General features: G+C 41.0%; 99 protein-coding genes, 2 tRNA genes and 3 pseudogenes. 60 read left to right on the top strand and 44 right to left on the bottom strand.

The genetic code is table 11. The annotated features are described in order from the left end of the window. The 3 genes and pseudogenes from I8751_RS00520 to I8751_RS00510 all read left to right on the top strand — a co-directional run. Positions 1-486, top strand: a pseudogene (locus I8751_RS00520) (hypothetical protein); the annotation flags it as partial. Then, entirely contained in the window at positions 441-695 is a 255-nt protein-coding gene (locus I8751_RS00515) for a CHAT domain-containing protein (RefSeq protein ID WP_318780274.1), read from the top strand. The pseudogene I8751_RS00520 and the gene I8751_RS00515, both read left to right, overlap by 46 nt. Beyond that, the gene (locus I8751_RS00510; protein WP_214437217.1) at positions 596-811 is read left to right on the top strand and encodes a hypothetical protein; all 216 of its coding nucleotides are present in this window, start codon (positions 596-598) and stop codon (positions 809-811) included. The genes I8751_RS00515 and I8751_RS00510 overlap by 100 nt, the downstream gene beginning before the upstream one ends. 37 nt (positions 812-848) lie before the next feature. Here the strand turns inward: I8751_RS00510 and I8751_RS00505 are convergent, their stop codons facing one another. Continuing rightward, on the bottom strand, positions 849-2,471 hold the full coding sequence (locus I8751_RS00505; protein WP_214437216.1) for a 2-isopropylmalate synthase: 1,623 nt from the start codon (positions 2,469-2,471) through the stop codon (positions 849-851). Between the two features lie 86 nt (positions 2,472-2,557). On the opposite strand from I8751_RS00505, the gene I8751_RS00500 reads away from it, so the two are divergent. Further along, on the top strand, positions 2,558-3,238 hold the full coding sequence (locus I8751_RS00500) for a GntR family transcriptional regulator (RefSeq protein WP_214437215.1): 681 nt from the start codon (positions 2,558-2,560) through the stop codon (positions 3,236-3,238). A 120-nt stretch (positions 3,239-3,358) separates the two neighbouring features. Here I8751_RS00500 and I8751_RS00495 read toward each other — a convergent pair whose 3' ends face one another. Beyond that, positions 3,359-3,958: a Uma2 family endonuclease gene (locus tag I8751_RS00495; protein WP_214437214.1), complete on the bottom strand. Its 600-nt coding sequence runs from the start codon at positions 3,956-3,958 to the stop codon at positions 3,359-3,361. Positions 3,959-4,285: 327 nt separating this feature from the next. On the opposite strand from I8751_RS00495, the gene I8751_RS00490 reads away from it, so the two are divergent. Beyond that, positions 4,286-4,909: a PadR family transcriptional regulator gene (locus I8751_RS00490; protein ID WP_214437213.1), complete on the top strand. Its 624-nt coding sequence runs from the start codon at positions 4,286-4,288 to the stop codon at positions 4,907-4,909. Between the two features lie 15 nt (positions 4,910-4,924). Continuing rightward, the gene (locus I8751_RS00485) at positions 4,925-5,356 is read left to right on the top strand and encodes a (2Fe-2S) ferredoxin domain-containing protein (protein WP_214437212.1); all 432 of its coding nucleotides are present in this window, start codon (positions 4,925-4,927) and stop codon (positions 5,354-5,356) included. A 54-nt stretch (positions 5,357-5,410) separates the two neighbouring features. On the opposite strand, the gene I8751_RS00480 is transcribed toward I8751_RS00485, so the two are convergent. The 4 genes from I8751_RS00480 to I8751_RS00465 all read right to left on the bottom strand — a co-directional run bounded on the left by I8751_RS00480 (position 5,411) and on the right by I8751_RS00465 (position 8,232). Further along, entirely contained in the window at positions 5,411-6,133 is a 723-nt protein-coding gene (locus I8751_RS00480) for a carbonic anhydrase (RefSeq protein WP_225893875.1), read from the bottom strand. A 7-nt stretch (positions 6,134-6,140) separates the two neighbouring features. After that, positions 6,141-6,452 (bottom strand): P-II family nitrogen regulator, encoded by a 312-nt coding sequence (locus tag I8751_RS00475; RefSeq protein WP_214437211.1) that lies wholly within the window; start codon positions 6,450-6,452, stop codon positions 6,141-6,143. Positions 6,453-6,456: 4 nt separating this feature from the next. After that, the gene (locus I8751_RS00470; RefSeq protein ID WP_214437210.1) at positions 6,457-7,425 is read right to left on the bottom strand and encodes a sodium-dependent bicarbonate transport family permease; all 969 of its coding nucleotides are present in this window, start codon (positions 7,423-7,425) and stop codon (positions 6,457-6,459) included. A gap of 240 nt (positions 7,426-7,665) precedes the next feature. After that, complete coding sequence (locus I8751_RS00465) at positions 7,666-8,232, bottom strand: nucleotidyltransferase family protein (protein WP_214437209.1); 567 nt, start codon at positions 8,230-8,232, stop codon at positions 7,666-7,668. A gap of 1,171 nt (positions 8,233-9,403) precedes the next feature. Between I8751_RS00465 and I8751_RS00460 the strand changes: the two genes are divergently transcribed. From I8751_RS00460 to I8751_RS00415, 10 genes are all read left to right on the top strand, one after another. Further along, positions 9,404-10,021, top strand: a complete 618-nt coding sequence (locus I8751_RS00460; RefSeq protein ID WP_214437208.1) for a hypothetical protein — start codon at positions 9,404-9,406, stop codon at positions 10,019-10,021. A 21-nt stretch (positions 10,022-10,042) separates the two neighbouring features. Further along, positions 10,043-10,438, top strand: a complete 396-nt coding sequence (locus tag I8751_RS00455; protein ID WP_214437207.1) for a hypothetical protein — start codon at positions 10,043-10,045, stop codon at positions 10,436-10,438. Continuing rightward, positions 10,368-13,118 (top strand): hypothetical protein, encoded by a 2,751-nt coding sequence (locus tag I8751_RS00450; protein ID WP_214437206.1) that lies wholly within the window; start codon positions 10,368-10,370, stop codon positions 13,116-13,118. The genes I8751_RS00455 and I8751_RS00450 overlap by 71 nt, the downstream gene beginning before the upstream one ends. Before the next feature lie 56 nt (positions 13,119-13,174). Further along, the gene (locus I8751_RS00445) at positions 13,175-13,960 is read left to right on the top strand and encodes a hypothetical protein (RefSeq protein WP_214437205.1); all 786 of its coding nucleotides are present in this window, start codon (positions 13,175-13,177) and stop codon (positions 13,958-13,960) included. Positions 13,961-14,122: 162 nt separating this feature from the next. Further along, positions 14,123-15,172, top strand: coding sequence for a hypothetical protein (locus tag I8751_RS00440; RefSeq protein WP_214437204.1), 1,050 nt, complete (start codon positions 14,123-14,125; stop codon positions 15,170-15,172). A 22-nt stretch (positions 15,173-15,194) separates the two neighbouring features. After that, positions 15,195-16,019, top strand: a complete 825-nt coding sequence (locus I8751_RS00435) for a hypothetical protein (protein WP_214437203.1) — start codon at positions 15,195-15,197, stop codon at positions 16,017-16,019. Positions 16,020-16,064: 45 nt separating this feature from the next. Next, positions 16,065-16,748, top strand: coding sequence for a hypothetical protein (locus I8751_RS00430; protein WP_214437202.1), 684 nt, complete (start codon positions 16,065-16,067; stop codon positions 16,746-16,748). Between the two features lie 23 nt (positions 16,749-16,771). Further along, the gene (locus tag I8751_RS00425) at positions 16,772-18,376 is read left to right on the top strand and encodes a TrbI/VirB10 family protein (protein WP_214437201.1); all 1,605 of its coding nucleotides are present in this window, start codon (positions 16,772-16,774) and stop codon (positions 18,374-18,376) included. Between the two features lie 79 nt (positions 18,377-18,455). After that, positions 18,456-19,028 (top strand): hypothetical protein, encoded by a 573-nt coding sequence (locus I8751_RS00420; RefSeq protein WP_214437200.1) that lies wholly within the window; start codon positions 18,456-18,458, stop codon positions 19,026-19,028. 364 nt (positions 19,029-19,392) lie between these two features. Then, positions 19,393-19,620, top strand: coding sequence for a hypothetical protein (locus tag I8751_RS00415; protein ID WP_214437199.1), 228 nt, complete (start codon positions 19,393-19,395; stop codon positions 19,618-19,620). Between the two features lie 288 nt (positions 19,621-19,908). Here the strand turns inward: I8751_RS00415 and I8751_RS00410 are convergent, their stop codons facing one another. Beyond that, positions 19,909-21,303: a lysophospholipid acyltransferase family protein gene (locus tag I8751_RS00410; RefSeq protein ID WP_214437198.1), complete on the bottom strand. Its 1,395-nt coding sequence runs from the start codon at positions 21,301-21,303 to the stop codon at positions 19,909-19,911. A gap of 83 nt (positions 21,304-21,386) precedes the next feature. Between I8751_RS00410 and I8751_RS00405 the strand changes: the two genes are divergently transcribed. Both I8751_RS00405 and I8751_RS00400 read left to right on the top strand, forming a co-directional pair. Continuing rightward, on the top strand, positions 21,387-23,201 hold the full coding sequence (locus I8751_RS00405; protein WP_214437197.1) for a proline--tRNA ligase: 1,815 nt from the start codon (positions 21,387-21,389) through the stop codon (positions 23,199-23,201). 351 nt (positions 23,202-23,552) lie between these two features. Beyond that, complete coding sequence (locus tag I8751_RS00400; protein ID WP_214437196.1) at positions 23,553-24,176, top strand: GerMN domain-containing protein; 624 nt, start codon at positions 23,553-23,555, stop codon at positions 24,174-24,176. A gap of 130 nt (positions 24,177-24,306) precedes the next feature. Here the strand turns inward: I8751_RS00400 and I8751_RS00395 are convergent, their stop codons facing one another. The 3 genes from I8751_RS00395 to efp form a co-directional block, all read right to left on the bottom strand. Beyond that, entirely contained in the window at positions 24,307-24,654 is a 348-nt protein-coding gene (locus I8751_RS00395; RefSeq protein ID WP_214437195.1) for an ArsR/SmtB family transcription factor, read from the bottom strand. Between the two features lie 81 nt (positions 24,655-24,735). After that, positions 24,736-25,293: an acetyl-CoA carboxylase biotin carboxyl carrier protein gene (gene accB / locus I8751_RS00390; RefSeq protein WP_214437194.1), complete on the bottom strand. Its 558-nt coding sequence runs from the start codon at positions 25,291-25,293 to the stop codon at positions 24,736-24,738. A gap of 109 nt (positions 25,294-25,402) precedes the next feature. Further along, entirely contained in the window at positions 25,403-25,960 is a 558-nt protein-coding gene (gene efp / locus I8751_RS00385) for an elongation factor P (RefSeq protein ID WP_214437193.1), read from the bottom strand. 146 nt (positions 25,961-26,106) lie between these two features. Between efp and I8751_RS00380 the strand changes: the two genes are divergently transcribed. Continuing rightward, on the top strand, positions 26,107-27,234 hold the full coding sequence (locus I8751_RS00380) for a peptidylprolyl isomerase (protein ID WP_214437352.1): 1,128 nt from the start codon (positions 26,107-26,109) through the stop codon (positions 27,232-27,234). A gap of 49 nt (positions 27,235-27,283) precedes the next feature. Here the strand turns inward: I8751_RS00380 and I8751_RS00375 are convergent, their stop codons facing one another. Further along, entirely contained in the window at positions 27,284-27,856 is a 573-nt protein-coding gene (locus I8751_RS00375; protein WP_214437192.1) for a Uma2 family endonuclease, read from the bottom strand. A gap of 102 nt (positions 27,857-27,958) precedes the next feature. Here I8751_RS00375 and thiL point away from each other — a divergent pair, with 102 nt between their 5' ends. Beyond that, complete coding sequence (gene thiL / locus I8751_RS00370; RefSeq protein WP_214437191.1) at positions 27,959-28,981, top strand: thiamine-phosphate kinase; 1,023 nt, start codon at positions 27,959-27,961, stop codon at positions 28,979-28,981. A gap of 56 nt (positions 28,982-29,037) precedes the next feature. Here thiL and I8751_RS00365 read toward each other — a convergent pair whose 3' ends face one another. Both I8751_RS00365 and nadD read right to left on the bottom strand, forming a co-directional pair. Beyond that, positions 29,038-30,051, bottom strand: a complete 1,014-nt coding sequence (locus I8751_RS00365; protein ID WP_214437190.1) for a type I glyceraldehyde-3-phosphate dehydrogenase — start codon at positions 30,049-30,051, stop codon at positions 29,038-29,040. 117 nt (positions 30,052-30,168) lie between these two features. After that, positions 30,169-30,819, bottom strand: a complete 651-nt coding sequence (gene nadD, locus I8751_RS00360; protein WP_214437189.1) for a nicotinate (nicotinamide) nucleotide adenylyltransferase — start codon at positions 30,817-30,819, stop codon at positions 30,169-30,171. Positions 30,820-31,247: 428 nt separating this feature from the next. Here nadD and murC point away from each other — a divergent pair, with 428 nt between their 5' ends. The 4 genes from murC (at position 31,248) to I8751_RS00340 (ending at position 34,892) form a co-directional block, all read left to right on the top strand. Further along, positions 31,248-32,711, top strand: coding sequence for a UDP-N-acetylmuramate--L-alanine ligase (gene murC, locus I8751_RS00355; RefSeq protein ID WP_214437188.1), 1,464 nt, complete (start codon positions 31,248-31,250; stop codon positions 32,709-32,711). A 123-nt stretch (positions 32,712-32,834) separates the two neighbouring features. Then, positions 32,835-33,827, top strand: a complete 993-nt coding sequence (gene murB / locus I8751_RS00350) for a UDP-N-acetylmuramate dehydrogenase (RefSeq protein ID WP_214437187.1) — start codon at positions 32,835-32,837, stop codon at positions 33,825-33,827. 146 nt (positions 33,828-33,973) lie between these two features. Continuing rightward, positions 33,974-34,321, top strand: a complete 348-nt coding sequence (locus tag I8751_RS00345) for a YbaB/EbfC family nucleoid-associated protein (RefSeq protein WP_214437186.1) — start codon at positions 33,974-33,976, stop codon at positions 34,319-34,321. An 85-nt stretch (positions 34,322-34,406) separates the two neighbouring features. After that, positions 34,407-34,892, top strand: coding sequence for a low molecular weight protein-tyrosine-phosphatase (locus I8751_RS00340; protein WP_214437185.1), 486 nt, complete (start codon positions 34,407-34,409; stop codon positions 34,890-34,892). 64 nt (positions 34,893-34,956) lie between these two features. Here the strand turns inward: I8751_RS00340 and I8751_RS00335 are convergent, their stop codons facing one another. Beyond that, positions 34,957-35,640 (bottom strand): response regulator transcription factor, encoded by a 684-nt coding sequence (locus tag I8751_RS00335; protein ID WP_214437184.1) that lies wholly within the window; start codon positions 35,638-35,640, stop codon positions 34,957-34,959. Positions 35,641-36,116: 476 nt separating this feature from the next. Between I8751_RS00335 and smpB the strand changes: the two genes are divergently transcribed. Both smpB and I8751_RS00325 read left to right on the top strand, forming a co-directional pair. Next, a complete protein-coding gene (gene smpB, locus I8751_RS00330) occupies positions 36,117-36,584 on the top strand; it encodes an SsrA-binding protein SmpB (protein ID WP_214437183.1) in 468 nt (155 codons plus the stop codon). 177 nt (positions 36,585-36,761) lie between these two features. Then, positions 36,762-37,037, top strand: a complete 276-nt coding sequence (locus tag I8751_RS00325; RefSeq protein ID WP_214437182.1) for a WGxxGxxG family protein — start codon at positions 36,762-36,764, stop codon at positions 37,035-37,037. A gap of 99 nt (positions 37,038-37,136) precedes the next feature. Here the strand turns inward: I8751_RS00325 and I8751_RS00320 are convergent, their stop codons facing one another. Together I8751_RS00320 and I8751_RS00315 are read right to left on the bottom strand one after the other, a co-directional pair. Continuing rightward, on the bottom strand, positions 37,137-38,546 hold the full coding sequence (locus I8751_RS00320) for an IctB family putative bicarbonate transporter (protein ID WP_214437181.1): 1,410 nt from the start codon (positions 38,544-38,546) through the stop codon (positions 37,137-37,139). A gap of 222 nt (positions 38,547-38,768) precedes the next feature. Further along, the gene (locus I8751_RS00315; protein WP_214437180.1) at positions 38,769-40,319 is read right to left on the bottom strand and encodes a GAF domain-containing sensor histidine kinase; all 1,551 of its coding nucleotides are present in this window, start codon (positions 40,317-40,319) and stop codon (positions 38,769-38,771) included. An 849-nt stretch (positions 40,320-41,168) separates the two neighbouring features. On the opposite strand from I8751_RS00315, the gene I8751_RS00310 reads away from it, so the two are divergent. From I8751_RS00310 to I8751_RS00290, 5 genes are all read left to right on the top strand, one after another. After that, positions 41,169-42,353, top strand: a complete 1,185-nt coding sequence (locus tag I8751_RS00310) for a DegT/DnrJ/EryC1/StrS family aminotransferase (RefSeq protein ID WP_214437179.1) — start codon at positions 41,169-41,171, stop codon at positions 42,351-42,353. Between the two features lie 159 nt (positions 42,354-42,512). Further along, positions 42,513-43,406: a cyanoexosortase B gene (gene crtB / locus I8751_RS00305; RefSeq protein ID WP_214437178.1), complete on the top strand. Its 894-nt coding sequence runs from the start codon at positions 42,513-42,515 to the stop codon at positions 43,404-43,406. A gap of 212 nt (positions 43,407-43,618) precedes the next feature. Next, positions 43,619-44,341, top strand: coding sequence for a cyanoexosortase B system-associated protein (locus I8751_RS00300; protein WP_214437177.1), 723 nt, complete (start codon positions 43,619-43,621; stop codon positions 44,339-44,341). 140 nt (positions 44,342-44,481) lie between these two features. Further along, positions 44,482-45,876 carry a polysaccharide biosynthesis/export family protein gene (locus I8751_RS00295; RefSeq protein WP_214437176.1) on the top strand — a complete coding sequence of 465 codons (1,395 nt, stop codon included), beginning with the start codon at positions 44,482-44,484 and terminating at the stop codon, positions 45,874-45,876. An 86-nt stretch (positions 45,877-45,962) separates the two neighbouring features. Then, entirely contained in the window at positions 45,963-48,134 is a 2,172-nt protein-coding gene (locus I8751_RS00290) for a GumC family protein (protein WP_214437175.1), read from the top strand. 41 nt (positions 48,135-48,175) lie between these two features. Here I8751_RS00290 and I8751_RS00285 read toward each other — a convergent pair whose 3' ends face one another. From I8751_RS00285 to I8751_RS00265, 5 genes are all read right to left on the bottom strand, one after another. Then, positions 48,176-48,853 carry a rhomboid family intramembrane serine protease gene (locus I8751_RS00285; protein ID WP_214437174.1) on the bottom strand — a complete coding sequence of 226 codons (678 nt, stop codon included), beginning with the start codon at positions 48,851-48,853 and terminating at the stop codon, positions 48,176-48,178. A gap of 223 nt (positions 48,854-49,076) precedes the next feature. Next, positions 49,077-49,796 carry a rhomboid family intramembrane serine protease gene (locus tag I8751_RS00280; RefSeq protein WP_214437173.1) on the bottom strand — a complete coding sequence of 240 codons (720 nt, stop codon included), beginning with the start codon at positions 49,794-49,796 and terminating at the stop codon, positions 49,077-49,079. 311 nt (positions 49,797-50,107) lie between these two features. Then, positions 50,108-51,535: an AAA-like domain-containing protein gene (locus tag I8751_RS00275; RefSeq protein ID WP_214437172.1), complete on the bottom strand. Its 1,428-nt coding sequence runs from the start codon at positions 51,533-51,535 to the stop codon at positions 50,108-50,110. A 1,119-nt stretch (positions 51,536-52,654) separates the two neighbouring features. After that, positions 52,655-52,867 carry a sulfur carrier protein ThiS gene (gene thiS / locus I8751_RS00270; protein WP_214437171.1) on the bottom strand — a complete coding sequence of 71 codons (213 nt, stop codon included), beginning with the start codon at positions 52,865-52,867 and terminating at the stop codon, positions 52,655-52,657. 35 nt (positions 52,868-52,902) lie between these two features. Next, positions 52,903-54,009: a thiamine phosphate synthase gene (locus I8751_RS00265; protein WP_214437170.1), complete on the bottom strand. Its 1,107-nt coding sequence runs from the start codon at positions 54,007-54,009 to the stop codon at positions 52,903-52,905. 219 nt (positions 54,010-54,228) lie between these two features. Between I8751_RS00265 and I8751_RS00260 the strand changes: the two genes are divergently transcribed. Continuing rightward, complete coding sequence (locus I8751_RS00260; RefSeq protein WP_225893872.1) at positions 54,229-56,136, top strand: DUF1565 domain-containing protein; 1,908 nt, start codon at positions 54,229-54,231, stop codon at positions 56,134-56,136. A gap of 170 nt (positions 56,137-56,306) precedes the next feature. On the opposite strand, the gene I8751_RS00255 is transcribed toward I8751_RS00260, so the two are convergent. Both I8751_RS00255 and alr read right to left on the bottom strand, forming a co-directional pair. After that, a tRNA-Leu gene (locus tag I8751_RS00255) sits at positions 56,307-56,388 on the bottom strand. Positions 56,389-56,465: 77 nt separating this feature from the next. Further along, positions 56,466-57,653: an alanine racemase gene (gene alr / locus I8751_RS00250; protein WP_214437168.1), complete on the bottom strand. Its 1,188-nt coding sequence runs from the start codon at positions 57,651-57,653 to the stop codon at positions 56,466-56,468. Between the two features lie 546 nt (positions 57,654-58,199). Here alr and I8751_RS00245 point away from each other — a divergent pair. From I8751_RS00245 to I8751_RS00185, 13 genes and pseudogenes are all read left to right on the top strand, one after another. Further along, the gene (locus I8751_RS00245; RefSeq protein ID WP_214437167.1) at positions 58,200-58,697 is read left to right on the top strand and encodes an HNH endonuclease; all 498 of its coding nucleotides are present in this window, start codon (positions 58,200-58,202) and stop codon (positions 58,695-58,697) included. Positions 58,698-59,529: 832 nt separating this feature from the next. Then, positions 59,530-60,813 (top strand): DHH family phosphoesterase, encoded by a 1,284-nt coding sequence (locus I8751_RS00240; RefSeq protein ID WP_214437166.1) that lies wholly within the window; start codon positions 59,530-59,532, stop codon positions 60,811-60,813. 526 nt (positions 60,814-61,339) lie between these two features. Next, positions 61,340-61,600 carry a hypothetical protein gene (locus I8751_RS00235; RefSeq protein WP_214437165.1) on the top strand — a complete coding sequence of 87 codons (261 nt, stop codon included), beginning with the start codon at positions 61,340-61,342 and terminating at the stop codon, positions 61,598-61,600. Positions 61,601-62,098: 498 nt separating this feature from the next. After that, positions 62,099-62,344, top strand: coding sequence for a DUF2281 domain-containing protein (locus tag I8751_RS00230; protein WP_214437164.1), 246 nt, complete (start codon positions 62,099-62,101; stop codon positions 62,342-62,344). Beyond that, positions 62,337-62,501: a PIN domain-containing protein gene (locus I8751_RS00225; protein WP_214437163.1), complete on the top strand. Its 165-nt coding sequence runs from the start codon at positions 62,337-62,339 to the stop codon at positions 62,499-62,501. The genes I8751_RS00230 and I8751_RS00225 overlap by 8 nt, the downstream gene beginning before the upstream one ends. Before the next feature lie 24 nt (positions 62,502-62,525). After that, positions 62,526-62,729 (top strand): annotated as a pseudogene (locus I8751_RS30310) (PIN domain-containing protein); the annotation flags it as partial. Between the two features lie 49 nt (positions 62,730-62,778). Further along, positions 62,779-63,273, top strand: coding sequence for a phosphohistidine phosphatase SixA (sixA, locus tag I8751_RS00215; protein WP_214437162.1), 495 nt, complete (start codon positions 62,779-62,781; stop codon positions 63,271-63,273). Between the two features lie 112 nt (positions 63,274-63,385). Further along, positions 63,386-64,522, top strand: coding sequence for a citrate synthase (locus I8751_RS00210; protein WP_214437161.1), 1,137 nt, complete (start codon positions 63,386-63,388; stop codon positions 64,520-64,522). Positions 64,523-64,913: 391 nt separating this feature from the next. Further along, positions 64,914-66,032 carry an NADH-quinone oxidoreductase subunit NuoH gene (gene nuoH, locus I8751_RS00205; protein ID WP_214437160.1) on the top strand — a complete coding sequence of 373 codons (1,119 nt, stop codon included), beginning with the start codon at positions 64,914-64,916 and terminating at the stop codon, positions 66,030-66,032. A 159-nt stretch (positions 66,033-66,191) separates the two neighbouring features. Continuing rightward, on the top strand, positions 66,192-66,776 hold the full coding sequence (gene ndhI, locus I8751_RS00200) for an NAD(P)H-quinone oxidoreductase subunit I (protein WP_214437159.1): 585 nt from the start codon (positions 66,192-66,194) through the stop codon (positions 66,774-66,776). A 58-nt stretch (positions 66,777-66,834) separates the two neighbouring features. Then, a complete protein-coding gene (locus tag I8751_RS00195) occupies positions 66,835-67,485 on the top strand; it encodes an NADH-quinone oxidoreductase subunit J (RefSeq protein ID WP_214437158.1) in 651 nt (216 codons plus the stop codon). 89 nt (positions 67,486-67,574) lie between these two features. After that, positions 67,575-67,880: an NADH-quinone oxidoreductase subunit NuoK gene (nuoK, locus tag I8751_RS00190; protein WP_214437157.1), complete on the top strand. Its 306-nt coding sequence runs from the start codon at positions 67,575-67,577 to the stop codon at positions 67,878-67,880. A 6-nt stretch (positions 67,881-67,886) separates the two neighbouring features. Beyond that, positions 67,887-68,807, top strand: a complete 921-nt coding sequence (locus tag I8751_RS00185; protein WP_214437156.1) for an NAD(+) kinase — start codon at positions 67,887-67,889, stop codon at positions 68,805-68,807. Positions 68,808-69,037: 230 nt separating this feature from the next. Here the strand turns inward: I8751_RS00185 and I8751_RS00180 are convergent, their stop codons facing one another. The 3 genes from I8751_RS00180 to hetZ form a co-directional block, all read right to left on the bottom strand. Then, positions 69,038-71,338: a DUF3488 and transglutaminase-like domain-containing protein gene (locus I8751_RS00180; RefSeq protein WP_214437155.1), complete on the bottom strand. Its 2,301-nt coding sequence runs from the start codon at positions 71,336-71,338 to the stop codon at positions 69,038-69,040. Positions 71,339-71,682: 344 nt separating this feature from the next. Then, entirely contained in the window at positions 71,683-72,663 is a 981-nt protein-coding gene (locus I8751_RS00175; protein WP_214437154.1) for a PatU, read from the bottom strand. Beyond that, positions 72,656-73,876 (bottom strand): heterocyst differentiation protein HetZ, encoded by a 1,221-nt coding sequence (gene hetZ, locus I8751_RS00170; protein WP_214437153.1) that lies wholly within the window; start codon positions 73,874-73,876, stop codon positions 72,656-72,658. Before hetZ ends, I8751_RS00175 begins: the two co-directional genes overlap by 8 nt. A 209-nt stretch (positions 73,877-74,085) precedes the next feature. Here hetZ and I8751_RS00165 point away from each other — a divergent pair, with 209 nt between their 5' ends. Continuing rightward, positions 74,086-74,559: a hypothetical protein gene (locus I8751_RS00165; RefSeq protein WP_214437350.1), complete on the top strand. Its 474-nt coding sequence runs from the start codon at positions 74,086-74,088 to the stop codon at positions 74,557-74,559. 86 nt (positions 74,560-74,645) lie between these two features. On the opposite strand, the gene sds is transcribed toward I8751_RS00165, so the two are convergent. Then, complete coding sequence (gene sds, locus I8751_RS00160; protein WP_214437152.1) at positions 74,646-75,617, bottom strand: solanesyl diphosphate synthase; 972 nt, start codon at positions 75,615-75,617, stop codon at positions 74,646-74,648. Between the two features lie 1,264 nt (positions 75,618-76,881). Here sds and I8751_RS00155 point away from each other — a divergent pair. Next, positions 76,882-77,079 carry a hypothetical protein gene (locus I8751_RS00155; RefSeq protein ID WP_214437151.1) on the top strand — a complete coding sequence of 66 codons (198 nt, stop codon included), beginning with the start codon at positions 76,882-76,884 and terminating at the stop codon, positions 77,077-77,079. A gap of 41 nt (positions 77,080-77,120) precedes the next feature. On the opposite strand, the gene murI is transcribed toward I8751_RS00155, so the two are convergent. From murI to I8751_RS00130, 5 genes are all read right to left on the bottom strand, one after another. Further along, complete coding sequence (murI, locus tag I8751_RS00150) at positions 77,121-77,987, bottom strand: glutamate racemase (protein WP_214437150.1); 867 nt, start codon at positions 77,985-77,987, stop codon at positions 77,121-77,123. A gap of 149 nt (positions 77,988-78,136) precedes the next feature. Further along, a complete protein-coding gene (locus I8751_RS00145; RefSeq protein WP_214437149.1) occupies positions 78,137-80,062 on the bottom strand; it encodes an N-acetylmuramoyl-L-alanine amidase in 1,926 nt (641 codons plus the stop codon). Between the two features lie 592 nt (positions 80,063-80,654). After that, positions 80,655-82,532 (bottom strand): N-acetylmuramoyl-L-alanine amidase, encoded by a 1,878-nt coding sequence (locus I8751_RS00140; protein WP_214437148.1) that lies wholly within the window; start codon positions 82,530-82,532, stop codon positions 80,655-80,657. Positions 82,533-83,219: 687 nt separating this feature from the next. After that, complete coding sequence (locus I8751_RS00135) at positions 83,220-84,698, bottom strand: cation:proton antiporter (protein ID WP_214437147.1); 1,479 nt, start codon at positions 84,696-84,698, stop codon at positions 83,220-83,222. An 87-nt stretch (positions 84,699-84,785) separates the two neighbouring features. Further along, on the bottom strand, positions 84,786-85,199 hold the full coding sequence (locus I8751_RS00130; protein WP_214437146.1) for an EVE domain-containing protein: 414 nt from the start codon (positions 85,197-85,199) through the stop codon (positions 84,786-84,788). A 238-nt stretch (positions 85,200-85,437) separates the two neighbouring features. Here I8751_RS00130 and I8751_RS00125 point away from each other — a divergent pair, with 238 nt between their 5' ends. After that, the gene (locus I8751_RS00125; protein WP_214437145.1) at positions 85,438-86,184 is read left to right on the top strand and encodes an SIMPL domain-containing protein; all 747 of its coding nucleotides are present in this window, start codon (positions 85,438-85,440) and stop codon (positions 86,182-86,184) included. Between the two features lie 139 nt (positions 86,185-86,323). Here the strand turns inward: I8751_RS00125 and I8751_RS00120 are convergent, their stop codons facing one another. Then, entirely contained in the window at positions 86,324-86,686 is a 363-nt protein-coding gene (locus I8751_RS00120) for a single-stranded DNA-binding protein (RefSeq protein WP_214437144.1), read from the bottom strand. Between the two features lie 367 nt (positions 86,687-87,053). On the opposite strand from I8751_RS00120, the gene I8751_RS00115 reads away from it, so the two are divergent. The 4 genes from I8751_RS00115 (at position 87,054) to ribD (ending at position 91,192) form a co-directional block, all read left to right on the top strand. After that, the gene (locus I8751_RS00115) at positions 87,054-88,061 is read left to right on the top strand and encodes a rod shape-determining protein (protein WP_214437143.1); all 1,008 of its coding nucleotides are present in this window, start codon (positions 87,054-87,056) and stop codon (positions 88,059-88,061) included. A 94-nt stretch (positions 88,062-88,155) separates the two neighbouring features. Then, complete coding sequence (gene mreC, locus I8751_RS00110) at positions 88,156-88,965, top strand: rod shape-determining protein MreC (protein ID WP_214437142.1); 810 nt, start codon at positions 88,156-88,158, stop codon at positions 88,963-88,965. A 23-nt stretch (positions 88,966-88,988) separates the two neighbouring features. Further along, on the top strand, positions 88,989-89,603 hold the full coding sequence (gene mreD, locus I8751_RS00105; protein WP_214437141.1) for a rod shape-determining protein MreD: 615 nt from the start codon (positions 88,989-88,991) through the stop codon (positions 89,601-89,603). A gap of 380 nt (positions 89,604-89,983) precedes the next feature. After that, on the top strand, positions 89,984-91,192 hold the full coding sequence (gene ribD / locus I8751_RS00100) for a bifunctional diaminohydroxyphosphoribosylaminopyrimidine deaminase/5-amino-6-(5-phosphoribosylamino)uracil reductase RibD (protein WP_214437140.1): 1,209 nt from the start codon (positions 89,984-89,986) through the stop codon (positions 91,190-91,192). 72 nt (positions 91,193-91,264) lie between these two features. Here ribD and I8751_RS00095 read toward each other — a convergent pair whose 3' ends face one another. From I8751_RS00095 to I8751_RS00085, 3 genes are all read right to left on the bottom strand, one after another. Next, the gene (locus I8751_RS00095; protein ID WP_214437139.1) at positions 91,265-91,480 is read right to left on the bottom strand and encodes a hypothetical protein; all 216 of its coding nucleotides are present in this window, start codon (positions 91,478-91,480) and stop codon (positions 91,265-91,267) included. A gap of 532 nt (positions 91,481-92,012) precedes the next feature. Continuing rightward, the gene (locus I8751_RS00090) at positions 92,013-92,471 is read right to left on the bottom strand and encodes a MarR family winged helix-turn-helix transcriptional regulator (RefSeq protein ID WP_214437138.1); all 459 of its coding nucleotides are present in this window, start codon (positions 92,469-92,471) and stop codon (positions 92,013-92,015) included. A 140-nt stretch (positions 92,472-92,611) separates the two neighbouring features. Continuing rightward, positions 92,612-95,257: an EAL domain-containing protein gene (locus I8751_RS00085; protein ID WP_214437137.1), complete on the bottom strand. Its 2,646-nt coding sequence runs from the start codon at positions 95,255-95,257 to the stop codon at positions 92,612-92,614. A gap of 1,132 nt (positions 95,258-96,389) precedes the next feature. Here I8751_RS00085 and I8751_RS00080 point away from each other — a divergent pair. Next, the gene (locus tag I8751_RS00080) at positions 96,390-96,644 is read left to right on the top strand and encodes a hypothetical protein (RefSeq protein ID WP_214437136.1); all 255 of its coding nucleotides are present in this window, start codon (positions 96,390-96,392) and stop codon (positions 96,642-96,644) included. Positions 96,645-96,804: 160 nt separating this feature from the next. Here I8751_RS00080 and I8751_RS00075 read toward each other — a convergent pair whose 3' ends face one another. Further along, a complete protein-coding gene (locus I8751_RS00075; protein WP_214437135.1) occupies positions 96,805-98,595 on the bottom strand; it encodes a ShlB/FhaC/HecB family hemolysin secretion/activation protein in 1,791 nt (596 codons plus the stop codon). A gap of 571 nt (positions 98,596-99,166) precedes the next feature. On the opposite strand from I8751_RS00075, the gene I8751_RS00070 reads away from it, so the two are divergent. Continuing rightward, entirely contained in the window at positions 99,167-99,856 is a 690-nt protein-coding gene (locus I8751_RS00070) for a phosphoribosyltransferase (RefSeq protein ID WP_214437134.1), read from the top strand. Between the two features lie 63 nt (positions 99,857-99,919). After that, entirely contained in the window at positions 99,920-100,549 is a 630-nt protein-coding gene (locus tag I8751_RS00065) for an HPF/RaiA family ribosome-associated protein (protein ID WP_214437133.1), read from the top strand. Positions 100,550-100,900: 351 nt separating this feature from the next. Here the strand turns inward: I8751_RS00065 and glgB are convergent, their stop codons facing one another. The 3 genes from glgB to I8751_RS00050 all read right to left on the bottom strand — a co-directional run bounded on the left by glgB (position 100,901) and on the right by I8751_RS00050 (position 104,649). Further along, entirely contained in the window at positions 100,901-103,204 is a 2,304-nt protein-coding gene (gene glgB, locus I8751_RS00060; protein WP_214437132.1) for a 1,4-alpha-glucan branching enzyme, read from the bottom strand. 203 nt (positions 103,205-103,407) lie between these two features. Then, positions 103,408-103,722: a hypothetical protein gene (locus I8751_RS00055; RefSeq protein WP_214437131.1), complete on the bottom strand. Its 315-nt coding sequence runs from the start codon at positions 103,720-103,722 to the stop codon at positions 103,408-103,410. Positions 103,723-104,481: 759 nt separating this feature from the next. Next, positions 104,482-104,649: a hypothetical protein gene (locus I8751_RS00050; protein ID WP_214437130.1), complete on the bottom strand. Its 168-nt coding sequence runs from the start codon at positions 104,647-104,649 to the stop codon at positions 104,482-104,484. 513 nt (positions 104,650-105,162) lie between these two features. Between I8751_RS00050 and I8751_RS00045 the strand changes: the two genes are divergently transcribed. The 3 genes from I8751_RS00045 to I8751_RS00035 all read left to right on the top strand — a co-directional run bounded on the left by I8751_RS00045 (position 105,163) and on the right by I8751_RS00035 (position 107,997). Continuing rightward, positions 105,163-105,810, top strand: coding sequence for a hypothetical protein (locus tag I8751_RS00045; protein WP_214437129.1), 648 nt, complete (start codon positions 105,163-105,165; stop codon positions 105,808-105,810). Between the two features lie 72 nt (positions 105,811-105,882). After that, a complete protein-coding gene (locus I8751_RS00040; RefSeq protein ID WP_214437128.1) occupies positions 105,883-107,727 on the top strand; it encodes a peptidoglycan D,D-transpeptidase FtsI family protein in 1,845 nt (614 codons plus the stop codon). Positions 107,728-107,924: 197 nt separating this feature from the next. Beyond that, positions 107,925-107,997, top strand: a tRNA-Glu gene (locus I8751_RS00035). 119 nt (positions 107,998-108,116) lie between these two features. On the opposite strand, the gene I8751_RS00030 is transcribed toward I8751_RS00035, so the two are convergent. The 3 genes from I8751_RS00030 to I8751_RS00020 form a co-directional block, all read right to left on the bottom strand. Then, positions 108,117-108,707 (bottom strand): SRPBCC family protein, encoded by a 591-nt coding sequence (locus I8751_RS00030; protein ID WP_214437127.1) that lies wholly within the window; start codon positions 108,705-108,707, stop codon positions 108,117-108,119. Beyond that, the gene (locus tag I8751_RS00025; RefSeq protein WP_214437126.1) at positions 108,700-110,733 is read right to left on the bottom strand and encodes a sensor histidine kinase; all 2,034 of its coding nucleotides are present in this window, start codon (positions 110,731-110,733) and stop codon (positions 108,700-108,702) included. Before I8751_RS00025 ends, I8751_RS00030 begins: the two co-directional genes overlap by 8 nt. Positions 110,734-111,449: 716 nt before the next feature. After that, on the bottom strand, positions 111,450-111,785 hold the full coding sequence (locus I8751_RS00020) for a ribbon-helix-helix domain-containing protein (RefSeq protein ID WP_214437125.1): 336 nt from the start codon (positions 111,783-111,785) through the stop codon (positions 111,450-111,452). Positions 111,786-111,856: 71 nt separating this feature from the next. Between I8751_RS00020 and I8751_RS00015 the strand changes: the two genes are divergently transcribed. Then, positions 111,857-112,105 (top strand): hypothetical protein, encoded by a 249-nt coding sequence (locus I8751_RS00015; RefSeq protein ID WP_214437124.1) that lies wholly within the window; start codon positions 111,857-111,859, stop codon positions 112,103-112,105. Between the two features lie 108 nt (positions 112,106-112,213). Then, complete coding sequence (locus I8751_RS00010) at positions 112,214-112,630, top strand: alr0857 family protein (protein WP_214437123.1); 417 nt, start codon at positions 112,214-112,216, stop codon at positions 112,628-112,630. Positions 112,631-112,696: 66 nt separating this feature from the next. On the opposite strand, the pseudogene I8751_RS00005 reads toward I8751_RS00010, so the two are convergent. Next, positions 112,697-113,045, bottom strand: a pseudogene (locus tag I8751_RS00005) (IS701 family transposase); the annotation flags it as partial.

Here is a 113,045-nt window from a genome sequence, read left to right as displayed (position 1 = left end):
AAATGCTACGAAGATGCTTTGCTAGTTCGCACCAGTCAGGCTTTGCCACAAAATTATGCTGAAACTGCTTTTAACTTGGGGTTAGCTTACATAGATGCAGAAAGGTTTGCAGATGCTTACAACATTTCTAAATCTGCCATTGACACTGTAGAATTTCTGCGGGGTGAAATTTTCTCTGGCGATGAAATCAAGCAAAAACTTGCGGAAGAATGGAATGCGCTTTATCGCCGCATGGTAGAAGTTTGTCTGGAATTAGAATATTACGACCAAGCAGTTGAATACATTGAACGTAGCAAGACGCGTAACTTAATAGAACTGTTGGCGAATCAAGGTTCACCAGAACTACAGCAGTTACAACAAATAATCGTCGAACAAAAGCTTAACCTAGAAGTTGCAGCGAAACCGGACTCACTAACCCCAAAAGTAGCAGCGATGAATATATTGGTTTATCAAGTGGCTTTCTTAAAGCCGGCAGTTCTAGCGTAGTCAGTAGTCTGTGGTCGGTGGATGACTTTGCTACCGCCTTATTAATGATTCGATTTTATGACAATCTGTATTCTTTACCCATTGCCCAAGCACTTTGTCAAGCCCAGCAGTGGTTACGCAACGCCACCCAACCCGATTTAATCGATTGGACTCAAAATCACCCCAAAATCAATATGACCCCATTCTCAAAGTGTTGCACACTCCAGTGACAAATCGCTTTACCGCAGCGATCGCTTACAGTTTACTTTTTGGCTTCGCTATAGGAATCTTAATTTGGGCTGGCGATAAACTTTGGCAGTCCCATAAGCGCAAGCGCCAGCAATAATTGGTCTTTATCAGACGCGATAAATCGCGTCTCTACATCAGGCTTTTTGGCTGAAATGAGTATTTGAGACTGGTGTTTGGCTTGGCGTTTGCAAATAACGATAGAGGCGATTGAGAGCATTAATGTAAGCATAAGCTGCTGCCACCACAATATCAGTATCAGATGCTTGCCCAGAAAATATCCCTTCTTGATGCCCTATACGAACTGTGACAGTTCCTAATGCATCAATACCTCCAGTTACCGATTGCACAGAAAACTCGATTAATTGATTAGGAATCTGTGCTAGCCGATTGATTGTTTGATACACTGCATCGACTGGCCCAGTGCCTACTGTTGCATCTGTCAAGATTTTGCCATCTGGCGTAACAATTGTAATGGTTGCGGTTGGGCAAGTGCAGTCGCCGCAGATCACTTGAATGTGTTCAAGTTGAAAGCCGCTTTCTATTTGAATCTGGGTTTCATCTCGCACGATCGCCTCTAAATCCCAATCTGACATTTCCTTTTTCTTGTCGGCGACTTCTTTGAAACGATTGAAGGCTTTATTCAAATCTGTCTCGTTCAGTTCAAATCCCAATTCTTTGAGTCTGGTGCGGAAGGCGTTACGTCCAGAGTGCTTGCCCAAAACAATGCGATTTTCTGGTAAACCGATCGCAGTGGCTTCCATAATTTCGTAGGTTTGGCGGTGCTTAATAATACCATCTTGATGAATACCAGACTCGTGGGCGAAAGCGTTTGCTCCTACAATTGCCTTATTTGGCTGAATCAGCATTCCTGTTAATTGGGAAACCAAAGATGAGGTTTTATAAATCTCTTGGGTTTTGATATTAGTTAAGGGTGCATCTGATTCCACTGGACGACCAAAGTAAGGATTAAAGAAGGGTTTACGCACCTGCAAAGCCATTACAATCTCTTCTAGTGCTGCATTCCCTGCACGTTCCCCAATGCCATTAATCGTACATTCTACCTGACGTACACCATATTCAATTGCTGCCAAAGCATTGGCTGTTGCCAAACCCAAATCATTTTGGGTGTGAACAGAAAGAATCACTTGATCAATATTGGGGACATGTTCTCGAATTCCTTGAATCAGATTGCCCATTTCTTTGGGTGTGCAGTAGCCAACGGTATCGGGAATATTGATTGTGGTTGCACCAGCCGCGATCGCTGTTTCTAAAACTTGATAAAGAAACTCCGGCTCAGTCCGACTGGCATCCATCGGTGAAAATTCTACATCATCTACAAACGACTTGGCATAAGCAATCATTTCTGCTGCGATCGCTAAGACTTCGCTTTGAGACTTTTTCAACTGATATTTGAGGTGAATATCTGAAGTTGAAATCATCGTGTGGATTCTAGAACGAGCCGCAGGTTTTAAGGCTTCGGCGGCTGCTTGAATATCTTGGCGAATGGCTCTGGCCAAACTGCAAATAATGGGGCCCTCAGGTGTTCCCACTTGTTCAGCAATGATTTTAACAGCTGCAAAATCTCCTGGACTGGCAACGGCAAATCCGGCTTCAATTATATCAACACCTAAAGGAGCCAGTTGATGAGCGATCGCTAGCTTCTCTTCTACATTTAGGGTTCCCCCTGGTGACTGTTCACCATCTCGTAGTGTTGTATCAAAAATGATAACTCGGTCTGCTTGAGATCCAATGCTCATAACTTTCTCCCGTAGGTTAAGGGAATTATTGTTGCTTGCTTTGGATATTGTATACAATTTCATGTATATTGTATACAATATAAAATATGAATTTAAATGAATTAGCCGCCAATGTGCTGCAACAACAACGCAGTACCCCAGGTTTAATTGCTGATGCTTTGCGTGAAGCAATTTTGCAGGGTATTTTTCAAGAAGGCCAATCTCTTAGACAAGATGAAATCGCTACTCAATTTGGAGTCAGTCGTATTCCTGTACGCGAAGCGCTCAAGCAGTTAGAAGCCGAAGGCTTGGTGACGCTGCATCTCAATCGCGGTGCAATGGTGTCGGTGTTGACAGCCAATGAGGCGCAAGAAATTTGTGAAATCCGTAGCGCTTTAGAGGTGACAGCAATGCAATTGGCAATACCCAAGTTAATTGCAGCAGATATAGAAAAAGCTGCCGTAATTTTGGAAGCGACTAACCAAACCAGCGATGCAGGAATGTTGGCAAAACTCAACTGGGATTTTCACGCTACACTCTACGCCAGTGCAGAACGTCCGCGACTGTTAACAATAATTAAAAACTTGCACGTCAATTGCGATCGCTATGTGCGGGTACAATTAACGCAAATGGATTACCAAGAGCGATCGCAAAAAGAACATTATCAACTTTTAGACGCTTGTCGTCAGCGGGATAGTAAAGCGGCTGTGCGGTTATTAAAACGACACATCGACACCGCAGGAGAGCAGTTAGTTGCTTATTTACAGGAAAAGGCCCAAAAGCGGTAAATTTTCGGAAATTCTAAGAACTCCTCAAAACGCTGTTTTCGGTAAAACATCATGTCCCGAATAACAAAGAGTGCCTAACGATTACCAAAAAGTCAACTTTTAGCTATTAAAGTCAGGGAGTCATCTGTTTAATTCATTTCGGACAGTCTGAACAAATTCTTGCACAGCATCGTACTGGTCAGGCATAGCAATATAACGTAGCAGTAGAGTGGGTTCTAAATCAGGAAAAAACCCACTCCGGTCTACTTCTTCATATTCTCTCTGCTCATTAAGACGGAATATTTTAATAGAGTTAGATTTCCAAAACCAGACTTCAGGCACTTTTTTGGGTTTATATAAATCCTTCCTGTTAATCGTTCCACTGGTGATGATGACTTCAATAACGATATCAGGAACTTCTCTTTTGGTGCCAACACTGTAAGACTCATCGGGTGTACCAGAAGCATACCCTGGTTCTTCCAAAGTATACCCACCACGACCATAAAATCGGATACCCAACTCTCTCATGTAAGCTTCTAGCAAATAACCCAGAGTTCTTTTCACCGATTCATGTTCTTCACCTATTGGAGACATAATTTCTAACATTCCTGACAAATAAGACAATCGGACATTATGGTTGTCCAATAGCTGCGCTTCAATTCCTTTGAATTGCTCCCAGGAAACATCCTTTAAAGTTACCAATTTTTCTTCTGTAGACTGTTCTACAAGTGGGATGCTCATATCAACAACTTCCTTAAAAGCCTGCGACGACCAGCAAATGTGGAACAAAGAAACAAGGTGTGTAATTAATTCTACACAAACCACATTGCTAAAACGCCCCTTGATCAACCATTTCAGCCACACATCTGGTCAAAGCCTGTAGTTGAGCATAATAATAGCATTTGACCGAATTGGAAATGCGATCGCTACTTTGTTGCTAACTCAACTCTGACAGTCACTTTATATATGCTTTTACAAAATCATTAACCTTTAAAAAACTTAATCTTCATCTATAACGATATATCGCGATATATCGTATATTAGAGAAAGTTGATTGAGAATTTACTTATGTTTAGACATTTTCGGTTCCGCCCAGTACCTGCATGGGTTGGATTTAGTGAAGACGAGCCATTACTTGCCAGTCATTTTTTCCAGCACGGTAAACATCATGATAGACATCATGGTAAGCACATTGGCGATGAAATGTTTGGTCGTGGTTGGGGTGATGAGTCCCGGACTCGCCGGGGTGATATCAAGTTTTTGCTATTAGAATTGTTAAGCGATCGCCCCAGTCATGGTTATGACCTAATCAAAGCAATGGAAAATCAGTATGGTGGTTTTCGTCGCCTCAGCCCTGGTTCAGTGTATCCAACTCTCCAACTGCTGGAAGAAGGAGGTTATTTAACGAGCGAACAGATTAGCGGTAAGCGAGTTTATACAATTACAGACCAAGGCAGACAACTGTTAGCAGAACGTGTGCAACAGGAGAATACAGACTCGCCTAAAGATGCTTTCAAAAGCTTTTTCAAAGGCAAGCCTCAAGAATTTATGGAGTTGCGGAATGAAGCAACAGAGTTGGCTGCTGCTGTGATGCAGGTGGCTCGTAGTGGAAATGTGGAGCGAATGAATCTAGTACGTGAGCTGCTAGAACAGACTAAACGGGAAATTTACGCGATGCTGGCAGAAAAGTAGGTCAAGAAATCTTTTATGAAGAAACTGATCAAGCGGCTCAAGAAAATTATCCAATACATGATTGAGCAGTTTTTCCCGCAACCTGAATTAGTTTCAGTGCCAAATCCTCGTCCTGTCAGTATTCCCATTCCTACTGTTTCTCCGCGTTGGCAGTCTGGTTTGGTGCTTGTATGTTCACAATGTGCTAATGAACAACCGACTAATTCCCATCGCACTGGTAGAAAGTCAACGGCTGCGGAAGACTTAGAGAATTGGTTGAAATCTCGACTAAAATTTGATGGATTATGGGGTGAATATCGGGTTGTTAGCACTAGTTGTTTGGGAGTTTGTCCGCGGGGGCGGGTAACTGTAGTCCTTGGCAGTGATGCGGGCGACAAAGGTCTATGCTTAATTGTCAATCCCCAGAGCGATCGCGAGCGTCTTTACTCATACATTAAGCAGAAATAGGGCATAGGGTTAGGGACTAGGGGCTAGAGTGGAGTTTTTCATCCACTTGCTTTTTCAAGTAATAATAGTCACTTTTCCAGTATCCAAGTCATAACGACCTCCGACAATTTTGAGTTTGCCGGATTTTAGCCGTTCGCTTAAGAGTTGCGATCGCTGTAACTGTTCAATTTGATATTGTACATTTGCAACTACAGCGTTTTCAACTGCGTCACCTGGCTGATTTTTGACCCTGGTAACAGCTGGCTGAATTGCTTTGACAAAACTACCAATGTCACCAAGCAGCTTTTCTTTTTGTACAGCTGCGGTAACAGCCCCACATCGCTCATGACCCAGTACCATTAGCAGTGGCGTACCTAATAGTGTCACCGCATACTCAATACTGCCTGTTATTTCAGGTGTAGCAATATTCCCCGCAACCCGAACATCAAAAATATCTCCTACACCTTGATCGAAAAGAATTTCTACAGGTACGCGAGAATCCGCACAAGTGAGGACAGTTGCAAATGGATGTTGAGCTTGGGCAACTTCCTGCAACCGCGTTGCTGATTGATCTGGGTATTGGGGTTGATGCTGGATAAACCGCTGATTTCCTTTGATTAGCTTTTGTAGTGCCGCATCAGGACTAAGAGATTCAGGAGTTTTCGGGGGTAATTCTGCGGCTTTAGCAGGTTGAATCTGCCAAAGTAAATCGCTTACCATTATCCCAAATGCTCCTGTGACTCCTAACTTTAAAAAGTCACGGCGTTCTATGAAATGCTTATTTTTATTTAGGTTCATAATTTCCTTATAAAGACGCGACGCATTTTATAGACCTAATCTCCATAACATCTGAAATGTAACAAGTACCCCCAAATTTGTTGAGTAGTGGTTTGATGTTTTCGACTACAGGTTTGACGTACTCTGGCATGCAAAACGCGATGATGTAAACGTTATCGAGCATTGTCATATCTAAATCTTCCGCCACACCTCGTAACCCTTTGCCTGCGACATTGCGGATTACAGCATGACCATGTACGCCTGATTTATCTAAACCATCTAAAATTCTGCTCAACTCAAACGCATTGGCAATAATTTCTATCTTTTTGACTAAGTGCATTTCATTACCTCCAAAATAGGTTGATTCCGTACTGATATAACGGAATTCCTACAATAATATTGAACGGGAATGTCACTGCCAGAGCAGTAGAAACGTACAGGCTGGGGTTTGCTTCTGGAACAGTTAAGCGCATAGCCGCTGGTACAGCAATGTAAGAAGCACTGGCACACAGCACGGCAAATAAGAGTGAATCTCCTTGAGGCATACCAATGATTTTGGCAATCAATAACCCAATGCCTGCATTGACTATTGGAATTAGTATGGCAAATAAAATCAGGAAAACTCCGGTTTTTTGCAAGTCTTTAATTCTTCTGGCAGCAACTAGTCCCATATCCAGTAAAAAGAAGGTGAGAACCCCATAAAACAACCCCTGCGTAAAGGGTTCTAATACTTGCCAACCGTGTTCTCCTGTCAATACGCCAATTATCAGACTACCAACCAACAGAAAAACTGAACTATTTAAAAATGCCTCTTGCAAAACTTCCGGCCATGAGAACTCCCGCTTTTCGTCAACGGTGAATATATTCACCAAAATCAAACCAACAATGATCGCTGGAGATTCCATCAAGGCAAGGGCTGCCACCATATAACCATCAAAATCAATGCCTAGTTCACTCAAAAAGGCGCTAGCAGTGATAAAGGTGACAGCACTAATAGAGCCGTAGGTGGCAGCGATCGCCGCAGCATCGTAAGTATCTAGCTTGATTTTTAGGATAAAAAAGGTATAAACTGGGACAATACAAGCCATTAATATTGCCGCCAAAAGTGTGAAAACTACTTCTTGAGTAACTCCGCTTTTGACCAGTTCTACTCCTCCTTTAAAACCAATTGCAAACAGCAGATACAGTGAAAAAAGTTTCGGTATAGGGGCAGGAATTTCTAGATCGGACTTGACAAAAACAGCAGTCATCCCCAGAAAGAAAAAGAGGACTGGCGGATTTAAAAAGTTGGAAATGATCAAGCTGGCATCCATTTCCACCCCTCCTCATACCGATGAAGTCGGCAATTCCAGAAATTTTTCATTTTAAAAAATTTAACGGCTGAATCATGATGTATCGTGTATTGCTACCCCATGTCAATTGGGTGAGCAAGTATCTCAAATGCCATTGGTAGGCTGCATCGTTAACGTGAGTTCAACGTTGGTGTTGCAAAAATATTGTTGGAGAGAAAGCGGTGTATAAATCAGAACTAGTAAGGCAACCGTTTTAAGGCATCAATTGTTTTTGTCCTCTGCAAATGAATGAACGTAGAGTAGATAAGGACACTTTGACAAAAATTCAGATGCTTTTTTATGAGCATCAGGGTTATGAATATGAGCTGGCGTGGATCGAATTATGCCATTAAACAAGTCATCGAAACCGTAGGGGGTAAAAAACTGCCATTGCCCTTGCAAATCTAGTTTGACTCCCACAGCAGTAGCAGTGTGCAACCAATCTGTAATACCATCTTCTGTACTCATGTAAGGTCGGCTACCAGACCGCCAACGAGCAAAACTAGCTTGATTTTTCACATCAAACTTTTCACCAGGAAATTGTTCTGTGAGGCTTGTCTTGGCTGCTAGTTCCTGGGAACGGTTTCCGGCTTCATCAAAAAATGCAATATCAAAGTCTTTAACAAATAATCCGCATTCCTGACCAAATATGGAATGCCAAACTGTGTTACGGACTGCACCTCCTGCTAACCACCAGTTAGGCAAGTTGAGTTGAGCGATCGCAGGTAATACATTACCAATAACTGTATTAACTAAGATACTTTGTAAGCGAATATTATTATTATTCATCTCAAATTTTTGAGTTGGTCAACTAGAAATCGCCAGGATACATAAAAATCACCTTCTGAGTATCCTGGATTTAAGCATCGCAACTATCCTAAGTATAAGTATAAAATTAGGTATTTTCATCTAGTTGATTGGCACAAGTGGCAGTTTACCTCGATAACAGTCAGAACAATTATTATTTTTGTATAAAAAAAACAAATATGATTATGCTAAACTTGATAAAATTACTTAACAGTTCAAGTTCCATAACACAACGTGCAAACGCTCCACCCCGACATCAAGCAAGTAGCGGTTAATTACGTAGAGCTAAGTGATTTTAATTATCATCCCAAGTATCATCAATGGCGATCGCTTGCACTGGAAAAAATTCCAGATACAATTCTGGCAACCAAGTAGGAGTAGACACTAATTATGCAGCAGTTGTGTGGCAAATAGGATAGAATTAGCGATCGCTGTTGTAAAAAAACTCTGACATCTGCCTAATGGCAATAATTTTTCCGTGAAGGGCATGGTTCAAGGTATACCGATGCACTGACTATCTATAACGAGTAGGCCATTTGTATGATAGTTGTCCTTAAATAGAAATAATAAATCAGTTGCTGCAAGTTTTGTTTTTGACAACTTCACTTTTGGCGTTAGAATCAAAACTGGATTTTCAGTTGAGGAGGTGGTGATTTGAAGGCAAAAATGCTGTAGCCTTTAGTACTGACAGTATTTGAGAGGACAACAATTAAAAAACATAAATACTCGTAGATATGCGGAGAAAGCGACTCAGAAAAAGTCTAGCTAGGCAAAATATCAGAAAAATGGCATAAAAAATAAAATTTCATATCACAATTGTCTAGCCGACTCATTAAATATTTATAGGAATCCATAGTTTAGTATGCAAGAAAGATTTTTGCTGATTCCTATTGGCTATTGATTGGTAATATCACAAAAATTAAGGAGCAAATTATCCTTTTTTAAACACAAAAATTTTTCCAATAGCATTGATTTAACTAAATGTTAAAAATTGATTAACGAAATCTTAAGAATAAAGAACACAATAGCATAGATACTATACTTTAACAGCGTTAACACTTTTTAAAAGGGTTATTGATTAGGATGAAATAGTCAAAATTACCAGGTTAAGTACAATTCAGATATTCATAATAAATAACAGGGAAATCGACCGATGTCTAGAAAAAGTTATAATGTCAGAAAGTCTTCTCAAGTTTTAACTAGTAGTGCAACAACAATATTTCATAATTTTAAAGAAACTCTAGAATGTTGGCGTTTCCGCCTATTGGAATCTATACCTTTTTTAATTGCTTGTGCTGTCTTTTTAAGCGTTATCAGTCTCAAAAGTCCTATTCTGCTTTTTTGTCTGCTATTTGGCAGTTTAACCGCAATAGTAATTAATAAAATTGGACAACAGTTAGATTTGCCCAAAAGATGGCTCATTCCATTACAAATCTTGGCAGTAGTCGTCATTCTAAGTTTATTTTGGTTAGATTACTTCGCAGCCCCGGCTCAAGCACAGTTTTTTAAGAGAGCTGAAGATTTTTTTAGAAATAATCTTACACAAGGCGCAACAGCAAATAGTGGAACCCAAGCCGCAGTGAGTTTAATCTTTAATGTACTGCGAGGAATTTATTTACTGTATATAGCAATTTCTCTGATTGGTGTAATTAACGCAGTGCGTAAAGATGAAGATTGGCAAAGTATTGCTAGAGTACCATTATTAGTTGTAATTGCTGTTACTGTTGCCGATGTTCTCACAGGTTTTGTAATTGGTGATACGAGTAATTAATTCATCATTGAGAAATTTGTTATGTCTGAAAAACGAGAACAAGATTTTCGTCCAGTCAATCAAATTCTAGGATCGCAACCATCATTAGGGCCACTTCCTGCGGATCAAATTTTCCCTTGGATAGTTATTGCCTTGACTTCTTACTTTATCGTCAATGGAATTTTTGGCGGACTTTTTCCAGATGATTTTCAAAGAGGATTATGGACAGTATTAATTGCCGGTTGGGGAATAGCTACTTGGTGGATATTAACTGGTGGTAGAAGTTGGCGCTTTTTAAGCAAATTTATTGGAGTTCCCACTTGGACTAGAGGCTTTGCTCGTTATCAAAGCTTGCTGGAAGTTAAACATGAAGCAAAAAATCGGAAAGAAAAGCATCGGCGGCATCGCAGGTCAAGAAGCAAGATTAACACCATTTGAAGATGCTTTACATTTAGCGACAATGCTACGTATCTCTCTTAGCGGACGTGATATTGGTGCTTATATTTTGGCCAAAGGAGTCCAAAGAGATAGGTTTTGCTTTGTCTTTGGTTTTGAATGTCGGGGCATTCATACTACCTTAAGAGATGAACAAATAAACACAATATTTAATAATATTGAATCTGGCTTAAAAGACATGCCTGACGGTGAAAAAATGACACTGCACATGGGGTCTTTTAGCTCAGATAAACAGCGACAAAAAGAATTAGCAGATTTAATCAAGCGGACACCATCACGAGATATTAAATATTTATTGATGGCAGAACGAGCCAGAGCGCAAGAATTAACTAATTCTGGGATTCGTAAGCCTAAATTTTTGCGGATTTACGTTACTTACACTATTGAACCAAATGCTGGTCATGCAGATGATTGGATAGAGAAGTTTTTAGCCAGAGCAGAATTATGGTGGTTAAGATTTAAAGGTGAGTTGGAAGAGATTGAAAATCAACGTATTGAAACTATCATTACAAATGCTTACCAACAAGGTTTTTGCCGCTGGGAGCAGCTTTTATCTAACAAAATGGGATTGGACATCAAGCCTTTGACGGCTGATGATCTTTGGGAACATATCTGGAGGCGATTTAATGATACACAGCCAATAGAAATTCCTCAATTAATTCATTTAGATGAAAATGGACTGCATGAACAAGTTTCTTCCGACTTAGATAGTAGCAAATTGCTGATAGAAAATATCCACAGTACAACTTTGCTGATGGAGTCTAATGTACCTAGTGCCGATCGCCGTTGGATTAATGTTAAAAATCGCTACATTGGAGCGCTAACTTTTTTAGAGAAACCCGGTGGTTGGTCGAATAAATTTGCCCAACTACGATATTTTTGGGAACTACTGGCTAGAGAAACAGTAGTGGATACAGAAATTTTTTGTCAGTTAACTGCGGCCAATCCAGCATTTGTGAAAACGACCCTACAACGAGTGCTAAAGCAGTCAAACATGACAGCGATGATGGCTCAAGATAAAAGTAAAACTATTGATGTCAACGCTCAATTAAAATTAAAGAAATCGGTAGCAGCACAAGAACAGTTATATGAAGGAGCAGTACCGATTTATACAGGTATTGCGATTTTTGTCCATCGCTCTAGTGTAGAAAAATTAGATGAAGCTACCAGATATATTGAAAACTGTTTTCAACGTCCAGCACAAGTAGTTAGAGAAACAGAGTATACCTGGAAAATTTGGCTGCAATCTTTACCTATAGTTTGGGAGGGTTTATTAGTTAAACCTTTTAACCGCCGTCAGTTGTATTTAACGAGTGAAGTTCCAGGATTAATGCCTTTAGTACTGACTAAAGCTGGTGATAGTAAAGGCTTCGAGTTAATTGCCGAAGAAGGAGGTACACCTGTACATTTAGATTTATTTAACCAACACAAAAATTTAGCATTATTTGCGACAACTCGTGCTGGTAAATCAGTTTTGGTATCAGGAATATTAACTCAGGCTTTAGCTCATGGTATTCCTGTAGTGGCGTTAGATTTTCCCAAACCAGATGGTAGCTCTACATTTACTGACTATACAGAGTTTATGGAGGGCAATGGCGCGTATTTTGATATTTCCAAACAAGCAAATAATTTATTTGAGCAGCCAGATTTGCGATCGCTCTCTTTAGAAGAACAGCGCGATCGCTTGCTAGATTACACTGCATTCCTCGAATCAGCTTTAATGACAATGGTTTTAGGATCATCTAGTGAAAATCAACTCCTAGCGCAAACTGTACGTTCCCTACTCAACTTAGCTTTAGGAGCCTTTTTTGCTGATGAAGGCATCAAAGAACGGTACCGCCAAGCAATGGCTGGCGGGTTCGGTTCCCAGGCTTGGCAAAAAACCCCGACCTTAAAAGATTTTCTCTATTTTTGCTCACCCGAACATCTACTGTTAGATTCTCTCAGTGGCAGAGTTGAAGATGCTCTCAGTCAAATTCAATTACGCCTGCGGTTTTGGCTTTCTAGTCGTGTGGGACAATCCATCTCTGCACCAACTAGCTTTCCTACAGATGCTCAACTTTTGGTTTTTGCTTTAAGAAACTTATCAGATAACGAAGATGCAGCAGTACTATCTTTAAGTGCTTATTCCGCAGCATTACGACGGGCATTAAGTAGTCCAGCTTCCATATTCTTCATTGATGAAGCCCCAATTTTATTTGAATTTGACCAAATTTCTGACTTAGTTGGCAGAATTTGTGCTAACGGCGCTAAAGCTGGGATTAGGGTGATTTTATCAGCCCAAGACCCCGATACCATTGCCAAATCTAAAGCAGCATCTAAGATTTTGCAAAACTTGACAACACGATTGATAGGACGCATTCAACCAGTTGCGGTAGATAGTTTTATCAGTATTTTAAAATATCCCCGTGAAGTTATTTCACGTAATGCCACAGAAAGCTTTTTTCCTCGCAGAGAAGGCGTTTACAGCCAATGGTTACTAGATGATAATGGCATTTATACTTTCTGCCGCTATTATCCAGGTTACGAACAATTAGCAGCAGTTGCGAATAATCCTAATGAACAATCTGCACGCAAACAAGCGATGCAAGACTACAGCAATAAATACGAAGCGATTTCTGTATTCGCACGCCAGTTAGTGGCTTCGCTACGAGGTGGTTAATAGTAATTGAAAAAATCACACATGATTTTACTTAACTAAATCCAGGTTATAGATTTATGCAAAAAACTACCCTTCTAACATTTAGTCTATCGTTTCTAGTAGTATTACCAGCAATGGCACAATTAGGCAATGTTTGGACTGATTTTCAATCTTACTCTGTAGATGTGCAAAACTATCTCAGAAATAATCTTAGTGAAACTTTAAAACCGCTAGAAACTAGAACTCAAAGTTCTCTAACAGGTGCTACGGGAGACTTGAATATACCTAATCCTATTGCGGCTGGGCAACAAATTCAAAGTGATCTAATTCTCAACTCAATTTCAGATAAATTTGAGAATAATCCAGCAGTCAGATCAGCATCAGTTAGTAACGAAATTAATCGTTTTCTGACGCGTAGCTCTGTAGAGGGGGTTATGGGTACAAATGGACAAGCACGATTAAAAAATAAGTTGGAAAATACTGAAATGACAGTGAAAAATATTGATGAATCTGTTAAAGAAGCTGAAGAATTTAACCGAAATATACTTGATCAGCTTATCAGTCAAATTCCTGGGAATGAACTTGCTAATCGAGCAATAGCACAAACAAATCGGAGTCAAGTTGAGTTACAGTTGCAAGCTCTTAAAATTCAACGCGATCAATCAAAAATGATCAGCGAGACACTTGCTCAGACGGTACAAACAAATCAGTCTTTGCAATACTCTAACTTGAATTTAGCCAATATTTCTCAGCAAATGGAACAGGCAAATCGCGCTCGCCGAGTAGATGGTTCAACAGAAGCAGCACGGCTTTTACGCACTACTTCCCAAATGGATTTATTTGGAAGACAAACTGAAAACTAGCATTTTATAGAACTTACGCAAAATACCTCTCTAGCTCCTATTCCTCAGTGTTCTCCGTGCCTCTGCGGTTTGATTCTTCTTTAACTTGTGCGTAAGCCCTAATTTATTATTTATCCGTTTTTACATTGACCTTTCTTGTTAGAGAAAGTCTAATAACTTAAAATGCAGATTCATCTTTTGCAATTATTTGCTCAACTTGGTATCAACGAAACTCTCGAAAATGGTGCTGCAACTGCCAGAAGCATTGCCGAAGGTTGGGATAATCAATGGCTAGATTTATTACAAAATAATACCAGCAATAATTTATATGGATCGCTAACAAATTTAGGCGTGTTTTTCGCTGTAGGAACGCTATTGTTTTTTATGATGCAATGGCTAAAAGATTTAATATACAGTGAATATTCTCGCCCCATATCGGCTTTGATTTGGCCTTTCGTGGTAGTCTTGCTATTAAGCAATTCGGGAGAAGGTAGTATACTTTCTAACCTAACATTGGGACTGAGAAACTTTATTAACACTGTAAATCAGCAAGTAGTGACTACAGCAGATGCCAATCAAACTTATCAGCAAGCAGTAAATATGAGTGTTGCGGAAGAAGTTGCTGGTTCTTTACTTCGTCCTTGTCAGTCATTAACTGGTGAACAACAAACTCAATGCTTCGCCAAAGCCAGCGAAAAAATTGACGACCTTTGGCGAGATTACAGAGATTTATATGGAAATAAAACTTGGATAAATAGGTTAGAAAATCAGGTAAATCAAATCAGATTTGGTACAGGGATTGTCTCAGATATTGCTTTTAATTCTTTGTTAGGAAATACAGTACAGACTAGTATTAAAAGTTTTTTATTTTCCTTGCAATATGCTTTTCAAAATTTGATAGAAGCGACAATGCTCCTGATAGCAGCTTTGGGGCCAATAGCTGTAGGTGGTTCTTTACTTCCGGTTGCAGGTAAACCAATTTTTGCTTGGCTGACAGGGTTTTTATCTGTGGGAATTGCTAAGATTTCATTTAATATTATTGCTGTGTTAACTGCCGCAGTGATTGTTAATGGCCCAGCCGAAAATCCTAGTGCTAATCCCGATTTAATGTGGTTCATAATTTTTCTAGGAGTTTTAGCACCAATTTTGTCTTTACTTGTAGCCGCATCTGGAGGATTTGCAGTTTTCAATGCTATTAGTAATACGGCTTCTTTAGCAAGAGAGAGAATATAGTAATTCGTAATTAATTGAGATAATGGTGAATTTACTCAAAAAAAGACAACGAACCGGAAATATTCTGACAACCTTTGCGATCGCCACATTCAGTTTGCATCTATTGGTGTTACTTTTATTCATCTTCCAAGGCTTAGAAATTCGTCAACTGAGCCTGAGAAAACCTCCTAACTTTGTGCAGATGATCGATGGTAAACCAATAATTTCTACTGATGATTTAGAAAGAGATCCAGAAACGATTCGCTCATTTGTCAGTAAAACTATGACATCGATGTTTAACTGGTCTGGAAATCTACCACCAACAAATTTTGAAGAAGTCACCAAACCTCAACCAGATCCGGGAATACTTGTGAGAACACCACAAGGTGGTAGTCAAAAAGTTACTACTAGTAGTTGGGTCGCTAGTTATGCCATATCAGAAGATTTTCGCAAAGGGTTCTTAGGCGCGATCGCACAAATCACCCCAGCAGAAGTTTTTTCTACCAATCCTAGCCAAGGCATGTCAGCACAGTTAATTATCAAGCGGGTTTATCCACCTAAAAAAATTGCCCCAGGTAAATGGCGAGTGGGAATGGTAGCTGATTTGATCCAAAAAAAACGAAATGATGATAGAAGAAGAATAACTGCTTTTAATAAAGACTTATTAGTTCGCGCCGTAGATTATTTTCCTTATCCCTTATCTGAGAATAGTACCGATTTGCAAAAAGCCATTTATAGTAACCGCACTGATAGATTAGAAATTTATGAAATTCGTAATCTGTGTTTAATAGATGAGTATAACAACCTGAATGAAAATCAGTTAAAGCAATGTGAAAATAGCAAAACAACTGATACTTTTATCAAATGATTTTTTTGATTTGGTAATTTTGCGATCGCATCTACTCAAATATTTATGCAATTACTGAAACCAGAAAATAAAAAAAGTAGCGTTTTACCGCTATTAGCTGTAGGAACATTTAGCTTACATTTATTTACCTTATTGTTACTAATGTTCCACGGGGCACTCTTACAAGATTTAAGTCGGCAATTGACACCCCAAAGTTTGGTGCAACTCGTTGATGGTAATGCGATAACCGTAGACCCTAAACCAAGTTATGAACGATATCCAGAGGCGATTCGTCGCTTTGTAGGTGAAACCATGACCCTCATGCTTACCTGGTCTGAGCAACAGCCGCCGAATACAATCTGGGAAATTAGTTCCCAACTATTAAGTGATGATTTAAAACCAAAGTTTAAATCAGAAATCACCAATTTAACTTCAACTACGCAGTTACAAAATATTAATCGGGGCACTGAATATGTGTTGGTAGTCCAACAAATTTCTCAACCAACCCCAATAGGTGAAGGGAGATGGAAAGTAGAAATGCTTGCCAATCAATTAGCTTTTAGTAGTTCTGATAATCTAGGAACCTCAACTGCGTTTAATAAACAAATATTAGTCAGAGCCATAGATCAGCAAGCAACTTCACTGCCAGATGTTGCTCCTTTGCCGTGGCATCGAGCTGCTTACCGCCTTGGCGAAGCTAGGCTAGAAATTTACAATATATGTGAAATAACTGATAAAAACTGCTCTTAAAATTACATCAAAGCATAAACACCATGACTTCTTATTCAATTCCTTCAGAAACTCCTACCAAAAATCTACTTACTCGCAGTACCGATAATTCTCAGCCTGAAGTAGATGCTTCCGATTGGGAATCACAAATGGCACGATTGGTTGGCTTTGAACAAGAACCTCCAACTGTCAATGTCGAAGCAATAGAAGACTCAGCTAGCTTACAACCTCCGCTTTCTGAGCCGGAAGAAGTTCAAACCAAACAACCCCTCTCATCTAATCCCTTCGCTAAATTAGCTGTGGTTGGTAGTGCTACCTTAGCTGTAGTTTTGTTAGCTGGCGGGTTTTTATCTCAGATGATGAATACCGGCAATCAAAGACCAGCAAATGATGTAGTTTCCCCAGTGGCTCAACCACAACCAACAAATGCATCTCGCCAGCAAACTTTAGAACAAGAAATAGAAACTCTCAAAACCAAGTTAGCCCTAGCTGAACAAGCACAAGCAGTGACAGCAGCACAGCAAAATCTCAGAGCTGCAAGACCTGTTTCTCAGGCTGAAGTTAAACCAACTCCACAAGAATCTAGAGTGAGGCCAAGAATGATACAACCAACAACACCCCCACCTGTACGAACAGTTTACGTGCCTCAAATAGTCACAGTTGAGCGTGCTGTTCAACAACCTACACCTCAACCACCCCGTCCACAAAACTCTCTTGCTGCTTTGCCACCAGCTGCGAACCCAGAAGCTCAACCATCCCCACCTGACCCCCTTGATGAATGGAAAAGGCTAGCAAAATTAGGTAGCTACGGCGAAGTTCAAGTATCTGAAAATAATCAAGCGAGTGCTAATGTCGTTACTTCTCCACCTGGGATGAATAACAATGCAGCATCACAGACAATCAACCCGAATACGAATCCTGCACCACAACCACAACAACAACCTTCTGTAGTCAGCCAGAACCAATCACAGAATCCGAAATCAGTAAAAGTAGGAACCAGTGCTAAAGCTGTGCTAGCAACAGCCATATTCGGAGAAACTACAAGATCAAGAAATAACGATAAAGACGAAAATCAAAACGTATTTGTTGTGAAACTAAAAGAACCGCTAAAAGCTGCGAATGGGGAGATTGCTTTACCTGCAAATACAGAACTACTAACTCAAGTGGGTGCCATTTCCGAGCAAGGTTTGTTACAGATGGAAGTAGTCAAAATTATTTCGCAAGATCAAAATGGTAATCTTACAGAAAAAAGCTTACCAACCAATGCAATTATTATTCGTGGAACTCAAGGTAAACCTCTCGTAGCCAATAAATATCCTAATTCATCTGGCTCTATAGCAAGTATGGATGCAGGATTATTCGTTTTGGGAGGTATTGGGAAAGCCGCAGAGTTATTTAATCGTGCTGATACCGAATACAGATGTCCTCCTAATGGAAGTAATAATAATAATGATATCTGTGCCTTGACTACCAACAATAGACGCAACATTCCAGCTGGGATTTTGGAAGGTGGTTTGAACTCTTTAGTTCCCCAAATTTCGCAACGTAATCAGCAGGCGATCGCCCAAATGTCGCAACAAACTAATGTTTGGTTTATGGCAGCTGGAAAAAATGTTGAAATATACGTTAATCAAACAATGCAATTTTAATCTTTACAGGAAATCCCTTAATCTACAACTCGAATTTGTGTCATCGTTCCCTATCTAAATTATTTCCCAGGTTGCAGCCATGAAACACACCAATTCACCAGGAGAACACCCAGTTTATTCTCATTTATTTCTACTGGCTTCCCTGACTTTCTCTGGTGCAATGTTACTTTTGGCGGGTCGTGCCGTAGCTAATAATGCTGTTCTCCGTTCTATGTTTTCCTGTCAAGCACAGGGTTTAGGGGGAGCATTACCTACTATCAATGTATGGTATCAACAAGGTACAAATTTAAGTTTTCTGCCCTCTGGAGAAACTATTAAAAAAGTTTGGTTAAATGATCCGTCGCAGGTAACTATGGATTTTGATGGCCCAATGTGTATGCAGTTTGGTCAAGAACGCAACATGAACTCAGGAGATTGTAAAAATTCAGCCGCAAATGTCATTCAACTCAGGCGAATTCAAAAAATAAATATTCCAGGATTGCCTGACATTGATAATACACTTTTAACTGTAATTACTGAAGGGCAAGGTAAAACCAAACTCTATACATTTAAAATTATGTATGAAGAATCTAACCCGGATTATCATACCCTAGCAATTTATGCTGATCCTCCCTCTGCTAGTGCCACACCTTGCGTTAGAACTTCTAAGTGATGTCTATCGCTTTCTTAACTAACAGGACTTACGCAAAATTATGAAAAAACGTAGATAGACAAAGGACACAAAGTAAAGAGGTTTTAGAAAGTTATTGCGTAAGTCCTAACTAAAATTTCTCGCTAATTGACCTAGACGCTTCAACACACTCAAAACTTTATATAGTTAGGACTTACGCACTATTTACGGAATAACGTAGACACGCTAGTGGCTTGCCGCAGGCTACCGCAGAGGGCACTGAAGAATGAGAGTTTTAGAGATATTTTGCGTAAGTCCTGATAATTACTCAGGGACTCACTAACGTAATTTGTAAATCAAGTTAATACTGTTGTATTTAAATACATTGCATGAAATGGGAAATATCATGATGTGTATTCAACAGCATAAAAGGCTGAGAGTTTGCAGTGGTCAGAAGGCGATCGCTTTTAACTCGACTGGGTTATATGAAAATGAAAATATAGTGATTTCCAGTCCTAATAATTTACAGGCGATCGTTATCAGTTTTTCTAAGATTGGTATTGTTAAAAACGATGAGGCATATCAACCAGCGTTTCAAAATATTATCTCAACATTTGAGTTCATCACTAAATAAAACTAAAAAGGAAAGTTAAAAGTCAAGCCAGAGTTTGATAAAAAACGAATTGGTATAAAAAATAGTGCATAAAAAAGTAGAGCTACTGAAAACTAGAGGGAGTAACTCAAAAAAATTGACCAAAGGAAAATTTGAAGAAAATGACAATCAAACTAATAAATAGTAGCGACGACAAGCACTAGGGAAAAATTGTAATCAGTTGCCAAAACGGTTAGGACAAAGACTGATGCTGAAACCTAGACAATGAAATCTTTTCCTCCCTGTTCCCTGCCATAACATCTAATAAACTCATTTCTCTGGGTTCATCAAACTCTCCATCGCCTGTTGTAAATCATTCGTCAAATCAGCAACAGCTTGTCTCGCACCTAAACGATTTTCTTTATACGTTGAGTAACGCTCTGAGACAGAGATTGGCTGACCAATCGTAATTTTTACCTGTTGTTTACCTAATTGCGGGCGTTGAGATGTTTTATCGCCTTTAATGCGAGCAATCATCTGCCATAAAATCAAAGTTGTCTCCGCAAATCTTTCTACTGTCGGTTTTTCGCGGATATAGTTACCGGAAACTGCTACGAAACTTTCTACTAAACGCATGTGCCACATTCGGGCATTTGCTTCTTCAGCAACCCGATCGCCTAAAGCTTTTTCTACAGGCGATAGAGCTTTAACATCTTTAAAATCTTCTCTAAATATATTATTCCAGGCAGCTTGCTCTACTCGCCGACAGCGATCGCTTAATTTTCCTTTAGACTGCAAGTCAAAATGTTGTTCTGATATTTGCAACGCTGCATTCAACAAAGCTTGCAAACGTACTGCTAGGACTTCATTTCTATCACTAATTTCTGTTTTGACATCTGGCAAATTTTGATGATAAAACCGCTTATAAAATTTCTCCATTAAGTCAAGCAAATGTTCCGCTAAAGTCAACAATCGGGGATAAAGTGACTCTAAACAAGGAACATTACCTTGGTTCGCTGAATTTATCGGCAAGCCACTAGCTGCTTCTAACTCACTTAAAAGCCCAGCGATCGCCCTCCAAGGAGTGTCAACATAACTATATTTAATCCCAACTGGTACAATTAGAACCTGCTCGGAACGGTTGTCTTTGTGCAAATCTTCAGCACACCAAAAGCCTAATTGGGCGATACCAGGTTCTAGAGGGCTAACTTTCTCCGAAAGACCATTAGTAGCTCCTTCTGGCGCGGCAGCCATCGGAAATCTGCCATTGGCAAACAAGTCACGCGCCGAACGTAACCCTGTCCAGTCAGCCTTACCCCGCTGGATGGGAGTTCCACCCAAACGCGAAGCTACCCACCCAACATAAGAACCAGCCCATAGAGGAATGCCGCGATCGTAGATAAAATGAGCGTGAATTGGAGATTGTAGTGCTGTACCCTGCTCTCGTGCTACCCTTGGCACGAGTTGAGAAAACAAATAAGCCAAACAAAATGGATCGTCTGTTTTGGGATGGCGAAATGCCAGCAAAAAGCGGATTTTACCCTCTTGAAACTGGCGATAAAGATCCACTAAAACCTCTAGGTTGTCTGCTTCAATTTGGGTAATAGCTGTTTGCCAACTAATCCAACTTGGTAGCAACAAATGCACAGCCTGTAGAAATAGGGGATTGAACTTCGGAGGTATAAATTCTAAAGGTGGCTGCGCTTGATAAATTACATCTGACAAGGTAGTTTTCTCCTCAAGTTGCAATTAGAGATTTTAGATTAACCGAATTTGAGAGATTAGCAATTCTGGAAAGGGAATAAACGATGCGACTGTCACAAATGTTATTCGTTACGCTCCGGGATGATCCAGCTGATGCTGAGATTCCCAGTCATAAATTATTACTCCGTGCAGGTTATATTCGTCGCATCGGTAGCGGTATTTATGCTTATTTACCACTGATGTGGCGGGTACTCCAAAAAGTTTCCCAAATTGTCCGAGAAGAGATGAACGCCACAGGGGCACAAGAATGTCTCCTTCCCCAGTTACAGCCAGCGGATTTATGGAAGGAATCGGGACGCTGGGATACTTACACCAAAGCCGAGGGCATTATGTTCTCCCTCATTGACCGCCGGGAGCAACAATTAGGATTAGGGCCAACTCATGAGGAAGTAATCACGACAATTGCCCGTGATATGATTCGCTCTTATCGGCAATTACCACTGCATCTCTACCAAATTCAAACTAAATTCCGAGATGAAATTCGTCCCCGTTTTGGTTTAATGCGCGGGCGGGAATTTATTATGAAAGACGGCTATTCATTCCATGTCGATGAAACTAGCCTCAAGGAAACTTACCAGGATATGTATCAAGCATATACAAATATGCTGCGGCGTTCTGGTTTAGCTTTTCGAGCCGTAGAAGCTGATTCTGGAGCAATTGGTGGTTCTGGTTCGACAGAATTTATGGTGTTAGCAGAAGCTGGTGAAGACGAAGTTCTTTACACCGAAGATGGCAAATATGCCGCTAACGTAGAAAAAGCAGTTTCTTTACCAATTGACGCAGAACCTTCACGGTTTACAACCTATCAGAAACACGATACACCTGGAACAGATACGATTGATAAGCTCTGCCAACTCCTCAAATGTTCTCCTACCCAAGTAGTGAAAAATGTTCTTTATCAAACAGTTTACGACAATGGGATAACAGTTTTGGTTTTGGTTAGCATTCGTGGTGATCAGGAGGTGAATGAGGTCAAATTGCAGAATGAATTGACCAAAATAGCTGCTGATTATGGTGCTAAAACTATTATTGCTTTAGATGTACCGAATGTAGAAACGCAACAAACATGGACAGCTAAATCTCTGCCTTTAGGATATATTGCTCCTGATATTGCCGATGAATATATTAAGGGCAATAAACAGATTCATTCTCAGTTTGTCCGTTTGGTAGATCAAACAACTGTTGATTTAAAAAACTTCGTCACAGGAGCGAATGAGACTGGCTATCACGTAGTTGGTGCAAATTGGGGTAAGCAATTTCAACTACCAGCACGAATAGTGGATATACGGAAGGCAAGACCAGGCGATCGCGCCGTTCATAACCCTGAACAAACTCTCTTCAGTGCCCGTGGGATTGAAGTTGGTCATATCTTCCAATTAGGTACTAAATATTCCCAAGCAATGGGAGCAACTTATACCAATGAACAAGGTGAAGAAAAGCCTCTATTTATGGGTTGTTTTGGGGTAGGTGTGTCACGTTTAGCGCAATCGGCTGTAGAGCAATCTTACGATAAAGATGGAATTATTTGGCCAGTAGCGATCGCACCCTATCACGCGATTGTCACAATTCCTAATATTAATGACGCTCAACAAGTTCAAGTTGCTCAACAACTCTACACCGAACTTAATCAAGCTGGCGTTGAAACTTTATTAGATGACCGCGATGAACGGGCCGGAGTAAAATTCAAGGATGCTGATTTAATTGGTATTCCTTACAGAATAGTCACAGGGCGAGCGATCGCTAATGGCAAAGTTGAAGTTGTAGAAAGAGCAACTCGTAAATCCCAAGAAATTGCCATTGATGAAGTTATAACTACACTCCAACAATGGATTACAGCCGCAATAGAAGCTAAAAATTAAACGCCCTAAATACATTTATACATAGAAAAATTTCCTAGTGCTGGAACTTCTATAGGTTCGCAGAGGATTAAATACTCTGCGTTCCTCTGCTTGATCATGTCAAAAATTTCAAGAGAAGATTGAGATTTATAGATTTACATAATTTGGCAGGTGACGGATTACAATTGAAAATTCTAAAATATAAACATGAACTCCCTTGGAATATAGCGGTGTTTGAATAATCGCAACATTTTTGAAGTATTGAGCCATCATTTAGGTTTTGGGAAACTCTCCACTTGCAAGCATCGTCCTTAACCAGGCTGCTCTTCACAAAAAAAATTATCTCAGTCCTCAGTCAGGAAGGTTTTAAAGATGACAGACCAACAAGGATCTAACCGTATTTCTTCAGGTGTAATTGCAGCCGTTTCAGCAGCGGTTGTAGCCGTAAGTGGCGGCGTAGCTTGGTTAACGTGGAATTCTCCCAACCCCAACCCTACTACACCGTCAAAATCCTCTCAAACAGTAACTAAGCCAGGTCAGTCACAGCCATCAACCACGCAGCAAGGTAACGAAAAAACTGCAAATATTTACTGGCTCAGACCAAAAGAAAAAAGTGTAGATTTGGTTCCTCAGCCAGTTCAAATAGCAGCTACACAGCCTAACCAAGTTTTAGAGAAAGCTTTTCAAAGTTTGTTAGAAGGCCCAACAGAAGCAACAGATTCTACAACCATCCCCAGGGGGACTAAGTTGCTGGGGCTAAAGATGAACAATGATGAAGTTCACGTCAACTTATCTGAAGATTTTACTAAGGGTGGTGGGAGCACTTCAATGGTTGCTCGCGTAGGACAAATAGTTTACACTGCTACAACTTTAGATCCTAACGCCAAGGTGTACATTGATGTGAACGGTAAACAGTTGGATGTTTTAGGCGGCGAAGGCGTAGAATTACAGCAACCATTGACTCGTGAGAAATTTAAACAAAACTATCCCCTTTAGTGTAAGAGTCAGTGGTCAGTAGTCAGTGGTCAGTAGCAAATGACAACTGACAACGCCAAAACTAGTACTATTTTAAAGTACTTATACTCAGTAGCAACTGACAACTGACAACTGACAACTAACAACTGACTTAAAGCTTGCTGTTTAACACACGAAAGCTACGGGCTTGCTGTTCTAATCTAGTGGCTAGGCGATCGCAAACACGATTGCACAATTCAAAAATCATTTGATCTTCCACCCGGTAGTAAGCACAAGTTCCTTCACTGCGGCGGCTAAGGATTCCTGCTTGCCACATTACTTTCAGATGTTTAGACACATTTGCTTGTGAAGTCTGTGTTGCCTCTACCAATTCTTGCACGCATTTTTCTTCGTCCCGTAGTAAGTGTAACAACCGTAGGCGCATCGGCTCACTTAAAAGGCTGAAGTATTCGGCCACTTGTTGCACCACTTCCGGTGGTACAGGCAACGCTTGTTTCATCAGGATTGACCCGCAGATCTGACAGTTTTTAGCAACGACTCATTTTGGTATTAATGAATCATTTGATATATACATTAATACTTAATCAGGGTTAATTCGCATCAAAGGATGACCATATTCCACTGGTTCACCATTTTGGACAAGAATTTCCATTACTTGTCCAGATACTTCAACTTCAATTTCATTCATCAGCTTCATAGCTTCAATGATGCAGACTGTTTGACCTTTACGGACGCGATCGCCCACTTCTACAAATGATGCCTCACCGGGTGCAGGAGCGCGATAAAACGTTCCCACCATCGGCGAAGGTACTTCCACCCATTTTTTATCAATTGTTGAAGGAGGATTGGCTGACAACTGCACACTAGACCCAGTTACGGCATTGTCCGAAATGCGATTTGTCCCTACTTCTGATATTGGAGGTGGGGCTATTTGTGTGGCTATCGGTGAAATTGATGTTGTTCCCGAACTAACCAAACTACTTGACGCTGTTTGACCAACTGACACAACGTGGCTACTAACGTTAACAGCTTTACGCACCGTTAATTCCAATTCTTCACTTTTAAGTGTGACTTCGGCAATATCTGTTTGAGCAATAGTTACCAGCAGTTGGCGAATTTCATTAAAGTCCAATGGCACAGTTTTTACTACCTCGACCTGTCTGTAAATTAATCATCATTAATTGTCGCAAGAATTTAATCCCTATTCAGGGATTGAAATGAGAATTTGTTTTAGGATGTGATGAAACTTATTCTCTGCCTAAATATTTGTCTTCACGGGTATCAATTTTAATTCTTTCACCTTGAGCAACAAACAACGGAACCATGATAGTTGCTCCAGTTTCCAGCACAGCTGGTTTAGTACCACCAGTAGCTGTGTCACCTTTAATACCTGGATCGGTTTGAACAATTTCCAAAACCACAGAGTTGGGCAGTTCCACCTCTAGCACTTGTTCGCCCCAACGAATGACGTTGACTTCCATACCTTCTTTAAGATATTTAACGCGATCGCCAATTTGGGCTACAGTCAATCTGCCTTCTTCGTAGGTTTCCATATCCATAAAGACCAACTCATCGCCCTCTTTATAGGTATGCTGCATCGTAATTTTTTCTAAAGTGGCTTGCGGCACTGTTTCCCCAGCTCGGAAAGTTTTTTCGAGTACTTTCCCACTCTGGACATTTTTTAGTGTTGTTCTCACAAATGCGGAACCTTTGCCTGGCTTAACGTGGAGGAAATCTATCACTCGCCATACAGTCCCATCTAAAACAATTGAGACACCGGGTCGAAAGTCGTTACTAGAAATCATGAAGCTTTAAAATTTTGGAAGACAATCGGCATTTATTGTACCCTTCTGGGGTGGTCATTGGTCATTTGTCATCTGTCATTTGTCGTTAGACTCAGCACTACTACTGTGGGAAGATGATTGATGGGTTACGCCTAGTCAACAATTTGATGCTGAATTTAAGCCATCCCATGTTCAACTTATTTAAATCCTGGCTGAAGAACAGCCTAACGATAATATTGTTGGTAACAATATTTTTAGGCATAAATACCGCTGGCTGGACTTTCTCCAGTGATGCCGCCCTGCCAGCAGGGAATGCAATTACCGACGGCAAGGCTTTGTTGCGGTATGCACTCCCGATAGAGAATAAACCAGTACGGCAACTACAAGCCAGTTTAGAAGACATTTCTACTCAACTGCGGGCTAATCGGCGATGGGGCGCTATTTCCAAAGACCTCAGCAAAGCGTCCCGTGTTCTCGATCAACCTTCCCAAATCCTAGCAAGCGTTCCCGAAGAGCGCCAGCCCCAAGCAGAAGCTTGGATTGCTGAGTTGAAATCTGGTGTAGATGCACTAAAAGAATCGGTAAAAGTCAAAGACAAGGAACAAATTCTTGAAGGCAGAAACAAACTGCTAAATATCGTTACCCAATTAGAAGAATCAATGGTGACAGGATTTCCCTTTGAAGTACCTGCCCAGTACAGTAACCTACCCCAGCTAAAAGGTCGTGCCACTATCGAAATGAAAACCACTAAAGGCAATTTAACTTTAGTGGTCGATGGTTACAGCGCTCCTGTTACAGCAGGTAACTTTGTAGATTTAGTGCAACGAGGTTTTTATAACGGCTTAAAATTTACCCGTTCTGAAGAATCTTACGTGCTGCAAACCGGAGACCCACCAGGAAAGGAAGTAGGTTTTATTGATCCCAAAACTAATAAATACCGTGCCGTTCCCTTAGAAGTTTTAGTTGAAGGTGATCAAGAACCAACTTATGGCATTACTCTCGAACAAGCTGGCCGTTATCTTGATATGCCTGTATTGCCTTTTTCTTCTTTTGGTGCATTGGCAATGGCTCGCCCTGAAACTGAAGTTAATGGCGGTTCTTCACAATTTTTCTTCTTCCTATTTGAACCGGAACTTACCCCTGCGGGACGCAACCTCTTAGATGGTCGCTACGCCGTTTTTGGCTATCTCACCGAGGGCAAAGAAGTTTTGGATCAACTCAAAGAAGGTGACAAAATTGAATCGGCAACTGTCGTTCAAGGAATAGAAAATTTAGTGGAACCCCAAGCAGCATAATCAATTTTGGATTTTAGATTTTAGAATCAATCTAAAATCTAAAATCTTGCTAGCTCAGGTTTCCAGCAGTGAACACCTGATCAACTGTGAGCGCTAATTTTGGAAAAGCCCGTGATATTATTTGCTGACTGGCAGTAAACACGCTTTCTTCGTATAGTCCTTCTTCCAGTAATAAAATTGAAATTTTTGCAGCCATTGGGTCTACAATCCAATATTCAGGAACCTCCAATGCTGCATATTCGGATCTTTTATGGCGATAGTCTCGTTTTACAGATTCTGGACTGACTACCTCTATAACCAATAAGGGGGATGACTGAAATACTGCTGAAACATTGATCAATTCCTTTGCTTGCTCCAGCGTCACCACACACAAATCACTCAACCGAGATTTATTTCTACCCGTTCTCACCCCACTTTCTCGAAAACACAGCCAAGAAAAGCTACAACGTTTAATTTCTGCTTTCAAGGCAGTATCCAAAAAATCGACAATCAGAAAATGTTGAATAATAGGTGGATTCATTAGCTCTAATTTGCCATCCACCAATTCATAATGAAAACCTGTGCCATCATCATAGGTTAAATACTCTTCAAACGTGATGCTGGTTACTGGTGTTGTTACCATCCCAACTGACTCCTAGGCGATACTTTTATCGTAACTTCAAGTAGTGGTGTGAGCTTAGTCCATACTGAGAAAAACAATTTTAGAGTTGGGAGATACCAATTTATGAACAGTGAGTTATCTTCCCTAAAAGTACAAGACCTTGGTGAACAAGGTCTTTTAGAAAGAGTGCAGCGCTTTTGCCCTGCTGAAATTATTGGGGATGACGCAGCTATTCTGGTGACAGAACCAGGGCAATCTTTGGTAGTAACAACAGATATGCTGGTTGATGGCGTACATTTTAGCAATCTCACCACTTCCCCTGAAGATGCCGGTTGGCGAGCTGCTGCCGCTAATTTATCAGATTTAGCAGCAATGGGTGCTACTCCTGTGGGTATTACTGTTGGATTGGGGCTTCCTGGGAAAGTTAGTGTCAGTTGGGTTGAGCGCTTGTACCAAGGAATGACAGAATGCCTGCAAAGATACCATACCTCGATTGTCGGTGGTGATATTGTGCGATCGCCTACAACTACTCTGGCAATCACTGCTTTTGGTCAAGCTAGCCCCAATAGAATTATTCGCCGTTCTGCTGCTGTTGTAGGAGATGCGATCGTGGTTACAGGCGTTCATGGAGCTGCCCACGCTGGCTTACAATTGCTTTTGCATCCCGAATTAAGGCAAAACCTCAACGATATTGAACAAACGGCTCTAACCAAAGCGCACCAGCGTCCACAACCGCGACTGGATGTCTTACCATTTTTGTGGGAAATTTTATCTTCCCAATCTCCTATTCTGATCGCAGGTATGGATAGTAGCGATGGTTTAGCAGACGCTGTTTTACAAATCTGCCGCGCCAGTAGGGTTGGTGCGGTTTTAGAACACAGGCAAATATCTTTACCTGTAGCTTTTAACCACTGGTTGACAGAAGAGCAAGCACTAAAATACGCCTTATACGGTGGCGAAGACTTTGAATTAGTGCTGTGTTTACCAAAAGAACTAGCAAATACATTAGTCCAGCAACTTGGTCAAGGCGCGGCGATTGTAGGGACTATTACAGCAGGGTCAAAAGTACTATTACACGATAAATACCAAAAATTCCCTGACCAAGTTTTAAGTCTTAGTCAGGGATTTCAACATTTTAGTCAATAGTTAATGGCTATTAATAATTAAACAACAGAATCACTAACAGCTGATAATTAACTTAATTAAGCCCATTTTTCAGCTACTAGTTCAGCCAAATCGAGAACTCGTTGGCTGTAGCCCCATTCATTGTCGTACCATGCCATAACTTTTACCATGTCATTGCCCATAACCAAAGTCAAGCTGGCATCAACAATCGAAGAAGCATCACTACCTTGATAATCGGAAGATACTAGTTGTAATTCGCTGTAGTCCAAAATGCCTTTCATGGGACCTTCAGCAGCATCTTTAAGAGCTTGGTTAACTTCTTCCGTAATAGTACGCTTCTCAACCTGAACTACGAAATCTACCATTGAAACGTTCGGGGTAGGTACACGCAAGGCAACACCATTCAGCTTGCCTTTGAGGTCTGGGATTACCAGCGCCACAGCTTTTGCTGCACCAGTAGAGGTGGGTACAATGTTGATGGCTGCTGCCCTTGCCCGTCGCAAATCCCGGTGGGAAGCGTCTAATAAGCGCTGATCACCAGTGTAGCTGTGGGTGGTGGTCATCGTGCCTTTAATGATTCCGAATTTATCGTTCAACACTTTGGCGATGGGAGCCAAGCAGTTTGTAGTACAACTTGCGTTACTAATGATGTGGTGCTTGTTGTGGTCGTAATCGTGATGATTCACGCCGATTACAAAAGTACCATCCTCGTTTTTCCCAGGAGCAGTGATCAGAACCTTTTTGGCTCCAGCATTCACATGCTTCATTGCTCCATCCTTGCTGGTAAACACGCCTGTTGCTTCGATAATCAGGTCAATGTCCCACTCTTTCCAGGGCAAGTTTTCCGGATTGCGATCAGATACGCATTTAATGGTCTTACCGTTAACGATGATAGAGTTATCATCAGCAGTAATGTCAACATCCTTTAACTTCCCTAGCATCGAGTCATACTTCAGGAGGTGAGCATTCGTTCTAGGGTCTGATGTGTCATTAACAGCCACAAGATCAATTTTGCTATTTTCTCTTCCTACCCAGCAGCGCGCAAAGTTACGTCCAATACGCCCGAAACCGTTGATTGCGACTCTAATCACAGTGTCTTGCCCTCTGTATTTATGCCTATAAATTGATATCTTTGACCCCAATCATATCGCAAAGGGGGGGTGCATTCATAACCGTAAAGTGTTGTATCCATAAAAAAAACACATATTTTATTCAGATTTATCTGAGTAGAGGCTGTGAGCTGTGATATACGATCTAACCGGTTCCGGGACTAGATAACGGATTGACAGGCGATCGCTTGTGGTTTTAACAGAGTCATTGTGGCAAAGTTGACGAATTAGACTTGACGAAACTCCCACTAAGGGTATATTCAGGAATTGCCAGCGAATGTTATGTGACTGCTTTCTGAGTTGTTGCTCCACTTGCTTGCAGATTAACTCGCTTTGAGTTACATTCTCACCACCTAGCAGTCGGGGTGCGATTAACCAATCACACATTTGTGCTAGTTCATGTCCACGATGCCAACGGGGTAAGGTTTGGAAGGTATCTAAACCCACTATCCAGTGCCAGTGAGTATTTGGGTAAAAACTAGATAGATCAATCAAAGTGTTGATGGCGTAGGAATTACCAGAGCGATTTACCTCAATTAGTGAGATAGTAAACGCTGGGTTTTCTCTTACGGCCAACTTCAGCATTTCCACCCGATGCTCAAACGAAACTGCTTTTTTATGAGGAGGATTTAGCGATGGTACCCAAATTATTTTTTCCAGGGGTACTTGATACAAAGCTGTTTGAGCTAAGAGTAAGTGTCCCCAATGAACAGGATCAAATGTGCCGCCAAAAATCGCTAATTGTTGCATCCAGTTATGCCGTGGCTCTATGCAATTGAGAAATAGTTTCACTATTAAAGTACTATTTTACTCAATTCATGCTTTAGCTTGATGCAATTCAACAACCATTTCGCTAAGCTTGATGCAATTTCAAAGCTGTTTTGTTAAGAGTTTCCTATTGTAACCGATACCAGTAAGGAATCCAAAAAGATGTATTTGACATTACAAGAATTTCTTTCCCGATGTGGCGGAAATTTTCAGAATAATCTTAAAAACAGTTTAGAAATAGCAAAAACCTCCAACCAAGGTAAAATCATTCTCAATCAGCAAAACAACAGTATAAAATCAAGCGAACATTCGGTATAAACATGATTCGAGGACAGTTACGGTAAAAAACAAATTCCTGTTATGATACGCGTGTCATTTGTGATTATGGTGTGGTGTAAGAGGAGTAATAAATGAGTAATTCTGTAGATTTTGGCGGTAGACCATTTCATTTTATTGGTATTGGCGGTATAGGTATGTCTGCTCTAGCATACGTTCTCGCAAAGCGTCAATTACCAGTATCAGGTTCCGATCTTCGTCCTAATCATATTACGCGCAAGTTGGAATCTATCGGAGCTTATATTTTTGGAAGACAAGACGCAAGTAATCTTGAATTCTTTCGTCCTCAGGTATCGCCTAACGGAGTATTATTAAATCCACAAGAACCATTATCTAATGCTACCAAGTCCGCACTGCCCCAAGTTATTTGTTCAACAGCAATTAATACAAACAATTTGGAATACAAAGCAGCACTAGAATTAGGTTGTCCAATTTTACATCGTTCAGATGTACTAGCTGCTTTGATTACCGATTACTATAGTATTGCGGTAGCAGGAACCCACGGTAAAACTACAACTAGTAGTATGATTGGCTTCATGCTATTAGAAGCTGGTTTAGACCCAACAATTATTGTAGGTGGTGAAGTAAACGCTTGGGAAGGTAATGCTCGACTAGGGCAAAGCCGATATTTAGTAGCTGAGGCAGATGAATCAGATGGCTCTTTGGTAAAACATGCCCCTGAGATTGGCATTATTACTAATATTGAGCTAGATCATCCCGACCACTACGACACATTAGAAGAAGTAGTTGATACCTTTCAAAAATTCGCTGCTGGTTGTAAAACCTTAATATGTAGTATTGATTGTGCAACGGTACGCGAACGCCTCAAACCGACAATCAGTTACAGTTTGCACTCAGATACCGAAGCTGATTACACTGTCACCAATATTGACTATCGCTCGGATGGGACTACAGCTCTTGTTTGGGAGAAAGGCAAAGCTTTAGGAGTTTTAAAATTGCGACTGCTTAGTCGGCATAACCTCAGTAACGCCTTAGCAGCAGTAGCTGTTGGTCGCGCTCTGGGCCTAGAATTTGGAGAAATCGCCAAGGGCATTGCTACTTTTGAAGGGGCAAGACGACGATTTGAGTTCCGAGGCGAAGTTAATGGTATTACTTTTATCGATGACTATGCTCACCATCCCAGCGAAATTCGCGCTACTCTAGCTGCTGCACGCCTCCAAGCCAGACCAGGGCAAAGAGTGGTTGCCATCTTTCAACCCCATCGTTATAGCCGCACACTGACCTTTTTAGAAGAATTTGCCCAGTCCTTTGCCCACGCTGATTTAGTTGTGCTGAGCGATATATACAGTGCTGGTGAAGCAAATTTAGGACAAATTAGTGGTGAACAATTGGCAGTAGAAATTGCCAAACAGCACCCGCAAGTGGTTTATCAGCCCAGTTTACCTTTAATGTCCGAGTTCTTGCTACAAACGCTGCGCCCTGGAGATTTAGCGCTATTTCTGGGTGCTGGAAATCTCAATCAAGTAATTCCGGAAATAATTACAACACTTTGTGAGCCTGCTAAAGCCACATCTTAATTGAGGGTACTGAAGAGGTTTATTTCCTTGGCAAGGTAGCCGTCAGTAAAGATTTTATCGATTCGCACTATTGCTGTATTTCCTACAGCAGATAAATGTAAAAATTTCACAAATTGACGTAAGATGAAAATCTCCCAGGCAGCCGGAAACGTCTGCACAGTTTCGACTACACAAAAGCAGAAAAAAGATAATTCAGGCGAAAGTAAGATAATTTACTTACAAGGTACTGATTGTGTGATTAAGTCTCAAGCTTCTTTATCCGCATTTACTTCATATAGAGTTGGGGGAGCAGCTGAATGGTACGCTGCTCCTCGCAATTTAGAAGCCTTACAAGCAAGTTTAGAGTATGCAAAAGAACATGATTTAGCAGTAACAACACTGGGAGCAGGTTCTAACCTATTGGTTAGCGATCGCGGTTTACCAGGCTTAGTCATTTCTACTCGTCATCTTCGCCATAGCAACTTTGACCCCCAGACAGGCCAATTAACTGTCGCTGCGGGAGAATCAATTCCTAGCCTAGCATGGGAAGCAGCCCAACTAGGATGGCAGGGATTAGAGTGGGCTGTGGGTATCCCTGGAACAGTTGGGGGTGCAGTCGTGATGAATGCAGGGGCACACAATAGCTGTATCGCAGATATGTTAGTTAGCGCCCAGGTACTTTTACCCAACGGTACCCTAGAAAGTCTCACCCCCGCCCAGATCGGTTATAGCTACCGCACTTCATCACTGCAAGGCAGCGATCGCATTGTTACCCAGGCTACTTTCCAACTCCAACCAGGTGCCGATCCCGCAAAAGTTTTAGCAATTACCAAGGAACACAAACAGCATAGGTTAACTACTCAACCCTACAATTTTCCCAGTTGTGGCAGTGTTTTCCGCAATCCCACACCTTATGCTGCTGGGTGGTTAATTGAGCAAACAGGTCTGAAAGGCTACCAAATTGGTGGGGCCCAAGTGGCATTACTTCATGCTAATTTTATTGTCAACCGTGGTGGAGCAAAAGCCAGCGATATCTTCTGCCTAATCAATCATATCCAGCAACAAGTACAAGAACATTGGTCGATTTTATTAGAACCAGAAGTCAAAATGATCGGGGAATTTCAAGCAGTATGTTGAGGGACTAGGGAATGAGGAATAATTTCCCTCATGCTCCACCATAAACCCATACACAGGATTAATTATTGGTAACAAAACAGGCAAATCGCCTACCGCATCTATAATTGAATTTGACTTGTTAATCAACGCACACGCGGACAATTATTATGACCGGAAAAGGACAAGGATTTGGTTTTGGCTTGGGTAAGATGAAAGAACTAGCCGAAGCTTTCAAAAAAGCTCAGCAAGTTCAAGAAGGCGCAAAGCGACTCCAAGAAGAACTGGAGCAAATGGAAATTCAAGGAGAAGCTGGTGGTGGTCTAGTCAAGGTAATTGTCAGTGGCAACCAAGAACCGAAGCGAGTAGAAATTGCTCCAGATGCTTTAGCACAAGGAGCAGAACTACTTGCCGATCTTGTGACAGTCGCCATGAAAGATGCCTACAATAAGTCCACAGCAACAATGCGCGAACGCATGGAAGATTTGACTAGTGGGCTGGAACTACCTGGATTTTAGTCAATAGTCAATAGTCAATAGTCAAAAACCATGAGACTATGGACTGTGGACTATTGACTTTTGACAGATACTAAGCAAAATATTTATGCGTTACAAGCTGCTGTTTGTCTGCCTGGGTAATATTTGCCGTTCACCATCGGCAGAAAATATTATGACTTATTTAATCGAGCAGGCTAACTTAAGCGAACATATCCTTTGTGACTCTGCTGGTACATCTAGCTATCACATTGGTAGTTCACCTGATCGACGCATGAGTGCAGCAGCTGCTACGAAGTTGGGAATTAAATTACGTGGTCATGCTCGCCAGTTTCAAAAGTCTGATTTTCAGGACTTTGATATGATTTTGGCAATGGATCGAGAAAATTATGAAGATATTCTGACTCTTGATCCAACAGGGCAATATCATGACAAAGTATACTTAATGTGTGAATTTTGCTCTCGGCAGACCCTCAAGGAAGTTCCAGACCCTTACTATGGTGGGGTAGAAGGTTTTAATCAAGTGGTTGATTTGCTGGTTGATGCTTGTGAGGGACTGCTTAAATGCATTATTAGCCAGCAACCAAGAGTTTGAAGTAGAAAGTTATTTATGAGTTATAAGTTATCTCTTCTTGCTCTTTACTCATAACTTTTCACTTTTATTCCACTAAACCATGCTTTATTGCAAAACGCACCAGTTCTGCTCGGTTACTTGTTTCGGTCTTCCTTAATAAACTACTAACGTACTTTTCCACTGTTCTCGGACTTAGATGGAGTTGTTGACCCATTTCGGCATTAGATAGACCGTGAGTCAAAAGTTCTAAGACTTCCTGTTCTCTGGAAGTCAAAGATGATATCAATTGGGACTTATGAGTATGAGTAAACACAGAGTGATGGGCATCTATCGCTTTTATTGGGGTAGTATTGCCCAAGTTTTCTTTATGGGAAAAGCGGTATTCAGATTGAATGATTTGTGATCGCTCTAAAAGATTGCGGATCGCTGCTGCTAATTCTTCTAATTCAAAAGGCTTAGGCAAATATAAATCGCACCCTGACTGGTAGCCCAGAATTCTTTCCTGGGTCTTGGTGCGTGCTGTTAATAAAATTACAGGTAATAGACGGAAAGCTGGTTGTTGACGCACCTGACGCACCAGTTCGTAGCCATTCATTCGTGGCATCACAATATCCGTGACGATTAAATCAGGATGACACTCATCTACCATCGCCAAAGCCTCTTGACCGTCATTAGCTGTGATTACCGAGTAGCCAGACAGTTCAAGATAATCGCTAATAGACAGACGAGTGCCCAAATCGTCATCCACTACAAGGATCGTCAAGGGCATGGACAATACATCCCTAGCATTTTTTTACTCAGAATTTTGCTTTTACAAGCTTCATTAGTGAACACAGGCAAGAAATAGTATTCTTATGTTTCATACTATGACAGGATCACCAACTCATGACTGTCTGTAGGTTTCTTTATAAAGAAAATCTTAAATCCTGAGGAAGGGTTTACGAAGTTCATCTGACCTTCAGACTCTAGCTCTGGGCGGGTATAGAGAGTTTTATAATTCTTAATAATTTAACCATAATACTGATCTATTCTTCACTCTAATGTAAATTAAGATTTAAGTGATAAATTATTTTCCAGTGGCAAAATTTTCTGGAAAACTTTTAATTAAGAACTTAGAAAAGCTAGATTAATAGGGGAACAGTGATATCTAGTTAAGCATTTATAGTGGTTTAATATGCCTCTATAAATTTCACAAGATAGTCTCAACGATTTTTTAAGCAAAATTTAAAGCACGCAAAATTCTCAATGAGCGACAAGAGCGAAAGTTATAAAGTTATTAGTGACAACCGTCAAGCCCGTTATTTGTATGAAATTCTGGAAACCTATGAAGCAGGAATTCAGTTGACGGGAACCGAAGTCAAGTCAATTCGTGCAGGTAAAGTCAATCTCCAAGATGGTTATGCTTTAATTCGTGATGGTGAAGCATGGCTAATCAATGTGCATATCTCCCCTTACAATGCTAGTGGGCAATATTTTAACCATGAACCGCGCCGCACGCGTAAGCTATTGCTGCATCGTCAGGAACTCCGTAAGCTAATTGGCAAGGTAGAACAGCAGGGCTTGACGTTAGTACCTTTAAAGATGTACCTCAAACGCGGTTGGGTGAAAGTTAGCATAGCTCTTGGCAAGGGGAAAAAGCTTCATGATAAACGAGAAGACTTAAAACGTCGCCAAGATCAACGCGATATTCAACGGGCAATGAAAAATTATTAAGCGCTTGTTAAACCTAACTACCACATCAGAGTGAGAAACTGATTGAAGTAGAAAACGTGTTGTATATCTTCGGCGTGAGTTTAAACAATGCTTAGTTTATAGCCACAGATTGATTTAGATCCTTTAGAGGATCGATAAAGTGGTGAGTAACTTCAGAAGGCACAAGGAACTTTTACTATGACACGTAACATTACCAAAGCATTGAGTGCTGGGTTTCTCACGTTGAGCATGGCAACTTTGCCACTCACTCTACCCGCAAAAGCCCAAGTTACTGAACCTGGGGTTGACACTGCTCCAAGGACGACGGTTTACGAACGTAATGATTTTGATTGGGGTTGGTTAGGCTTAATTGGTTTATTTGGTCTAGCTGGTTTAGCAGGTAAAAAGCGTCATGATGAACCAACTCGTTATCGCGATCCTAGTGCCCCTGGAGCCACTACCTACAGGGACTAGCCTCTCAAAATTTTCAATTAATTTATGATTCACGAACTGGTAGTCGTCAGTTATTGTTAAAAAAACTGACGACTTAACTATTTTAATTTACTATAGGTTCTAGTTTTGTGAGTTGATTTCTGGAGATTGGTTTTGGTTTAAAGGCATCCAGTAGCTAGCAATCAAGGCAACCATAAGCCACCAAAGGGTATTAACTTCAGGACGAAACCAGATAGTATCTACTGTGCCGTGAGCCAGCATACCTAGTAAAGTTGCAACCGCCCCAATTAGCCAGAATCCTTCTACATTTCTGGATTCTCGTAATCTTCGTACTTGCATAAAGGCTGTATTAATAGTCACACATATTAGCCAAAGGAAACAAGCTAAGCCAATAAAACCAGTTTCTACAGCTACCTCTAGCAAAATCGAATAGGCACTCAAAGCACTATAACGAGGACGTTGGTAAAGGGGATAAATTTTGTTAAAAGCATTGTGACCAGGGCCGATACCAATAATGGGGCGATCGCGGATCATCTCGAAGACGGCATCCCAAACATTCCGGCGAAAATTATTACTGCTATCTTGGCGATCTGCAAAAATGCTGAAAACTCGGATGCGTACAGGGTCTACAAATATCACTGCTAGCACCAATACCGCAATTAAACCTCCTAAAATAATTGGTAGCGACCAAGTGCGCCAAAAAGGAGGCATTTGTACACTCCACCAATAAACTAGCAATGCCATCACACTTAAAATGGCTACTAATAGACCAATCCAGCCGCCACGACTAAAAGTCAAAATCAAGCAGGCTACATTGACCGTTAGCATGATCAATGCCAAAGCTTTCTTGATCCAACCTTGCCATGCAAAAATTGCGACTAAGCTTAAAACTACGGCTGGTATCAAATATCCAGCTAATAAGTTGGGATTGCCTAAATAACTGTAAACCCTTGTTGTTTTAGATAGAGGAGATTCTGGATCTACCCAAGTCGCGAGTGCTGTAGCTCCGAAAAACCATTGCCGCAACCCATAGATGCTAACAATTAGCGATACATGTAGATAGAGAGTGATAATCCAAGATCGGAGGCGGGGCAACCTTAGTACCCTAGCACTGAGGGCAAATAGTAACAAATAAAGTGTCAATGTTGCCAAATCATTAAACGCCGCTTTTTTCACTGGTGATAATGCTGTAGATACTACAGCAATACCCCAGTAGAGTAACACCAGTAGGTGAATTGGGGTAACTAAAGAATTATTTGCTGGTCTTGATTCATCAGATAATGTCAATAGTAGCCAAAATCCCACACAAGCCACCAGTAACACCCCTACTAAGGAACTAGATACAAAAGGGGCAAGAGCATATACCAGACTAAGTAAAGCAGTGGCTATCGCATCTCCCCACTGTATTAAAATGCTGCTTTGCCGCCAAGAGTGTAACAGCCCGACGGAAAAACGATGTAAGTAGCTGGTAGCAAGATATTCTTTGAGAGGTAAATAAGATAAAGTAAATCGTTGCCAGACTAAATTCATAAAATACGCTTTGATCAACTAGCACGTCCGCGCAGAACTTGGACTTAATCATAATGCGGGTGATTATAAAAAAGTAATAACGCAGATTGCAAATTGTAATTTGTATTTGTGCTATTGTTAATCACTACCAGCAGTTAGCTATAATTTCAAGGGTTTCCAGTCAATTTTAATTTTTAAGCAGCTATTTAATAAACAAAAGTACTGAAGGGCAGTAAATTGCTGTTAAATATTGCTTTCTGATGAGGAAGTGGATAACTGTAATGGCAAACTAAGTACATAGCGATGTCCCGATTCTGGCGAATTTTGAATAGAAATTTGTCCGCCATGTAATTCTGCCAACTGACAGCTAAGCAATAGTCCCAAGCTTTCGCGTGATAAACTACCATGCTGCTTAGCTAAATCTGTGCTAGTACTCATACTAAATCCATCCGAGTCTGAAGTACCAAACTTTTGCGACTTCTCTATGGCTACTGGCCAGCTAACTGGTTCCTCCTGATTTTCTGCATGAGTGTTGTAGTTTGCTGCTTCACCTGTAAGCTCTAGCAGAGATAAAGGACTCAGATGAAAATAAGGGTCAACTTCAGTGATGCCATCTCCTAGCCAGGGATGTGAAACCCAAACAGTAATATTGAGTGTATTTTCCTTATAAGAAACATGAATGCGGACAATACTGCCTGTGGCAGAAAGTTGAATCACGCTAAAAACCAGATGATACAGCATTTGCCGTACCTTATCTTTATCTAAGGGCCAGATGCGGCTACGTCCTGGTTCTATAGACAGACGAATGTCTTGCTCGCGGCGACTAGCTGCTTCTTCTAAGGTATTGATAGCTTGTTGACATAGCATTTCAATATCTATAGGAGTTAAATTCACCACAGTTGCATGTTCATCTGTTGCTCCAAGTTCAGTAATTTCGTTTACCAAAGAAAGCAGATACCGACCGCTGTGTTGGATGATATCTAGATATTCTCTCTGCTTGTTGGTCAGAGGCCCATAAATTTCACGTCCTAGAACACCAGCCATGCCTAGTACTGACGTTAAAGGTGTACGTAATTCCTGAGTAAGTTGCCCTAAAAGTTCCAGTTTCAATTGCTTAGGAGAAACAGATTTCTTTTCTAAAGTAGGTGGGGTAACTCTAATGTCATTGATATTACCATCATTGAATGACAAGATAGGAGTATTATTGACAGTGGTTGTTTCTAGTTTGTCTTGCAACAGCCGGTTGCGCTCAAACTCACTCATACTCCAACGAGCTATGATTTGTAGAAACTCAATGTCTCGCGTTGTAAAATCCCGCGGTACCAAATCCATCACTGCCAATGCACCTAAGCAATATCCTGAAGCATCAATTAGTGGCGCTCCTAAGTAAGCGCGGATGCCATAGTCCTGTACCAACTTGCTAGCGGCAAGTATTGGATCTGTGAGTTCTTGGGTGTCATTAATTACAACTACTTGTAAAGTTTCTACTACCTGGGTACAGAATGATTCCCTACGCAATAATTGACGATTTTGGGCTAGATGATTCATTAACCCTAATCTAGATAAGCCTACCGCTGACTTAAACCAGTGACGCTCTTGATCTACAAATCCCAAAATGGAAATTGGTGCTTCCAAAAAATGGGCAGCAGTTTGAGTAGCTTCTTCAAAGACGGGTATTGTTTCTGGTTGCCGTAAACCCAATTCTGACAATACTTTGAGGCGTTGCTGTTCTCTTGTTTCCTGGGAAGCCCAACCATCTTTTAGGGAAAATAATTTGTTTTCAGGCTCTACCATTGCCACCGCTACCTTGATAATTGCTCGATGTTGTAATTGATATAACCGCTGTTTCCGGGTTATGGTTTTCTATTTTTAAGCATTCCCCAATTTGGCTATCGATAAACAAATTTGGAGCAAAAATTTTGCACTCCTTCTGTAAAGAGGGGGTGCAATCATCTACTAGTTGCAATTCACTGATGCTAATTGTGCTATCTAAGGCTTATACCATCAGTATTCTTTCAAATTTTAATACTAAGCAGTGTTAGTTTTAGATTCGACAAGGGTAATATAACGCTAAGGATAAAAAATAAAAATTATGTCATTCTCATGGCATGTTCAAACCAGAAGCTTTTTGCCTAAGTCCTTGAGTTTTATTTACCCAGAATTACTGCACATCCGAAAAATATTGTATTTAGTTTTACGTACAAAAACGGATTATTTTTCTAAAATTCTTTAGTTAGTTTAGTGATCAAATATAGAAAAGTTTTAATTCATTTTAAATCTGGAATTTACCTGTATAAATAATTTTGATTGTTTTATAATCAAATAAAATTTCAATACCAAAAAATACTGTACATTATATTTGCATAAGTTATAACAATAAAAATAATTGTATTTGTATTTATAGTTAATAACTAAAAGGATACTTAATTCACTAAAACAAGAAATATATAAAATTTTAACAACTTATGCATTTAAATATTTTTGGTTGTTTTTTAAATAAAAATAATTCCTAAAATCCAAAAAAATATTAATTCTCCGTAATTATAGTTTGTCTAAAAATCCTAATTAAGCCATAAATAGATTAGTGATATGGTAAATCAAGCTTTGATATTTAATTTTTGAGGCTAGCTGGTAATGAATAAAATGACTATAAGAATTCCCTTTGTAGACCTTAACTCACAACACCAACCGATTCAAACTCAACTGCAAAAGGCAATTTACGGGGTATTGGAGCAAGGAGACTTTATTTTAGGGCAAGCACTTGCAGATTTTGAAGTTGCATTTGCTACTGCATCCGGTGCAGCTTATGGAGTGGGCGTGGCATCAGGAACAGATGCGATCGCCCTCGGTTTGCAAGCGTGTAATATTGGTGCAAATGATGAGGTAATTTTACCAGCTAATACCTTTATCGCAACATTAATTGGCGTATTGCGTGCTGGAGCAAAACCAGTTTTAGTAGATTGCGACCCCCAAACAGCTTTAATTGATCTAGAAGCAGCCACAAAGGCAATTACACCCCAAACTAAAGCAATTATTCCTGTACATCTCTATGGTCAGATGGTATCGCCTCAAAAGCTATTAGACTTTGCTAATACCTATCAATTATTAATTTTTGAAGATGCAGCACAAGCCCATTTAGCCGAAAGAGATGGATATCGGGCTGGTTCTGTGGGAATAGCGGCAGCTTTTAGCTTTTATCCCAGTAAAAATTTAGGTGCATTTGGCGACGGTGGTATGTTACTGACACGAGATCCAGATGTAGCACAGAAGATGGCGCGTTTACGGAATTATGGTGCATCCCAAAAGTATTTTCATACCGAATCGGGTACAAATAGTCGCTTGGATACATTGCAAGCGGCAGTATTGCTGGAAAAATTACCATATTTGCCCCAGTGGAATTGCGATCGCCTGACTATTGCCCAGCAGTACGATAGTGAATTAGCACCCTTATCATCTGCGGGTATTATTTCGATGCAAAACCAAAGTAGTACAGGACATGTTTATCACCTTTACGTGATCAGAGTTGATGATTCTTGTCCCTTAGAACGTCAGCAAATCCAGGACAAACTCACAGCAGATGGCATTCAAACTGGTATTCACTACCCCATTCCCTGTCATCTCCAGCCAGCATTCACTTACTTAGGCTATCAACAGGGAGACTTTCCCCAAGCAGAAAAACTCGCAAAGCAAATATTATCGTTACCGATGTATCCTGGTTTAAGTAATAGTCAAATTAAAGAAGTTGTAGCGGCGATCGCAGGTGCAACTTCGACGAATTTAAATGCAGAAAATTCATCTTCCGTCCCTATTGGCAGCACAGTAGCATAACTTTTATTTATACTTGAGGCTAGCGATCGCTTCACGCTAAACAACAGTCATTGTGCAATTTGCTTTATAGTCTTTAATTAGTGGTCAGTTTTTGCTACTGACCACTAATGACTGAAATATGACAATTTTTAAATTGTTAATTTTGAATTGCTTAAAATTATGGCACTTCAGCAACAGATTAAAAACAGAACCACGCCACAATTGTTCAACATAGCAATCTTAGGCGTTCTGGTGCTGCTCTACGCTCCCATATTGCTACATTGGTTGAATGGGTGGTTGTATAAAAGTATCAGTATAGAACACGAGTATTTTAGCCACGGGATTATAGGTCTACCGTTTGCTGCTTACCTCATCTGGATAAACCGTAAAAAGTGGCAACGTCTACCAGATACTACCAATCCCTTGGGCGCTGTTTTACTTTTAGTAGGGGGAGTCTTTTATCTTAGTGGTGTCACAGAGTGGGTTAATCTGTCTTTTCCTACTATCTTGGCAGCATTGTGCTTGTGGTTCAAAGGCATACGAGGCTTTCGATTACAAGGATTTCCCCTGTTGCTAATAATTTTGGCAACTCCCACAGCATTACCTTACCTGATTGCTCCCTACACCTTGCCTCTGCAAAACTTCATTGCGGGTACAGCAGGCTTTATCCTCAATCAGTTTGGGATGGAAGTTACTGTCGATGAGATGAATATATATGTAGGTGGAAGGATTGTAGAAGTTGCACCTTACTGTGCAGGGTTAAAAATGTTGTTTACTACTCTCTACGTTAGTTTGATGCTACTTTTTTGGACTGATGCATTGTCTTCACGTCGCACCACTACTTGGTTTTTATCTGTTGCGATCATTATTAGTGTGATTGCTAATATCATTCGTAACACTTTACTTACGTTTTTTCACGGCACAGGACGAGAAGGGGCTTTTCAATGGCTCCATGACGGTTGGGGTGGCGATCTTTATTCAGCTTTGATGCTGCTGTTATTAGTGCCTCTGCTTAATCGGATTAATAGTTATTTTTCAGCAGTTTCAGAAACTCAAGAAGAAGGTAACAATTAAAACCCAAGCTCGAACTAGTGTGGCAACTTTGAATGAACGAGTTTAGATAAAACAAGGAAGATAAGCAATAATTTTCATAATTCTTCCCTATTAATCAACTTTGATGACCTACAACTCAGATTTAGAAACACACTTGGCAAGCGTTAATTTTACTGAACTCACAGTGTCATTTTTTCAAGTAAAATTTTGCGTAAATATTGCAATTCTTACTGATGCTTTCTTTATCTAAGTTTCTTCAGAAAAAGCAGCTGTCTCATGTGGCAGTGCTTTTATTATTGTTACTGCTGTTAGTAATAGGAGGGGTTCCTGGATATTTGACAGGAAAATGGGAATGGAAACAGCCACCGCCTGTCACTAGCCTTAAAGAATTGAAACAGATACGTAGTGCAGGGTTAACTCTTCCTGGTTGGCAAACTGTTGACCAAGCCGAACAACTAATTGGCGAACACAAATGGTCGTTACAGATTCTTAAGCAACAAGGTTCCCAAGCCCAAGCCATACTACTTTTGTTACCACAAAATGGGCCAATGGATCAACCAGAGGTGGAGTGGACTGAGATTAATAGCTGGGGAAGATCTCGCTGGGGGAAATGGGACATAGCTCAATATCGCTCCGCGGAATTTACTGTTAAACAGCCCCCAACTTCAAAATCAAAGACTGAAGTGAAAGTAGAAGCGAGATTTTTTCGCGTCTCTACAACACAAGAAACCTTCGCGGCGTTGCAATGGTATGCTCTGCCAAACGGTGGAAACCCATTACCGATACGGTGGTTCTTGTTAGACCAACTGGCACAGTGGCATAAGCGTCGCGCTCCTTGGGTAGCCGTAAATATTCTCATTCCAATGGAGCCTTTAGGACAGGTGGAAACTACTTGGCCTTTAGCCCAGTCTCTTGGTGAAACAATACAAGCTACATTAATGGCAGGGACTTTATAAAATTGTTCTTTAGCCTAGCAGTTAGCTAAAAAATGTAGTGCGAAGTTAAAAGCGGCACAACAAAACAAGACATAGAAGATACTTCCAGAGTAAAATAACCACTCGGCGGTACCCATACTGAATTCAGCTTTATTGCACCAATGTTTATAGTTTCCAGTTATCAGATGCGTGCATTCAGCGCCCTGTGTTTTGTCAGTTTTCAGGCAAGTGTGTTTTTAACAACTACTGCCAGACCTGTTGATGCTCAAAGTTCACCATCTCCAGGAACACAGCCAGGGCAGCCTCTCTTATTCCCGCCTGGTGCTGCCCAAAGGCAATTACCCTCACCTCCACTAAGTACTGAAGTTGCACCTGTAGGTGTCAATGACGAAGCTTCTTCTCAACTTAATCGTTATCTTTTAGGGCCAGGAGATGTCATAGGTGTTGTGTTTCAGCGCCCTCCTGGGCCCTATCGCTTAGGGCCGGGAGATGCAATCAGTGTTGTGGTTCAACGCTTTCCCGATTTGAGTTTTCAAGCCCCAATCAATCCCGAAGGCAACATTATTGTGCCACTACTTGGCACAGTTTCACTACAAGGTTTAACTTTGCCAGAAGCACAAGAAAAAATTCGCTTGTTGCTCAACCGTTATGTAATTGATCCGGTAATAGTTTTATCTTTAATAGGGCAGCGTCCAGATTTGAGTTTTCAAGCCCAAATTAGTCCAGAAGGCAATATTGTTGTGCCACAGGTAGGAACCCTATCCTTACAAGGCTTGAGTTTAGAAGAAGCACAAGAAAAAATTCGCTTGAGTTTAAGTCAGGTTGTGGTCGATCCGATGTTGGTAGTGTCGCTGGTATCGCCACGACCTGTGCAAATTACCGTTACTGGGGAAGTATTTCGACCAGGAATTTATGGTGTAGCATCACCAATTCCTCGTATTACTGATGCTTTGCTTACTGCTGGCGGTTCTACAATGTCCGCAGATCTACGGCAAGTACAAGTGCGCCGAAAGTTAATGGATGGTTCTACAATTTCACAAAATATTGACTTGTATGCAACACTACAAAATGGTGGTTCACTACCGAGTTTACGTTTGCAAGATGGCGATGCCATAGTCGTACCAAAGCGTGAAGTTGGTACTGATGACAGTTACGATCGCAATTTAGTCGCCCGGTCTTCCTTGGCCGTACCCCAGATTAGAGTCCGGGTTTTAAACTACGCCGGGGGAGGACTTGTCACTCAAGCGCTGCCTAATGGTAGTACTTTTGTCGATGCTTTAGGAGGAATCAATTTAGATGCCGCCAACCTCCGAGATATTGCCTTGGTTCGCTTCGATGCGGAACGAGGCCGAGCTGTGACTCAAAAACTTGATGCTAAAAAGGCACTTTCTGGTGATGCGGCTCAAAATGTGGCGTTACAAGACAATGATGTGATTGTTGTTGGACGAAATTTAATCGCAAGAATTACTAATGTCCTTGGTACTATTACTCGACCTTTCTTTGATATCCGCAGCTTTATTCGCTTTTTTGACTTCTTGGGCGGCGGCTCAAATTAGTCGATATCTTCTAGGAGAAATTGACTAAATGATTCATAAATATTGACTATTAACTAACTTGTAGCCTGTTTCTATATGCTTCTGCTATGACCCCACCAATTGTTAAACGCTATTTTATTGCTTTTGAAAAGTACAAATGGATTGGATTAGCCAGTTTTGCTTTAGTTGTAGCAGGATCAACGGTCGTTGCCATACAGCCCCCACCACCAACTAGCTATGTAGCAGACGGCGCATTGACCTACAATCGTCCACCAGTATCATTCTCTGCTACTGGTAGTGAAATTCAGCAACAAGGTCAAGAACTGAGCCAAGAAGTTTTGCTATCAGACCAAATCATTGAATCTGTGGCGGCAAAAGTCAATGTCCAACCAAAAACGATTGGCACTAGTGTCGCTCTCAATTTGCCAGAAAAAAATAGGGCTGGAGAAGTCACATCCACAATTATTAATCTGAAATATCAAGACACTGACCCCAAGCGTGCCCAACAAGTTTTGCAAGAATTGATGCAAGCAATGGTCAGGCTGAGTGGTGAGATTAACACGAGGCGATTAACAGCAATTATTCAAAAAATCAATGAACGCGTACCACAGGCTAAGGTAGAACTGCAAGCAGCTGAGCAGAGGCTAGAACAGTACGATCGCATCCAACGACCTGCAATATTGGCAGCTGAAAATGGTACTTTATTAGCGGCAGTGACTAATAGTCAAAATCAGCAGCGGCAAATTCAATTGACTATTTCTGGGATTGATGCCCAAGTCCGCAGTTTACAAGACAAGCTAGGTTTGAATGTTGGCCAAGCTTATGTTTCTTCTGCTTTGAGCGCTGATCCAATTTTGGCTAGCTTGCGATCGCAAATCTACCAAACAGAATCGCAAATCGCCCTGCTACGTAAAGACTTGCGACCTGAACACCCAACTATGGTTCAGTTGCAGCGTCAAAAACAAGCTATTGAAGAATTACTCCAACAACGTGCTGCTGAGGTTGTAGGGGGTGGCGGTACAGCGGCTCCTTTGGCTGGTAGTGTTACAGGTATCCGCGCCCAAAGTAGTCTCGACCCAGCCAGACAGCAGCTAGCAAACCAGATGGTGGCGTTGCAAACTCAGCGAGAAACACTGCAACAACAATTAGCTGAACAAATTCGAGAAGAAGCAAAATTACGGCAGGAATATTCCCAGATACCTAATAAGCAACTAGAGCGATCACGCTTAGAACAGGAGGTGGGACTCAAAAAAGCCGTTTATGACCAAATGCAGGCGAAACTAACTGATGCTCAGACCGCAGAAGCAGAAACAGTGAGTAGTCTCAGTATTGCCAGACTCCCTGTTGTCATTGCCGATGTTAAAAAACAGAATAATCCAGTTGTCACCTTAGGCGTTGGTAGTTTTTTAGGATTGTTAGTTGGCGGTGGTGTCATATTCTTATTAGGGGCTTTAGAAAATACCTTCAAAACTCACGAAGATATCCGCGACAGTTTCAAGCAACGGGAAGTTGCTTTACTGGGGGAATTACCTTTGATGCCAGTTGATGATTTAGATCCAGCAGTGATGCCAATATTGCTTTCTCACGATTCTCCTTATTTAGAGTTTTACGAGAAGTTCCGCAGCAATTTGCGCCGAATTGGTGGAAAAAATTTGAAAGTACTGCTGATTACTAGCACCATTAACCAAGAAGGTAAGACGGTGAGTGCCTATAATTTAGGTATAGCTTCCGCCCGCGCTGGTAAAAGAACCTTAATTATTGAAACAGATTTGCGATCGCCCTCTTGCGCTGCATCGTTGAAAGTAACTCCTGACCCTGATGCTAGTGTTGAACCCCTGCGCTACTATGCAAGGTTAAGTGAGTGTATACGCTTAGTTCCTGATGTAGAAAATTTATACATAATTCCCAGCCCTGGCCCTGTACGTCAATCTGCTGCCATCCTTGAATCAAGCGAAATGCGGCGGCTCATAGAAGATGCCCGTGAGCGTTATGATTTAGTAATTTTAGATACTAACCCTCTAAGCTTATCTAACGACCCTTTATTAATGCAACCCTATAGCGATGGCATAGTTCTTGTAGCACGACCAAACTACACACAAGAAAATATGCTAGGTGAAGCTATTGATCAATTAGTTGAAGCTGAATTAGGGTTATTGGGTGCCATTACTAATGGTGCAGATATTGCGGTTTTTGTACCTCAATCAGACGAAACCTCATCAGTTTCTTCATCTCATTTAGAAGAATCAGAAGAAGTTTCGGCGAGTGTTGGCAAAAACTAACGGTGATCAAAATGGGAAACAATAATCACTCCCATCTGCTATCACTTGTACTCACTTTTAAATAACCCAAACAAGGGGCCAAGAATCATTCCAAAAATAAAGCCGCCGATGTGCGCCCAGTAGGCTACTCCACCTGTTTCCATACTCATATTAGCTGCGGCTTGTAGGCTAGCAACACCAGAGATCAAATTCTGGATAAAGAAAATTCCGATTAGTACCAGTGCAGGAACACTAATTGTAGTTACAAAAAAGCCTAAGAAAATCAAGGTTGTGATTCGAGCATGAGGGAAGCGGATAATATACGCACCCAAAACCCCAGCAATTGCCCCACTTGCTCCTAAAGAAGGAATAGCAGAATTCATTGCAATAAACCACTGGCACAGGGCGGCTAAAGCACCACATGACAAATAAAAGATGAGATATTTAAGATGACCCAAACGCTCTTCAATATTATTGCCAAAGACCCAGAGAAATACCATATTCGATATCAAGTGCCACCAATTGGCATGTAAAAATTGCGACGTGAATAAAGTCGTCCATTCATCAGCCCAATTAGTGGTTAATTGTTGTGGTATGACTGCATAAAGCTGGGAAAACTGCTCTGACTGTTGATTTGACAGACTAACTTCATGAAGAAAAACAAAAATATTTATTCCAATCAACCCGTAAGTGAAATACGGGGTGATTCGCGTCGGATTTTGGTCGTAAAGGGGAAACACAAGTGTTTTTCCTAATGATTCACTAATTGCAATATAGCCTGTCTGGCTGGCAGTAATCAGTTTGGGTAATTACACTCATACAATCACCTATTAGGCTTTTTGGTTGTTTGATAGGAAAAAGGGGCTAGGGGTTAGGGATTAGAGACTAGAGGCTAAGTGGTTTATTTTATCCATATCAAAACTACTGCGAGTTGATCACAAGTTTTTGGGATACCCTCAAAAATTAACTAGACCACGATTCTTCTTCAGATTTGTCGCTAAATAAACCCAACAATGGGCCGAGAATTGCCCCAAACAAAAAACCACCTGAATGGGCCCAATAGGCAATACCACCGCTTTCCATACCAATGTTGGTAGGCGCTTCTAAACTGACGAGTCCATAGAAAGCTTGTTGAATAAACCAAAATCCTAAAAAGAAATAAGCTGGAACGCGAAAAGTGGGAAAGAAAAATCCTAAAGGCACTACACCGAGAATTTCGGCTTTGGGAAAGCGGAGAATGTATGCTCCCATAACACCTGCGATCGCACCACTTGCTCCTAAAGAAGGAATGTTAGAATCTTGAGCAAAGAACCACTGGGTTAAGGATGCCAAAATACCGCAAGACAAATAGAACAATAAATATTTGGCATGACCTAACTTTTCTTCAACATTATTGCCAAAGATCCATAAGAACAACATGTTACCAGCTAAGTGCAAAAAGCCACCATGCAGGAATTGGGCGGTGATTAAAGTTGCCCACTCTGGTACTGGTTGATTTACAGAAACTCCGCCAAAGCTTAAAGTGAGTTCTCGCGGAACTACAGCGGCAAGATGTAAAAATCCATTTAATGCTTGGGGAGGAAGACTAGCTTCATAAAGAAAGGCCAGGACATTAGCAGCAATCAGTCCATAAGTTACATAAGGTGTGATTTGAATAGGATTATTATCTCGAATGGGAACCACAGGCGCTTTTCCTAATTTGAAGACACTAGGTCTTACAATACTGAATTTTGTAAGTAGTTTCTTCTACCTCGTGGATGGATATTGCTATCTGCCTTTGAAAATAAGAGCATTAACGTAAATCCAAAATATTAGCTCAACAGGTTGAGATAGGTTTAACCGTAAATGCCTAAATATATAAGAAATACTAAATTAAAGTTTGAAATTATATAGATAATATTATTGAATTATTAAGATCTGTATTTATTGCTGAATAAGGCTTTTAGTCATTAATAGGACATCTGCACAAAGGAACTTTAGCCTAGTCTTAATCTTTACATAATTGTAGTTAGTTGTTTTTCAAAGTAAGCACGATAAAGTTCACAACGCGGTAAGATGCGATCGCCCTCACAGTGAATCAACCCTAAGCTTTCGAGCTTATAAACATCAATAGGATCAAAAGAAGTACTTAGCTTTGCTGTCACAATTTCAGCATAGACTTTGGCCAGCCTGGGTTTTTCTTGCAGCTTCACCCAGTATCGCCATAAATGATCGTGGTAAATGCCGCCGTTGGCGATCGCCTCCTCTAGCAGTTCTTCGAGGGTGAGTACTTGAGAACAAAGATAATAGAAAGCAATCCGAATCAATGCTGGATGACCACCTACAAGCGACATTAGTTGGGCAGATTCTTTACCAGCAGTCCAGTCTAGCCCATGCCGTCTAGCTAAATCTTCTACCTGTTGCTGAGTAAATTCGCTCAGACGAATTGGTAGTCCAATATTAAATGGGGAACGGTTGATGTTTAGGGTGACATACTCTTCTGTAGAGTAAACTACTACAAGCCTAAACTTTTGCCAGTTAGTATCTTGTCGTGCTTCTTCGCACCACGAACGCAACAAGGCAAAGAACTCCTGAGCAATATGAGGATATTCAAAAAAGCGGTCGACTTCGTTTAATACCAAAACTACTGGATTCTGAATCTGCTTGAGCAAATAGCTTTGCCAGTAAAAACTACAACTTAACTTACAACCAATTTCTTTATCCCATTTATCATCCAAGTTGGGTTCAATGCCTAATTCTCTGGCAACTTGCCAACAAAGACAACGCAATAGCTTGTTTAAGTCAGTCAAACAATCAGAATCAATTTGATCACAATTGAGATGTACAGTGCTATATCCTTGCATTTGGGCAAAGTCTAAAAGCCTCAATACCAGGGAACTTTTACCCATTTCTTTAGGGGCCCGAATCCGAATCACACAACCTGGTTGAATGACTTCCCGATAGACCAGTTCCTCAATCGGAGGACGTTCGATATAGAAAGGAGAATCTAAAGGTACAGAGCCATCTGGGTATGACCAAAGATGTTTAAATTGGTCATGCTGTTCATGATCAAATGAATTTACAGATAAAGATTCAAAAGAATTTATTTCTTCTGCTCTTTTTAAACTTAATGAAAGCGTTTGAGAAGTTTCATTTTTGTTCACTCCCTTCACAATTGAGTAGTCTTCTCTACGCAATTCCAACTTAAAGGCTTTAAAGCACTGTATTAAAGTTTTTTGGTCAACGCCTGTGCTTAATGACCATAATCGATTCAGGGTTTTGGTAGAAATATTAATGCGATCGCTTAGTTCTTCTAAAGTAAAAGTTTCCCCTCTTTTTTCTACTGTCTCTACAGTCTGAATCGCTGTTTGTAAACGCTTTAGCCCCGTAGGAGTTAGTATGACTCCCCGTCTTCGTCTAGTTTTTGTTTGTTCCAGTTTCATCAGTTGCATTGCAATCTTGTCTTTTGGACATGTTCAGGAATAGCTTGCTTCTTCGTGGAGGTATGCCACAAAACGAACCAGCCTAAAGACTGGTTTACCATGTGTCTCTTTTTCCACATTTGTTTTTTTTCTGCAACTTTTAGGTATTTAACCACTGAAGCCGCATTGGTTTATGAGTAAGACTTGTTGCCCAATAAGCTAAAAAAGCGTTTAAACCTGTATAGACTAATGTTTCAAAAAAATTCAGAAGAAATAATTAAAACATGGATACTAAGGGAATCTAAGCGTGTTTCAGACCTTATTAAGCTACAAATCAGTTTGTTTATATTTGTTTACACGTATTTTAATTTACTTAAGTGTTTTATGGAAGGTTCTTAGTTTTTTATTAATTTTTTGATGTAAATCATAGAAATTTCTAATCTTAAGTTTTTTTAGTACAATTGTACCAAAAAACGCTTTAAAGCCTTGTTAAATAAGGAATACAATGATTTCATTTTAAAATGAGAGAAATACATGAACTTGATAAATACCTCATACAATTCAGCATTTACTCGGACTTATCAGGTCAGGCGATCGCGAATAGCCATAAGGAAACTGAGTATCGTGTACGGTAAGTTAGTTACTATTTCTACATCCTAAAATGCCGAAAATCCTCTATTTTGTTATTTGCACTTTGACTTCTGGGATTTTAGCGGACAGTCTTTAAACAAACACGGCATGATCCGCGTATACAATTTTCTTAACAATTGCTGAAATTATTATTTATCGCAACAATTCGTAATTAAAGTAGCCTTATAAATGAAAAAAACTGCCTACCTTTTCAGGTAACAGTTAATTTGGCATTTCTGCACTTATTTTTTTCTTATAGCGTTTTTATATGAAGTTGCAATTACCCTGCGTGGTGCGCTTAGCGCAACACAAGTGGGATAGACAAGCTTTATGTGTTTAGCCCAGGGCTTTTAGGCTGCGGTGCTATTTGCTATCTAGTTATCAATAAAATAAGTTCAATTTTGATACAATCCATTTGTCCGTAGCAAAAAAATGTTCTAACGATTTAAAATTGGCATCTGCCCAAATTTAACGGGTACTCCTGTCAGTGTAGAAGTCAATTCACAGAACTTAACCACCACCGACAATTGTGACAATTTCTAGGCGATCGCCCGGCTGCACCATTGTCTGTAACCAAAATTGGCGGTGTAAAATTTCGCCGTTATATTCCACAGCCACTAAGCGGGGATTAAAACCCAATTGCTGAAGCAGTTCTGGTAAATGAGTTTGGGATGAGCAAGTAAGAGTTTCCCCATTTACCTCAAGCGTAATTTGATTAGACATAAGCCGTCACAGATGTGCCGATGGTAATTTTGAATTTAGTAAGATTCTGGTTGCACGCGATTAAGTTGAGACAGCAAATATTGTGTCACAAGGGTAGGTTGTTCAGCTTGTATCAACGATCGCACTATCGCCACACGTTTTGCTCCTGCATCAATCACATCATTGATATTATTTGCATCTATGCCCCCAATTGCAAACCAGGGAATTGAACTATTTTGATCTGCGTAGCTGACATAAGCTAAGCCAGCAGCAGGTTTACCCGCTTTAGTAGGAGTTTCATAAACTGGGCCGACACCAATGTAATCTGCACCTTCAGCGATTGCTGCTTGCATTTCTGCTGAATTTGTGGTTGAACGACCTACTAGGCGCTGGGGGCCAAGTAATTGTCTGGCAGTAGCAATAGGCATATCTTGCTGTCCTAGATGTACACCATCTGCATCCACTGCTAAAGCTAAATCTACCCGATCATTAATAATGAACAGAGCGCCGTAGGAATGGCACAACTGCCGCAGTTTTGTTGCCTGTTCCAGACGCAAAGTGTCATCAGCAGTTTTGTCACGGTACTGCACAAGGGTTAATCCACCTTTGAGAGCAGATTCTACAGTAGTTATCAAAGTTTCTGACGGAGAAGTAACAAGATATAAACGCGATCGCCACAAAAGTTGATGGCGTTGATAACCCATTAAATTACTTTCTAGGGTATAAACCCGATAGCGCATCTGCTTAAATGCTGACCCCATATTTGGGTGGTAAAGTTTGCCGTATTCTTCCAATACTCGTAATGCTTCTTGGACACGGCAAAAGTTCGCCTGCAATAAAGATTTAACGCTTGAGCGATGTTCTTCTTGAGGATGGGTTAATTCAGTACCAGTATCACCTGGAGTGTCTCTCGCTGCCCTGAGTTCAGAAGTATGCCACATAGCTACCTCTTGCCGCAGACGCTTACACTCCTCAGTAAATTGGCCGCTATTTAATCCAAAGCGACACCATTCTTCGATAATTCGCAAGCCTTCACGGGCACGATCTAAATTGGCATCTAAAATGCGGTAAACAACTTGCTGGATTTGCTCTTTTGGGCTGTATGGCTCGACCATTACAACAACCCCATTAGTGCTTTCATCGTAACAGCCAGCCTCTTTCATAGTTGCAATGTTCTTTGCATCGTTAATTTACTAGAGATGAGGTATCGGGAATTTGGTACATGGCATTGGGTATTGGGTATCTCCCTAGCCCCTAGTCCCTTTATTAATTACTTTGTATTCAAGATAGCCAATAGGTCAATATGTAGATTACATTATCGACATATCTATTATTTCCGAAAGTATAAGAATTTATTGTTATTTCTAAGGAGTGGTGTAAAGTTGATTCCCCCTGTTGTGTTTGCTAAATATCGCAGAGCAGATATTCTGCCAATAAAACTAATTGTCCAGCGTCAAAAATTAAATTCTAGGCTGGAATTAGCAATGCCTTCAGTTTCCCGTTTTTCAGTGTTGTGTCTCGCGCTTAGCATGGGATTGACAACCCTGACATTGCTAGATGCCAACCTTAGTAGCGTCGTTGCTCAGATGCCCCTAGGTGAAACAACAATGTCTCAGGTTCGTGTGCTATTTGTCAACCCAAGTGTCGGAGATGACACTAGTGGTAATGGTAGTGAACGTGCCCCTTTAAAAACAATTACCCAGGCGTTGCGAGTAGCTACACCCAATACAGTAATTATGCTCTCCCCAGGCACTTATAGTGCGGAAACTGGAGAAGTATTTCCCCTGATATTAAAACCGGGTGTTTCCATTCAAGGAGACACTGCCAACAAAGGCAGCGGGATTACGATTCAAGGAGGAGGTGAATACCTCAGTCGTAGCTTCGGTGGGCAAAATGTCACCATCATCGGAGCCAACCAAGGAAGGTTGACTGGGGTGACAGTCACAAACTCTAATGCCCGTGGTTATGGTTTATGGATTGAATCGAGTAATCCAGTAATTGCAGAAAATACATTTACTGGTAATACCCAGGATGGAATTTCTGTGACTGGTAAAGGTTCACCCACAATTAGCAAAAATTACTTTCATCACAATGGGGCAAATGGAATCACAATTGGCGGTAGTTCTCAACCCCAAGTGCAAGAAAATGTCTTTGAAAACACCGGCTTTGGAATTAATATTACCCAAAATGCGGCTCCAGTGGTGGTAGGTAATCAAATTCAAGACAACCGTTCTGGAATTTTAGTCCAAGCCAATGCTCGCCCAATCCTGCGGAATAATTTAATTCAGGGTAGTAAAGAAGATGGTTTAGTAGCGATCGCCCAAGCTATGCCAGATTTGGGTAACGCTACCGAAGTCGGCGGAAACGAATTTCGTAACAATGCTCGTTATGACATTAATGCTAGTGCTGCCAAGCAAGTAATTGCTGCTGTTGGCAATACTCTTTCTAGTAACCGCATCGCTGGTCAGATCAATACCAACGCTCAAGCAGCGATCGCAGTGAATAATTCTCAACCTACCACTTTAAGTAATAGTGCAATTTCCCAAATTCCCGTTAATGGAGAAATTACTTTCTCTGCTCCAGTTCCATCAAATACTGCTACCAAGCCATTATCTAGTACTAGTATTGCCCGCGATCGCAGTAATTCTGGACAACTGAACAGTAAATTACTACCATTGCAGACCGCAAAGTTACCACTGAATGTACCTACATATAATCAACAACCGCCAACTTCAAGAGTGGGTGGGTTTCCGATTCCCAGTAGCTTGGCAGCTAGAGAAGCATCGGCAAACACACAAGCTTCTAGGCAAAAATTAACTCCATTGCCAGCACTTCAATCTGATACGCGACAAATGAATTATGTACATGTTGATACCAACACAATTGAGTTTGTTGCACCCCAACAGTCATCACAGTCAGCAGCACTAAGAAGAACGGAGCAAAGGCAATTATCGCCCATACCAGAAACTCCTTCTTTTGGTAATTCAGCTATTTCGCCCATCACCAATGTACAAGTCCCTCAAACTTATACCACTGCTTATGGTGGAGGTTTTTTACCCCCTACTAGAACTAAGCAAATGCAGGATGTCCGTTACCGTGTGGTGGTAGAAGTAGCAAGTGATAGAGAGCGAGATTTAGTGCGCCTCTTTGCTCCTGAAGCGTTTCCCACAATTTGGCAAGGTCGAAGAGTAATGCAAGCGGGAGTTTTTAGCAACCGCTATAACGCCGATGAAATGTTGAAAAAACTTAGTGGCAATGGTTTAAGAAGCATAGTTGAGCCATTAAATTGAACAAAGATACTTTGGCTTATGCTTAAAAATTTGCCTGACTTATAAAATAAGTTAATGACTGTTAATTTTTCAATATGAGAAATTAACAGTTACAAGGGTATTTATTAATGACATGCAGTTAACAAGTTCACAACAGCATAGTATTACTGAATATTTTTATCTTTATTAAGTGCGGATGAAAGGACTTGAACCTTCACTCCTTTCGGAACTAGAACCTAAATCTAGCGCGTCTGCCAATTTCGCCACATCCGCATCAGTATACTATAATAGCACAGCAAATCTGGGATGGGAATAGGGAATAGGGAACAAATTTAATCACCAGTGCCCAATTACATAACAGCAACACGAGGCAAACGATGCTTAAACCCGCAAAGAATTTCCCAAGAAATGGTGTTTAATCTTTCTGCCCAATCGTTAGCAGATATTTGCTCTTTCCCTTGTTCTCCTAATAAAGTAACTATTTCTCCTTCTTGTAAATCAGGAATAGCACTGGCATCCAGCATTAACTGATCCATTGTAATTGTGCCGATTTGTGGCACTCGCTGACCGCGAATCAATACTTGCATATTTTGAGAAAGATTGCGTGGTACACCATCAGCGTAACCAATTCCCACAACAGCAAGGCGAAGTTCGTGGGGGGCGATAAATTGATGACCATAGCTGACACCAGTGCCGACGGCAATTGTTTTAACTTGGGTAACTCGTGCGTTCAGTTGCAAAACAGGTTTCAAATCAATTGCAGTTTGTAAATGAGCAGCTGGATAAAGTCCATAAACTGCTAAACCAACTCGTACAATGTCATAGTGCAAGGCTGAATCTGTAAGAGTAGCGGCGGAATTTGCTAGGTGTAAACAGGGTATTTTAATTCCCATGCCTTTGAGTTGAGCAATCGCTTCCTCGAATCTTCGGTGCTGTTCTTGCATCACCCTAGGGTCAAGACTATCTGCTGTGGCTAGGTGAGAATAAATGCTGGCAATAGCAAGATGAGGTAAGCGCTGCACTAATTGAACAAACTCAGCGGCTTGCTGCCAATCAGTTCCTAATCGAGACATTCCTGTGTCCAATTTAATATGTATGGGCACAGGAGAACCATAATTAATCGCTTCTAAAACGTTAGAAAAAATTAAGGCTTGTTTAGGACTGCACAGAGTTGGCTGTAGTTTCCAGTGAGCGATCGCATGAATTTGCTCTGGTGTATGAGTTGCTCCTAAAATCAAAATCGGAGCTTCAATCCCAGCTTCCCGTAATTGAATTCCTTCTGGAACTGTAGCAACTCCTAGCCAGCTAGCTCCCGATTGCAGTGCTGTTTGGGCAACTGTTACTGCTCCGTGCCCATAGGCATCAGCTTTGACTACTGCCATCAACTGGGTACGTGGTGATAAATACTTTACCAGTTGCTGTACATTGTGCGATAAAGCCTTTAGATCAATTTCGACCCAGGCACGTTGTGAAAACCAGGCGTAAGTATCGCACTGTTGATTAGAAGCAACACTGGGGGTTTGCTTGCGACTTAACATTTTTACTTTCTCCTATCACACCACTGTTAAGCTTGCATATAATCTATTGTCTTTATCCACGGTTTCAGTTACCACATCAGAGTCAATCAGAAAGTTTTCCGTTCGTCGTGCGATTGGTACAAGATTCCTGGATGCAGATCTTGAAAGGAACTGGACAGGACTTTTAGCTAGGTATTGAACCCAGGAGGCTTATTTCAATTTAAAATCACGCTTTATTCTCTGAATGCTGCAATCTCGCTTTGTTGTCAAAATGATAATCCAACCAAATATTAGATTTTCTGTTAACGATAGTTTACATAACGTTAGTTATCCGTCAACAGTCATAAATTATTTTTACTACTTATGGTTGATGACAACAAAAGTAAATATTTTCTCTTATTTTTGAGTAATTGGCTTAAATGTAACCCCACTCAGGGTTTGCGAAAAATTATTAGTTGCTACTTATAATAGTTTCTTAATTATTCCGAAAGTATAATTTCTTCTCATCTCCCAAGCAGAGTATATTTGTGTTAATATATGTAAAACTAATACCTTGAGCACTAATCAATGGGGAAGGTTTTAGTCCTAAATGCCTCTTACGAACCGCTTAATATCACGAGCTGGCGTCGCGCTGCGGTTTTGTTAATTAAGGGCAAGGCAGAACGTATTGAACACAACGGCAAATTCCTGTACTCGGATTTTCCCTTGCCGACTGTTATTAGGTTGCGTCACTATGTACGCGTCCCTTATAAAGAAATGCCTCTGACTCGCCGAAATATCTTGCATCGTGACAGTCATAGTTGTCAATATTGTGGTTATACAGGGGATGAGTTGACCTTAGATCATGTAATACCGCGATCGCGGGGCGGTGGTGATACCTGGGAGAACATTGTTACGGCTTGCGTCCGTTGTAATGTTAAAAAAGGCAACCGCACACCTCACGAAGCTCACATGCCTTTGCGTCATTCTCCTCGTCAACCTTATAGCAGCCTATATTTTGAGGTCAGCAAACATCTTAAAAGTGGACTCCACACAGAGTGGCAAAAATATGTCATAGGTCTTTGAGCTTCAGCACAGAAGCTGTAAACGTCCAGTAAATTTATCACCTATGCCTAGGTGATACATCGTGGCACTCAGGTAAACGACTTACGCATCTGGGAACCTTTAGCTTGGAGTAAATATACTTAACAATTTATCGAGAAAATTCTCGATTTTTAGCTGCTACGACAGCGTACCAATATTTATTCAAGCAAAATCAACAGTTTTTCATTATATTTCATAGCTGATGAATAACTGGATTTATACCCAAATTATTTATAAAATATTCATAATTGTTTAGACAGATGCGAAAAATGCCTTTTTAGTGAAAAATATAAATAATTATCAAATTTATTCATAGTCGTCAGGATGAGAACGATTGACCGCATACATCTGTCAATTGAGGCACAAAGTGGAGTATGAAGTTCAAATTACACCCCAACTTGATAAATCTGGGGACTGTAAAAAAGCACGTTCGGTTAGGAATACTAAGCAAACAGCAAATCTTATAGTACCCAATTCCTGCATTTCACTAGATTTTCATTTTTGTAAAGTCTGACATTAACACATAGTTTTAAATCACAGCCTTGTTTATTTATCTACAGAGAATAAAAAGATTTATATCTCCTTGAGATGGAGTCCTAGGAACTAATAATCTTTTTATCAGCACTTGTATGCATTTTGACGTAATTTGGCAAATTGTAGACCGAATTTTCTGGACAAAAAATAGACCCAGATATGTATCCACAGGATTCTATATTTTTGCGAAGATCAGAGTGTGTAGCTAAATCAGTAAAGTGCTGGTTGTAATATTTCTCAATAAATCAATGGAGCTTCACACTTATCAAAGATGTTCCCCATGCAATTGAATTCTTCCTTTAAGCAGTCTAAGCGTTTGTCATTGACTACAGAGCCTAACCCTGATGATGGTGAGATAGATCAAGAAGTAATTGAAGTACCATTTACTAGGCCATCCCTCTCATCTACAGGCGAAGGAATGGGTGTTTATATTGGTCAGCGTAGCAATTCCTTAGCTTTTCAGAAGTCAGAAGAGCTGCAAAAGAATTTTTTAACTCATCAACACGAACGTCAGTTGATCATTTTGCAAGATTTTCCTGATCCTGACGCGCTCTCTTGTGCTTGGACTTACCAGTTAATTGCTCAGCAATACGATATCAAATGTGAAATTATTTACGCTGGGACTTTAAGCCACCAAGAGAATATTGCTTTGGTTAAGCTCACTGGTTTACCTGCTCAGCGCTGGACATTGCAAACCTTGAAAAGTAAAGATTTATCATCATACCAAGGTTTCGTTTTAATAGATAACCAAGGAACCACAAGTCAATTACTATCATCGGTACAGCAAGCAGGTATTCCCCTGATAGCAGTTATTGACCATCACAGTTTACAGGCAGAACTGAAGTCAGAGTTTGTAGATGTCCGTCCTTATGTACGAGCAACTGCAACGATTTTTACCCAATATCTCCAGGCGGGGTTATTAACCTTAGATAGCAGCATTGGTCAACACGTCAAATGTGCTACTGCTTTAATGCATGGTTTGCGATCAGATACTAATCGGCTGATGCAAGCGCAAGAAGACGACTTTATGGCTGCTGCTTACCTGAGTCGATTTTATGATGCTCAACTGCTAAACGCGATTTTACAGGCAAATCGTTCTAAGCGGGTGATGGATGTAATCGAGCGATCGCTAAAAAATCGCATTGTGCAAAACAACTTTTCTATTGCTGGGGTTGGTTATCTGCGCTACGATGACCGCGATGCTATTCCCCAAGCAGCAGACTTTCTAGTTACTGAAGAAAACGTCCACACCGCAGTAGTTTACGGTATTGTTCACGATGAAGATGATGAACTAGAGGTAGTCATTGGCTCGTTGAGAACTACTAAACTCACTCTTGACCCCGATGAGTTCATTAAAGAAGCCTTTGGCCAAGATAGCACCGGGCGCTTTTTTGGTGGTGGACGTACAAGCGCCGGGGGTTTTGAAATTCCAATGGGTTTCTTATCAGGCAGCAACGAAAATTCTGCCTATGCAAAAATGAAATGGGAAGTCTACGATTCTCAAATTAAGCAAAAGCTACTGAGGTTGGTCAATCCCAAAGATAACCCGATTCAGTCTGAGTAAGGAGATGGGGAAAACTCCTCACCCCGTAAGAGATTTAATCTAAATCCTTGTCAGATTTAATGCTGCCCTTTCTTCAATCTATGAGGAAAGGGTAATATTATGATCATCGAAAAAAGCTGTCGGGTTAGTTTACAAGTTTGAGGGAAGACATGCATAAAAGACAGAAGCAAACACAAACTTGGAAAGTACGCCAATCCTCTTATCAATCCAAAGGTCTAATTAGGGCATACTGCAGGGCGAACGCACGGGATTTCCGAAACCCCTACTGGACAAGGATCTTGATGAAAAAATAGGCTAAATTAGAAAACGCCGAAATCCTTGCCATTGAAGGATTCTTATACTTTAGATGCGTTTGCCCTGGGGCATACTGGGAGGTAAGTTATGACTCAATTAGTGATAACTATACTCCTCAAGAAATTGGCGCTGGGGAGCTGTTTGAGCAATGGGTCAGATTGGTTCAGAAGAAATACCCAAATAATTTAATTCCTATCGAATGGTCTGTGAGTTGTCAAGAGTAGAGTGTGCTATGGCTGAGGAAATGCCCTTCCAATTTCAACACTATAATGATGATTTACCTCATGAAAATTTTGTAACTTTCTTTACGCATCCTGTGGACTCTGTAACGGGTAAGCCTATAAATTGGCTTGATGTTCCAGTAAACGATAAACTATGGAATTCTAAACGTGCTGACAAGGGTGGATTTATTCAGCAAGCTACAGGTTGGAAACCTTCTATCCTTCAGCCCTATGTTTACCTACCTGCACTGACTAATTTTTTGGATGCCTAAACCTTGCAGTAATCATATTGTGTAAACAATCTCTGTCAACATAAAATTAGTGCTTCCATTTCCTCATAAGAGAGAACTAATATTTATGGCTCTCCCAGATTTGAGATGATAAGTTAATATTAAAAATAGGCTAAAACAATTGATATAACAAGGTTTTAATAAAATAGAATAAAGTTTTGAATACAAGATACTTTGATTGAGTCTCTTGCTATACAATGGTTTGACGTTATATCAAACATTAGTTTTTCATAGCTAGTCTAGGAAAGTCACATTTAGATGCGAGGCGTAGGCGTAGGCATAGATATCGTTAAGCAAGATTGAAAAATTTAACTGAATATTGAACGGGTAGTTCTGTACCTTTGACAAAAAATCGGGTGTAGGGTATCGAAAGAATGAAAACGTCCCAACGAAAATTTTTTGAAAAAGAGGTTTAGGCAGTGTAAATAGTGTCAAGATATTTAATAATTCAAAACTGCTTTCATTTAGAGAGATGTAAGAATGACACAGCAAGAGTTGTTGAATGAATTTTTATCTCTTCCTGCTGAAGCACAGCGTCAAGTAATCGACTTTATTGCTTTTTTACGACAAAGATATTCAGTAGTTGAACCTAACTCTCAGTCACCAGATTTTGACTTGACAAATGATAGTTTTATTGGGATGTGGCGCGATCGCCAAGATTTAACCGATAGCACTGCTTGGGTACGTGGTGTTCGAGAAAATGAGTGGTCACAGCCGCATGACTAACTCAACTATTGTTGATACTGATATTTTAATTGATGTTGGTCGTGGTGTTATTGAAGCAGTAACCTCCTTGCAAAACCTAAAAGTAAGTTCTGGCGGCTTGGCAATTAGCATAGTCACACAAATGAAGCTGATGGTTGGTTGTGCTAACAAAGCATAACTACAAACCCTAGAAAATTTCCTCAAGCAATTTTACATTATTAAGATTGATCAACCTGTGTCAGACAGAGCAGTTGATTTATTGCGGTCTTATCGTCTAAGTCATGGCTTGCTGATTGCTGATAGTCTTATTGCAGCTACAGCAATCATGTGGAATTACGCGTTCATTACAAAAAATCAAAGGGATTATAGGTTTATTCAAGGTTTAAACCTATTGCCATATATTTAATGCTTATAAATGCTGTAGCACTTATAACCCAGTATTTAGGACTCTAGTTGTGGAACTTTATTTAATTCGTCATGGCATCGCCGAAGAACAGACAAGCAGTATAAAGGACGAAGAGCGATCGCTCACTAAAGAAGGTCGGCAAAAAACAGAAAAAGTTGCCCAGCGCCTTCAAAAACTAGGTTTGCAGTTTGATTTGATTGTCACCAGTCCCTTAGTTCGCGCCCGTCAAACGGCTGAAATTCTCATAGCAGCTGGACTCAGTTCTCAGTTGGAAGAATCTGCCCACCTTACACCTGATGGCGATATTTCTAGTTGGCTAATTGACTGGCTAAAACCCAAAAATTATTCCCCAAATACCCAACTTGCCTTGGTTGGACATGAACCTTGTTTAAGCAATTGGGCAGAAATTCTCCTTTGGGGAGAAGCCAAAGGCAGTTTTGTCTTGAAAAAAGCAGGTATGATCGGAGTAAAACTACCAGAAACAGGCTCGCCTGTGGGTCATAGTCAGATGTTTTGGTTGACACCACCCAAGTACTTGCTGTAACAGGTTTTCAACTCTTCTCAAAGAATTGTTGTTAGATCGGCTACTGTCATAGCAAAAATAATTTCTGGTAAATTAACGTGATCGGATATTTCACAAAGTAAATGGTGTTGCCATGATGGTGTGCGAATACAAGCCTGGTTTAGAAGGCATTCCCGCAGCCCAATCAAGTATCAGTCATGTAGATGGGCAAAAGGGAATTCTAGAATATCGTGGCATCCGGATTGAGGAACTAGCAGAAAAAAGTACCTTTTTGGAAACTGCTTATCTCTTAATCTGGGGTGAACTGCCAAGTAAAGAAGAATTGGAAGCGTTTGAGCATGAAGTTCGCTACCACAGACGAATAAAATACCGCATTCGGGACATGATGAAATGCTTTCCAGAAAGCGGTCACCCAATGGATGCTCTACAAGCCTCTGCTGCTGCTTTAGGCTTGTTTTATTCGCTGAGAGATTTGCATAACCCTGCCTACATTAGAGATTCTGTGGTGCGGTTAATAGCAACCATTCCCACGATGGTAGCGGCATTCCAGTTAATGCGAAAAGGCAATGACCCTGTAAAGCCACGTGATGACTTGGACTACTCCGCCAATTTTCTATACATGCTCAATGAGCGAGAACCTGATCCGTTGGCGGCGAAAATTTTTGATATCTGCTTGATACTTCATGTCGAGCATACAATGAATGCTTCCACCTTCAGTGCTAGGGTGACGGCTTCGACCTTAACTGACCCTTATGCCGTGGTTGCTAGTGCAGTCGGAACTTTAGGAGGCCCATTGCACGGTGGAGCCAATGAAGAAGTGATCCAGATGTTGGAAGAAATTGGCTCTGTAGAAAATGTACGTCCTTATGTAGAAGATCTGTTGCAACGCAAAGCCAAGATTATGGGCTTTGGGCATCGTGTCTACAAAGTCAAAGATCCACGAGCCACAATCTTACAAACCTTGGCAGAACAGTTGTTTGACAAGTTTGGGGCAGACAAATACTATGAAATTGCTCAAGAGATGGAGCGAGTAGTCGCAGAAAAACTCAGTGGCAAAGGGATTTATCCCAATGTTGACTTTTATTCGGGTTTAGTGTACAGGAAAATGGGGATTCCTACAGACTTGTTTACACCAATATTTGCGATCGCCCGTGTTGCTGGTTGGCTAGCCCACTGGAAAGAACAATTAGCAGAAAATAGGATTTTCCGTCCTACCCAGATTTATAACGGTAAGCACGAAATTCCTTATCTCCCCATCGACCAACGTTAACTAGCAGTCATTTTAGCCTCCAGCTATGGGAAATTAGAAAACCGTTACCAAAATGGAGACGGGAATTTTATCTTGCCTTTTTGGGCTAAGAGCTAGATCCTATGGGCTAGGAAGCAGGGAGCAGGGGAGAATTGGAGAATTGGGGAAAGAAACTGTCTCCAATTCTCCATACCCACTTTCGATGAATCTCAATGACTACCATAACTAGAAGTTCTCCTATAGTTTCAAGAGCCAAAAACCATCCAACGATATACTAGGCATGGGAATTTGCAAAAAAATCTTCAATCACGCAAGGTTACAGCATGAAGGTTTAAGGATGTTAGCGTAACAAAGCGTTAGTCCAGACTGAAATTTTATATTTCATACTTCAGTTGACTTAAAGAGCAGAAACATGAATTCAGGAATTGACCTCCAAGGAACTTTTATTGAATCCTTAATGGATTTAGGACTACCAGCAGGTACAGCCAAAGCTATTTGGATGCCTCTGCCGATGATACTAATGCTCATTGGAGCAACAGTGGGGGTACTGGTTTGTGTTTGGCTAGAACGGAAAATTTCGGCAGCAGCACAACAGCGGATTGGGCCTGAGTATATTGGGCCTTTGGGTTTACTAGCTCCAGTAGCAGATGGTCTAAAGCTGGTATTTAAAGAAGATATTGTGCCAGCTAAGGCTGATCGATGGCTATTTACTCTAGGCCCCATCATTGTTGTATTACCAGTATTTCTTTCTTATTTAATTGTTCCCTTTGGACAGAACATCGTCATTACAAATGTGGGAACAGGTATTTTCTTGTGGATTGCTTTGTCTAGCATTCAGCCGATTGGATTATTAATGGCTGGCTACGCATCTAACAATAAATACTCACTCTTAGGAGGGTTGCGGGCAGCAGCACAGTCAATTAGTTATGAAATTCCTCTAGCGCTGAGTGTACTAGCGATCGTCATGATGTCTAACAGCCTCAGCACCGTTGATATTGTCAATCAACAATCTGGTTATGGCATCCTCGGCTGGAATATTTGGCGACAACCAGTAGGTTTCCTCATCTTTTGGATAGCCGCCCTTGCTGAATGTGAACGAATGCCCTTTGACCTCCCTGAAGCAGAAGAAGAAATAGTAGCAGGCTATCAGACTGAATACTCTGGGATGAAATTTGCACTGTTTTATCTCAGTTCTTATGTCAATTTAGTGCTTTCGGCCTTACTGGTAGCAGTTTTATACCTGGGTGGTTGGGATTTTCCTATTCCTATCAACATCATCGCTAGTTGGCTGGGAATCAATGAAGTAAATCCTGTATTACAAGTAGTTACTGCCTCTTTGGGCATCCTCATGACTGTAATCAAAGCCTACTTTCTGGTGTTTATCGCTATCCTATTACGCTGGACAGTACCACGGGTTCGGATTGACCAACTGTTAGATTTAGGATGGAAGTTTTTGCTACCAGTTGGTTTGGTTAATCTTTTATTAACCGCAGCCCTAAAACTAGCCTTTCCAGTCGCCTTTGGTGGATAAAAGTCAGTAGTCAGTAGTAGAAGCCGATAATTCACAACTGACAACACTTCTCTACGAGACGCTCCGCGTTAAGCGTAGCTATGCCGCAGGCTTTACGACAAGCTCAGTGCATCGCTGACAACTGAAAATTGACAACTAAATAAAGAGAGAAACACGAAAATGTTAAAGTTCCTGAAGCAAGTTGGTGATTACGCCAAAGAAGCAGTGCAAGCCGGTCGCTACATTGGTGAAGGGCTGTCTGTCACTTTTGACCACATGCGGCGGCGACCGGTTACAGTGCAGTACCCTTATGAAAAACTGATTCCTAGCGAACGGTTTCGTGGCAGAATTCACTTTGAGTTTGATAAGTGCATTTCGTGCGAAGTCTGTGTTCGAGTTTGTCCGATTAATCTACCTGTAGTAGATTGGGAATTCGAGAAAGCTAACAAAAAGAAAAAGCTCAAGCACTACAGTATTGACTTTGGGGTTTGTATTTTCTGCGGTAACTGTGTGGAATTTTGCCCAACTAACTGTTTATCGATGACAGAAGAGTATGAGCTTTCCACTTACGATCGCCACGAATTGAACTATGACAACGTAGCGCTCGGTCGCCTGCCCTACAAAGTCACAAATGACCCAATGGTTACACCATTACGTGAACTAGTTTACTTACCTAAGGGTGTCATGGATCCCCATGACCTGCCTGCTGATGCGCCTCGCGCTGGTTCACGTCCTGAAGACCTTGTAGAACAAACTGAAAAATAGTCAATAGTCATTAGTAACTGACAAATGACAACTAACAATTGAGCAGAGGACAAAAAGAGTGAATCTAGCGGAAGGAGTACAGTTTGTTTCGTTTGGCATATTAGGTGTGATGATGATTGGTGCAGCCATAGGTGTAGTGCTGTTCTCAAACATCGTTTACTCTGCCTTTATGCTGGGAGGCGTATTCATCAGTATGGCAGGAATGTATTTACTGCTAAATGCTGACTTTGTAGCAGCAGCACAAGTGCTGATTTATGTTGGAGCAGTGAATGTGCTGATTTTGTTTGCCATTATGTTGGTGAATAAACGCCAGGATTTTGCGCCATTTCCTAGCGCTGGAGTCCGCAAGATACTCACCGCTATAGTCAGTTTAGGATTATTTGCGCTTTTGAGTACGATGGTTTTAGCGACTCCTTGGGCATACTCAGCTCCTGTTGTGGCTGGTGAAAGTTCCACAATTTTGATTGGTGAGCATTTATTTACCGACTTTTTGCTACCTTTTGAACTTGCTTCTATTTTGTTGCTAATGGCAATGGTAGGAGCAATTATTTTGGCCCGCCGCGAGTATTTGCCAGAGCAATTAACACCTTCACAATTGCCACAAACCGTTTTGACTTTACCAGAACGTCCTAGAGAACTAGTATCGACAAGCACTAAAACTGCATCAAATGATCCTGATATTCACCGTGGTGGTTCTCGTCGCGAATAAATGACTGAACTAGGGGCTAGAAAATTGCTATTGCAGGAAAATAACCACTGACTCTTACCTTTTGACAACTGACAACTGACATAAAATTCATGCAACTCCAGTACTTTTTATTACTTGCAGCAGCTTTGTTCTGTATTGGCATTTATGGTTTAATTACCAGTCGCAATGCTGTACGGGTGCTGATGTCAATTGAGTTATTACTCAATGCCGTTAATCTGAATTTAATGGCATTTTCCAACTTCCTTGACTCAATATTAATTAAGGGTCAGGTTTTCACCGTATTTGTGATTACCGTGGCAGCTGCTGAGGCGGCGGTAGGTTTGGCGATCGTGCTTGCCATTTATCGCAACCGTGATACCGTCGATATGGAGCAGTTTAATCTCCTGAAGTGGTAATTGCGTGTGCAACTCAAGCAGGTAATCATTGCTTATAAGGCGCGAGATTCCCAGAGTAAACGCTGGGCAGAACTCTGCGCTAAACAACTGGAAAATCGCAATTGCCAAGTTCTGATGGGGCCTAGTGGGCCTAAAGATAACCCTTATCCGGTATTTTTGGCTTCAGCGGCTCAACCCATCGATTTGGCTTTAGTACTTGGTGGTGATGGTACTGTTCTAACTAGTGCCAGACATTTAGCCCCAGCTGGTATACCCATTTTGGGAGTGAACGTGGGTGGCCATCTGGGCTTTCTAACCGAGTCAGTAGATGAGTTTCAAGATACAGAAAAAGTTTGGGATCGGCTGTTTGAGGATCGCTATGCTATTCAGCGACGGATGATGGTACAAGCAGCCGTGTACGAGGGTCATGGTACAAATTTAGAACCTGTAACTGAACGCTACCTGGGTTTGAATGAATTTTGTGTCAAACCGGCTTCCGCTGATCGCATGATTACCTCAATTCTAGAGATGGAAATTGACGGTGAGGTAGTCGATCAATATGTAGGAGATGGATTGATTATTTCTACCCCTACGGGTTCTACGGGTTACACTGTTTCTGCTAACGGCCCAATTATGCACGATGGTATGGAAGCAATTACCATCACTCCCATTTGTCCCATGAGTCTTTCTAGTCGCCCTTTGGTTTTACCTCCTGGTGTGGTTGTTAGTGTTTGGCCTTTGGGCGATTATGATTTGAGTACAAAGCTATGGACAGATGGGGTATTAGCTACTTCAATTTGGCCTGGACATCGTGTTGATGTGCGAATGGCTGATTGTCGGGCTAAGTTTATTATTTTGCGGGAGAACAATTCATATTATCAGACGCTGCGAGAGAAGTTGCTTTGGGCAGGCACTAGGGTTCGCTACACTAATAATCACCGAAATTGATTATTCTTTCCAGCGTTTGAAATTTGACATTCCCTGGTTTTAGCTAATGCCTAAAACTAGGGTATTTTTGTATCGTTGTTTAACCCCTCTAAATAAAAATAAGAGCCAATTTTTCACCTGTAGACAGAGCAAGAATTTGAGTGCTAATTTTCTCACAGAATGCCTGAAATCAAGTTTTTGTTAAAAGCCTGATGCTGTAAAGATTATAAATTATGTAATTTATCAATGAGTTATTTAGCAGTCTTTTTCAGACCTTGCCAATTTTGTCGCAGTTGTTTCAAGTTAGGCGTATGACCACCATAACGCCAACCCACGTAAGCTTGACAAATTTCATCTATTACCTGAGCCGTAGCTTGGTCATGATGCTGATGTAATACGCTTGCATACTCTAGGGGTGTTTGTGCTGGATGTTTACCTAAACCTTTTTGGGCTGCCCATTGCAACATTTGTTGATAGAGACTTTCCATAGGCGGTAATTTACCTAACCAACGACGCTTGCTCCATTCTCTCCACTGGTTCCAACCTAACCAACCCAAGAAGGTTGCTGTAGTTGCCAAGATTAAGCCCGTTAATACACCTAGCCAACCCTGAGCAAATAAAGCTAAAAACCAAGCGATCGCTCGACTCACATAACTAAATATTATTCCAAATACATTATTCAATAAACCCGTGATTGGAGAAGGTAGCCACCCAGCAACCCAATGCCAAAACTGGCGTAAGACGCTAAAGGTTTGAGTATCTTCAATTGAGGGAGGAATCAAAGGATGGTTGGGAATTGGATCAAAAGCAAACCAGCCATATTTGGGAAAATACACTTCTGTCATCGCGTAAGCGTCTGTATTACGGACAACGTACATCCCCGTAAATGGATTAAATTCCCCAGCCCCAAACCCCGCCACTAACCGCGCAGGGATGCCAATAGAACGTAACATTACTGTCAGAACTGTCGAGAAGTGGTCTGGATACCCGCCCTTGTATTTGAACAAAAACGCTTCTACTAAGTCGTCTTTTTCTTCTAAATAAGGCAGATCCAAGGGATTTTGAGGAATAGAGTAGTTTTGTTTGAGGTACTGAGCGAGATAAAGAGCCTTTTCGTAAGCCGAATCCAGGGTTTTTAAAGATTTCCCGACCCTTTCGCGGTTGTAGTTGGCAAGAATTTCTTCAGTACGTTCCCTGACTTTTTGCTCAATTTCGGGAGGAATTTGCAGATAATAATCTGTAATTTTTTTTAAGTAGTTAGTAGAAGCTTTACCTAACGCAGCCCGATCGCGGTACGGTACTTTGGAAATAATTGTGTAGGTAAGGTCTTCGGATAGTCCAACAGGTGCGCGCAACCCATCTTCTTGATCAATAGCAATGATTGGTGTGGGAAAATAAACTTCTTGCGGAAAAGTCATAGCTGGAATCAAATTAGGTAAATCTGAAACCATCGTATAAGTTTGGACGACATCTCTAGTTTTAGCAAGGGTATCTGGTGTAGCTACGTAAATTTGGTAAGACCAAGGCGATCGCTTGATAGTCCTGACTTTTTCATTACGAGAAATTTCCCAGCCTTTACCTGTATAACGATCAAATGCCAAGACTCGCCAAAAGCCCTCCGCCTGCGATCGCACCCGCATTACTACCTTGGGTTTCATCTTTCCGCCCAGGTTTTGGTTAATCTGACTATTAAAACCGTAATAAAAACCGTTATCTAAGCGTCCTGGCTGACCTGCTTGGCTTTGTCCATCACCATTGCTACCACTACCTTGATTATTAGCATTACCTTGACGGACATAACCAGGATTGATAATACTACGACCTGTAAACCCGCCTTTCACCTCAATAGGAGAACTGACAGGAAACGTCCGCAGTTGATAGCCAGGGAATCGAGGCAAAACAGCAAAAATCCCTAGCCCTAAACCAACAACTAAAGTAAAAAGTAAAAAATAAACAGGTATACGTGAAGATAATTTAATTTCATTTGACTTTTGGTCAAAGACTGTTGACTTTTTTAGTCCCAGTTGCGAACGGTAGTTTAATCCTAAAGTCGGTAGGGCGATCGCTAAAAATAATAACAACACTGGTGCAAATGCTAAAGTTTGGCTCAGTGTTGCTGCTACACCCAATAAAATTATGCCTATGACTATGGAATAGCCCAAGTCTTTACGACGGGGCATATCAAAACTGTGGAGTATCTGGAGTTGAATTAATAACTCTGCCAATGCCAATCGCGTATCGTTCAATTCTCCCAGCAATCGCCCAAAAAAAGCACCCAGTGCAATTAACATTCCTATGGCGATGCAGAACTTAACGGTAATATTGGCATGGCGACGACGGTAGTAACTCCAAATCGCACCGACTATACTTGGCGGTACTGCCCAAAGACTAAATATCGTCTCGGTGGCAATATCTGTTGCCACAATTCCGATAATTACCAACGCTAGCACTAGCACACGCAAGGAAATTGTATCTTCCGCTTCTTTCAAAGACGAACCCTGCGTATTTTGTCGCCAAACATGACCCATAGATAGAGGCCAAAACCGATTCATCCTGGATAATTTAAACATTGAGAGTGTAAGCAACCTGATGATGTAGATGCAATAACACAATGCTGGGGATGTCAACTGACTACCCTGCTTTCAGCCTCTATTTTTCGGGAAGCCCCTCTTAAGAAAACAGGAACTCCCCGAAGGAAGCCTTTGGGAGTTTAAGTATCTCGTACATTATGTCTTTTTAATTGCTGTTGATCGTAGAAACCCGAATGATCGTTTGCAAAAAAGTAGAAACCCTAATGATCGGTTATTAAAAAAAGATCAGGTGCAAAACCAAGAAAATCATCTTAATTTGTCGGCGTTGATCAATCTAGAATGCTAGCGATGGATATAGTTAGTGGCTAGATCGTGGGATTAATCACAAACAACAACGACTGTTGGTCTAGTTCTGGAAACTCAACTTCCAGAGTATAAGTCGGGTTAAGTTGCTGGCAGTGTAGTTCTACGCTCAAGTTTCCTGAACCGGAAGATTTTGCTGTGGCTTTAGTACCGCTGCCTTGCAGTTTCAAAATACCTTTAGTAGGCAAATCACTATGAACGTGTAACTGTGTCCACTGACCCTGAGATATGTATTCTACCCTCAGGGTTAGAAGACCCGCACTAGTTAGCCATTGTCTTTCAACTACTGGATGCGATGGTGATACTGGTAGAGTCAGATTTTCTAGCAGTTGTTTAGCAGCCAGTAGCGACAATGCCATTTGTTGACGCGGTTGTAAATCAGAGTAGTCGCTCTGAATATTAGGCATCATACCCAAGGTGTCTACAGACCGATAAGTGCTTCTCAGCACCAATCCAGCTATATCATTGAGCGTTTGAGACTCACTAGGGAAAAAGCCCTCAACTATTTGAACTAATTTTGCCCCTAGCGGTAGTGAAGATGTAATCAGCGTTTGGCACTGTTCTAGTAATTCCCGGAAAATATTCTCCGGTAGGGGAATAGGTAGGCTCAGCTTTGAACGCTGTGCCATCCATCCCCAGGTAGGACTGAGTGCTAGCGATCGCTCTTCAACACAATCTGGATACTCTACTATTTGTGATTCCCAGGGGAATAACGGAGGGTGGTTTTCGGTTTGGATTTGTAACCGACGCTTGAGGACGGCTTGGAAACGTTCTTGCACAGTAGGAATTTCTCCCAATTGAAAGGTTTGGGGGGTTCCTCCCAACTCTAGCTCACTACTTTTTAATGTAGTTGCTTCCTTGGGAGGGTTATCCACCCCGTCAATTTCCTTACAATCTACCAATTTCTGCTCGTGGGTATTGACATGATTTGCCAACAACCAATCGAGCAAACGGTCTTGTAAGGATTCTGAGTCACTATTCATGAGTAGATGCACCTGATCCGGACACTAAGGAGTTACGAATTTCCCAAGCTTGCTCAAGAATTTTAAACCACCTTTTTTGTAGTTGGGCTGTTGATAGCCCTAAAGTCTTGGCAATTTTTTCGTCTGGCTGTCCTTGTTGCTTCAACTCCAGTAGCGATCGTTGTTTATCGTCTAACTGTTCTGTGTATACTTGCCATTGCTGGGGAGTTAAGCCCAAATTGGTGTTTAATGAAGCTTCCAACCATTCATGAACTAATTCCCAGCGATGCAACAAGGCAAACCGAATTAAATGATATTTAAAGCGTTGCTGTAAGTAATCACGCTGGCGAGGAGTTAAACCCAAAACTGACTCAATTTCCTGTGTCGATAGATCCTGGAGGCGGAGGGAAAAATAGTCAGCACAATCAGATTGTTGCCGTTGTTCCAGATAATCCATTAATTCTGTAACTACAACCGAACGCAAAGTATCTTCTTCTGGTTCGGGTGCTGCTTGCGTCGCCATTGTTGAGCGCAACTGCTGTACTGCTGGCTCTTCCCAAGAACCATCACCTTCGTTGCTGCTACCTTCTGCGGCTTGTTCGATGTCTACGTTGGTTTCTGGAGGTTGCTGTTGAGAGAAAGTTTGGGCCCGCAGAATAATTAGCTGCTGCTGACGACCTGGTAAAGGAATCCGCCGCTTACCATAGCGTTCGGTAAATGCCATGTACTCTGACAATTCCAGAAGAGTTTGGGGGCGATAAGTGGGGCCAAGTTGGCTCTCCCGCCGGAAAGCGTTCAAAGCTTCCAAATAAAAACCTTGGAGAAAATCTTCAATAATCGTCAATCGTCCTTGATAGCTCAACTGCCGCTGAGGAGGATTAATGTAACGATAAATAATTGCACTCAGAGTACTGTGCAATTCTACTCTGCCCCGATTTGAACCCAACTGATAGTATCTCAGACACTGTTGCAGTCGATGCCGAGCTAGAGTCATTGCCGAGTTTTCGATCGCACCGGAAGCCTGGATACGTTTACTTTCACTACAAATCCGGTATACTTCGGTGGTAATTCGTGTAGCTACATCGTGGCAATTCTGGGCTGAAGCTTTGGTTGACTGCTGAAGCTCCTGGAATAGGAGTTGAAATATCACCTCCACGCCGATAGAATTTTCTCCCTGAATTGTTGGGGTTGGAATTGTTGTGGTTGGAATTGTTGCGGTTGCGGCTGAATTCATAGTCTCGGTTTTCAAAAGACCCTAACATGCTTAAATACAACCTGTACGACCGTGGGTATTGGCTTTTTGGGTTTTGCGTATAAGCTAAATGCAACAGGCCAATCCTGCGTTTAGGATGTGGCTTATTTTATTGTTCCCAATTCTTATGGGATTGTTCACACTTAACTTTTATGTTATTGCCATTACCCAAGAGTCGTTTACAAGTCATTATGGATTTAGAAAGACAAATTCAATTGCTGATTGACAATGCACCCCACGATGGTATAACACCAAATATTGTCGCAGCAATTTCTCCTGTGCTTAGTGCAATCGCTCAAAGATTACGCCATTCCCAATACTATATTCTCCAGAATTTGGAGTCAGAGTGGGTGCTAACTACATTGAGTAACCGTGCAAATCCAGGATTAGAAAAGCGTGTGATTTACGCTTTTTCTACCATACAGGATGTTTCCCTAATTCCATCTGCTGGGCTTGACCCTCAAATCGTAGCGAAACCTCTTCCTGTTACCCACATTTTGTTCCAGTTGGTGGCATTAGAACCCGTAGATAGTATCGTTTTTTTGGAAACGCCGGGTCAGACCACTCATACCGTAGAAGTGCAGCGAAATGAATTGCAAAAACTCATGCAACAACAGATAAAAAAACAACAGAAGCCTAAACAAGTACCCCCCGATATTGCATAAATAAATTTTGGAGTTGGGATTTATTAGATACAATCAAAAATCCCAACTCCAAATTTAAAAATTTTAAATTTAAAATCTAAAATTGTTTAGTAAAGCCGACTCAGTACATAGTCAGTCATATTCATTAATGCCTGGTATGATTCTGAAGGTGAAAGAACTATTAGATGCTCAGCAGCTGACTTAGCATGTTGAGCCGCTAATTCCCTAGCTTGTTGTATACCTTGACTGTCTTGAATTAGCTTTAGTGCTTGCTCTAAATCACCTTCTTGGGCAAATTCTCGCTCAATCAACACTTCTAGATAAGGTTTTTCCCTTAAGGCGAATAAAACAGGTGCAGTGAGATTACCACTTTTGAGATCAGAACCCACTGGTTTACCTAAAGTATCTGCTGTACTCGTGAAATCGAGAATATCATCCACAATCTGGAATGCTAAACCTAGATGACGACCATAGCTATACAGATGTTCAGCAGTTTCTGAAGAAACTTCACTAAGTAACCCAGCTGCTTTGGAACTGTTGGCAATTAAGGAGGCTGTCTTGTAATAGCTCTTTTTGAGGTAAGTTTCGATTGAGATGCTAGCATCAAAACGATTCATTCCCTGTTGGATTTCTCCAGTAGCCAAATCCATAATGACTTCTGAGAGTAGTTTTACCACCTCCAAATTATCTAAATTTGCCAAATACCATGAAGATTGGGCAAAGAGAAAGTCTCCCGCTAATATGGCAATCCGATTGCCAAATAAACTGTGAACGGTGGGAACACCTCGTCGCACCTCTGATTCATCTACAACATCGTCATGTACCAAGCTTGCAGTGTGAATCATTTCCGTGATTTCTGCTAAACGGCGGTGACGTGGTGTAATGTCTTGTTCTAACATTGAGGCCCGCGATATCAGCAGAACAATTGCTGGTCTGATACGCTTTCCCCTAGCTCCGAATAAATGTTCGGCTGCTGCAAAGAGAATGGGGTGGCGATTTCCAACTAGCTGCTTGAGGTTTTCTGCTAGTAGTTGCAGGTCTGCTTCCACAGGGGTAAACAGAGAGGTGGCTGGGGTCATGGATGGGCGGACTCTGGCTTAGGTTACGAAAGTTTACATATCCTATACTCATTTTAAGATAACCCTGTGCCAGCGCAAAGTTTTGATTAGATAATACTCGTTTGCTGACCTTTACAGAGCTTTGAGCGTATGGAAAAGCATAAGTTTGATAAATCTTTGTGGATGGGGTCAAAGCTACATTACAGCCAAGCCTCATTTTTAGATTTTGTTTATATGTTGGTTAGTACAAATGCACTACTTTGTGGCAGTGGTATGTTGTGATGAGGAAAATTTTCTCATAATTGTCTTTTTCTGAGGAGAAATTCTCTAAGTTAATTAGCTCAATAGATCTTTGAGTTGTTTAAAAAACTTTTCTCAACTAAACAAAACATACTTAAGTTTTTTCAGTAGTCGGCTTATATTTTTGAATTAAATTATACAAATTTTTGGTTCGCTGAACTCGCAACAATAGAATATAGGTTTATTGTTGCTAGTAATTTATTTTTAGACATAAATACTATAAGTAATATTAAGCACAATATATCAATATTCCACTTTTTCTGGATGATTTAGCTTTTACACACTGGTTATCTTGAAATGAATACTAAGCTTGACTAGCCTGAGATTTAGCAATCCAGAAATTTTAAAATTTAGCCCCAAAGTCGGCTTAAAATTCAGGACTGTTGTGTTACGCTAAAATATAGGAATTTTAAATTTTTCAAGTATTCATCCTTCAAAAGTAAATTACTGTTAAGTAATTTTACTTGTGCGAGGTTGGGAGTTTAGAATGACTCGCCGCTATATACCGAAGTTAGAAAATCGCTATTAAGTGATTTTACTTTTATGGGGTTGCGAGTCTAGAATAACTAGCTGCTATACAATCGGAATTTAGGAAGTGATTCCTCCGCTTTTTGTATGGCAAATTAGCTTCTGGTAATAGAGCTATGCAATATCCTTGTGGATGTTTGCTACGAGTCTTGATTATGCATTTAGCGTCAAGGCTCATATTGCTCATAGAAAGAAGTAAGTATAAAAATAATGCAGACTAGGTAAACTGCTGAGGAGTGCAGTTAAAAAATGTCGTTTGGCAATTTTTTAACTGATGTGGGATGTGTGGTCTGCGAAAAACTTAATTCAATAATTTAGTTGATTGACCGAAGAGAATAGATCTCTACGGAATAATTTGGCATAACAAGCTACAGCCATCAAGCACGTACTTGGTTGGCTGAGATTTTATTCATTTTATGAAATTTCATATTCTTTTGAAGAAAGTGCTGGGAGAACAATGATTTACGGAAATATGCCTATGATGATTTTTATTCTAGCTGCTGGATATTTGTTCGCAGTTTATCTGTTGTTAGCGCTAGCAAAACGAACCGGACGAAAATCTGCTCCTAGAAGTTTTCCTACGACTACTAAAGGAAATGATTCGCAAAATGTCACGGTAACATCACAAGTAACTGAGGTAGTCAATAGTCAATAGTTTTAAGAGTTCTTACCCATTGACTATTGACTAGAAAAGTCTCAATAAAGTTGAGAGACAACGACATCAGTAAAGTCCACGACTTCAACCATTGGAGTACAACCTAGCCATTGCACTCCAGACTGAGCAAATTGTTGTGGACAACCACTGACAACGAAGCGAGTTGGTAGTGGGGGATGAGTATTGGTTAAGTCAAGTAGTTCAAGTTCTTGGGCACAAGCTGTCACAGTATGAACAGCTGGGTCAACTAGTTTAACTTGAGAAGGGAGAAGCGATCGCAGTACTGGTGCAAGGTGGGGATAATGGGTACAGCCGTAGACTAAGGTGTCAATTTCTTGCTGTAGTAAAGGCTCCAGATAAGAACGTGCGACTTCGGTAGTGTAGGGGTCGTGAATGCGATTCTGCTCAATCAATGGTACAAATTCAGGACAACCGACTTGCCAAACTTGGACATTCGGATCAATTTCCAAAATGGCATGTCGATAGGCATTACTCTTTGCTGTTGCTGGGGTAGCAATCACACCAATACGCTTTCCTTGTTGCACTGCTGCTCTTGCTCCTGGAAGGATAACTCCCAAAATTGGGATGCTAAATTCCTCGCGCACTATTTCTAGTGCTAAGGCAGAGCTGGTGTTACAAGCCATAATCACCATTTTTACGCCTTGCTGTTGCAGCCAAACGATAATTTCGCGCACAAACTGTAAAATTTCTGTTTGTGAACGAATGCCATAAGGAAGTCTAGCTGTATCTCCAAAGTAGATAATTGATTCATTGGGTAGTTGCCGATAGAGTTGTCGCAATACCGTTAACCCACCCACACCACTGTCAAAAACACCGATTGGGGCACGTTGAGGTTCTTTATCGGAGAAATCGTAAAGATTACCGTCAAGGATGGAAGATGAATACACAGGCAGATATTAATTTAGGTTGTTGGATTTAAAATACAGAATCTAGCAGACATTTGGTTAACTGACCACAAAATTCTGTATACAACAGCAGTCTAAATACCACCTCTTTAATTAGTAATTTGCACTATAACTTTACTCTAGTTGTATTTTTATCTTTGCTTTAAGTAATTGAGAATACCATAAGCGATCGCCTCTGCCATCTGATTTTGGTATTCGGGTGTTCCCAAGCGGGGATTATCTTCTCGACCAGACATATAACCTGTTTCTACTAAAATCGACGGCATAGAACTTTTTCTTAGAACGTAGAATCTAGCTTTGCGCGTTCCTCGGTCTTTGAGAGTACCAATATTTTGAAGAATATTACTGCGGACTGCTTCAGCTAGAGCATAACCACTATCGTAATAGTAAACTTCTAAGCCATTGACATCAGGGCGACCATCAACCGAATTAGCGTGGACACTAACAAACAAAGTCGCATTCACTCGCTCAGCAATGTCTACCCGTCCCTGAAGTTCTACAAAATAGTCAGAATCCCGTGTGAGTACTGCTTGTACACCATTTTGCTCTAAAATAGACGCGATTCTTTTGCCTATTGGCAAGACTACATCCTTTTCTAGTAGTCCACCTAGACCGGGAGCGCCTGGGTCTTTACCCCCATGTCCTGGGTCAATAACTACTAACAATTTTCCTCTAGGAGCTGGAGAACGTGGTGCTGGCTGTGATATGGGGCGAGGATTTTCTATATTTGGGTCTGTTAGTTGAGCTTGGTTTGGTGGTAATAGAGGCGGTAAAGCAACTGGCGGTGTTATCTGACGAGAACGCTGTAGTTGCAGAGCCAGTAATTGGTCGCCGACTTGGTTAAGTTCCCCAATTTGTACACCCGCCGCTGGTTGAACAAAAATAATGACTGTATTAGGTTCTTGTGATTGCAGACGCACCCGCAGAATAGGACTAGTAGCATCAAAAGCGGGGCCTGTAACTCTAGGAGATAACTTAGCATTATCAATAACAATACGGTATAAACCAGAAGATCTATCCCAACCACCTTTAGCAGATAATGGCTGGTCGGCTCGAATCAGAAGTTGCGTACCATTATTGCCAGCCAATTCCACAGACTGAATGGTTGTGGGTGAGCCGCTAGTAGATGCTGTAGGACTAAGGTCATTATCTCTGGGTAATCTGCCAGTGGTGCGATTGGGTAGAACCACAAACCCACCTATACTGCTCGTGCTTGCTCGCCAGTCTGGACTATTTTTGTCCACCTGTAGTGTCATGCGAACAGTTGGTTGTTTGTTTTGCAGTTGGGTGAATTGAATACGGCTAACACCGTAACGATTAATCGGTAAATCCTGTTGCTCTAGATTAGGTGATAAAGATGCACCAGAAATATCAACATTAATTGTCTTCTTGTCCCCACTGCGATTTACCTGAATCTGAGGATTACCACCATTGGTGCGAACAAAAAAACCATCGCCTGTAACTCGTAAATTCTCAACTTGAGTTACAGATGCTGCGGTTTTGACAACTGTTTCTTGGTTAGTAATTGGCGTGACTGGCTTAGTTGTCACTACATTGTAAATACTTCTGGGGGACAGCGCTGGAGCAGATGCCCTTGTAGGGTTTTCTGAGGGATTAGATGGTTCTTCTGCCCCCAATGCTAGTTTTGGGGATGAAGCTACACCTTCAGGTTTTGGGGTTGGTAACTGTACCATCCAGCGGCTAGCGCTCATGCCGACAAATTTTACTTGGTTGGGGTCGAGGGTATAACCAGGAGAAAGTTCGACAACTATGCGCGTTGTTTGCGGGTCAAACTGTCCCACACGAATATTACGAATTGCCCCACCGACTTGTTGCGTTAACTGCGACCGCCCGAATATAGTGCCTGGTAAATCAATTACTAAACGTGTAGGGTTGAAAACAAGTTGTGCCTGGGGTTGAACAGCCCCGGAAGTATTAATTTCCAGACGATTTTGATTACTATCAAAACGCCAAGATTCCAATTTCGCAGCCATTGCCGTCGACGATAGTAAGAAGATAGTTCCAATAGTACCGGGTAATAACCAGTGTAATTTCACAGTCTTTTCTCCTGATTCGAGTTCATGGGAACCGTCAATATTTCCACATATTGGTAAATTCTCACACCGTCACCGAGCAAACATTAGCTTTGATGCAGCAAAATAATTTTTACTGGTATTAGGGGCATAGCTAATGGTGTAAAATTTTAGCACGCCCCTGTAATTTTGCCATGCTGTAGATCACATAAAAATTCTGACCACACGACATTTAGATCACACCAAACAAAAGCTAATCAAAATTAACCATACACAGTCAATCCCAGTCAATCACATTTAAGATCAAGCAGGGATTGGTGTTGAAGTGTTTGATTGGCTGTAATTGATGCACTGCTAAAAAAATTACCACTACTGTCAAATTTCGTAGTAAAGCTGGTGACAGCTACACACCGATATTGTTCCCAATATTCATGGCTGTTTTTGTCAAGTGCTATAGATGAGATTTATTACTATTGCATGGATTTTAATCCGTGTCAGTACTGTAGATTCTCTTTCTGTCACGAATACTAGTGTAATTACTGTTATCAAGGTCACTAAATTAGATAAAAGTAGTCAACAGTAGAGGTTTTGTCTAAATCTCCTATCCCAAAATTACTTATTTTCGTTTGAGGTACTGGAGAATACCACGAGCGATCGCATCTGCCATCTGATTTTGGTAAGCTGAACTTCTTAATTTAGCGATATCCTCTCGACCAGTTAAATAACCTGTTTCTACGAGAATAGAGGGCATGGAGCTTTTTCTGAGCACGTAAAATCTGGCTCGCCGCACTCCCCTATCTTTAACATTCACACTTCGGAGAATACTGTTATGGACGGCACGAGCCAAGCTCAGACCACTGTCGTAATAATACGTTTCCAAACCACTAACATCTGGACGACCAAGACCAAGGGAGTTAGCATGGATACTAATAAATACATCAGCGTTAGCTTTTTCGGCTAAATTCACTCTTCCCGGTAAGCTGACGAAATAATCGGAGTCGCGTGTCATTTTTACTTGCACGCCATTTTGCTGCAAAACTTGTGCTATTCGTTTGCTAATAGGCAGAATTATATCCTTTTCACGCGTTCCTCCAATACCAACTGCTCCTGGATCTTTGCCACCGTGTCCTGGGTCAATCATCACTACTACTCTTCCTCTAGGAATTGGACTAGGCTGTGGCTGGGTTGGTTGGGTTGGCTGGATTCTATCTGTTGGAACTGGTAATTGTCCTTGAAGTGGAGGTAAAGGAGGCGTGCCAGGGGCAACAGCAACTCGACGAGAACCTTGTAATTGTAGAGCCAACTGCTGGTCGCTGATTTGATTTAGTTGGCCAATTTGTACTCCTGCTGCTGGTTGTACCAAGACAATCACAGTGTTGGGTTCTTGTTTTTGCAGACGCACCCGCAGAATAGGACTATTGGCATTAAAAGTAGGGCCTGTAACATTGGCAGCTAAGTTAGCATTGGTAATTGCAATACGGAATAGACCAGAGGATCTGTCCCACCCACTGGTAGCAGATACAGGTTGGTTAGATCTAATAAGTAATTGTGTACCATTGTTAGCCAATTCTACAGCTTGAATAGTTGCTGGTGAGTTGTTAGCAGATGGTCTGTTGGAAACAATGGGAAGTTTTGGCTGATCTGTTTGTGAGTCGTTTTGATTATTGCTAGGTAATCTGACCACACGACTGGGCAAAACTACTAAACCACTAGCACTACTTTGACTTACCCGCCAGTCTGGGCTATTTTTGTCTACTCGCCAAGTCATGCGAACAGCAGATGGTTGGGTTCGCAACTGGGTAAATCCAACGCTGTTCACACCATATTTGTTAATTGATACTTCATTTCGTTGCGCCAACTGTGAGGATAAAGTTGCGCCAGAGATATCCATGAAAATAGTAGCGCGATCGCTGCTTCGATTTACTTTCACTTGGGGCTTGCCGCCATTAGTACGGATAAAAAATCCGTCCCCTGTTACTTGTAATTTCTCAATTTGAGTTGTTCCTGGTGCGGCACTGACAACATTATTAGAGAACTCCGGTTTGGTATCAGAGTCAATAGTGACCACATTGTAAATATCTCTGGGAGGAGACTCTGCTTGCTGTGCTTTTGGGGTTGGTAATTGTACTGTCCAACGACTGGCTGTAACGCCGACAAATTTTACTTGATTGGGGTCAAGGGTATAACCAGGAGAAAGTTCGACAACTATGCGTGTTGTTTGCGGGTCAAACTGTCCCACACGAATATTACGAATCGCCCCGCCTACCTGTTGCGTTAACTGCGATCGCCCGAATATAGTACCTGGTAAATCAATTACTAAACGTGTAGGGTTGAAAACAAGTTGTGCCTGAGGTTGAACAGCCCCGGAAGTATTAATTTCTAGACGGTTTTGATTACTATCAAAACGCCAAGATTCTAGTTTCGCTGCTACAGCAGGCGATGATACTAAGAAGATAGTTCCAATAGTACTGGGTAGTAACCAGTGTAATTTCACAGTCTTTTCTCCTAATTCACGTTCATGGGGCCGTCAATATTTCAACATATTGGTAAATCGTCACACCATCATCACCTAATCTTAAAGATCTGATATTTTTTTGATTTCTATGCTGTTATCACAATGCAATTAACTGCGTAAATTTCTACGATGCCCTCTAGTTGTGTTTTATTATCAGGGCATAAAAATTCTGTCTGAACAGCATCAAATGCGACAAAAATCGCTAAAATTAACCGCATTCAGTCAACCTCAGGTGATGATACTTGACTTAGCCAAAGATGAATGTTGATTTGTTTGATTGTCGGCAATTGATATCCTATGTGAAAAAATTTAACTACTTGTAAATGATGTAATAAAACTTGCAGTTACTACTTCCTAATTACTAAAAAATGTCGAAATTATGACTAGAAGATGAGGTATAACTGGCAAAAAAATAACATTCGGAATGCTAGTAGGAATGAGACAAAAACTAACTTAGGGGACGGAAATTAAAGGATAGAAGTTTCCATTGACTAGTAAAGGGATAGGGTATTGGATTGTGGGAAATATTTTCCCTGTTCCCAACCCCTAAATCCTAGTGCAGCACAGCAAAAATAAAGCTACATCCAAAATAGCCACAAAGCTGAGCATAAAAGCTTTTTGACTTCCATGTAGCGGCACTAGTCCCTTTGAACAGCAAGATGTTGATTAATTTTCCAAAGAATCTGGCTTAGCTTGTTGACTACTAATATCATTTGATTCTGACACTATCAACTGAGGTGATTCTATTGCCATCGATGCTCCAGAAGCACCATCTAAAATCAGTTTCTCTGAGTCTGCGGCCAGAGTTTTTGGATCAGGAAATACGAAACGCAACAGGGGAGGAGCTAAAAAGGTGGTTAAGATAACCATCATGATAATTGCCGCCCCCAGTGGTTTAGAAAGAGCGCCACTGGCAGCACCGACACCAGCAAACACTAAGCCGACTTCACCCCTAGGAATCATCCCGACACCGATCGCTAAACGGTTGATTTCAGGTTGGCCAAACACACTGAAACCTGTGATCACTTTACCGAGAATAGCTACGATAATCAGGAAAGTTGCCATAATGAGTCCTTCCTGGTTACTAGGAATTGCTGGATTCAACACTCCTAAATCGGTTTTTGCTCCAACAGTTACGAAGAAAATCGGCACTAGCATATCGGCAATGGGACAGATTTGCCTTTGCAAATCTTTGCGCTTATCAGTTTCCTCTAAAACTAATCCTGCGGCAAAAGCTCCCAAAATTGCTTCTAACTGAATAACAGCGGCAATATATGCCATCACAAAGGCGAAAATGAATGCTGGTATTACCAACTCACCTCGTGTTTTAAGTTTATTAGCGATCGCTACAAAGGTTTTATTGAAAATATTACCTAGGACGATCGCGCCAATAAGAAAGGTACTAGCGCTGATAATCAGATAAATGACTTTACCCACATCTACAGCGCCATCTTTAGCTAGACTGGCAACAACAGCCAGAACGATAATTCCTAATACGTCATCAATTACGGCAGCCCCTAGAATAATCTGCCCTTCTTTAGAATTGAGTCGTCCCAATTCTGTCAACACTTTGGAAGTAATCCCAATACTAGTGGCAGTCAAAGCCGCCCCAGCAAAAATTGCAGGTACAGCATCGATACCAAACAAAGTCATCAAACCTATAGTACCGGCACTAAAGGGTACTACCACCCCTACCACTGCTACCACAAAGGCTTGCACACCGACTGCCATTAGGTCTTTTAAGTTCGATTCCAAACCAATTTCAAACAGCAGGATAATCACACCCAATTCTGCTAAAACAGAAACGACCTCCGACTGCGCTTCAAACACTGCTGGAGTTGCTTCAGGGGTTAAACCAGCAGTGGTTTGGAGGAAAGTCATGATCATAGAACTAGAACTGTCTGTGCCACCTTCTGGAAACACTAACAAATGTAAAACAGAGGTACCAACTACCACACCACCTACAAGTTCACCTAAGACAGGAGGTAAACCCACTCGGTTGGATAACTCCCCGCCAACTTTGCTAGCAAGGTAAATTACCACTAAGCTCAGTAGCACTGCTTCTATTACCATTGAACTGTCTGCGGCTTCTGTTGTGCTAGCCAGCAGAGGAAAAGAGAAGTTAATTAAACCTAAAAACTGCATTTTTTCTGTGAAAATCCTTCTCTTTATTTTTACTCTTTTCTGAAAGTAACTATAAAATCACCATATAAGCACTGCTGACAGCACCAATTAACTTGTGCTATCTGTCAACTCAAGTAAATACTGCCAATAAAGTTCAGACACTGGGACTACAGAAAGTCTGGGTAGTCTTAGCAAGTCAAAGTCTCTAAATTTGTCATATTGCTTGATTTGACTTAAAGTGACAGGTTGAGAAACTCTTCGCACTGCCCGCACATCTACAACAACCCGTTTAATTTCATTTAATGCTGGATCAGCATAAGGTTGATTGACTATCTCTGTTACACCCATAATCTGCCGTTCTTTACCTGTATGATAAATCAATGCCCAATCTCCAGGAAGCATTGTACGTATGTGTTTGAGAGCTAGGGCATTGTTAACTCCATCCCAAACTTTACTGCCATCTCGTTCTAAATCAAAGTAGGAATAATTTTCTGGCTCAGTTTTCAATAGCCAATATGCCATTACAAAATCTCCACAAGTTTTGGTGTAATTTTTTTAGTTTCCAAAAATGTAACCATTGCAACTTTTGATTATGGCAATGACAAAGTAAAAACATACAAATCGTATCGATCAATTGCCTTTGAGTTGTGTAAATCTCGTGATAGCTGTTGACTATTAATAGTTGACAGTTAACTGATAATTGCTAGATACGTTTTATTAAAAGCATCTGTAAATACTTTTCAAAAGGAGTGTAAATCCTATGTATCGAGCCGCTTTATCCGGTTCTCAGTTTCATGTTGGGAATTTTTGGAAAACTTTACCGTTAGCTATACTGCTATTTGTGATTTTTGTCCAGCCTGGGCTAGCCCAAGAGAAAGAAAAATTGTGGCGAACTCTTACCGTTAGCGGTCGGGGTATGGAAGCAATTCCTACAACCCTGTCGGAAGTTAATTTAGGAGTTGAGGTTCAAGGTAAAACTGCACAAGAAGTACAACAAGAGGCAGCCCGCAGGTCATCGGCTGTAGTAACTCTACTCAGAAGCCGGAATGTAGACAAATTACAAACTACAGGTATTCGCCTGAACCCAGTTTATAGCTACACAGATAATGTGCAACGAATTACTGGATATGCAGCTAGTAATACCGTAAGTTTTCGTGTTGCCACAGATAGAGCTGGTACATTATTAGACGAAGTCGTGAAAGCAGGTGCAACGCAAATTAATGGTATTAGTTTTGTCGCTACTGATGAAGCGATCGCCGCTGCTCAAAAACAAGCACTTAAAGAAGCTACCCAAGACGCTCGACAGCAAGCGGATGCCGTTTTCAGTGCCCTCGGTTTTCAGCCCAAAGAGGTAGTAAGTATTAAAATTGATAATGCTAGCCCACCTCCACCGCCTGTATTATACCGTGCTGAAACTGCGAAATTAGCTAACCAAGATGCTTCCACCCCTGTAATTGGAGGTGAACAGCAAGTAGAAGCATCGGTGACGCTGCAAATTAGTTATTAGTTCAGTAGTTATTAGTCAGTAGTTATTAGTCAGTTGTCAGTTGTCAGTTGTGAGCCAGCGGTAGCGATGCAGGAGCGTCAGATCTAAGGGGGGCAATAGTAAAAAAACAACGAACAACTGACTATTGACAACTGACAAATTAAAAATGTTCTGAAGACATATCTGACATACCGCCTTCTGCATCCCGCTTGGAACCTAACAACTCTAATTGGTCTACTCTAATTACTGGCGTAGAACGGTTGGCTCCTGTTTGGCGATCGCTCCATGTGTCAAACTTTAAAGAACCTTTAACTCCAATTAAACTGCCTTTACGTACATAATTACCCGCTACCTCTGCTGTTTTATCCCAAAGTTCTAAAGTGAACCAGTCAGGTTCATCGCTGTTACGGGATCTACGCTTAACTGCCAGTGTCAATCTACACTTAACGCTACCAGACTCGAAATATTTAATATCTGGGTCGCCGCCTACACGACCAACAAGAGTGACAATATTGATGCTCATGTGAACCACCTTTTAGTACATGTGTACTTGCGTATTCTGTTTTTTATCATAGCGAATTGTGAACCTATTGAAAATGTGTTAAAAACTGAACAATCTAATCTGGTATCAAAAAGTGGAAAATGATTTGGGGAAACTGAAAAATTATACGGATATACTGAAGTAGCCAAAGAAAATTTAAAACGTAGAAACCTGAGACCTGATAAGGACTGCCAAAAGTTGAAAAAAACCGCCTAATTGGCTGGACTCAGGATAAAAAACGTAATAAAATCCAGCACAATTAACTCTCATAGTTGTAATCAAAAAATATCGCAAATAAGGGGCGTAGAGACGCGTGGGTCTTTTTAGGAACTTTCGCTCATCGTGGGATATGGGTATCGACCTCGGTACAGCCAATACCCTTGTTTATGTATCTGGTAAAGGTATTGTACTCCAAGAGCCTTCTGTAGTTGCTATCGATCAAAACGAAAAGGTAGCACTGGCTGTGGGAGAAGAAGCCAAAAAAATGCTTGGTCGCACACCTGACAATGTGATTGCCCTCCGCCCCTTGCGCGATGGTGTAATTGCTGACTTCGATACAGCCGAATTGATGCTGAAAAGCTTTATCCATCGTGTAAATGAGGGTAGATCTTTAGTTTTACCCCGAATTATCATTGGCATTCCCAGTGGTGTCACAGGGGTAGAAAGACGAGCTGTGATGGATGCAGCAGCTCAAGCTGGGGCTAGAGAAGTGTGTTTAATCGATGAACCTGTAGCAGCGGCAATTGGAGCAGGACTACCAGTTATTGAACCAACTGGTAACATGATTATCGATATTGGTGGGGGTACAACAGAAGTCGCGGTACTGAGTCTCCAAGGTACTGTGTTAAGTGAATCAGTACGTGTTGCGGGAGATGAACTCACAGATTCTATCATCCAGTACATGAAGAAAGTTCATAACTTGGTAATTGGGGAACGTACTGCGGAAGATATTAAGATTCGGCTTGGCTCTGCCTACCCTACTAATGATGATGGGGATGCCATGATGGAAGTCCGAGGCTTACACCTGCTTTCTGGTCTTCCACGAACTGTTACCATCAAAGGGCCGGAAATTCGTGAAAGTATGTTGGAACCGCTATCAGTAATCATCGAAGCTGTGAAGCGGACATTAGAGCGCACACCTCCGGAGCTGGCATCTGACATTATTGACAGAGGCATTATGCTGGCTGGTGGTGGTGCTTTACTCAAAGGTATAGATACTCTAATTAGCCATGAGACGGGGATTGTCACACACATTGCTGCTGATCCTCTCTGCTGTGTTGTGCTAGGAACAGGTCGTGTGTTAGAAAACTTCAAACAGCTAGAACGAGTTATTAGCTGGCGTTCTCGCAATATGTAGAAAAAAATATGAGATATTGGGTTCTATTTGCCTATTATTTGGGTTCTATATAAATAGAATCCAATATCTTCTGAAATTATATAAATAGGTATAGATGGTTACTCTACGTCGTTGGTGGGATCGCAAAGGATTACAAATTGGGTTACTAGCTCTCATATTAGGTAGTGCTTGGGTACTACGACAGACCCAAGGGCAACTGCTGATGGAAGTTTACCAAGTGATGACTCGTCCATTAGAAATGTTGCAGACAGGGCCAAGTCCAGAAGAACGTCTTAAAGATGCTCGATTTTTAGAGTTGCAAACACGCATAGCCGATTTAGAAAGTCAAAATCAAAAGCTACAAGACTTATTAGGCTACATTGAGAAACAACCACTCTCATCGCGCCCAATTCCAGGACGAGTAGTGGGACGCAGTGCTGACCACTGGTGGCAACAAGTTACCATCAATCGTGGTTCAAATATGGGTATTCAAGAAGGCTTTGTAGTCAAGGCTGATGGCGGATTAGTTGGTTTGGTAGAGAGTGTAACTCCTAATACTAGCCGCGTACTATTAATTAGTGACCTTAAAAGCCAAGTGGGTGTAACCGTTAGCCGCACTTCAGCTAAGGGAGTTTTGCGTGGAGATTCTTCTGCGGAGGCTGTATTGGAGTTTTATGAAAAAGTTCCTAATGTCAGGGTAGGAGATTTAGTTTCAACATCTACTTATAGTCAGAAATTTCCAGCAGGCTTGGCGGTAGGACGGGTGAAGTCCCTAGATTTGAAGAAACTCCCGACATCAGTGGCAAAAGTTGACCTTTTCCCACCAATCAGGTCACTAGATTGGGTGGCTGTATATCCAAAGCCTACAAATCAAGAAATGGAAAACCAAGAATCGCCAAAACAGAAAGTCCAAAAGTTTAATTAGATTCTCAAAAATCTTTCAAAACAATGAAGATGCCTTCATCTAGTGGCAACAGTCAAAAAAAGCCACAGTCGTCAAAGCGAAAATTCAAAATCCCCAACAAGCCTCTTTCTCGTTGGCATCCTGGTATGCGTCAGCTGCTCGATTGGATGGTGACGGTTGGGTCAGCGCTGTTATGTTTAATGTTGTTGCCAACGCGCCTTCCTGGTATGGAATTACTGGGAATTGGCCCCAATTGGCTCTTAATTTGGGTAGTAGCTTGGAGTGTCAAGCGTAGCGTATTGGAAGGATTACTAGCAGGTATAGTTCTGGGAATGCTTCAGGATGCTATGACATCTCCTGACCCGACTCATGCCATAACGCTAGGACTGGCAGGACTTTTGACTGGCCTTACTCAAAAGCAACGTTTTATCCAGGAAGATTTTATTTCTATTGCTTTAATTGTCTTTGCAATGGCAATTTTGGCAGAAACTATCTTCGGGTTGCAATTGAGTTTAATAGGCGATCGCCAAGTAGAATACATTTGGGCATACTACCAGCGAGTGGCTCTAGCTTCTGCTATTCTCAGTAGTCTTTGGGCACCTGTAGTTTATTATCCCTTGAATCGTTGGTGGCAAAAGATGAGATTATTAGAGCAATAGTCAACTAAAGGCTGACATTTACAATATCAAGGATGAAGTCTAACCCCCGGATTTATTTGTGGATTAGAAATAAATTTTTATCCTTCAGCCTTTCTTCTAGTGCGGAGTGTGGATAGTCTAGATCAGCCTGAGGAGACAAGCCTTGGTAAATCTAGGTAGGAGTGAGGAGTGAGGATTCAAAGTTTATACCTTGAACCCTCACTCCTAAATTTTTATGGAATTTGGGCAAGCCCTGGCAATATTGATTCAAGCTAGAGTTAATACGAATGAACAATAGCGCCTGGATATTACTGTTTAACTATCACGATAAGAGCGCGTAGAAGCTCTGCTTCTTGTCGACAGACATCGCGTGCAAAATATTTACAGTATTGCCCAAAATTATGGATAACTTCCCAGTGGTTGCTCAAGCAGATGCATCTCTACCAAATTACACTCAGGAAAATCAGCTCTTGGTGCAATCGCCAGTTGAATCTGATGCACCAACAAAAAAGAGGGTAGGCAGTGACTTTGATTCCCGCATGATGCAGCGGTGTTTAGAACTTGCCCGCCGTGCCTTGGGACGCACTTCACCCAACCCCTTAGTCGGAGCAGTAGTTGTGAAAGATGGTGAGATTGTTGGGGAAGGGTTTCATCCCCGTGCAGGTGAGCCTCATGCAGAAGTTTTTGCCCTGAAAGCCGCAGGTGATTTAGCCCGTGGGGCTACAGTGTATGTCAGCCTAGAACCCTGTAATCATTACGGACGTACTCCCCCTTGTTCAGAAGGGTTAATAGCAGCTGGTGTCGCCAAGGTGGTGGTAGGCATGGTTGACCCTAATCCCCTAGTAGCTGGTGGCGGCATTGCCCGTTTACGGGCGGCGGGGGTAGAAGTGTTGGTAGGTGTAGAAGCAGAAGCCTGTCAGCGATTAAATGAAGCTTTTGTTCATCGCATTCTCTATAAACAACCTTTGGGTATTTTAAAATATGCCATGACTTTAGATGGCAAAATTGCTACTACCTCCGGTCATAGCGCTTGGGTGACAAACCAAGATGCCCGTAGTGAAGTTCATCAACTACGGGCAGCCTGCGATGCCATAATTGTTGGTGGTAATACAGTACGGCAAGATAATCCTTATTTAACTAGCCATCAGGTAGGGGCACATAATCCCCTGCGGGTGGTGATGAGTCGTCATCTCAACTTACCTGAAGATGCCCGTTTGTGGGAAACTGCGGAAGTTCCTACATTAGTGTTGACAGAGTTGGGAAGCTCACCCGATTTTCAAAAGTTTTTGCTGACACAAGGAGTGGAAGTAGTGGAATTGACATCCCTTACACCAGAGGCAGCAATGGCGCACTTGTATGAACGGGGTTTTTGTAGCGTGTTGTGGGAGTGTGGGGGTACGTTAGCTGCCAGTGCGATCGCTCAAGGGGCAGTACAAAAAATTCTGGCTTTTATTGCTCCTAAAATCATTGGTGGTAGTCATGCTCCCACGCCTGTAGGTGATTTAGGTTTGACTAGTATGACGGAAGCTCTTTCTTTAGAACGCGTTCGTTGGCGTGTGGTAGGTTCTGATTGCTTAGTTGAAGGTTATTTACCCCAAAGAAACCAATAGTCAGTGGTCAGTTGTCAGTGGTCAATAGTAATAATTGTTGATCATTGACTCATGTGAATGTTCTGCTCACTATTAATACTGGCGATCATAAGCAATATCACGTATGAGAGTTAATCGAGATTCAATGTAACCACTGAGAAAATCGGTTTCGTGGGGATCTAATAATGCTTGGGTTGTGGTTTGTTTTACCAACCATTGCACCAAGCTAGCATCGTCCATCTGCAAGAGGGTCTTGGTTTGAGAGTTTTCAACCACAGACCAAAGCTGACGCAGAATTTTAGGAGTCATTAGACCTCAATTTAATCATTAGCTTAGCTTTTCCCAGATTACACAATTCCGGCGGCAGTTTGCGACTTGAAGTACAAGCTGAGACAAGTATTATTAAAAACTTAATATGAGGATTTATAACTTTATGAAGATTAAGAATTGGACAACTATATTGAAAAGTTAATAAAAATTACTAAATGCTATTTTTGTAGTTTTTGATACTGTTTATATTCAGTCAAAAATTATATCAAAATCTGAGCGACAATGGTGCTTTGCTCAGGAAATCACGACTTTAGTACTACGAACATTTTATATTTGAGAGACTAGTAAAGAACTTGAGGTACAACACCAAGAACTTTTGTCCAGTCATTGCAACAATTTGTGATGAATTGTGCGATCGCCTCGAACTCGCGATCATAAAGCTTGAGAAGTTAAAGATTTGGTCAATTTATTCTCAAACATTGTTAAGCTTTTTTCTCTAATTCATCGCATCACATATTTTGATTATAAATTCAAACGCTTGTCAATATTTATATTTGCCTCACTTACAGAGTTAAGTTGGCTCGAAGACATTTTTTAACAGAGCTAAGCCTTGTTCAATTTGGGAAATTTCTTCGACTGTTAGATCTTCAAGTAAGTCGGTAATATGAGAGCGAGTGTGATCGAGGGATTGCTGAAGATGGTACTTACCCTCGTCAGTAAGATTGAGGACTATTCTCCGTCGCTCTTGGGGATGATGTAAGCGTTGTACCAAGTTACGTTGTACTAGCCGTTCTATTGTTGCTGACGCTGTGGCAGGGGTGACACCTAAATGCTCTGCCAAGTCAGATAATGAAGCACCAGGATTGCGATTAATAAATGCTAGCGATCGCAACTGAGGCACAGATAGAAAAGCAGCATTATGGGCACGCATTTTAGATCGGATAAACCTCATCACTAATGGGATTGTATCCATTACTTTGGCGGCACATTCTTCGGAAGTTGTACCTTGAGAGGTTTTACCGAGCTTCATGGTATAGTTTTTCTCCTAAAAACATTACTACCCGTAGATAACATCATCCGCAGGTGGGGGCAAGCTTATTAATGTTAGCAAGAGAATTGTACAATCCAGACGAAAATGATCATCGGGCTGTTTTGTTCCTCAAAAGCAATTTACTTTAAAACACCCTTGACTAATTCATTTTGGAGTGTCTCTGTTGCTTTATCAGCAGAAAGCGGTTTGTAGAATAGGAAACCTTGCACATCCTCGCAGTGAATAGATTTTAAAAAATCTAATTCCTCTTGCTTTTCTACTCCTTCAGCAGTCAGTCTTAACCCTAGGGTTCTCGCCAAGGTAACGATCGCTGTGACAATATGAGCTACTTTGACATCCGTTGTCAATTCTTTGATAAAAGAGCGATCAATTTTGAGATTGTGGAGTGGTAACAGTTGTAGGCGCGAAAGGGAAGAATGACCTGTACCAAAATCATCTATGGCGAGGTGAATACCCATCTTCTCTAAATCCAGCAATACAGTTTTGGTAAACTCCAAATCCTCAATAGCTGTTGTTTCTGTAATTTCTAATTCTAAAAAGTGCGATTCTAAACCTGTTTCTTGTAAGATTTTGGCTACAATTTCCGCAAGTTTGGGTTGACGAAACTGCTTGGGAGAAAGATTGACAGCGATCGTGATCGGAGGTAATCCCGCTTGTTGCCAAGCTCGATTCTGAATACAGGCTGTCCGTAACACCCATTCACCAATGGGAATAATTAATCCACTTTCTTCAGCCAGAGGAATAAAAGTATTGGGTGCGACTAATCCCATTTCAGGATGTTGCCAGCGCAACAGAGCTTCCATGCCAGTAATTTGCCTCGTAGCAATATTAACTTGAGGCTGGTAATATACTATAAATTCTCCCCGTTCAAGGGCATAGCGCAAGCTTTTTTCTAAATTTAGGAGTTCAGGAGTTTTAGTACTGAGAGTTGTGGTGTAGTACTGATAGTTATTTCTTCCTTGATCTTTAGCATAATACAAAGCAGAATCTGCGTGTTGAATTAGAGTTTCGGCATCAGGACTATTTTCATCTAGTAGGGCAATGCCTAAACTCCCACTTACATAAAGTTCGTGCCCATCAAGATGAAAGACATTCTCTAAAGACTGGAGGATTCTCCAAGCTACCTGGGTTACTTCATCGAGGCAATTCACGCGGGGTAATAGGATAGTAAATTCATCTCCTCCCCAACGAGCAACGGTATCTCCACTTCTGAGGGAATCTTTTAATCTTTGAGCGACATTTTGTAACAATCGGTCTCCCAAAGTGTGTCCTAAAGTGTCATTTATCACCTTGAAGCGATCCAGGTCAAGGAACATCACGGCTAAACTTTCTTGATTACGTACCGCATTGGGTAGAGTTTTAGCCAGTAACTCATTAAATAATAGACGATTTGGCAATCCAGTCAGTAAATCATGGAGGGCTTGGTGACGAATTATTTCTTCTACTTGCTGGCGCTGCTGAGCGCCACTGATACTGGCTGCCATTGTCAAAAGTGTGGACTCTTCGTGGCGTGACCAGTAACGTTCCTGTGAGCAGTCTGCTAAACCAAGACATCCCCAAAACTTGTCATCTAGTCGCAGGGGTACTAGAAGTAGGGATTGAATACTTTCTCGAAGGAGAAATTCTTGTTCAGCTAAGGGAAATTCTCGTGTGAGTCCACTAATGGGTTGTCCATTAGAAAGGGCATTATACCAACGTACTAATTCTAGAGACTGATAAGATTGGTTTTGCCAATAGTAGCTCGAAGGCTTAAGGTGGGAGCGTGTCCATTTAAACTGTAGGCTCAACGCCATTTCCCCCGTCACTGGATAAGGATGGTTTTTGAAGAGATAGGCGCGATCGGCTTGAGCAGCTTCACCCAAAACAGCTAAAGCTTTTTCCACGCCAGTTTCGTAATTCATTTCTACTAATAAATAATTAGCAGCTTCCGCAACTGCCTGTAGCAAGCGATCGCGTTGCTGTAATTCGGCTTCGGCTTGCTTTTGCTCTGTAATATCCCTAACAATAAAAGTTCTAATTAAGTCACTTTCAGGAAGAATATGCACCGATTGCTCAAAAACTTCTTGACCAACTTTTACCTCCCGCATAAAAGGATTTATTTTTTGATTATTAACCGCACTTATTAGTCCTATCAACATAGGATGCTGCTTTGCATCTTTCCTGATTTCAGGAAACTTAAGAGCTGCGGCAGGATTGAGGTAAGTTACTGTTCCTTGTAAATCTGTCTCGATAATTGCATTGGGAATGAGTTCAGGGAAGGATGCTAGGCGGGCTAAAGCAGTTTCGCTAGCGGCTTCAAAATTACGATCAAAAACTAGAGTTTGAAAGGGATTTGCAGAATATGCTTGTTCTGATAAAAAGTCAACTATGTCTTCCGCCTCACAAGATTCAGAAAATGCTTGTTCTGAAAGGTTAGAAATAGCATAATATTTAGCATTAGCTTGATTATCGCCAAATACAATGACATCTCCATGTTTGAGGTTATGAGAGAAGCATTTAGCGCCATTCACAAATAAGCCATTAGTACTCCCTTTACCCTTGAAATTGCCATCAATAATTTGAAAGCCATATTGATCAGTTTCTGGAATAGATATCCGCAATAATATTGCATGTTGTCTTGATACTGACCGAGAACGAAGAACGATAGCGTTCCTAGAATCCCGCCCAAGAGAATAAGTAGTCTCTTGAAGAGGGATAGTTCGTTGCCCTTGTAAGTCTTGGACAACCAATAGATGGCGTATCTTTTCCTGCTCATTTCTTGCCATCACTCTTCCTCAAACTCTCATGACTTTGGATCTGCCATCAAAAAGTATTACTCAAACAAGCCTTAACTTTTAGTCCCCATTTTCTGAAAAAGGAGCTTTTTTAGATAAAATACAATGTACAGGTGTGAACACCATTGTTTTTAGCAAGATTAAGTGTCTGCAAGGATATACTTACCAACCAATTTCGCAATATAGGAGTCCGAGATTTCTCCTTTACTCATGATCAAAGTTAGAAAATATAGAACTTTTGGTCACTATACTCCAATTGAATTTTTTCTTAAATATCTAGAATAAATTCTTTTCTCTAATATGATACATGGTAAAAATGCGGATTTTTATCCGGAATAGAGAGAAACCACTCAGAAACTCCAACTACGTTTTATTAAACTAATTAATATGTAAACTTATAAAAAATACATTAGTAAATGTACTGATGAAATAATACTGGTTGCCAAGATTTTTTAATTAAAAGTATGATTTGTATAAAGTAATAGTAACTACTGAAATAAGTGATAAAAAACACTATATAACTACAGATTTTTCTGAACTAGGATATAAAGTAGCTAAAGATAATAATTACGAGTATGGGCGATCTTTTGAGATGATAATCAAACTCCCTTGAATTTAAATATGCTTGGCTTTATCAATAATTCTAGAGAGTATGGATTATTGGCTATTAGAGATGTGCATTTGATGAATAGCAAACTTATCATCACTTTTATGAGACATAACTCAAGTAATTATGCTTAACTCTTTAATTGTGTAGAGATGTTAAAATTAAGACAAATATCAGTAAATAATAATACATCAAAGATATACCAGTTTTTGTTTTTAACTCGTAGTCTGCAACGTAGGACTATTTATTGATACAAAATTTTAATCTGGAGATATTTTTGCTATTAACTCTTAGCATGTTAAAAATTTAATTTTGCTCGTTTATTTATTAATAAATCAAGGGCTATATAAAAAATATCTAGACCGAATTCTATTATTTATGTCTAAATAATCAATTTAAAGGCATAGATTTTTAAAATTGAATTTGTAAATATCGAAATTAAAGTTAGACAATACATAGTCTAATTTTTAGTTGTGATTAGAAAAAGATTTGCTTGATAATAAAGGAGGAAGCCTAATGGCTGACATCAAAATTTTTGAGTTGTATCCTAGTGGTTATGAGCTATTTCACGATTCCGAAAATTTTCTCAGCGAACTGAATACTCAGGATATGGGAACTATCGAGGGTGGTTTTTTTAGTGGCTGGTCTGGTGGTAGCTGGTCTGGTGGTGGCTGGTCTGGTGGTAGCTGGTCTGGTGGTGGCTGGTCTGGCGGCGGCTGGTCTGGTGGCGGCTGGTCTGGCGGCGGAAGGTACTCTAAACATGGCTATTAGTATTAATTAACCGACATAAAAAGCTGTCAATCAAAGCTCCTAGCTTAGTCAGCTATTCGGAAGAGTAATCAGAAATACTTTTCCGCTTTTTTGTTTGTATTTTATGAATTATGTCAGTTATGGCAAATGCGTAATTAGCCAATAAGCAAATTTTTAGACTTCAGAATGGATTATAAAGTATGGAAAAGTACAACCCATCTTCTTGCCACGTTCTTCCCTCTGATTGAACAGATATCAAAGGAATGCCCCAGTCTAGACGAGCGCTGAAGCGATCGCCTTGTAACCAACGTAAGCCGAAGCCCACAGAAGCAAGGGTATTTGGGTCGAGATTATCTCTACTTGAGTTATTCCAAGCAATGCCGAAATCAATAAAAGGAGCGATTTGCAACGTACTATCTATTTGGGGTAAACGGAGAATTGGTATTTGAACTTCAGCAGAAGCAAAAGTACCATTATCCGCCAGCAATAAATCTTGACGATAGCCTCTAACACTGTCTAGTCCACCTATGCCAAACTGCTCTAAAGGTAAAAGCGCTCTAGATGCCAGTTGTGTATTTGCACGAAGTAACAGTAAGGTTTCAGGAGCTAAAAGACGCGCCCATTGTGCTTGCCCTTGCCACGCGAAAAAGCGGCTATCAGGAGTTTCGGAGTTAATCGTGGCATCAAAAGCACCTACGCCTAGATTAAATTGAGAACGCAGAGCAACCACTTCGCGACTATTACGAGATGTCCACTCCTGAAAAAAGCGCAACGCAGATATACGTGTGCGCCCTTCTGCATCAGCTCCAGGTGAAATTTCATTAGGAGAAATTTCTAGGGAAGGTAGAGAAGATACTTGACTCTCACGCCGAGAAGCTGTTATACCTAGAGCAAATTCCTGCGTGGGAGTTTGGATTACTGGCTGGCGAAATGTCAGTTCGTAGTAGCGAGAAGAAGATTGGATATCTAGGAAGTTGAAAGGCTCTTCGATGACATTGCTTGATGCAGTGCCAAAGTTAAAAGAAAGTGTCCCATTATAAGGATTTAGAGGCAACGTATAGCTAGCATCAAAGGCATTGCTACCATCAGTATTAGTGTAAGCTAGACTTAAACCATCTCCCAGTCCTAGTAAGTTGGCTTCATTGACTTGTAATCGGCGACGAAAGCTACCCACACTAGGCGATCGCCCATTATCCAAAACTATTTGAGTACTGAAGGATTGTGCCTCTTTGATCTCGACTTGTAGGACACTCTCGCCTGGACGCGATCCTGCTGACAATTCAGCAGACAAATTTTGAATTAAAGGATTGAGTTGTAATAGTTGCAGTGCCTCTAGCAACCGTTCCCGATTCAGCGGTGCTGATGTAGCTATAGCGAGGCGGCTGCGTACATAATTGGAGTTGAGTCGCGCAGTACCAGTTATCTGGATATCTTCTAACTTACCTTCAACCACTTGAATTTTAATTACACCAGACTTAATTGTTTGAGGTGGAATATAAGCGCCAGAAGTAATGTAGCCTTTTTGGATATATAAATCGGTAATTTTAGAACGAGCTTGAAAAACTTCAGCTAGAGAAATAGGTTTTTTGGTAAATTCAGCAGTGACTTGGGCTAACTCTTCAGGACTGAATACTGTACTACCAATGACTTCAAACTTTTCTACAGTGATAGTCTGAGGAATTTTTTCAGGTAATGGCTGCTCAGGTGTGGTAGATGGCGTAGAGGGTGGAAGTAGTTCTGCTGGTGGGGGGAGCTGCTGTGGCAGTTGAGGCGATGGTAAAGGAGAAGGCACAGGTGGTTGGACATCTTGCGGTGGTGGAAGTTGCTGCGACAATATGAAACTGCTATTAGGTAATTGTGTAGTATCAATAGCTTGGGCTTTTAAAGGCCTAGTAATCAAGCCGCTAAGCAACACAAATATACTCAGCGGTAAATAGCGCACTGCAAAGTTATGAGAGTATTTATCGAGCATGGCACTGGATCGGTTTTTGCCAAAAATTAAGGGATATACGGGAACACTTTCAGATGTAAATATTACTTTATCTTTTGCCCGTAAAGTTAATATCTTTGGCAAATACCTATATAAAAACCAAATCAGCTTGTTTTTGTAAAGGCAAAAAAGAGAAAACGTCAAGAATTTAGCAGATTTAGATAAAAACCCACAAGTGAATCTGAGTATCAATATTCAGATACATAAGAGCTTTGATCGACCCAAATAATTTGCAGATGGAGGCGATACCTACGGTAAGCTACGCTAACGCACTGATGAATTATTTAATAATAAAAGTATTAGCCCGGACTCCAGCCAGATCAATAACTCATCCATTAGGTAGATTAATCGATTGAGGATGTCGCCTCGTTAGTCAGAGGGCACGTAATGTTTAGGTTTCTATGATCAATATTATAAAGATAAAGCTCAAAAGCTAGGTAAAGTCAACAATATTTGTTCTCAAATTCCGTGTTTAAGGCAGAAAGCCAAGGATTAAATGCACGTTAATACTTAAAAACTGATTTTCTGAGACAACAATTAGGAGCTTAACACCATGCTATTTCAAGACCGAACAGCGGCAGGTCAATTTTTGGCTGGGCAGCTAGTAACTTATGCTAATCGCCCAGATGTGTTGGTGTTAGCTCTACCTAGGGGTGGTGTACCCGTTGCCTTTGAAGTTGCTAAAGCATTGAATGCTAGTTTGGATGTGCTTGTAGTTCGCAAGCTAGGTGTGCCTGATGATAAGGAACTGGCAATGGGAGCGTTAGCAAAGCTTCCTAAAACGGAATTTACATCTGGTGGCGTGCAAGTACTTAATGAAGATATTGTGCATCAACTAAATATCTCCGATGAGATAATAGCCAGAGTTGCTGTCCAAGAACAACAAGAGCTAGAGCGACGAGAACAGCTTTATCGAGATAGTCGCCCCTTCCCAGATTTGTGGGCACGTACTGTCATATTAGTAGATGATGGTTTAGCAACAGGTGCAACCATGAGGGCTGCGGTGATGGCAGTGCGTCAACAACAACCTGCTCGTATTATCATTGCTGTACCAGTTGCTGCGCTCGAAACTTACCAAGAGTTAAAAAGTAAGGTAGAAAATATTGTTTGCGCCGCCACACCCAATCCTTTTTATAGTGTTGGTCGTTGGTACGAAATCTTTCCACAAACTACGGATGATGAAGTTTGCAGACTACTTATAAAAGCTGCAAAAAATTATCAACTACTATTCCTGAGTACATAATGCCAGAATTGGCGTTTGGGAATTTAGTTGTTTCAGATTGCTTATTTGGATTTAGACAAAAATATGAAAATTCCACCAGAAATTACATATCGCAATGTAGAGAAAACAAATGCGATTGATACTTTAGTTAATGAAAAAATTGCCAAGTTAGAACATATTTGCAACTATATCAGTAGCTGTCACATTGCGATTGAAAAGGCACACGATCGCCCCCGCAGTGGATCTCCCTACCGTGTCCGGATTGATATGACCGTACCACCTGGTCATGAACTTGTAGCAGAAAGCAATCCGTCAGAGAGTAACCAATACGAACCTCTGGATGTAGTGATCAGAGATGCTTTTAATGCAGCTCGTCAGCAACTTTTCAAGCTTACCAAACAGCAGCATGAAAGCGATCGCTCCAAGAGTTATGAAGAAGTTCAAGAAACCACCGCACTTGTCACTAAATTATTTCGAGACCAAGGTTATGGCTTCTTGAAAACCTTGGATGGCCGGGAAATTTACTTCCACTGCAATAGTGTGCTGCATGACGACTTTGAACGCTTAGAAATCGGTACAGGTGTCCATTTTTCCTTGGAGCAGGGCGAGGAAGGGCCTCAAGCAAGCACTGTAAAAATTATTAACAAACCAGGTGTCCGCGTTGGTAACTCAGAGCAGACTTTAATTGAACCGCCATTAGACTGGAGGGAATAGAGTCGCTGTTGTTCATAAAATAATCTTGTCTGGATAAATGTGTGTTTTGAATAAGCGATCATAAGTCACTTAAGCCTTAAGAATCAACTAGCTGCGACGTTTACTTTAAAATTTTACTTTCCAATAATGTCAACCAAAAAAAGGGTGGGTATAGAATAGTCCCACCCTTTACATTAACCCTCTTTTATCACTTTGGGAGAACCCAATCGCTGAAAGCCTTTCGAGGCTTTAATTTCTAAGTTTTGGCTATAAATTTTAGTTACTGTTAGAAAATAAAGCCTCAAAGCTTGGCTCAATCAAAGTTTCAGAATATTGCTTCGATTATTGTTTTCCGAGAGTGACAGAACAGGGTTAAGATCCTAAAGATCCTAAAGCTTCAGCTGTCTTCTTCTGATCCAACTTGAGAATTAACACACCCAAAGGAGGTAGACACAAATCCAGCGAATAAGGATGATTGTGGAGTGACCATTGATCTGTCCATTTACCACCTAAGTTGCCCATGTTGCTACCGCCATAAGGACGAGCATCACTATTAAACAACTCAGTATAAAATCCCTGTTCTGGGACACCTATACGGTAGTGAGAATGAGGTTGGGGTGTAAAGTTGCAAATCACGACAACGAAACCATCAGAATCTTTGTCTCGACGGATGAAAGAAACCACACTATGGCGGTTGTCGCTACAGTCAATCCACTCAAACCCTGGCTCCGCAAAATCTTGGGTGTACAAGGCTGGTTCAGAACGGTAGAGATAATTTAAATCTTGGAAAAATGTTTTTAACTGTTGGTGCGGCTCGTACTGCAATAAACGCCACTCCAAATCAGCCCAAACATTCCACTCGCTCCACTGTCCAAACTCCATGCTCATAAACATGGTTTTTTTGCCTGGGTGAGCAAACATATATGCAAACAAACAACGCACATTAGCTAACTTCTGCCATGTATCTCCTGGCATTTTACCGATGATATTACTCTTGCCATGTACCACTTCATCGTGGGACAGTGCTAGCATGAAGTTCTCGCTGTGGTTGTACCACATACTAAAGGTAATGTTGTTCTGATGAAACTGGCGGAACCAGGGATCCATGCTGAAATAGTCCAGCATATCGTGCATCCAACCCATATTCCACTTCAAGTTAAATCCCAGTCCACCTGTGTAGGTAGGCCAAGATACCATTGGCCAAGATGTTGATTCTTCCGCGATTGAGAGAATACCAGGGAAATAACTGAAAATGATGTGATTTACCTGGCGTAGGAACTCTGCTGCTTCTAGGTTTTCTCTACCGCCATACTGGTTAGGTAGCCATTCTCCTGGTTTACGACAATAGTCGTTGTAGAGCATGGAAGCGACAGCATCAACTCGAATTCCGTCAATATGGTATTTATCAAACCAAAAGAGGGCATTTGCCACTAAGAAATTCCTAACTTCGTGGCGACTGTAGTTAAATACTAAGGTACCCCATTCTTTGTGTTCGCCTTTGCGGGGGTCAGCGTGTTCGTATAGGTGGCTACCATCAAAGAAAGCTAAGCCATGACCATCTTTGGGAAAGTGACCGGGAACCCAATCTACAATCACGCCAATGCCGTTCTGGTGGCATTTGTCGACAAAGTACATAAAATCTTCGGCAGTACCAAAGCGCGAAGTGGGGGCAAAGTACCCAGTTACTTGATAACCCCAAGACCCATCGAAGGGATGCTCTGCAATGGGTAGCAGTTCCAGATGGGTGTATCCTAATTCTTTAACATAAGGAATAAGGCGATCAGCTAGTTCCCGGTAGGTAAGGAAGCGTGCGCCGGGATTTAATTCCGAAACAGTAACTACAGGTTCGTTTTCGCCACTGGGTAGTTTAGATGGTTCTGTACTAGAAGCGTGTAACCAAGAACCTAAATGTACTTCGTAAACCGAGACTGGTTGGGTGAGGGGGTCGCTATGACGGCGCTTTTCCATCCAGTCTTCATCACCCCAACCGTAAGCATTTAAATCGGCGACAATAGATGCTGTTTTCGGGCGAGGTTCTTGCTGAAAACCGAAGGGATCGGATTTTTCGTAAATGTGTCCTTCAAAATTTTTGATTTCGTATTTGTAATGCTCCCCTACGCCAATTTCGGGAATAAATAATTCCCAAACACCTGTGGGCCCTTTACGCATCTGGTGTTTACGTCCATCCCAAAGGTTGAAATCTCCCAGTAAAGAAACATTACGAGCATTGGGTGCCCAAACGGCAAAATAAACGCCCTTAACACCATCTATTTCTGTAGGGTGCGCTCCCAGTTTTTCGTAGATACGGTGATGATTTCCTTCAGAAAATAAGTGTAAATCAAAGTCTGTTAAACGGGGGGAACGAAAGGCGTAAGGATCATAAGTAACACGCTCATGTTCTCCTTCTTTAATTCGTAATTGGTAGTTTGTTAATTCTGCTATTTCAATCGTGCATTCAAAAAAGTGGGGATGATGCACGGTTTGCATTGGGTATTCCTGTCGTTGTTCGGGAAGGACTACCCATACAGCGCTGGCATTTGGTAGGTAGGCTCGCACAACCCAGACATTTTTGCCATTTTGTTCTATGGGATGAGAACCTAATATTTCAAAGGGATCGTGATGTTGATTCCCTACTATACGGTTAACCTGTTCAGGGGCAATCGTGGTCATGGACATGAAGCTACCTACATCTAAGTATAAAGGGATTAACTAAATCTGCTGTGTAATATCTATATATATTCTTTACATTTATTTGCAATTTTGTCGCCACAGTTATCGTACATCAGAATGAGTCATCAGTCCTTCTGGGATAGTCGAATAGTAAAGGGACAAACAGTATAAGGCAAATATCTATAGACTATTGAGGGTTGAAAAATTTGTCAAAAATCTAAGAATGGGAAAAACTGACGTAAAACATTACGTATCCGTATCAGGTAAATAGTCTGGCGTAAATTGGCACTTAGCTTAGGCGGTGGACTTACTTGCAACTGCTCTTGCAATTGTGCGTATTCGGCAGCATTTAGAGGCTTGCCATCAATAGGCGATCGCGCGTCTACAATAATCTCTGCCCGCAATATTTCTTCTGGTATGTCTTCTGGCGGTGGTAACGCTATAACTACAGTACCCCAATGACTGCTTAACCACACCAAGATACTAGTGCTGATACTCAAAACAGAAAATCTTATCTGCTTCATCACTATTCCTTGAAATTATGAGTCCTCTATTACAGATTTTTTAACTTTTATAAACCTGATACCAACATGATGATATACAAAATCAACTACGCTTGATTTCTCGCCATTCCCAATGCCAAACCCAATAGCACACAAACTTAGCTGTAATACCAATGCTTTCATCCAATCAATTTTCTAGCATTTAAGCGTTAGCTTGTTGCTAGTTGTTAGCTAATAGCAGGAATTATTATTTTTTGATCTTGTTATGATATCCAGATAATTTAAAAATTGTGTGAAGTCAGCGTAAAAATGCTATCTATTAGACTTCACACCAGACTACTTTGCTAAATATATCGCCTGTAAACTTCTAAATACAATTAGGCAAAACTATATGATCAGGTAATTTTTCCACATAAGGAAGGGGAATAATAGAGAATGTTCAACAGCAATTTTCAATAAATAACCATGATGAATTTTGACAAATTCTCAGTAGTCCCAGCTAGCTCAAATGGTTAGCTTAGTAAGCTCTGGCCTCAACTTGCTATGTTGTGGCTCAGATTTACCCAAATCAATGATTACAGGCGGACACTTAGTTACGGTAATAACCATTCTCACAAGTGTCCTGATACCTGAAAGCCCCAAATTAACGAATGCTTTAGCAAGCTTAAGGCTTTTATCTACTGACAAAAGCATAAAATGGACACACCCAAAATTAATTACCTTAAGCTACGCCGTGATGGATTCCATCACTAACATAATTTTGGGCGTGATAGACCACGACTAGGGTGTTGTAGTTGGACTAGGAGTAACAGGAGGAGTAGCTCCTGTGTCAGCTGGTTCACCAGGTGCTGGAGTAGTAGTTCCAGCCGGTTCGTTAGTATTTTCGCAGGCTCCGACAATTGCTGCCAGACTTAACATTAAAGCCAAACCAAGGATTTTTGTTCTCATAACTCCTCTTTCACCAAATTGCGGCATTAAAAATATTTCGCCTGTTGAATAAGATAACCTATTTGTTGCTTTTTTTTTAAAGGCCTTGCGATTACATATTTAAAAGCAATACTTTAGGATGATTTTTTTTAGTTTAGTTATTATGCACTAGGCTGATTACTTTCTTGGACTTCCCAACTGAGAACAAAGTAACTTAGTTACCGAATGTAGATGATCAAGATTGGTGGCTAATCGAGCTATCATACCAAAAATTGTCTTAGTTTTTGCAAACTCTTGGCCATTGTCGTATGACGTTGCCATACTTAGATGCAATACCTCTAATAACTCAGTTTTCCAATAGCTGTTCGCCGATTGCAAGGCTTGTAATCACCAAGTGATGCAAACATCGCTACAGCTACCTATCAGAAATATTAAAGGTGGTCTAAGTCCTAATCACCCAAAAGGCGATTTTAACCTTAGCAAAAATAGACAATTGGTCTAAAATACATTACTTCTAATAATCCTAAAGAACTTATGGCTGCTGCTCGCAAACGAGATTACACCCCATCTGTAGAGAAGCGGCGCTCTGTGCGTCTTGGTTCAGCTACACGTAGTGTATCTACACTCGCTACTGAAAATTCATTTCTATCTTCTTTAAAACAACAGCGTTCTGAAAAAAAATTATCCTTTCCTACTACCCGTGGAACACAAGATCTGAGCAAGCGAACAGTTTCTAATCTCCAAGAGCATTCAAATACGGCACAGAAAAGGCTAGAGACTGGCTCTCACCCCCTACCTACAGTATCTCCTTCTAAAGCAGCACCTCTATGGTTACTGCGGCTGTACAACTTACATCAATATTCCTCAGTTGTGGCATTTTTTTTGGTAGCAGCAACTCTGGTGGTTTATGGTTGGACAGTATATTCTCAAGAACTTTGGGGTCAAGATTACCGCAGATTGCAAAATCTGCAACGTAATGAACGACAACTAACAACAACCAACGCAACTCTGACTAACAAAATGGCTGAGGAAGCAGAACGACCAACCGCAGGATTAGTGTCCCCAACTCCAGCAAAGACAATTTTTTTACCTCCAGCATCTCATGGTTCTAATCCAAAGCCCTCTAACGGAACACCAAAGTCTGAAACACAACAATATATTCCCTCGCCACTAGGATACTAAAGTTGAGAGTCAAGGATCATTAGTGTTTTCATCAAGACTCTAACTCCTGACAAAAGACAACGGATGAACTTAATGCAGAAGTCACCAAACAGATCAAAATTGAGAAATTTTTGGCAGCCACCATTTACGAGACGACCAAAGTCTTCCAGGCCAGAGGGGATAGAGAGACCTGCCTCTAAGACCCAAGACCAGACTCCAAACACCAAATCGAGAGTGTTAATAGCATGGGGCATATTAATTGCCGCAGGCTTGGGTTTAAGTATCAATTTATACAGACTACAGATTATACAAGGTTCAAAGCTAACGCAGAAGGCCCGAAACCAACAAATGGTGAATTTGCGGCCTTTTACGCCTCGCCGCCTAATGGTGGATCGGAATAAAAATGTGTTGGCAATTGACCGTCCTGTATATACAGTTTTTGCTCATCCCAAATTGTTTGAAAAGTCTAATGAAGAAATGGCAGAGCGACTAGCCCCAATATTGGACAAAAACCCTGCTGAATTAGTCAAAACTTTTCAAAGCCGAAAAAGTGGAATTACACTTGCTGCTGCCTTACCAGAAGCAAGTGCCGATCGCATCAGCACATTGCGTTTAAATGGCTTGGAGTTAATTCAAAAATACTCACGATTTTATCCGACAGAAGATTTAGCCGCTGATGTGGTGGGCTATGTGAATATTGACCGTCGTGGTCAAGCAGGGGTGGAATATAGTCAAGAGAAGTTATTAGAACGTTCTATGCAGACGGTGCGCCTGAGTCGGGCGGGTAACGGGGCCTTGATGCCAGATCATGCACCAGAAGGATTTTTGCATTTTGATGACCTACAATTACAACTGACTATTGATAGTCGTCTACAAAGGGCTGCTCGCATTGCTCTCAAAGAACAATTGGAGAAGTTTGGCGCGAAACGCGGCGCGGTAATCGTGATGGATGCCTTGGATGGTTCTCTACTTGCTTTAGTTTCTCAGCCTGCATATAACCCCAATGAATACTCGAAAGCAGATATTTCGTTGTTTAAAAATTGGACAGTAGCTGATCTTTATGAACCAGGATCAACTTTCAAGCCTTTGAATGTGGCGATCGCTCTAGAAAATGGTGTCATTAAACCAGATGATGTATTTGATGATCCCGGTACTATTAAAGTCGCTGACCGGATCATCAAAAATGCTGTGATCAATGGTTATCGCCGAATTAACATTGCTCAAATTCTTCAAACCTCTAGCAACGTCGGCATGGTGCAAATTATCCAGCGATTGCGCCCTTCAGTATACTACAACTGGTTAGAGCGTTTGGGTCTAGGACAAAAAGTAGATACAGATTTACCTTTTGAAGTTAGCGGTCGCCTCAAAACTCAAGAAGAATTTATTGGCTCACCCATTGAACCAGCAACTAGCTCCTTTGGGCAAGGCTTTTCTCTGACCGCTTTACAGTTGGTGCAATTGCACGGAGCCTTAGCTAATGGTGGCAAACTAGTCACGCCCCATGTAGTTCAGGGGCTAATTGATAGTAAAGGGCAGATGCATTATTCACCTGCTCGCCCTGCACCACGTCAAATTTTTTCTAGTGCAATTGCCCAAAAGGTAGTAGAAATGATGGAAACTGTTGTTTCTGAAGGGAGTGGTAAATCGGCTCAAATTGCGGGATATCGCATTGGGGGTAAAACTGGTACAGCCCAAAAAGCTAGCCCTTCTGGTGGTTATATCAAGGGTGCTAGAATCACTAGCTTCGTGGCAATTTTACCCGTGGAATCTCCCCGGTATGTAGTTTTGGCATTGGCAGATGAACCAAAAGGAGAAAATGCTTATGGTTCTACTGTCGCTGCACCAATTGTTAAGTCGGTGATGGAAGCACTGATTCCTATTGAACAGATTCCACCAACTCAGCCAATCAATCAACAGCTTACTGATCCTGCTCCATAAAGCTCAGACAACAGGATAATAATATCTGCCTTTTCGCTGTGTTCCTGAAGTTCCGATTTCAAAACTAGAACTTATTTGAATATTAACTGGCGATCGCCCGCTAATAACAACAGCTTAGCTGCCTCCTAAACTTTTTTTGCAGAATTTGTTGACATCAAGAAGAAAATTAGTTAACTTATAAAAGGTCTGAGTCTGATGCCCCCATCGTCTAGAGGCCTAGGACACCTCCCTTTCACGGAGGTAACGGGGATTCGAATTCCCCTGGGGGTATTTAAATAAGAAAAAGTCAAAGTCTGGTAACAAAAGAGCCAGGCTTTGTATTTTATTAAGTCTTTGCTTTTGTTATAAATTTTCCCCAAGTAAAGACTTAATATTTTGCTCTAAAAGTTTTAATTGGCTAACTGCTCCACACGTTGGTGAATAGCTAAAAGATTTAACCGCAGGTCATTGCTGAGGCGACGTTCAATAATACCCACTGGTATAGTCCGTTTAGGCCAAATTTGGATGGTATAACAGAGATTTGTTCCTACATGCTCACTAAAAAAATAAGGCTCTAGACACCAACTACCAGAAAAGCCTTTAAAATCTCCCTCTACCATTTGAAAATTAATTGCTTTAGGGAAGCATTCTTCGAGATCTAAAACCACACGCGCACAAAAGTTGAAATTGAGTAAGCGCTGAGAGCCTATTTGTTCAAGTCGAATACCACCGTTAGGATGTTCAAGCAAGCGACTTTTAGCAAGGTTGGGTATAAAATCAACCAAGGCTTCGTAATCTGTAAGCACCTTCCAAATTTGCTCAATAGGGTGAGGAATTTGCACATTAGCAGTAATTTGCCGTTGTCGTTCTGCTATTTTCTCAATTTTGACTGCTACAGTTGGCAATTCACCCAAATTAGCAGTCAAAGAATCTTCTTGGCTTGTTTCCTCACCAGGGGTGATGAGATCAAAATCGTCTATAGTGTTGTGTTGTTCAGTCACTTTCAGAATATAGTTTGCTGTCGTCAGAAAATTGGGGCAGTATCAGGGTAAAGCAAATTTCGCTCAACTGAGAATCTGAGATTGAAACACTCTCAACCGTGATCTCGCCATTTAGATGCTGTACTAAAGACTTAACTAAAGCCAGTCCTAAGCCAGTACCTGGTGTCCAGCGACCTTTACCACGACGGAACCGATCAAAAATATAGGTCGCTTCTTCTTCAGATATGCCACGCCCTATGTTAGTTACCTTAATAATAACTTGATCGATTTGTTTCTCAACTTGGTGAAAAGCTTCCAAGTGGACAATACTCTCACGCTCTGAGTATTTACAAGCGTTAGTTAACAACTCTTGTAGAATACGGTCAAAACTATCTAGCTCGGTTTGTAATTTTAACTGCTCCTCTGGCAAATCTAGCGTTATGCTTAACCCTTTATCTACCAGCTTTTTATCAAAAGATACCTTTAATTCCTGGATTTTCGGATTTAAATTAATAGTTTCAAATTGCGGCGGTTCTTGGTGAGACTCTAGTTTCTGGAGTGTCAGCAAATCATTAATTAAGTTAATTTCTTTAGTACATTCTTGCTCTAGAATATCCAAGTATCTAACCTGACGCTCTGGGCCTATTCCCGGCAGCCGTAAATTTTTGATTGACAGCAGCATATTTGTTAAAGGGTAGCGCAAGCGATCGCTCATGTTGCTGAGAAATTCATCTTTGAGTTCGTTAAGTTCTCGTAGTTGCTCAACATATTGCCGTGTTCTTTCATGTAATTTTCCCTGGAGTTCCAGACTACTTTTGAGCTTGGCCGTGCGATCATCTACCAGGGTTTGTACTTGCCGCAATGTCTGTGACTGAATTATGGCATTACTTACTTGGGCACAGACCATTTCCACAAGATTTAATTCTGCTAGTTGCCAATTGCGAGCTACTGCTTGCTGTAACACCAAAAATCCTAAAATCCTGCCTTGGTTTTCTAATGGTACTAACAACACCGCAGGTAACACCTCAATTACAAACAATGGAGCAGATGTTGACGTATCCGGAAGAGCTGTATAGTCATTGATGATGACTGGTTTTCCAACTTCTGTGAACACACGCTGGCATAAACCACAATTTAACAGGGAGAATGACTGCTCTAATTTATCTATTTTATGGCGACGGATGGTTGACGATTCACGATTCCATTCACCAACAACAGTAGCTTTGGCATTGGGAATTTGCTTTTTCGGTTGAAACCTAAATAATGGATCTGTATATTTCAGCAGGATGAGCAAGCCTCGATCTGCCTGAAGAGATTCGGCAGTAGAAGCTATCGCTAACTGGAGCATTTGATTTAACTCCAAGTTAGTACGACTTAGTATTGTTAATTGCTTGATCAAATTTTGATGTTGGTTCGTCTTTTCCAGAAACTGCTGTTGACTGGCAATTAACTGTGCTTGTGCTATCTGAGAAAAAGCGATCGCACAAGAAGACTCTACCACTTTTAACAGTTGTTTTTCTGATTCACTCCAATCACAGGGTTGGAATTTGATCAGACTAATTACGCCATTATTTTTGCCCCCAAACCGAGCAGGAATTGCCAAAACTGCTTTAATTGGTAGTGGTAAATATTGACATCCAACTACCAAACTGTTTTGAATTGTGGAGATGTCCTCTATAGTCAAAGTTTCAGCAGCACATTGTACTACTGGTAAGTCCATCAGTAACTGTTCCATAGAGAACATTTCACTGGGGTGTGGCATCTCTAAATATTCATTAGAACACCAATTCGCAGTAGTAGCTTCGCCTGATACTTCGCTCGTCACAGTAACTAAGCAGCAGCAATCTACTTTGAAGGCAACTCCTAACAATTGAGCAATCTCTTGCAGCATTATCGCTGTAGCTGGGCTACTGGCAATAATGTGGTTAATCTTTTGTGTCAACTGGTGGGCTAGTTCTTCCTGATGCTGCATCAGCTTGACCGGGTATGATTGTAGTTGCTCTAGGTCATTTGGATATGGTGACGGCAGTGATAAATGCTTTTTCATTACTGGCACCCTCTTAGATAATGACCCCATTTTTTTGCACCCAAGTTTTTGGCATATTCTTCTGTTTTAGTGGTATCGCTCCACTTGATGAATTAAAAATTTTCTATTAAAACTTTCTTTTAGCTGTTGTAGCCTTTTTCTATAAAAATCACCAATATACTAGTGCTTTAGATAAACCCTTACACACGTATTAAAATATTTTAAATACATCAAATTGCTTGATTAGACTTACATGTAAGCGATTTATGCAGACTCACTTTATTAACTTGGACTAGGATATCCTGTCTGTAAGTATACATAAACCGTAATTATTCTGGAATTGGGGCGACAGTGGAAAAAAAATCCCGCACTAATACTGGTGCTAATATAAAAATGAGTCTCAGTTTTAGCACAGATTCTTCAAATACTAGCCATCCTTCTAAGTACTCTCAACTAATAGTAAATTATTGTCTCAGTGTAAATATTGAGTTTTGGGCAGTTGATCAATCAAGATAGAATGCTCATAATTTGCTTGATATCCTTGATTAGGCTACATTTCCTACAATCATTCACTTAAATTTAATTTCATTAAGTGTAACTACTCGGCTAAGAATAGCTTTATTTAAGTATTATGACTACATAATTTATAAGTTTTGTAAGTGGCATTTAGATTTAGAGCATGAATGCAGCCTAGTTACTAATGAAGGCAACTGAGCTGCATTCACCGTAATTAAAGGCTATGCATTTAAACTCTCGACGCTGAGAGGAACCATATCGCCGTTCTTTGTTAATCCTAACAACATCGGTTGTTGAGGTAGAATTAGTTGACCTGTGAGTACGCAACGTTCTTCTTGCTGAGCTGTGGCCGCTATACTAGCTCGAATATCGGCTCGTGAAAATCTGGGTTTCCACTCACCTGACTTTTGCTGGACGTAATTCCAAAGGATATCTCGAATCAAAGCTTGATACCCTTGATTGCCAGCTATCTCTTTGAGTTTATCTTTAAGTTCTCGCTCTAAGCGAATACTGGTAACTTCCATGTCGGTAGTTGGGGTGCGAGCGATGGTATGCATGATTTTTTCTCCTTAAAGGTATAGACAGGATAGTAATACAAGTGTAGTATGTTTAAAGGAATGTTCAATAGGTGAAATTTTCTGTGAAATCCATTTACCCCATCTCTACTTTTTTTAGTGCTACCAATTGCCGAGCCAGTTGGGAATCAGTCGCTGTGGAAGTGGAGTCTTTATTTATGGGTGATGGTAGCCGAGATCATCGGCAAATTAGAAAAGTTAATTATGATTTTAGATATCTCAGCATTGGTGTGCTGCATGTAAAACCACAACTGGATAAAAGAAGCGGGAAGTACAGACGAAAGAATACTGTACCGATATAAGACCAAAAAACTTTTGGTCAATTTCTAACCCCTGCTTCACCTAAACAAGAAGCGGGGTTTTTTATTAAGATGTGCAAGCAAACCTGGAATAACAGGAGAGCATAAGGAATGCTGAAATTAACTTATACCGAAGGGAGCTTTTATTTAGAGTATCTGACTCAGTCACTAGAGGAATGGGTGGCACAGCGAGTGATTTTGGCACTACGCGTTGGACAAAGTTTGTGCGTTGAACCCAGCACTGCTTCCTTTTTGCTACCTGTTGATTTACCAGGAGTGGATTTGCTCACAGATGAAGTGAAGCGAGACGATAGTGAAATTATTGCCTTGTGTGTTTGTGATCACGAGTATGTGGAAGTTAGCCTGAAGGGTTATTGGTTATCGGATGGTTCTGAGGACGTTGTGGGTGTGTTTGTCACCACTATGAATGATTCGCATAACAGTAATAGCTTTGCTTCACGCGCTGAGTTCTGTTTGCACAAACTTTGGCAGGAAGCTCAAGCATGTGCTTCTGTCATGAGTGAATAAATTACATAAAAAAACATATCCCTCTTCTGTCACTTTCCGGAATAAGCAAGTAGTTCAGGAGCTAAATCATCCAGAAGCATAATAGGGTTTAAATTGATTCATGGCTGCAATTAAATGATTAAATCCCAGTAACAAATTTGAATTAGGGAAAATACTTAACCAGGGATAAATTAACCAAAATAGTAAAAGTGGTTGGATAATGAGACGCAGATTATTTAAAGTATTCTTCCACCCGGATTCATGATTCCATTGCTGATGATTAGAAAAATCAACATGACTATTTTCTTGTGCCTCAGTCTCAGGTTGACGAGATTGATTGAAGGCTAAGAAGACTGGAGAATTTAAACTAATCATCGTATAAACACTAAAAATAATCTCCCACCATCTCTCAATATGTTGGAAATTAGTGAAACGG

This window comes from Atlanticothrix silvestris CENA357 (genome assembly GCF_016056295.1).
GTDB lineage: Bacteria > Cyanobacteriota > Cyanobacteriia > Cyanobacteriales > Nostocaceae > Atlanticothrix > Atlanticothrix silvestris.
Note: the sequence above shows the minus strand (reverse complement) of the source record. Positions and strands in the feature narration are given on the sequence as shown.

What these genes read in the sequence shown, in the direction of transcription:
- smpB (WP_214437183.1), top strand. Translation starts at nt 36,117, where the DNA reads ATGAGCGACAAGAGCGAAAGTTATAAAGTTATTAGTGACAACCGTCAA.
- I8751_RS00130 (WP_214437146.1), bottom strand. Translation starts at nt 85,199, where the DNA reads ATGGCATATTGGCTATTGAAAACTGAGCCAGAAAATTATTCCTACTTT.
- I8751_RS00075 (WP_214437135.1), bottom strand. Translation starts at nt 98,595, where the DNA reads ATGCTCGATAAATACTCTCATAACTTTGCAGTGCGCTATTTACCGCTG.
- I8751_RS00095 (WP_214437139.1), bottom strand. Translation starts at nt 91,480, where the DNA reads ATGACTCCTAAAATTCTGCGTCAGCTTTGGTCTGTGGTTGAAAACTCT.
- I8751_RS00380 (WP_214437352.1), top strand. Translation starts at nt 26,107, where the DNA reads ATGCTGAATTTAAGCCATCCCATGTTCAACTTATTTAAATCCTGGCTG.
- I8751_RS00295 (WP_214437176.1), top strand. Translation starts at nt 44,482, where the DNA reads ATGTTTATAGTTTCCAGTTATCAGATGCGTGCATTCAGCGCCCTGTGT.
- I8751_RS00430 (WP_214437202.1), top strand. Translation starts at nt 16,065, where the DNA reads ATGCAATTACTGAAACCAGAAAATAAAAAAAGTAGCGTTTTACCGCTA.
- I8751_RS00085 (WP_214437137.1), bottom strand. Translation starts at nt 95,257, where the DNA reads ATGGCAAGAAATGAGCAGGAAAAGATACGCCATCTATTGGTTGTCCAA.
- I8751_RS00010 (WP_214437123.1), top strand. Translation starts at nt 112,214, where the DNA reads ATGCTGAAATTAACTTATACCGAAGGGAGCTTTTATTTAGAGTATCTG.
- I8751_RS00230 (WP_214437164.1), top strand. Translation starts at nt 62,099, where the DNA reads ATGACACAGCAAGAGTTGTTGAATGAATTTTTATCTCTTCCTGCTGAA.
- I8751_RS00470 (WP_214437210.1), bottom strand. Translation starts at nt 7,425, where the DNA reads ATGGATGCCAGCTTGATCATTTCCAACTTTTTAAATCCGCCAGTCCTC.
- nadD (WP_214437189.1), bottom strand. Translation starts at nt 30,819, where the DNA reads ATGCAACAATTAGCGATTTTTGGCGGCACATTTGATCCTGTTCATTGG.
- I8751_RS00210 (WP_214437161.1), top strand. Translation starts at nt 63,386, where the DNA reads ATGATGGTGTGCGAATACAAGCCTGGTTTAGAAGGCATTCCCGCAGCC.
- I8751_RS00225 (WP_214437163.1), top strand. Translation starts at nt 62,337, where the DNA reads ATGACTAACTCAACTATTGTTGATACTGATATTTTAATTGATGTTGGT.
- I8751_RS00290 (WP_214437175.1), top strand. Translation starts at nt 45,963, where the DNA reads ATGACCCCACCAATTGTTAAACGCTATTTTATTGCTTTTGAAAAGTAC.
- I8751_RS00340 (WP_214437185.1), top strand. Translation starts at nt 34,407, where the DNA reads ATGCGTTACAAGCTGCTGTTTGTCTGCCTGGGTAATATTTGCCGTTCA.
- I8751_RS00155 (WP_214437151.1), top strand. Translation starts at nt 76,882, where the DNA reads ATGATTTACGGAAATATGCCTATGATGATTTTTATTCTAGCTGCTGGA.
- I8751_RS00045 (WP_214437129.1), top strand. Translation starts at nt 105,163, where the DNA reads ATGGCTGCTGCTCGCAAACGAGATTACACCCCATCTGTAGAGAAGCGG.
- I8751_RS00090 (WP_214437138.1), bottom strand. Translation starts at nt 92,471, where the DNA reads ATGAAGCTCGGTAAAACCTCTCAAGGTACAACTTCCGAAGAATGTGCC.
- mreD (WP_214437141.1), top strand. Translation starts at nt 88,989, where the DNA reads ATGAAGATGCCTTCATCTAGTGGCAACAGTCAAAAAAAGCCACAGTCG.
- crtB (WP_214437178.1), top strand. Translation starts at nt 42,513, where the DNA reads ATGGCACTTCAGCAACAGATTAAAAACAGAACCACGCCACAATTGTTC.
- I8751_RS00235 (WP_214437165.1), top strand. Translation starts at nt 61,340, where the DNA reads ATGGCTGAGGAAATGCCCTTCCAATTTCAACACTATAATGATGATTTA.
- I8751_RS00375 (WP_214437192.1), bottom strand. Translation starts at nt 27,856, where the DNA reads ATGGTAACAACACCAGTAACCAGCATCACGTTTGAAGAGTATTTAACC.
- I8751_RS00125 (WP_214437145.1), top strand. Translation starts at nt 85,438, where the DNA reads ATGTATCGAGCCGCTTTATCCGGTTCTCAGTTTCATGTTGGGAATTTT.
- I8751_RS00300 (WP_214437177.1), top strand. Translation starts at nt 43,619, where the DNA reads ATGCTTTCTTTATCTAAGTTTCTTCAGAAAAAGCAGCTGTCTCATGTG.
- I8751_RS00310 (WP_214437179.1), top strand. Translation starts at nt 41,169, where the DNA reads ATGACTATAAGAATTCCCTTTGTAGACCTTAACTCACAACACCAACCG.
- I8751_RS00465 (WP_214437209.1), bottom strand. Translation starts at nt 8,232, where the DNA reads ATGAATAATAATAATATTCGCTTACAAAGTATCTTAGTTAATACAGTT.
- I8751_RS00445 (WP_214437205.1), top strand. Translation starts at nt 13,175, where the DNA reads ATGCAAAAAACTACCCTTCTAACATTTAGTCTATCGTTTCTAGTAGTA.
- I8751_RS00115 (WP_214437143.1), top strand. Translation starts at nt 87,054, where the DNA reads ATGGGTATCGACCTCGGTACAGCCAATACCCTTGTTTATGTATCTGGT.
- I8751_RS00080 (WP_214437136.1), top strand. Translation starts at nt 96,390, where the DNA reads ATGGCTGACATCAAAATTTTTGAGTTGTATCCTAGTGGTTATGAGCTA.
- I8751_RS00020 (WP_214437125.1), bottom strand. Translation starts at nt 111,785, where the DNA reads ATGCATACCATCGCTCGCACCCCAACTACCGACATGGAAGTTACCAGT.
- alr (WP_214437168.1), bottom strand. Translation starts at nt 57,653, where the DNA reads ATGTTAAGTCGCAAGCAAACCCCCAGTGTTGCTTCTAATCAACAGTGC.
- mreC (WP_214437142.1), top strand. Translation starts at nt 88,156, where the DNA reads ATGGTTACTCTACGTCGTTGGTGGGATCGCAAAGGATTACAAATTGGG.
- thiS (WP_214437171.1), bottom strand. Translation starts at nt 52,867, where the DNA reads ATGTCTAATCAAATTACGCTTGAGGTAAATGGGGAAACTCTTACTTGC.
- I8751_RS00070 (WP_214437134.1), top strand. Translation starts at nt 99,167, where the DNA reads ATGCTATTTCAAGACCGAACAGCGGCAGGTCAATTTTTGGCTGGGCAG.
- murC (WP_214437188.1), top strand. Translation starts at nt 31,248, where the DNA reads ATGAGTAATTCTGTAGATTTTGGCGGTAGACCATTTCATTTTATTGGT.
- I8751_RS00165 (WP_214437350.1), top strand. Translation starts at nt 74,086, where the DNA reads ATGGATTTAGAAAGACAAATTCAATTGCTGATTGACAATGCACCCCAC.
- I8751_RS00175 (WP_214437154.1), bottom strand. Translation starts at nt 72,663, where the DNA reads ATGAATAGTGACTCAGAATCCTTACAAGACCGTTTGCTCGATTGGTTG.
- I8751_RS00450 (WP_214437206.1), top strand. Translation starts at nt 10,368, where the DNA reads ATGAAGCAAAAAATCGGAAAGAAAAGCATCGGCGGCATCGCAGGTCAA.
- thiL (WP_214437191.1), top strand. Translation starts at nt 27,959, where the DNA reads ATGAACAGTGAGTTATCTTCCCTAAAAGTACAAGACCTTGGTGAACAA.
- I8751_RS00405 (WP_214437197.1), top strand. Translation starts at nt 21,387, where the DNA reads ATGCGACTGTCACAAATGTTATTCGTTACGCTCCGGGATGATCCAGCT.
- I8751_RS00240 (WP_214437166.1), top strand. Translation starts at nt 59,530, where the DNA reads ATGCAATTGAATTCTTCCTTTAAGCAGTCTAAGCGTTTGTCATTGACT.
- I8751_RS00400 (WP_214437196.1), top strand. Translation starts at nt 23,553, where the DNA reads ATGACAGACCAACAAGGATCTAACCGTATTTCTTCAGGTGTAATTGCA.
- I8751_RS00395 (WP_214437195.1), bottom strand. Translation starts at nt 24,654, where the DNA reads ATGAAACAAGCGTTGCCTGTACCACCGGAAGTGGTGCAACAAGTGGCC.
- I8751_RS00050 (WP_214437130.1), bottom strand. Translation starts at nt 104,649, where the DNA reads ATGAGAACAAAAATCCTTGGTTTGGCTTTAATGTTAAGTCTGGCAGCA.
- ribD (WP_214437140.1), top strand. Translation starts at nt 89,984, where the DNA reads ATGGATAACTTCCCAGTGGTTGCTCAAGCAGATGCATCTCTACCAAAT.
- I8751_RS00135 (WP_214437147.1), bottom strand. Translation starts at nt 84,698, where the DNA reads ATGCAGTTTTTAGGTTTAATTAACTTCTCTTTTCCTCTGCTGGCTAGC.
- I8751_RS00120 (WP_214437144.1), bottom strand. Translation starts at nt 86,686, where the DNA reads ATGAGCATCAATATTGTCACTCTTGTTGGTCGTGTAGGCGGCGACCCA.
- I8751_RS00180 (WP_214437155.1), bottom strand. Translation starts at nt 71,338, where the DNA reads ATGAATCGGTTTTGGCCTCTATCTATGGGTCATGTTTGGCGACAAAAT.
- nuoH (WP_214437160.1), top strand. Translation starts at nt 64,914, where the DNA reads ATGAATTCAGGAATTGACCTCCAAGGAACTTTTATTGAATCCTTAATG.
- I8751_RS00460 (WP_214437208.1), top strand. Translation starts at nt 9,404, where the DNA reads ATGTCTAGAAAAAGTTATAATGTCAGAAAGTCTTCTCAAGTTTTAACT.
- I8751_RS00480 (WP_225893875.1), bottom strand. Translation starts at nt 6,133, where the DNA reads ATGAACCTAAATAAAAATAAGCATTTCATAGAACGCCGTGACTTTTTA.
- I8751_RS00485 (WP_214437212.1), top strand. Translation starts at nt 4,925, where the DNA reads ATGAAGAAACTGATCAAGCGGCTCAAGAAAATTATCCAATACATGATT.
- ndhI (WP_214437159.1), top strand. Translation starts at nt 66,192, where the DNA reads ATGTTAAAGTTCCTGAAGCAAGTTGGTGATTACGCCAAAGAAGCAGTG.
- I8751_RS00265 (WP_214437170.1), bottom strand. Translation starts at nt 54,009, where the DNA reads ATGAAAGAGGCTGGCTGTTACGATGAAAGCACTAATGGGGTTGTTGTA.
- I8751_RS00275 (WP_214437172.1), bottom strand. Translation starts at nt 51,535, where the DNA reads ATGAAACTGGAACAAACAAAAACTAGACGAAGACGGGGAGTCATACTA.
- I8751_RS00420 (WP_214437200.1), top strand. Translation starts at nt 18,456, where the DNA reads ATGAAACACACCAATTCACCAGGAGAACACCCAGTTTATTCTCATTTA.
- I8751_RS00495 (WP_214437214.1), bottom strand. Translation starts at nt 3,958, where the DNA reads ATGAGCATCCCACTTGTAGAACAGTCTACAGAAGAAAAATTGGTAACT.
- murB (WP_214437187.1), top strand. Translation starts at nt 32,835, where the DNA reads ATGAAAATCTCCCAGGCAGCCGGAAACGTCTGCACAGTTTCGACTACA.
- I8751_RS00505 (WP_214437216.1), bottom strand. Translation starts at nt 2,471, where the DNA reads ATGAGCATTGGATCTCAAGCAGACCGAGTTATCATTTTTGATACAACA.
- I8751_RS00325 (WP_214437182.1), top strand. Translation starts at nt 36,762, where the DNA reads ATGACACGTAACATTACCAAAGCATTGAGTGCTGGGTTTCTCACGTTG.
- glgB (WP_214437132.1), bottom strand. Translation starts at nt 103,204, where the DNA reads ATGTCCATGACCACGATTGCCCCTGAACAGGTTAACCGTATAGTAGGG.
- I8751_RS00315 (WP_214437180.1), bottom strand. Translation starts at nt 40,319, where the DNA reads ATGGTAGAGCCTGAAAACAAATTATTTTCCCTAAAAGATGGTTGGGCT.
- I8751_RS00320 (WP_214437181.1), bottom strand. Translation starts at nt 38,546, where the DNA reads ATGAATTTAGTCTGGCAACGATTTACTTTATCTTATTTACCTCTCAAA.
- I8751_RS00500 (WP_214437215.1), top strand. Translation starts at nt 2,558, where the DNA reads ATGAATTTAAATGAATTAGCCGCCAATGTGCTGCAACAACAACGCAGT.
- I8751_RS00065 (WP_214437133.1), top strand. Translation starts at nt 99,920, where the DNA reads ATGAAAATTCCACCAGAAATTACATATCGCAATGTAGAGAAAACAAAT.
- I8751_RS00025 (WP_214437126.1), bottom strand. Translation starts at nt 110,733, where the DNA reads ATGAAAAAGCATTTATCACTGCCGTCACCATATCCAAATGACCTAGAG.
- nuoK (WP_214437157.1), top strand. Translation starts at nt 67,575, where the DNA reads ATGCAACTCCAGTACTTTTTATTACTTGCAGCAGCTTTGTTCTGTATT.
- I8751_RS00475 (WP_214437211.1), bottom strand. Translation starts at nt 6,452, where the DNA reads ATGCACTTAGTCAAAAAGATAGAAATTATTGCCAATGCGTTTGAGTTG.
- I8751_RS00425 (WP_214437201.1), top strand. Translation starts at nt 16,772, where the DNA reads ATGACTTCTTATTCAATTCCTTCAGAAACTCCTACCAAAAATCTACTT.
- hetZ (WP_214437153.1), bottom strand. Translation starts at nt 73,876, where the DNA reads ATGAATTCAGCCGCAACCGCAACAATTCCAACCACAACAATTCCAACC.
- I8751_RS00490 (WP_214437213.1), top strand. Translation starts at nt 4,286, where the DNA reads ATGTTTAGACATTTTCGGTTCCGCCCAGTACCTGCATGGGTTGGATTT.
- I8751_RS00345 (WP_214437186.1), top strand. Translation starts at nt 33,974, where the DNA reads ATGACCGGAAAAGGACAAGGATTTGGTTTTGGCTTGGGTAAGATGAAA.
- I8751_RS00040 (WP_214437128.1), top strand. Translation starts at nt 105,883, where the DNA reads ATGCAGAAGTCACCAAACAGATCAAAATTGAGAAATTTTTGGCAGCCA.
- I8751_RS00435 (WP_214437203.1), top strand. Translation starts at nt 15,195, where the DNA reads ATGGTGAATTTACTCAAAAAAAGACAACGAACCGGAAATATTCTGACA.
- I8751_RS00440 (WP_214437204.1), top strand. Translation starts at nt 14,123, where the DNA reads ATGCAGATTCATCTTTTGCAATTATTTGCTCAACTTGGTATCAACGAA.
- sds (WP_214437152.1), bottom strand. Translation starts at nt 75,617, where the DNA reads ATGACCCCAGCCACCTCTCTGTTTACCCCTGTGGAAGCAGACCTGCAA.
- I8751_RS00335 (WP_214437184.1), bottom strand. Translation starts at nt 35,640, where the DNA reads ATGCCCTTGACGATCCTTGTAGTGGATGACGATTTGGGCACTCGTCTG.
- I8751_RS00455 (WP_214437207.1), top strand. Translation starts at nt 10,043, where the DNA reads ATGTCTGAAAAACGAGAACAAGATTTTCGTCCAGTCAATCAAATTCTA.
- I8751_RS00055 (WP_214437131.1), bottom strand. Translation starts at nt 103,722, where the DNA reads ATGAAGCAGATAAGATTTTCTGTTTTGAGTATCAGCACTAGTATCTTG.
- I8751_RS00245 (WP_214437167.1), top strand. Translation starts at nt 58,200, where the DNA reads ATGGGGAAGGTTTTAGTCCTAAATGCCTCTTACGAACCGCTTAATATC.
- I8751_RS00415 (WP_214437199.1), top strand. Translation starts at nt 19,393, where the DNA reads ATGATGTGTATTCAACAGCATAAAAGGCTGAGAGTTTGCAGTGGTCAG.
- efp (WP_214437193.1), bottom strand. Translation starts at nt 25,960, where the DNA reads ATGATTTCTAGTAACGACTTTCGACCCGGTGTCTCAATTGTTTTAGAT.